The sequence below is a fragment of the Vibrio sp. ECSMB14106 genome, from assembly GCF_000972265.1.
GTDB lineage: Bacteria > Pseudomonadota > Gammaproteobacteria > Enterobacterales > Vibrionaceae > Vibrio > Vibrio kanaloae.
On record NZ_LAUM01000021.1, the window covers coordinates 1 to 100,390 of the forward strand.

The following is a 100,390-nucleotide window of genomic DNA, read 5'->3' on the forward strand; positions in this document are numbered from 1 at the left end:
CCCCTGCCATATTTAAGGCTCTAGTCGAAAGACTGAAGCCTTTTTACTTTTTGGTGTTGAACATGTCATTCGTAGAGCAGCGGATTCCCCGATTTACCAAAACAGCGCGTGTGGGAGTTCTAGCGTTTAGCCCACATAGGCGCCTTTGATTGTTCTAATCATCCCCGTATATCTTTCATCTTGAGTTTTTACACATATATTTTGTTTTGATTGTGGAAAAATTGGAGTGGTTAGTTTTTAGCAGGTACAAAAAAGGCCACCTAAATTAGGCAGCCTGATTTAATATTTTTAGATGTTAATCTAGCTCTTTCTCAGCTTGTTTCGCCTTCTCTATCATTGGAGTAATGGTTGAGCCTTGAACTAGAATAGAGAACACAACAACGGCATAGGTCATGACGAGTATGATCTCTTTTACATCGATGAGCTTCTCTTCAACTACCCAAATACCAGAAGGGATTGAAAGTGCCATTGCTAGAGCCAAGCCACCACGCAGGCCGCCCCAAGTTAGAATGTTAATCGAGCATGGGTTATAAGTTCTAAAGCGTTTAAATCCGACATAGGATAAGAAAACACTTAGGTAGCGAGCGATTAATACGAGGGGGATAGCGAATGCCATTAAGATCCAATCCTCTTGATGGAACTTAAATAGCAACATCGACATACCAATTAATAAGAATAATACGCCGTTTAAGAATTCATCTATCAGCTCCCAGAAATGGTCTAGATGATCCTCACTCTCTTTTGAAAAGCCAATGAACCTCGTCCAGTTTCCAATCATGATTCCAGAGACTACCATTGCTAATGGCCCAGATACGTGTAGAACCTCAGCGAAGGCATAGCCCGCAGTTGGTATGCCGAGCGTTAGCAGTAATTCCATTGAGTGATCATCGGTATTGCTGATTAGGTAGTGGAACAGTAAACCTAAAGCAAAGCCATAGACGATCCCCCCAATAGCTTCTTGGACGAATAGCATAGTTACACTACCAACTGTTGGAGCCTCTGTCCCGAATGCAATGGTAAATAGAGTAACGAATATAACTAAGCCAAAACCATCATTAAATAGAGATTCTCCCTCAATTTGAGTTGAGATCCGTTTTGGAGCATCGAGTTTTTTTACGATAGCTAAGACGGCGATTGGATCGGTTGGAGAGATTAAAGACCCAAAGAGTAAGCAATAAATCAGGTCAAATTGAATACCAATGAACTGACAGAACCCGTAGAGAACAAAGCCGATAAAGAATGTTGAAAACAGCGTTGCACCAAGAGCGAGTACTGTTATTTCCCACTTCTGGTCTTTTAGATTCGGTAATTTAATCCCCAGGCCGCCAGCAAAAAGTAAAAATCCTAGTATTCCTTTGAGTAGGAAGTCTTCAAAGTTGATACTGTCAACGGTTTCTGAGGCGATGTCAGCCAATTGGAACCAATTGTTTTGTCCTGCAATGATAATTAATAGAGATAACATCATCGAGCCAGCAGTGATGGCGATAGTTGTCTGCATTTTACCAATTTTACTATTGACGAAAGCAATCAGCATGGCTGCTGCAGACAAGAAACATAAGGTGTAGTAAACCGACATTGGGATTCCAATATGTAACAAAGTATAAACGTGAATTTTCGTTGTCTCATGCTCAAATAGCAAACACTTTTTGTTATTAGTCGGTAATCAATTTCCTGTTTTAGACGTCTAGACTCCTTTTTAATGTGTGATAGGATGGAGAGATAATTAAAGGAATGAGGTTGTACCGTGGGAAGTAATGTAAGGCAAAAGATTGAAGCTTTGTTGAAGCAACGAATTTTACTGATTGATGGTGGCATGGGTACCATGATTCAGGACTATAAATTGGAAGAACACGACTATCGTGGTGAACGTTTCGCTGAATGGCATAGTGATTTAAAAGGCAACAACGACCTATTGGTACTTACACAGCCCAATCTTATCAAAGATATCCATGAAAAATACCTGGAAGCAGGGGCGGATATCCTTGAGACCAATACCTTTAATGCTACAACCATCGCTATGGCTGACTACGATATGGAAGGTCTTAGTGAAGAGATTAACTTTGCTGCTGCTAAGCTAGCTCGTGAAGCCGCTGATAAATGGACAGCAAAAACCCCAGAAAAACCTCGTTTTGTCGCGGGTGTACTAGGTCCAACCAACCGAACTTGTTCTATCTCCCCAGATGTGAATGACCCCGGTTACCGTAATGTTAGCTTTGATGAACTTGTTGAAGCTTATTCTGAGTCCACTCGTGCTCTTATCAAAGGCGGCTCAGATCTTATTCTTATCGAAACCATCTTCGATACGTTAAACGCTAAAGCTTGTTCTTTTGCTGTTGAATCTGTTTTTGAAGAAGTAGGCATCACGCTTCCTGTGATGATTTCCGGAACCATAACTGATGCATCAGGCCGAACGCTTTCAGGACAAACGACGGAAGCATTCTACAACGCCCTTCGTCACGTTAAGCCTATTTCATTTGGTTTGAACTGTGCATTGGGCCCGGATGAGCTACGAGAATATGTCAGCGAGATGTCTCGTATCTCTGAATGTCATGTTTCTGCTCACCCTAACGCTGGATTACCTAATGCCTTTGGTGAGTATGATCTTTCACCCGAAGAGATGGCAGAGCATGTTAAAGAGTGGGCTGAAAGTGGCTTCTTGAACTTAATTGGTGGCTGTTGTGGTACCACGCCCGAACATATTCGCCAGATGGCTGAGGCTGTAGAGGGGGTAACACCACGTCAGTTGCCTAACCTATCTGTGTCGTGTCGCTTATCCGGTTTGGAACCTCTGACAATCACGAAAGAGTCTTTATTTGTAAACGTGGGTGAACGTACTAATGTTACTGGTTCTGCACGCTTCAAACGCTTGATCAAAGATGAGCTTTACGATGAAGCGTTGAGTGTAGCCCGAGAGCAAGTTGAGAATGGCGCTCAAATTATCGATATCAACATGGATGAAGGGATGCTAGACGCCGAGGCGTGCATGGTTAAATTCCTGAACCTATGTGCCTCTGAACCCGAGATCTCGAAAGTACCTGTCATGGTCGACTCTTCTAAGTGGGAAGTTATTGAAGCTGGCCTGAAATGTATTCAAGGCAAAGGTATTGTTAACTCAATATCTTTGAAAGAAGGCAAAGAGAAGTTTGTCGAGCAAGCTAAATTAGTTCGTCGTTATGGTGCAGCTGTCATTGTGATGGCGTTCGATGAAGTCGGGCAGGCTGATACTCGAGAGCGTAAAGTTGAGATCTGTACCAATGCCTACAATATTCTTGTTGATGAAGTCGGTTTCCCGCCAGAAGATATTATTTTTGACCCGAACATCTTCGCGGTTGCGACTGGTATTGATGAGCATAACAACTACGCGGTTGATTTCATTGAAGCGGTAGGAGACATCAAACGCGATCTCCCGCATGCGATGATCTCTGGTGGTGTGTCGAATGTGTCGTTCTCATTCCGTGGCAACAACTACGTTCGTGAAGCTATCCACGCTGTATTTCTATATCACTGTTTTAAAAACGGTATGGATATGGGCATCGTTAACGCTGGTCAGCTAGAGATTTACGATAACGTTCCAGAAGATCTGCGTGATGCCGTTGAAGATGTAGTATTGAACCGTCGCGATGATTCGACGGAGCGCTTGCTTGATATGGCAACCGAGTACCTAGAGCGAGCGGTGGGTAAAGTCGAAGATAAATCGGCGCTAGAGTGGAGAACATGGCCTGTAGAGAAGCGCTTGGAGCATTCTCTGGTTAAAGGTATTACAGACTTTATTGTCGAGGATACTGAAGAGGCTCGTGTTAATGCTTCGCGTCCTATCGAGGTGATTGAAGGCCCTCTAATGGACGGCATGAACGTTGTTGGTGACCTATTTGGTGAAGGTAAGATGTTCTTACCACAGGTTGTAAAGTCTGCGCGTGTGATGAAACAGGCGGTTGCCCATTTAGAACCTTTCATCAATGCATCTAAAGAAGTGGGCGCAACTAACGGGAAGATTCTGTTAGCGACCGTTAAAGGTGATGTACATGATATTGGTAAAAACATCGTTGGTGTGGTTCTACAATGTAATAACTACGAGATTATCGACCTGGGTGTCATGGTTTCTTGCGAGAAGATTCTTAAGGTAGCCAAAGAAGAGAATGTCGACATCATTGGCCTGTCTGGACTGATTACACCGTCTCTTGATGAAATGGTACATGTTGCTAAAGAGATGGAGAGACAGGGTTTCAAGCTGCCTCTTCTGATTGGTGGTGCAACCACCTCTAAAGCGCACACCGCGGTTAAGATTGAACAGAACTATTCTGAGCCAGTGGTTTACGTAAACAACGCTTCTCGTGCTGTAGGTGTTTGTACTTCACTACTTTCTGATGAATTGAAGCCTGCTTTCGTCGAAAAATTGGATATCGATTATGATCGCGTTCGTGATCAACATAATCGTAAGAAGCCTCGCACTAAGCCTGTCACGCTTGAAAAAGCTCGCGCTAATAAAGTGGACATTGATTGGGATACTTATACTCCACCAGCACCGGCGAAGCCAGGAGTGCACATATTCAATGACTTTGATGTGGCTACGTTACGTAACTACATTGACTGGACACCATTCTTTATGACGTGGTCTTTAGTTGGTAAGTACCCTGCGATTCTCGATCATGAGGAAGTGGGCGAAGAAGCAAAACGTTTATTCAAAGATGCAAATGATTTACTGGATCGCGTAGAGAAAGATAAGTTACTTGAAGCGCGTGGTATGTGTGCGATGTTCCCTGCAAACAGTGTCGGTGATGATATCGAAGTGTACACTGATGAATCTCGTACCGAAGTTCTAAAAGTTGTGCACAATCTTCGTCAGCAAACTGAGAAGCCAAAAGGCTTTAACTACTGCTTGTCTGATTACATCGCTCCAAAAGAGAGCGGTAAAGCGGACTGGATTGGCGGTTTTGCAGTGACCGGCGGTATTGGTGAGCGTGAATTGGCTGATGAATATAAAGCCAATGGCGATGATTACAATGCAATCATGATTCAAGCCGTTGCAGACCGATTGGCTGAGGCGTTCGCTGAGTATCTACACAAAGAGGTGCGAAAGGACATTTGGGGCTACTCGCCAGATGAAGATTTATCGAACGATGATTTGATTCGTGAGAAATACCAAGGTATTCGTCCTGCTCCAGGTTACCCGGCTTGCCCTGAACATACCGAGAAAGGTACGTTGTGGGAGTTAATGGATGTTGAGAAAGCGATTGATATGTCTTTAACGACGAGCTACGCGATGTGGCCTGGTGCTTCGGTATCCGGGATGTACTTTTCACATCCTGATGCTCGATACTTTGCTATTGCACAGATTCAACAGGATCAGGTGGAGAGCTATGCTGAGCGGAAAGGTTGGGATATGTTGGAAGCTGAGAAATGGCTAGGTCCAAACATTAACTAGCTTCTAATCTAAGACGAGTTTTGATTCGTAAAGTAAAAGAGAAAGGGTTGCTTATTATAGCAACCCTTTTTGTATTTGTGATTTAGTCATCTATCAGTCGATGATAAACGGACGATCTATTCAAATAACTCTTGATGAAGTTTTTGAATTGCCAGTTTAGACACTGACTCATTCAGCAGGAAGCACAGGTTGTGAGGGCTTGCTCCGTAACAAATCATACGTAGGTTGAAATCTTCAAGAGTACCGAATACCTGCTTTGCATAGCCTTTGCTTTCACTCATGTTATTACCAATAAGAGCAACGAGACAAAGATCGTGCTCAATATCGACAGAACACAGCTCTTCAAGCTCAATACGCGCTGCTTCTGGTAATTCAGGAGCACCACCTGATGTGTCAGTTTGATCTAACGTCAGTGAAACACTGATCTCTGATGTGGTGATCAGATCAACAGAGATCTTATATTTAGCAAGGATCTCGAACACTTTCGCAAGGAAACCGTAAGCATGGAACATGTTAGCGCTACGAAGCGTCACCATGGTTTGGTTGCAGCGTAGGGCAAGGGCTCTGAATAGAGGAGAGCTTTCCACCTGCTGACGAATCCATGTACCACCTAATTCTGGCGCTTTTGAAGAACCTACAAAGACAGGAATTTGATGGCGTAGTGCAGGAACCAGAGTCGAAGGGTGTAATATCTTCGCACCAAAGTTTGCCATTTCCGATGCTTCACTGAAGCTGATCTCCGGGATAGGCGCAGCTTTAGGTGCAATGCGAGGGTCTGTAGTGTAGATACCCGGAACATCAGTCCAGATCTCTAAACCAATCGCTTGTACTGATTCTGCAATGAGTGCAGCTGAATAATCACTGCCACCGCGACCTAAAGTCGTGGTATTGCCTTCGTTATCAGCACCGATAAAACCTTGAGTAACGACAACTTGTTGTTGGCAAAGTGGAATCAGTTTCTGTTTTGCTAAGTCTGCAATATCTTCTAGTTGTGGTTCGGCTTTACCAAATTCATTATTGGTGCGCATGACTTCTCTAATATCAAAGCGAACCGCTGGTGTGCCACGTTCGCAGATAATCTGAGTAAGGATATGTGTCGACATCAATTCACCACACGCAACAAGGTGATCGGTTAACTTGGCACTCGTTTGGAAAGATGCCGCTTCGGCTGCGTTTGCAATATCACCGAGAATGCAGTGTATATCCTTTTCAATACTGATTGGGTCGGCGAGTTGGTCAAGAATGGCATTATGGATATCAGCTAATTGCGTCATCAATTGTTGGCGACGAGCTTTGTCTTGAACTCCATTTGCGAGTTCTACCAGCAAGTTAGTCACGCCAGAGCATGCACTGCTTACGACCAGTTTTGTATTTGAGTTGTTTTCAATAATGGCAGCACAACGGCTCATTGCTTCAAAGTTAGCAACACTTGTGCCACCAAACTTAGCGACATTAAAAGAACCAGCTACATTAGATGCACTCACGATATATCTCCCACGACTTCCTAAAATAAAATTACGGTTGGGTAATCCAACGTCCGATGTTTTTCGAAGAGAGTATTTAGAGCAAAAAGAGAGGAATTATTAGAATAGTAACCTCAGAAGCTCTTCACCATATAAAAATGGCGACAGTTGACGGGATTCAGCCCGCTCAACCGATAATAAAAGTCCGGCATGCTTTTATTATCTCGGCACTGCTCCCCATAAATGCTTTGTATTGGAAATGCGGTTCCACAAAACATCTGCCTGGGCAGTGCTCCTCTTCTGCTAGATAGCCATTTCATTGAACGTGTTTGCGATAACAATGTCAATCCGTAACTGGAGGTAATTGAAAAATAATTTTAACAATTATGTGACAGTGGTTTGACCTCAATACTTATGGCTAATTGCTGAGGTTATCGATTTGCTTTAGGGTGGAATGTTCACAACATTAACGTAAGGGATGTACATGTCTAATTTAACACTAACTACTGCTATCGATAGCTTTTATCCACCACACCGAACGTTAATGGGACCAGGTCCTTCTGATATCTCGCCGCAAGTGCTACAGGCTTTGAGCCGTCCGACAATTGGTCATCTAGACCCGTTGTTTATTGCGATGATGGATGAGCTTAAACAACTTCTTAAGTATGCATTCCAAACTGAAAACGAATTTACGATTGCCGTTTCTGCACCGGGCAGTGCAGGTATGGAGACCTGTTTTGTTAACTTGATTGAGCCTGGTGAAAAGGTGATTGTTTGTCGTAATGGTGTCTTCGGTGAGCGTATGCGAGAAAACGTGGTGCGTTGTGGTGGCGAAGCCATTCTTGTTGATGACGAGTGGGGCAAGCCCGTTTCTGTCGACAAGATAGAACAAGCATTGGCGGAAAATCCAGAGGCGGTGGCGGTAGCATTTGTGCATGCAGAGACATCAACCGGAGCGCTATCGGATGCTCAAGCGATTTCTGCGGTTGCTCGACAGTTTGATGCACTCACAATTGTGGACGCGGTGACATCACTAGGTGGTGTGCCATTGCTGGTTGATGAGTGGCAGCTTGATGCGGTTTATTCTGGCAGCCAAAAGTGTCTGTCTTGTGTGCCTGGACTATCTCCGGTGACTTTCTCTCAGCGTGCGGTTGATAAAATGAAAGCCCGCCAAGCTCCCGTACAAAGCTGGTTCCTAGACCAGAGCTTAGTATTAGGCTATTGGAGTGGCGAAGGGAAGCGTAGCTATCACCATACTGCACCTGTAAACAGTCTTTATGCGCTACATGAGTCTCTTGTACTATTGAAAAATGAAGGCTTAGATAATGCGTGGTCTCGTCACCATGCGATGCATCAAGAGTTGAAAGAGGGTGTCGAAGCATTAGGACTCAAGTTCGTCGTTGATGAAGAGAGCCGCTTGCCGCAACTTAATACACTTTATTTCCCTGAAGGGATTGATGAAGCTAAGGTAAGAACACAGTTGTTGGAAGAATATAATCTTGAGATTGGTGCGGGGCTTGGTTCATTGGCTGGTAAGGCTTGGCGTATTGGCCTGATGGGTTATGGTGCTCGAAAAGAGAACGTCGCCTTATGCTTAAAAGCGCTCAAAGATGTCTTATACCAATCGTAGTAAATAACTGGTCATCCTCGCTTGTTAAAATACTCGATAACATCGTTAGAAATCTTGATTGTAGAATAACTACTTATCGAAAATTTCTGCCTTGTTCTTAAGCCTTTTTCTTACGCTATTTATGACCATCTACTTACTGTGATTGGTATTAAAATAACCTTTCTCTATATGGATTAAAAAAGCGCACGATAGAACGTGCGCTTTTTTTGTGTCGCCTAAACCTCAATCCATGAAATTGGTTTTAGGTGCTTTGAAATTATTGAGCAGAAGAGATGTTATTTTTAGCTTCTGAAGTTTTCTTATAATGTACCTTTGAGAAATCTCTATTTGGGAATAAAAACTTTGCTTCGCTACGAATCTGCTCAGCTTTACTTTCCTCCCCAATCCCTTGGTACGCCAGAATTAGGTTGCTATAGAAAGCCGGTCTTGGCTTACTCTGGATGATTTCTAACGACCAATCGATATAAGGCTGAATAAGGCTCGGCTCGGCTTTGTAGAGACCAATGTTTAGATAAGTACTGTATATATCCCAGTCATATCGATCCTTCCAAACTACAGGATTTGTCACTTGTTTGAGGATATCAGGATTTTTAGGCTTAGACAGTTCGAACTTAGTCAGTACATAGTTGGTGTGCAACGCACTCAACATATAAAAGCTTACCAAGATTGGTATCACTAAACTCGACACTCTAAATAGAGTTTTACTGATGAGACTAAACGGCTGTTGATAGTAGTGTCGGGAAGATCGTTGGTCGATCCAGTAAATCAAAATAATGAAAGTGATCCAGTGAATCGCTGAATGATAAAAAGGGTATTCAAGCTGTGAGTGTAACAATATTGGAATGAACAGTGCGAGCAGTGCTAGACGCGTTCCTTTCGCTGCACTCATGATGCGTAACACCACCAATGCCGCGGCCATTAAGAGCCCAAGGATCGGAACAATTCCACCTTCAACGCCCCAATACAAAATTTCATTGTGCGGGTGGTCCATCGAAGGAAGGCCTGGATGGTAATTTGAGTTGAGTTGGTGCTGGCGAGCGGTATACAGCGTATATTCGGATTCGAACTTTCCGTAGCCATAACCTGTAAAGGGCTTTTCTACCATCATGTCCAGTGCTTGTGGGAAGGTATAAGCTCGTGGGCTTTCTAAGTGAGTTCTTTTACTCGCTAAACTATCAGTGGCACTGAGATTAATCACTGAAAAAGCGACAACGATACCGACCAAAACCGATCCACACCAACCGTAAAACCGCTTCTTAGTCGAGAATTTGTAGAGATAAGGCAGAATACATATAAACCCTATTACAGCAGCTAACCAACCAGTACGTGATGCGATGATAATCAATAACGGCACGGTTAAGGTAGGGGTCAAATACAGTAGAATCGATTTGCTAATTTTATGATTATATTTAGCCGGCTGCCTGGCTAACAGATAAGCGGAAAGTACAAAACCAGTCGCTAGGAAGCTGGCCATAACATTGGGTTGTTGGAAGATCCCGTAAGGCCTATTGGTCGCAGTGTTATAACCAAACAGGTTGCCTGGTTCTAATAAAAAATATTGCACATACCCAAATAAGGCTTGTAGGACGGTGGCTAACACAATGAACCACAGCATGCGCTGCTTATGCTCATTGCTGAATTTGAATTGCTGAAGCACTACGAATAAGGCAAAGCCTGCCCATAATCCAAGTAAACGCCCTGATGCCCCTTGAGGAGCGGCATTGCTGTATAAAATTGGTAGCGTGAGTATGATACAGCTTATCAACAAGCCAATCGTTAATTTGGAATACTTGAGTACTCGGTTTGTAGCGAGTTGGTAAAAACCAATGGCTAGCGTGAAGCTAAGAGCTAACCAAGTGGTTGGGTTAAAGGATAAAGCAAGGCCTGAACCACCAGGGTTAGGCATGAAAAAGTGCATGGCCAACAAGAATACGACAGCTAAAGAAGCAATAAATGCTTTGTTTAGCGGTAGCTGGTTTATCTGATTTTCTAGCTGGGTGCCGCTAGTATGTATTGTTGCCATAGATCCCTAACCTTATAAAAACAGAGCTTGTTCCTTATGAAACAAGCTCTGTTACTTTAACATTTTTATGTCTGTTCGTTGGGGGCTATTTTACACCTAGTTTAAATTTAACATAGGTTTAAGGAAGTGGGCAGTATGCGAACTTTCGACTAACGCCACATCTTCAGGTCTACCTTCTGCAACGATTTCACCACCGCCTTGACCACCTTCAGGACCTAAGTCTAAGATCCAATCTGCGGTTTTGATTACGTCAAGGTTATGCTCAATCACCACAACAGTATTACCGTGATCACGCAGTCTATGCAGTACCGTTAACAGCTGCTGAATATCGTGGAAATGCAGCCCTGTTGTCGGTTCATCCAAGATGTATAAGGTTTTCCCTGTATCGCGTTTAGACAGCTCACGCGCTAATTTAACTCGCTGTGCTTCACCGCCTGATAAGGTGGTTGCTGCTTGACCCAAGCGAATGTAAGAAAGACCCACATCCATTAGCGTTTGCAGTTTACGCGCAATCACTGGTACTGGATTAAAGAACTCGCGAGCATTCTCAACCGTCATCTCCAGAACCTCGTCAATGGTTTTACCCTTGTAACGAACTTCTAACGTTTCACGGTTATAGCGCTTACCTTTACACACATCACAAGGCACATACACATCGGGTAAGAAGTGCATCTCTACCTTGATTACGCCATCGCCCTGACAAGCCTCACAACGACCACCTCGAACGTTAAAACTGAATCGACCTGGCTTGTAACCACGAGAACGTGATTCCTGAGTGCCTGCAAATAACTCACGAATTGGCGTGAAAATACCAGTGTAGGTTGCCGGGTTTGATCTAGGGGTCCGACCGATAGGGCTTTGATCTATGTCGATCACCTTATCAAAGTGTTCTAACCCTTTAATTTTCTTATGTGGCGCAGCTACCGCTGTGGTTGCACCATTGAGTAGGGTGTGAGCGACTTTAAAGAAGGTATCGTTGATAAGCGTTGATTTACCCGAACCTGATACACCCGTAATACAACTGAACAAGCCAACAGGAATCGTAGCGGTCACATTCTTTAGATTGTTTCCTGTTGCGCCAACGATCTCTACGACCTTTTTCTTGTCGATAGGTGTTCTCTTTTCTGGCACTGCAATTTCTTTAACGCCGCTTAGATATTGGCCTGTTAAAGAATTCGGGTTGTCTATGATATCTTGCATGGTACCTTCGGCGACCACGTGACCACCATGAACACCGGCACCTGGGCCGATATCGATAACATGGTCGGCACAACGGATAGCATCTTCATCGTGTTCAACGACAAGTACGGTATTACCTAAGTCTCTCAGATGTACTAAGGTTTGAAGGAGGCGTTCGTTGTCGCGCTGGTGGAGGCCGATAGACGGTTCATCGAGTACATACATCACGCCAACTAAGCCCGCACCTATTTGACTTGCTAAGCGAATTCGTTGTGCTTCGCCACCTGATAGCGTTTCAGCACTGCGCGATAGGTTGAGATAATTCAAACCAACGTTAACTAAGAAGTGCAGGCGGTCATTGATTTCTTTCATCACCTTTTCGGCGATCTGTCCACGCTGACCGCTGAGCGACAAGGTTTGGAAAAATTGCAATGCGTCGGCAATACTGAGCTCAACGATCTCTGGCAATGTAGTGTCACCAATAAATACATTTCTAGCTTCTAGCCTCAAGCGAGTTCCACTACAACTAGAGCAAGACTTGGTCGAAATGTATTTCGCTAAGTCTTCACGCACCGCGCTAGACTCGGTGTCATGATAACGACGCTCTAAAGTATTGAGTATACCTTCAAATGGATGACGCTTGACTCGAATATCACCACGATCATTGATGTATTTGAATTCCACTTCGGTGCGGCCAGAGCCTTTAAGAATGATCTCTTGAGTCTTTTTAGGGAGGGAATTAAACGGTGCATAAAGATCAAAACCATAATGTTCTGATAGTGATGTTAGCATCTGAAAATAGTAATAATTCTTTTGATCCCAACCTTTAATTGCGCCTTCTGCAATGCTTAGGTTTTCATCTAAAATCACTCGGCTTGGGTCAAAATATTGTTGAATGCCAAGGCCATCACAAGTGCCACATGCACCGGCAGGGTTGTTAAATGAAAATAGACGCGGCTCAAGCTCTTGCATACTGTAACCACACTTAGGGCAGGCAAAGTTTGCAGAGAACACAATCTCTTCTTGTTCTTGGTCATCCATCCAACCAACCACGGCAATGCCACCAGAAAGCTCTAGTGTTGTCTCAAATGATTCCGCTAAACGTTGTTGAAGGTCTGGACGAACTTTGAATCTATCTACCACGACTTCAATGGTGTGTTTTTTATGAAGCTCAAGGGTGGGCGGATCGGATAAATCACAGGTTTCACCATCAATTCGAGCACGGATAAAACCTTGAGCTGCTAGGTTTTCCAATGTTTTTACATGCTCACCTTTGCGCTCTTTGACGATAGGTGCCATTAGCATCATCTTTGAACCTTCAGGGAGATCCAACACTTTATCGACCATTTGACTGATGGTTTGCGCTGCTAGAGGTGTGTTGTGGTCAGGACAACGTGGTTCACCAACTCGTGCATAAAGTAATCTGAGGTAGTCATACACTTCAGTAATGGTGCCGACAGTGGAACGAGGATTGTGAGAGGTCGATTTTTGCTCTATTGAGATGGCTGGAGATAACCCTTCGATGTGATCGACATCGGGCTTTTCCATAAGAGAAAGAAACTGACGAGCGTAAGCTGACAGGGATTCAACATAACGACGTTGTCCTTCTGCATAAAGAGTGTCAAACGCAAGTGACGATTTTCCCGACCCTGATAGTCCTGTGATAACTATGAGTTTGTCACGAGGAATGGTTAAGTTGACGTCTTTTAGGTTATGCGTACGAGCGCCCCTTATTTCTATTTTATCCATCTCAATAGACCGTGTAATTTTCAGTGGCTAAAGTATTACATAGAGTGAGATTTGTGCAAAGTTTTACTGGATAAAAAAACAGTAAACAAAAAGGGTGACTCAAAGAGTCACCCTTTTATAATTCGAAACGCTATGTATTACACCAGTAGTTATGCTTCTTTCTTCGTTGAGTGTTTACCTAACTCGATTTGCTTCTGGTCTTTCTTGTATAGGTTCTCAAAGCAGTAGTTGGTTGCTTCTATGTAACCTTCAACACTGCCGCAGTCAAAACGTTGACCTTTAAATTTGTAAGCCAATACACAACCTGCTTTTGCTTGTTTTAGCAATGCGTCGGTAATTTGAATCTCGCCGCCTTTACCAGGTTCTGTCTGTTCGATTAACTCAAAGATATCTGGAGTGAGAATATAGCGACCAATGATCGCTAGGTTACTTGGCGCCGTTCCTTTTTCTGGCTTTTCTACCATGTCATCGACACGGAATAGATCGTCTTTAATCATTTCACCAGAAATCACACCGTATTTGTGTGTCTCTTCTTCTGGAACTTCTTGTACTGCAACAATTGAGCAGCGGAATTGCTTGTATAAAGCAACCATTTGAGCCAACACGCCTTGTTGCTCGTTGACACAAAGGTCATCGGCAAGCACAACTGCAAATGGTTCATCACCAACGAGTTCGCGACCGGTTAATATAGCGTGACCAAGGCCTTTCATTTCACGTTGGCGAATATACGTGAAGTTTGCAGCTTCAATTGTCTTACGAATATTGATCAGCAGGTCTTCTTTATTGGTACCACTAATTTGGTGTTCAAGCTCGTAGTTCTTGTCAAAGTGATCCATCAATGAATGCTTACCACGGCCGGTAACAATACACATTCCATCCATACCCGCTTCGATCGCTTCTTCAACACCGTATTCAATTAGAGGTTTGTTTACTACAGGCATCATCTCTTTCGGCATTGACTTAGTTGCAGGTAAAAAACGTGTACCGTAGCCAGCTGCCGGGAAAAGGCACTTTTTGATCATGGTAAGACCCTTTATCTATAATAATTATTAATTCAACTTGAGTAGTTGATATTTATGAGTGCAACTCTAGCATAAGTTATGCATGCAATTCAGCAACAAAACGTATGGTTTACTAGAATTTACCTCAAAACTATCATCAGCTTAATCGCCCGCCTCATTATGCAAGTAAGTTCTGATTTGCCCAAGCAATGGCTTGGACTCTATTTTTAACCGCTAACTTGCGAAATATCTGATAGAGATGAGATTTGACGGTGAACTCGCTAATAAATAAATCATCGGCTATCTGAGTGTTTGATGAACCTGATTGAAGACAGCGAATAACTTGGATCTCTCGGATGGTTAAATCGACATTAGTGGGTGTTGTGTTGGTGTTGACCATGTTGCGGTAATAAAACAGCAGTTGGTTCGTTACCTTTCTCGGTAACCAGTTATCACCATCAATGACCTCTCGAAGACCTTTTGCTATTTTGATTTTTTTCTCGGAATCATAAAATAACCCTTTTAGTACGCCATAGTTAAGGAGCTCCGAGGTAGGAAGCGGCTGCGGAACATTAAATAAAAGGATCTCATTATTTTTCCATATAACGTACAAGTTAGGGAATATGGCAAGTAATTGTGGAACCGCTTTGTAATCGACGAGTAGAATACGGTTGCTCTGTTTCCTATCTACCAGCATCAAATCGTCCGTTGTCATTTTGTAGAGAGGAATAGACAAATGCTTTTCTATCACTTTTATGTGTAGGTGAGTGTCGCTGGGATCGATGCACAGAAAGTGTAAAGTGCGAGCATATCGAGATTTTCTCATTGAAATACCTTGTATTAATGGAATGAGATTTCACGTTGTCATGCATGCATAGGCTTCTCTAGCGACATCGTTGTGTCTTGCGTTGAATATCAATTCTAAAAGTAAATGAGTGGTTTGTAAGTGGAGAAAAAAGCAACATCGCTCTGAATATCATGATTTGTTACGTTTTTATTCTTTGTTGTCGCGTGAGAATAGGAATGCGATTTATCACTGCAGAAAAGCATGCTATTCTTGTGCGCTAAAAATTTCTGATACTATGAATTTAGACGGAGCAAATCATGGCTAGCCGTGGAGTTAACAAAGTTATATTAGTGGGTAACCTAGGTAATGACCCTGAAATTCGTTACATGCCAAGTGGCAGTGCTGTAGCGAACATTACCATTGCAACGTCAGAGTCATGGCGTGATAAAGCAACTGGTGAACAGCGTGAAAAAACAGAATGGCACCGTGTTGCTCTGTTTGGAAAGCTGGCGGAAGTTGCTGGTGAATACCTGCGCAAAGGGTCTCAAGTTTACATTGAAGGTCAACTTCAGACTCGTAAATGGCAAGATCAAAGCGGTCAAGATCGCTACACGACTGAAGTGGTTGTTCAAGGGTTCAACGGTGTCATGCAAATGCTTGGTGGCCGTGCTCAAGGCGGTGCTCCTGCTCAAGGTGGTATGGGTAACCAACAGCAAGGTGGTTGGGGTCAACCACAGCAGCCACAACAACAGCAGCAATCACAACAACAGTACAGTGCTCCTGCTCAACAGCAGCCTAAAGCACCCCAACAAGCTCCTCAGCAGGCTCAACCTCAATATAATGAGCCGCCAATGGATTTTGATGATGACATCCCATTTTGAACAACGTTTTTAATATATTATAAAGACAGTACTGAATTGGAAAAAGCCGCGTTTATCGCGGTTTTTTATTACCTGCTTTTTATTAACTATAATTATCAATGCTTTATTTAGAATTTCAATTTATAGTATAAGTAGCGATACGGTATAATATGAGTTGAAAAGGATTTCGTTATTCATGAGATATACCCCCACACTAAAATTGAGCACCCGACTGGTCGCATTTGTCACAGTGATAGTAATCAGTGCGATGTTCATTCTTTTTATAGGTGGCACCCTTTCGTTTAAGCGTCTTGGGCAGGACTATCTAGACCATTATTTGGTGGGTATTGTCGACGTTGTCGATCGAGAGATGGAAGAACCAGACGCCGCGTATTCGATGCAACGCTGGATGCCTAAGATGTTGCAAGCCAGTAATATTGTTGAGATGAAGCTCTCGAACAAGAGCGGCATCGTCTATCGTTTCAAAGATACCTCCCCACAAATTGATCCTAATCGCCTGTATGAGAAAACCTTTGTTTTAGAAAGGAATGAAGGCTATCGAATCGAATTTAAATCCCTGCCTCCTTACATCGGTTATAGCTACTCTATGGAGGCGATGTGGTCGATTACTTTAGCGGTTGTTTTGATTATTTTCTGCTTGGCTCGTGGTGTTCGATGGTTGAAAGAGCAGTTAATGGGTTCTGAAATGTTGGAAGAGCGAGGAAGAATGATCCTCGCAGGGCAGGTTGAAGCTCATGCAAAAGGAGATGAACGTGAATGGCCTTATACGGCAAGTGAAGCTTTAGATGTATTGATAGAAGAGTTGCAAGATGCTCGTCAAGAAAGAAGCCGTTTTGATACCTTTATTCGTACGCATACCTTTTTAGATAAACTCACAGGAACGGCAAACCGAGTCTTATTTGACAATAAGCTGGAATCAGCACTGCATGAAAGCGGTGCTCGAGGAGGGGTTTTATTGATTCGTATCGACGAATGGGAACAGGTATGTGATGTTAATGACAAGCAAGTGACTGACGGCTTTATTATTGAGGTTGGCCAGGTACTGTCTAATATTGTTCAACGCTATCCTGATGTCATTTTTTCTCGCTATTATGAAGCGGACTTCGCTGTGTTTATCCCTCATCAAGGAACAAAAGACATCGCTACACTGGCAGCTCAATGTTTGAGGCAGTTAAGCAAGCTAACTCCCCCCGAGCCTCTTGAGCCTGATAATTGGTGTCATATTGGTGTAACCATGTACGTAGAAGGTGAGCGACATAGTCAGGTTATGGATGAAACGGAAACAGCACTAAAAAGTGCCCAGTTGGAGCGTATTAACAACTGGAGTCGCTACCCTAAGTTAAATAAAAATGAACTTGATAGAGGCAGTGTTCGTTGGAGAACATTACTTGATAAAGCTCTGCTTCCTGAAAATTTAGTAATCTTTGTTCAGCGATGTTATCTTATGTCAGAACGTGGTCAAGCTAATGAATTGCATAGAGAAATATTTACTAGAATTCAGGACCCAGATAAAGGCTTATTGAAATCCTCTCGATTTATGCCTGCGGTTGAGCAAGTGGGTTATCAAGCTCTAATGGATCAATCGGTTCTGAAGGTTGTGTTGACCTCGTTGAAAGAATCGACCCAACCTATCAATTATTCGGTTAACTTGAGTGTCCCTCCCTTTGCTAACAAACAGCATTTTAAGTGGTTCAGGAGCGAACTATTACAGCTTTCCACTCAGCATCGGGCTCAGCTTGCTTTTGAGTTTTCAGAAGGGCATCTCATTGCTCATCTTGATTATATGAGACCAGTAGCAAAGATGTTGAGGGGGTTAGGGTGTAAAGTTATTGCTGGTCAAGCTGGGCGAACCATCGTTAGCACTCACTACATCAAAGATTTAAAGGTTAATTATATTAAGCTTCATCGAAGTTTGATTAAGAAAATAGATCAACGGCATGAGAATCAATTGTTTGTCCGCAGTTTAATTGGGGCATGTGGTGACTCACCAACTCAAGTGATTGCGGTGGGAGTCGAAACAAAACAAGAAAAGAATACCTTGATAGAGTTAGGCATAAACGGCTATCAAGGGCGATATTTCGACGAAGAACAACAAATTATCCCTTTACCTGATCAAAAAGCAAAGGCAGTGAAAACTGAATCTGTTGTGAAAGTTGGTCGAAGAAACCGATGGCGCAAGAGTAATAGCTAAGCATGAATTTTAAAGCGATTTTAGACAAGATTAAGCCAACGAATAACAAAGGCAGCTCTCAAGTTGTCATGTTAGGTAATGATGCTGTTTATGTTTCAGTGACAGGGCAAGCACCGCAAGTAACTAGCATCCCTCTGGTGAATGGAGATTGGGAAAGTGCGCTGAAAGAATCGCTTAGCAGTAAAGTCTTTGATAGTAATAGCGTCCAATTAATTGTTTGTGCTAATTATTATCAAACTTATCAGATTGATAAACCGGATATTCCAGAGAGCGAATGGTCGGTTGCACTGCCTTTTTTACTGAAAGATCTTGTCTCTGAAAGAGTGACAGAGATTACGGCGAGTGCGGTTGCGCTGCCCACGTCGAACAAGTTACAAGTCTATGTTTTGCCCAAAAAACTGTTAGACAAGCTAGTGAAGATTACTCTTTCAGCACAAGTTGAGCTGAAAGGTGTTGTTCCTGAAGATGAAATATGGGGTGACAGTGCCGGTGAACTTTCTAATTTTCTTCTTTTGCAGCGTAGTGCTAACACGCATTTTAAGCTGGGCGCATTTGTTGAAAATACCGTTTGTTTCCAAAGAACAATCCGTAGTGTAGTCCCACCTTTAACCGGTGTGGCATCAAGTGCCCTGCAGTTAGATGGGCTTGCTTTAGAGCTTCAACGTTCGATTGATTACCTTTCTTCTCAAATTAAAGGTACTCAACTTCATCAACTGAAAATTTGCTGTGATGAAGAGGATGAAGCGGAACTACGAGACGCGTTAAACAATACACTAAGTTCGACGGTTTCTTTATTAGTTGAAGAAGAACGCGAAAATTCAGAAAGCTTACTGGTTAAACTCGCGGCTGAAAAAGAGGCTTTTAATGTCAATCTTTACCCTGAACACCTCAAGCCTAAGAAAGAATACTTTACGCTGACCAATGTTGTTGCGAGTTGGGGACTTGTTTTTGTATTGCTGCTTGGTGGTTATTTTGTGATGCAATATAAAACGTCAAATTTAGATAAAGAGCTTACGGTTTTACAGCATCAATCGAAGCAACTTAACCAACAAGTTAAGCAATTGAATAGTAAGTTGATTCAGCATAAACCGTCTCCTGATAAAGTGGCGGCCGTTGCGCGTCTCAAACGTGAGACTCAGGCAAAGAAAGAGGCGTTGAAGGCGGTTGGGCAATACGACCAATCACAACAAGTCGGGTATTCTGGCGTCATGAATGCCTTAGCCAAATTGGGCCGAGATGACATCTCGCTTTCGCAGATCTACATGACTCACAATACTTTAGATCTTAGTGGTTTTGCTCGTAACGCAAAGGTCGTTCCTAACTGGATTGGTCAGTTTAAAAGTGAACTGAATCTTGTTGGGCGTGCTTTTGAAAAGTTAAAGATAGGCCGCAATGACCAAGATGTTGTTACGTTTGAATTAAATACTCGCAGGGAGAGTAAATAGTGCAACAGTGGAATCAGCTTAGCGATAAGTTTCTTGCATTAAGTCAGAGAGAGAAATGGCTACTTTTTGTGTGTGGTTTTGTTGGCTTATTCATGTTGCTATTTAGCTTAGTGGTTGAGCCAGCTTATAACGAGTTGCAAGCTAAAGAGAATCAATTAATGAGCCTTAGCCAGTCGAATCAAAGACAGCAAGGTGAGTTGCTTGTGCTACAAGCGAAACTCAATAGAGACCCCGACAAAGACATTAATCTTGAGTATAAAAAGCTGCTGGTGGAGAGCCAAGAACTGTCGCTTCAGTTAGCAGAGGTTGTGGATGGACTGATCTCTCCCTCTCAAATGTCGCAGTTGCTGGAAAGTGTTCTCAATGCAGGCAATGGGCTTAAGCTAGAATCTTTAGAATCGTTAAAACCAGAAGCAATTTCAAACAATCAAGAAACCAGTGAATACTCTGGTTACTTTCTTCATCCTGTGAGAATGGAACTGACGGGCAGCTATTTTGATATTTCAGCTTACCTTCAATCGCTTGAGTCTCTCCCTGTGAGCTATTACTGGCGCACATTTCAGTATTCGGTCGAAGAATACCCTAAAGCTCGACTGGTGTTTGAGGTTTACACGCTAGGCACAAGACAGGAGTTTATCGGTGGTTAGAACGTTATTGTTGTCCTTACTTTTTAGTAGCCCAATGGCTTGGGCCGAACAGGATCCTACAGCGCCATTAGGTTGGCTAACGCCACAGCAAAAAACAACGCCAACTAAAAAGGCGCCAACTCATTACCGCTTGCCATCATTGGAAAGTATTGTTTGCAAAGGGGATACGCCTTGCTATGCGGTTCTGAATGGTCAGATTCTCGGCCAAGGGGAAACGATCACAGGGTATCGAGTTAAGAATATAGATCCAGAATACGTCACTCTGCAGAGAAGCTCTAAGCAGTGGAAATTAGAGATGTTCTCTTTAGATATTAAGAATAATTAAGGTTTGAGTGAAGACATGCGTAAACTTGTAGTAGCAATCTTAGTGTCCTCTTTAGTTGGTTGTTCGATGGGGCACCGTGATCCTGTTGAGATAAAAGAATCTTTGAACGAATCGATCAATGCAGCGAATAGTAAAGCGCTTCATGATCTTCCTTCGTCGGTACAAGATGACCTGATGCCTCAGCTTAACTCTGATGCTATGTCACCGGGAATGGAAACGGCTAAACGTTTCCGTATTCAGGCGAAAGGGGTTGAGGCGAGAACCTTTTTTGCTAGCTTAGTCAAAGGCACCGAATACAGCGCGGCTATTCACCCAAGCGTTACCGGGAGTCTCACTTTAAACCTGACAGATGTGACGTTAGATGAAGTACTGTCTGTTGCTCAGGATATGTATGGTTACGATATTGAAAAGCGTGGCAAGGTGATTCAGGTATACCCTGCCGGCCTTCGCACTGTGACTATTCCTGTTGATTACTTACAAGTGAAGCGTTCTGGTCGATCATTGACGACCATCACTACCGGCACGATCTCCAACTCGGACAACAGCTCGTCGAACTCTTCAAGCTCCGACTCTAACTCGTCGAATTCATCAAACTCTTCTAACACATCAAACTCGACATCGAACGGTGGTACAGAGATTGAAACGACCTCTGAAAGTGATTTTTGGCCGCAACTTGAAGCGGCGGTTGCTCATTTGATTGGTTCGGGTAATGGGCAAAGCGTTGTCGTGACCCCGCAAGCGAGTGTGATTACGGTACGCGCTTACCCTGACGAGATTCGTGAGGTTCGTGAGTTCCTAGGTATTTCTCAGAAACGTCTGCAACGCCAAGTTATCTTGGAAGCTAAAATCATGGAAGTCACCCTGAGTGATGGTTATCAACAAGGTATTAGCTGGTCGAATTTATCTAAGTCGATTGGTAGTGGTGGTGTGGTTATAGACCGACCAGGAGGAACATTACCTCCATTGGATGCCATCAGCTCTTTGTTAGGCGGACAAACCAACGTAACGATATCAGACGGTAGCTTCGAAGCGGTATTGAGCTTTATGGATACACAGGGTGACTTGAACGTGCTATCGAGCCCACGAGTCACGGCTGCAAACAATCAGAAAGCGGTTATCAAGGTGGGTACAGACGAATACTACGTGACGGATTTATCAAGCGCGGTAGGCAGTGGTGATAATGCTAATGTTGCTCCCGAAGTTGAGTTAACGCCGTTCTTCTCTGGCATCTCTTTAGATGTGACCCCTCAGATAGACGATAAAGGCAGTGTCTTTTTACATGTTCACCCAGCCGTTATTGAGGTAGAGGAAGAAGTGAAAGAGCTCAACCTAGGTTCAACAACGGGCGTGGTTCAACTTCCGCTGGCGAAAAGCTCTATTCGTGAATCAGATTCCGTGATTCGAGCGCGAGACGGCGACGTGGTTGTTATTGGTGGGTTGATGAAATCCAACACCAGTGATGTGACGTCTAAAGTTCCATTCCTCGGTGATATTCCTGCATTAGGCCATTTGTTCCGAAATACCAACCAGTTGACGCAAAAAACGGAGCTCGTGATTTTGCTTAAACCAACGATCGTGGGTGTGAATACTTGGCAAACAGAGTTAGAGCGTTCTCGAGATCTTTTACAGCAGTGGTTCCCTGATGAAGAGTAATTGCTTACTTTCTCAATATAGAGTGGCAGTGTCTCACTAAGCTGGAGCGTCGAATGTATCAAGCTCACTTTGGTTTTGAACAACTGCCATTTACACTAACGCCGAATACCGATTTTTTTTATGGTTTAGCGCCTCATTTCGAGGCCATTCAAACGGTAATCTCGGCGTTAGAAATGGGTGAGGGCGTGATTAAGGTGACGGGCGAAGTGGGTACTGGTAAAACCATGGTTTGCCGGATGTTAGTCAATCACTTACACGACTGTACCGCCTTAATTTACCTGCCAAATCCGGTACTCTCTGGTGCAGACTTACGTCAAGCTGTTGCTAAAGAGCTCGGTTTGACCATCGATAATGAGGCCACTTTAGTCGATAACATTCAACATAAGTTGATTGAGTTGCACAACGCCGGGTTAAGAGTGGTCGCGATTCTTGATGAGGCTCAAGCGCTATCGGATGAAGCTCTTGAAACATTAAGGTTGTTCGGCAATCTTGAAACTGAAGACAAAAAACTGCTACAGATTGTTCTACTAGGGCAGCCAGAGCTGGATATTCGGTTAGAGGCTTATCACCTCAGGCAATTTCGCCAGAGAATCACGTTCAGTTCGACATTGAGAGCGCTTACGCTCGATGAAACCGTTGCGTATATTGATAATCGGATCGTTAAGTCTGGCGGTAACCCTGGGCTATTCAGTTTGAATCAAAAAAAGGCGATTTGTCGCTCATCGTTAGGTATTCCTAGATTGATAAACCAACTTTGTCACAAGGCTCTATTGCTTTCGTTCAGCGAAGATAAGAAAAGTATCGACAACCAACATCTGTTTTCAGCTATGCATGAAACGTACGATGTGTGTAAGCCTAAATTTAAAACGCCAATACTGTGGGGTTGGAATTAATTATGAGCGTCATTAACAACGCCTTGTCTGAATTGGCAAAGAAGAAATCAACAACTTCGATTGAAGCGGCCGTGGTACCTAAAGTCCGCTCGCGCTCCCCTTTGGTGTGGATAGCCGCGGGTTTTACTCTCAGTTTAGCGATGGGCGGTTGGGCTATCTCGCAAGGCCCTAGCGTCGACAGGTCAATATCGACTCGAGATTCACAAATCCAAGTGGCGCTTTCTGATAGCTCGGTAGACGTACAGAATGTGGCTACTCAAGCGATATTATCTCCCACCAAAAAGTTGGTGACGCTAGAATTAGTTAACCATTCTGTAGAAAAGGCAGCGACGGTAAATAGTGTTCAAGCTAAGGCTGTTTCATTTGATGTGGCAGATACTCATCAAGCAACACAGCGACAAACGGCACTTAAACCTTTGAATGCGTCAAAAGCAAATAAGCCAGCAATTCCCAAGCCGGTGTATGTTGCGAGTGTGGCAAAAAACAACTCGACGTCTATCCCTAGTGAGCACGAAGGTTCTGATGGATCCGAAAATAGTGGCATGCTGATTGAACAAGTGAATCTGACGCATGAACAATTATCACACAATGCACAAGGGCGCGCTCAAAAAGCCTTGGATGCAAACGATCTTACTGGTGCCTTGAAAGGTTATGCCGAGGCGCTGCGTTATACTCCTCAAAATGAGGATGTTCGCCAGAAACTCGCTATTCTCTATTTTGGTAAAGGCGATACTCGTAAAGCCTACGAACTTTTCCAGTCGGGTATTAAGCTTAATACTAACAGCGAAAAATTACGCTTAGGTTTATCTAAATTGTTAGTTAAAGCGAATCAAGCTGAAGCCGCATTGAGCCCATTAGTCCATCTGCCGCCGAACCCTACCCAAGATTATTTAGCAATGCGTGCGGCATTGAGTCAAAAATCTCAACAAGAAGAGATTGCATTAGAGAGTTATCAAAAGTTGGTTGAGATTAATTCGGATAATGCTCGCTGGTGGCTAGGTTTAGCCATCCAGCAAGAGCGTCAACTAGATTTGACCGCTGCAAAACAATCATATCAAGGTGCCTTAACCAGAGTCGGAATCTCATCTCAATCGCAAAACTTTGTCCGCGACAGATTAAAAATAATCGATGCCTTAGAGGAGAACGACGATGCAAATTAGATTAAGAAAAAGGCTTGGTGATTTGCTCGTAGAAGAAGGCATTATTACCGAAGATCAAGTTGCACAAGCCCTTGTCGCTCAGAAAAGTACTGGTCGCAAGCTTGGCGATACACTTATTGAACTTGGTTTTTTGTCTGAGCAACAGATGCTGAGCTTTTTGTCGCAACAGCTTGCCATTCCTCTTATTGATCTTAGCCGTGCAAATATCGATGTAGAAGCGGTTCAGCTTTTACCCGAAGTGCATGCTCGCCGCCTTCGAGCATTAGTTATTGGGCGCCAAGGCGATACGTTACGTATTGCAATGAGTGATCCTGCGGATCTATTTGCACAAGAGTCACTGCTTGGCCAGTTAGGTGATTACGCTTTAGAGTTTGTTGTCGCTCCTGAAAGGCAACTGGTTGATGGTTTTGACCGTTATTATCGAAGAACCAAAGAGATCGCGTCTTTCGCCGAGCAGCTTGATGCTGAACACCAAGTCCATGATGCCTTCGATTTTGATATAGCCGAAGAGGACAGCGACGAAGTCACCGTCGTTAAGTTAATTAATTCGTTATTTGAAGATGCAATCCAAGTGGGCGCGTCAGATATCCATATCGAACCCGATTCTAACGTCCTACGTCTTCGTCAACGTATCGACGGTGTATTGCATGAAACTTTATTAAACGAAGTCAATATCGGTTCTGCACTGGTACTGCGTTTAAAACTGATGGCAAACCTCGATATCTCAGAGAAACGTCTTCCTCAAGACGGCCGCTTTAATATTCGCGCGAAAGGTCAATCTGTTGATATTCGTATGTCGACTATGCCAGTTCAACATGGTGAATCGGTGGTGATGCGTCTGCTTAATCAATCTGCAGGTTTGCGTAAATTAGAAGCATCAGGCATACCAAGTGATCTACTGGTTCGCCTTCGTCATCAACTACGTCGTCCTCATGGCATGATTTTAGTGACCGGGCCAACTGGCTCAGGTAAAACGACGACCTTATACGGTGCGTTAAGTGAATTGAATGAACCGGGTAAAAAGATCATTACCGCAGAAGATCCGGTAGAGTATCGTCTTCCTCGTGTAAACCAAGTTCAGGTAAACCCTAAAATTAACCTCGATTTCTCAACTGTTTTGAGAACTTTTTTGCGTCAGGACCCAGACATCATTCTTATTGGTGAGATGCGTGACCATGAAACCGTTGAGATTGGTTTAAGGGCCGCATTAACAGGTCACTTAGTCTTAAGTACGCTGCATACTAATGATGCCGTAGACAGTGCGCTGCGCATGATGGATATGGGAGCGCCGGGTTACCTAGTGGCGAGTGCGGTTCGAGCCGTGGTCGCTCAGCGATTGGTTCGTAAAGTGTGCACCGATTGTCAGGTTGAGGATGAATTAGATGAACCTCGCAAGCAATGGCTAAGCGTACGCTTTCCGAATCAAGTGGGTGTGCCATTTATGAAAGGGCGTGGCTGTCAAAACTGTAACCTAACGGGGTACCGTGGGCGTATTGGTGTCTTTGAAATGTTAGAGCTAGAACAGAATATGATGGATGCCCTTAGAGCCAATGATGCGGTTGGTTTTGCTCAAACTGCAAGACAGTCCAAAAATTACAAACCATTATTGGCTTCAGCTATGGAGCTGGCTCTGCAAGGTGTGGTGAGTCTTGATGAGATAATGCATCTTGGCGAGGGTGATGCGTCCGGTGCCACTGACCCAATTTATCTGTAGGGGTAGAATGATATGCCAACGTATCGTTATGTAGGTCGCAGCTCTGATGGGAGCCAAGTAAGTGGGCAATTAGATGCGAATAACGAAGATCTTGCTGCTGAAAGCTTGATGAACAAAGGGATCATTCCAACCTCTATCAAGCTAGGTAAAAGTGGCGGCTCTGTATTGGATATGGATGTATCTAGCCTGTTTTCGCCCAATGTCCCTCTTGAGGTGTTGGTTCTGTTCTGTCGACAGTTATACAGCCTGACGAAAGCCGGTGTACCACTATTAAGGTCGATGAAAGGTTTGACCCAAAATTGCGAAAATAAACAGTTGAAAGCAGCGCTAGAGGAAGTCGTCGCTGAGCTCACCAATGGTCGTGGATTAGCGGCGTCGATGCAGATGCACCCCAAGGTATTCAGTCCATTGTTTGTATCGATGATTGGTGTTGGTGAAAACACGGGTCGTTTAGATCAGGCTCTGTTACAACTCGCTGGGTATTATGAACAAGAGGTAGAGACTCGTAAGCGAATCAAGACCGCGATGCGTTATCCAACCTTCGTGATCAGCTTTATCTTGATCGCAATGTTCATTCTTAACATCAAAGTTATTCCACAGTTCTCTAGTATGTTCGCCCGTTTCGGGGTCGATCTTCCGCTACCTACTCGTATCTTGATTGGTATGTCGGAGTTTTTTGTCAATTACTGGGGCCTAATGCTCGGCGTGATCTTTGGTCTTATCTTTGCTTTTAAAGCCTGGGTTAAGACAGATAAAGGGCTAGAGAAGTGGGACAAAATGCGCCTAAGAATACCGGTAATCGGCGGTGTAGTTAATCGAGCATTGCTGTCGCGATTTTCACGTACCTTTGCATTGATGCTCAAAGCAGGTGTACCACTAAACCAATCGTTAGCTTTGTCGGCGGAAGCTTTAGATAACCGTTTCCTTGAGCTTCGAGTTCAAGCCATGAAATCGGCCATAGAGGCGGGTAGCACGGTCTCGTCTACTGCGATTAATAGTGAGATTTTTACACCTTTGGTGATACAAATGATTTCAGTGGGTGAAGAAACCGGTCGTATCGATGAGTTGTTGCTTGAAGTGTCCGATTACTATGATCGAGAAGTCGATTATGACTTAAAAACATTAACCGCTCGAATCGAACCAATTTTGTTGGTCATCGTTGCCGGTATGGTGTTGGTTTTAGCTCTGGGTATCTTCCTACCAATGTGGGGAATGTTGGATGCAATCAAAGGCTAATCAATGATAAATAACCTACAGCGCTCACGTTTTGCTGTCTGGAGTGTGGTTATTCTTTTTCTGATTGTAGGATTGCTCTCTGCGTGGGAAACGGTGGAAGAAGAAGCGGCCAACACTGCATTGATCGTGGCGAGTAAACGAATTGTAGAGCAAGCAAATTTGTACAAACAACAGTATCTGTTGAAGGGAAATAAGCAAAAAAACAGCTCCGAACAATCAAAGGCTTATAGTCAGACGGGATGGCTTATGCCGATTCAAGGCGAGTCGCGAGATTGCCGTTATTGGTTGAGTCAATTATATCCCCAAGAGAGCATTTTAGGGCTAAGCTCTCCAAGTATTGAGGATAAAAGTGATAACATACAGTTTCATTGTCGTTATCATTATAGTGAACAGTATCAGATAGATATATTGCTTAAAAAAGAACGGTTTAGTGTTAAAGCCAATATTTTGGCTTTGTGAATATATTGACACTGTTTTTATGGTTTTATACGTGTGCAAATGTATAATGCGCGTTAGTGATTAGATGGGTAGGTAGAAAATGCTTAAAAATCAAAAGGGTTTCTCCCTTGTCGAATTAGTTGTCGTAATTGTCGTTGTTGGTTTATTGGCAGTGGCTGCTTTACCTCGCTTCTTAGATGTGACTGATGAGGCTAAAAAATCAAGTATTGAGGGCGTTGCGGGTGGTTTTGCAACCGCAGTGTTATCAGCAAGAGCGCAATGGGAAGCCGAAGCAAGACCCTCAGAGAAGATCGGCGCTGAAACATACAATACTGTAGATTATGATGGTGTTGATTTTTGGTTAACAAGATCAAAGAACAGTAGCAATGAAGATACTGATTTTCGAGACGGCTACCCATGGACTTTGAATAGCGATTCTTCAGTCGCACCTGGAGATATTTCTTCTGAAACTTGTGCTGAATTGATGAGAAACTTGTTGCAGAATCCGCCAGAAGTTGGCACGGTTGATGAAATTGATGACGATTCAAATTACAAATATTCAGCGCAAGCGAATTCTGGTGATGCAACCTGTACTTACATTCAATTAGAAGGTAATACCGAGCACCAATTTGTTTACGAAATTAAAACTGGTCGTGTGACCGTAACTTTGCAGTAAGTCTGCGTAAAATTAAACATAGAGAGAGCTAAACTATGAAAAGACAAGGCGGTTTCACCCTAATCGAACTAGTGGTTGTAATTGTTATTCTAGGTATTCTGGCTGTAACAGCGGCACCACGTTTCCTAAACCTGCAAGATGATGCGAAAGAATCTGCGCTACAAGGTTTAGCTGGAGCAATGAATGGTGCTTCGGGCATTGTATTTGGTAAAGCTGCCATTGAAGGTGAAGAAACTTCAGGTACAACTGTAGACGTTGAAGGTGTTCAAACTATTTGGGGGTATCCAACAGCTACTTCTGAAGGTATTGCAGCAGCTATTGATGTTGATGGTTTTGTATATCTTGCTGACGGTTCTGTTAGTGCTGGCGCTACAGTTGACTATGGTTTTGAAGGTTACACAGCTCAATGTGTACGCTATACAGCTGCAACATCAGCAGCACAAGCTACAGCCCGAGTTGTAAGCCCTACTGGTGATGATGCGGTAAATGGCGCGTGTGAGTAACCTTTAGCTTTTAAGTGAAAAAGGCCAGCACCTGCTGGCCTTTTTTCTATCTACAACACATAAATATCAAAACGATTCATATACATAACATCGTAAGCTTCGTTATCTTGTATAATCAGTATTCGCTAGGCAGTTAGAGGCTCATTATGGATAGCAGCCCCACATCCAAAGGTTTTACTCTGGTAGAGCTGATCATTGTTATCATTATCCTCGGTATTGTTTCCACTTTTGCCGCGAGCCGCTTCATTGGTACTTCTAGCTTTTCAGCTTTTACAGCACAAGAGCAAATTATCTCGGTGATTCGTCAGGTTCAAGTAAATCGAATTCAGACAAACATTCCCAACTTATACAGTTACTGTAATGACGCGAGCCGCCCTAAGCTTCAAAAACTTTGCCTGCGGAGCCGCATAACGATCAATGCTCGTTGTATTGGTAGCTCAAGCGGTTGCAGTGCCAGTGATTCTAATGCCCGAAGTGATGCAGTTGTAGCTGATCAAGTCTCGTTCAGTACTACACCTTCAGTGTCACACATTACGTTTGATCTGCTCGGTAACCCACTTGATACTGCAAGTCGTGGCATGAGCATTTTGATTACCGCAGGGCAAAGCCAAGCCAATGTTTGTATTAACTCTCAAGGTTATGTACGTGAAGGGGCGTGCCTATGATTCGCTCACGTGGTTTTACTCTGATTGAAAGTATTGTTGTGATTATCGTTTTGGGTATTGCGATGGTCACGATTACCAGTTTTTTAGCACCACAAGTGGCAAGTTCAGCAGACCCACAATATCAAAACCGCTCAGTGGCTTTAGGTCAGAGTTTGATGAACCAAATTTTAGCTCGTGGCTTTGATGAAAATAGCGATTTTGAGGGCGGTCTGATTCGTTGTGGTGATGCTGGAGAGGTGACCTGTTCGAATCCAAATGAACTAGGGACGGATGGAGCAGAGGCAACGCCTGCAGATTTTACTGATGTCGATGACTATATCGGTTGTTGGTACACAGATACCACCGAGTCTGCGTGTGTTTCATCACCTAAGTATCCTCTCGCTAATATCCTAGATGAAAATATCAAAGACAGTTATGCCAATTTTCGTGTTGAGGTTTCGGTGTTTTATGATCAAAACATGGATGGAATTGATGATGAATCTATTGGCACAATGAAACGCGTTGAGTTACAGATCTTTGGTGGTAACAACCGCTATAGCTTGGTTGCTTATAAGGGGAATTACTAATGAAGCAACGTGGTTTTACCCTAATTGAAATGATTGTGACGATCGTGGTTGTTGGTGTGATTGGGTTGGCTATCGCTGGTTTTGTTGAATACGGCATGAAAGGGTATGTTGAGACTATTGACCGGCAGAAGGTACAAGTTAAAGGACAGTTTGTTGTCGAAAAGATGTCGCGAGAAATCAGCCACGCGGTCCCCAATAGTTTTGATTCGGACTATACTCCTGCATCGGCTTATGACCAAAAATGTCTTACTTTTTACGCTATTAAATACTCAGGCTTTTATCACCTTGATGAAGCGACAGATGAACTGAATTTTATTATCGGCCAAGACTCCCCAATACTCGATGTAAATGATTTTCTTATTATTAACCCAACCGCGTACTCGGAGTTGGTGGCTGGTTCAACTAAGCGGATTCCTGTGTCGGGCTTGGTTTCAACAGCCAATGTATTTACCGCACCTTCCGTTAACTTAAGTAGTCAGTCTATTGCTCAACGACATTATATTTATGATGGTAGTGATGCGGTGAGTTACTGTTTAGTGAATGATACTGTTCAGAATCAAGGCCTAATTCAACGTAATGGAATTACCGTTGCAGACAGTATCAATTATGCTAAAAGTAACTTCCACTACGAAGAACCAAGTTTGCAGCGTGGTGGTGTGATTCATATCGACCTCGTGCTTGAGCAAAACAGTGAAGTAAGCGTTTACCAACAAGATGTGCAGGTACTCAATGCGCCATAGAAAATCATCTCAACAAGGCAGTGTTTTAGTCGTCGCCATATTTGTTATTGTGGTGATGGGCTTTCTTGCGACTTCTTTAGTGCAAGTGCAGTGGTCAAATCACGATACCTTGACGCGTAAACAGCTTGGCACACAAGCTTGGTTACTCGCGCATTCTGCTAATGAGTGGGCACTTACTCAAGTCTACCCTTTGACAGTATCGCCAGCGGTTTCCACCAGTGTGAGTACTGTATGTAGCACCTTAAATGCCAATCAAGTGAGTAGTGGTATGTCGACCATCTGTACCGTAGACCAATTAACCTGCAGTCAAATTGGTGTTTTAGATGATGTTGGTTTTTTCAAGATTGAATCAACAGCCATTTGTGGTTCAGGTATCAACCAAGTACAGCGTATTCAAGAAGTTTGGGTGAGGGAGTAATTAATAATGGAAGTATGTAAGTATATTTTAATGACCTGTTTTCTCCTATTTCCTTTATTCGTTTCGGCATCGACTTGTAATGTAAACCCTAGCAATGAATTTAAAATATCATTTGAGATAACCTCTGCTCGACTGCTTGAGTCCGTTACTGCAGAAAAAGAGCCTGGGCGTAATAATACAGAGTATACAATCTGGACTAACGATATTAACGAACCAACAGTTGGTGAGACTCCTTTTATTAGAGATCCGAAATACATGACTGTTGGGGGGGACTATAATGTAGAAATTATTTATCAACCGGGGATTAGGGGGGAGGCAGGAACTGCGGATTACTATGTTGATGATGGACAGGGTTTTACTTTTTTAGGCAATTACAAAGCAGACTTTAAAGGTATTCACCCTCAAAGCGTAAATATAAATAGCGGAAATTCTTCAAATTTAGAATGTGATAGTTCAGATACTAATCCTCCACCTATTTATTCAAGAGACGCTCAATTTCAATTTGGTGTCATGCAATGTAATGGCTCAGAATGTAAGATTCCGCTGAATAAACCTTTTACGAATACGCCACTTGTGTTTGTAATGCCAACTATCGATCCAGCTAACCCGGACTCAGATGCTCCTGCAACGTTAGTTGTGACTAATGTTACGAAAACGGAAGCAACGATTGAGCAAATTAAAGCTCCAAAGAATGGAGGTGGCTCCGATTTAACTAGTCAACCAATGACAGAGGTTAGCTATCTTGCTATTGAACCCGGTGTTGCTGATTTTAGTGGTCATGAAGTTATTGCTGGTTACTTGGATACAAATAGATACAAATCAAAAAATGGTACAAATGGTAATGCTGAGTCCGTTGCATATTCTACATTTGGAGCCCTACAAGCCCTTAATTCCCCAGTTGTTATCCATCAACTTCAAACAAGGAACAATGGTGATAGATGGGTGACATCCGGTAAACTTCTTGGGGGGAATGACAATAATGAAGCAAGGCTGTTTTTAGAGTTATCGGCGTCAAGAGTTGATAATAATTACCAAGAGGAACGGGTGGGTTTTATCGCAACAAACTCCACAAGTGGCTCAATTCTTGAGGTTGATGGCTACAAGGTTCAGTTTGCTCGGGGTTATGATACACCAAGTCAAAACGGTAATGACCCAATGCTAGATGGTTGTGAAGATAAATACGCAACGAGCTCTCTAACTAATATTGATGGGATCATCGCCAACAAACAAGAGAGAGTTGGCGGGCATGGTGGTTGGTTACGTAGATGTAATGTCAATAGTAACCAAGTGAGTTTTGTTGTTGATGAAGACTTTAGAGACCGTACTCATCTTCCTGAGGAAGTGGGTTACTTTGCTTTTGAGCTTGAAGATATACCATTAGATATATGTGACGTTACCCCACATGTGGTTCAATCTTGGGGGGGGAATAGTAGCTTAAAGTGGACCTCCAATACGGCCTCTATCCAAATTAAAGGTACTTATCAATCTAGCGGGCAAGTAGGTATTTGGGTTGACCCGACAAACCCAACCGTAAACCCAAAGACACAATGTGATGGCAAGGAGTGTGTAGAGAACTCATCGCTATATATAACTGAGCCTAATATTGTCGATTTAGATTTACCAACAGGTCAAAATGTGGATGCAGGTTGGCAAGAAGTAGCTCTGCCTAGTGGTAAGTATAATACGGTGTCTGCTGGAGGTTCAGGCACGCTGACCTTGACAGGTGATACTTATTATATCGAGCACTTAATTATTGGTGGTGGCAGTAAATTAGTATTGTCTCAAAATACTAAAATCTATGTGAATAGTTTTGAGTTGTCCGGTGGTGGTGAAGTGATTCATAGTGACTTTAAGCTATCTATATGGGCAGAAAACTATAATGGTAGTAATGCGCTCGTCTACGTAACAAGGAGTTTGAACGCGTTAATCTTTAGTCGAGATAAGGTCTTTGTATCTGGTGGTAATGGGGTTGTTTATGGGAGAGTCACGGCTAAAAATATAATATTGGAACCTGATGGTAAAATTATTGATGATGGTCAGTTTTGCTCTGTGCAACCATCAAATTACCAATTGACTTTGACGCCTAATAAAGATTTCTCTTTGTTGTGTGAAACTCCACAGGTCACAGTAACTGTGACTGACTCTCAAGGGAATCCAGTCACGGAGCAAGTTGAGGTTTATATTACGATACCTACTGGTATGACTTTTGAGAGTGTTATTGAAGGGCGCTATAACGGTGGTAATTCTTATTCGACAAATTCATCGGGAATATTAACGCTTGGCTTGGACGCGACCTCAATTGGTACTTATAAAATTGAGGCTGAATTGGCGTCAGACTCAAATCAAAATGACTCAGGTGACTTTTTAGTATCGCTGTACAAATTTAAAGCAAGTGATGTGTATGCTGTAGCCGATCAAACTGCGACCTTTGATTTGAAAGTCTTGGCTTGCAAAGATGATGAAGCAACATTAGTTTCTGGTTACCAAGGAGATAAAAACCTCAATGTCTCAGACTTTTCATTGGTTATCCCTACACCTGATCAGGGAGCTGTTGATGGGAATTTATTGGTAAAGAGTAAGAGTGATTGGAGTGATACTTCCGTAACTTTTGAATTTGATAGCTCAGCTCAATCGACAGGCTCCATTGTTTATAGTGAGTCGGGGAAAGTTAGCTTCAAACTTTCAGACCCAACTTTTGAATGCCCAGCGGGATATGACTGTGAAGATAATGATGGTGAAAGTTGGGATGCATTAGAAGGGAACGTCGATGTTTATGTCAGACCTTGGAAATTTGCAATTTGTACTGATAATAACTCTGATGGTGATAGCATTGGTGGTGCTGCATTTGTTGCCGCTGGTGAGGCGTTTGATGTCTACGCTCGTCCAATCAAGCATACCAACTCATCTGATGTTTGTACTGATGATAACTTATTGACGAATAATTACTTTAAGTCGACAGCAAGCGTGCAAGTGACAACGACTTTAGAGACACCTTCAACTGCGGATTACCCAGACGCTGAGTTAGGGGATTTAACCCCTGAGGTTCAACTAACTAAGCAAATTTCCCCGAATGATCAGACTAATAAAGGCTATAAATTCGAGAGTTTAAAATACTCAGAAGTGGGTAGCTTTAACTTTATTGCGACAGAGGCCGGTAGTTTTTATGGTTCAATTTTAAGTGGCTTTTCTGGTAGTAAATCGATAGGGCGTTTTTACCCTAAATTCTTTGTCCAAGATACTCCTGAGTGGAATGTTGCAAATCAAAGTGATATTGCATACTTAGACCAACCTTATGATTCTGCAGTTCATCAAGTGTACCCAATGGCATCAGGTGAAAGCAGTGTTGACAACGTGCTTAACAATTATCGTTTCTTCCATCCAGACTTACAGGCAGAATTTGGTGTTCTAGATGATACAGCTGTCGATAATAGATTCTTGCTGGATACTGGATCTGGTACTTGGTCTACTGATCGCAAGCATTGGTTGTTGAACGATAGTGCCGCTGTTCTTGAGCGAGTTACGGATTCTGATAGTGTTAGCCGCAAGGATAATCCTTTTAATACATCGGATGCTAATTCTACTGTTACCCATTTCGGTTTGACGGTAGACGGTGTTGACCCTGTGTCATTTACTGATTCAGATACTTTGACAGACTCTGTAGAGTTTCTGGTTCAGCCCCCAGCTCGATATGGTCGAATGGCGCTAGATGATATTGGTGGCAATTCCGATACAACTTTAACGATTCCACTGCGATCTGAGTTCTGGGATGGTAATGAATTCGTTGTGAATGAAGATGATGACCGCAGTACCTTCAATGGTGCAAATGTCTGTAAGCAAGTTATTTGGCACAGTGAGGGAGCGACAACCACATTGGCTTCACTTAACGGCAGTGGCAGTGTCGATGATGGTGAGAAAAAAGTCACCGCGAATCAAAATACACCAACAGGTACAGATTCGCCGCGTGAGCAAGTCCGTCTGTGGCTAAGAATGGATGATTCTGAGCCTGAGAGTGATGGTGGAAATAACATCTCATGTAGTGGCAGTGATCAAGATCAACCATGGTTGCGCTACAACTGGCGCCAGCTAGGTGATGAAGATCCCTCCACCGTCGTCACATTTGGTATCTACCGCGGTAACGATCGTGTGATCTACCGAGGTGAAAGTGGTTTAACAGGTCAGTAATAATATAATTTTTGCCTCTTAAGTTAGGAATCTGTAAGAAATTGCGGGTTTCAGTCCATGTTTATACTTCAATGCCTTGCCGTGACAGCAAGGCATTGGTACATTTAGTGCAATTTTTGTCTTCTAATTCTTGCAGGATGAGCGAAGAATATGTTTAAAAAACTTCGTGGCATGTTTTCAAACGACCTATCGATTGATTTAGGTACCGCCAATACCCTTATATATGTAAAAGGCCAAGGCATTGTTCTTGATGAGCCTTCAGTTGTCGCTATTCGTCAAGATCGCACGGGATCGGCAAAAAGTGTTGCTGCTGTTGGTCACGCAGCTAAGCAAATGCTTGGTCGTACGCCTGGTAACATCTCAGCGATCCGTCCAATGAAAGACGGTGTGATTGCTGACTTTTACGTAACGGAAAAAATGCTTCAGCACTTCATCAAACAAGTGCACGATAACAGTGTTCTTAAACCAAGCCCTCGTGTTTTGGTTTGTGTTCCTTGTGGTTCAACGCAAGTTGAGCGCCGTGCTATCCGTGAATCGGCGCTAGGTGCTGGTGCTCGTGAGGTTTACCTTATCGATGAGCCTATGGCTGCTGCGATTGGTGCTGGCCTGCGCGTATCTGAACCAACGGGTTCTATGGTGGTTGATATCGGTGGTGGTACAACTGAAGTTGCCGTTATCTCACTCAATGGCGTGGTTTACTCATCATCTGTTCGTATCGGTGGTGACCGTTTTGATGAAGCTATCATCAACTATGTTCGCCGTAACTACGGCAGCTTGATCGGTGAAGCGACAGCAGAGAAGATCAAACACGAAATCGGTTCAGCTTACCCTGGCGATGAAGTGGAAGAGATCGAAGTTCGTGGTCGCAACCTTGCTGAAGGTGTGCCTCGTAGCTTTAGCCTAAACTCAAACGAAATTCTTGAAGCACTTCAAGAGCCTCTATCTGGCATTGTTTCTGCAGTAATGGTTGCACTTGAACAGTGTCCACCTGAACTGGCTTCTGATATCTCAGAAAACGGTATGGTATTGACTGGCGGTGGTGCATTACTAAAAGATCTAGACCGTTTGTTAACTGAAGAAACCGGCATCCCTGTTGTTGTTGCAGAAGAGCCATTAACGTGTGTTGCTCTAGGTGGCGGTAAAGCCTTAGAGATGATCGACATGCACGGTGGTGACCTGTTCAGCGAAGAATAATATTTAGTGTTAGGCTCTTTTCTTATCTAGTTTTATGTGAAGAGCCTAGGACCTTGTCTATAGGATCAAATGTAGCTCTAGGACCAAATATAGAATGAAGCCAATTTTTGGTAGAGGTCCCTCTCTACAATTGCGCCTGTTTTTTGCTGTAACTTTATCAGCCAGCCTTATGCTGGCTGATAGTCGTTTAGATGCTTTCTCAAATGTTCGCTATCTATTAAACAGCGTGGTTGCCCCTATTCAGTATGCAGCTAACTTACCTCGCACTATGTTCGATGGTGTATACGACCGTTTTAGTACCCGTAAAGTGCTAGTCGAATCTAACCATAATATTAAACGAGAAGTCTTACGGTTGAAGAGTGAGCTGATTCTGCTTGACCAATATCAAGAAGAAAATAAGCGCCTTCGTAAACTGTTAGGATCGCCGTTTATCCGTGATGAGAAGAAAGTTGTCACAGAAGTGATGGCAGTCGACACTTCACCATACCGTTATCAAGTCGTGATCGACAAAGGTCAGATTGATGGGGTGTATGAAGGGCAGCCGGTGATTAACGAGAAAGGCATTGTCGGCCAAGTGACGTTTGTTGCTGCTCACAATAGCCGTGTTCTACTGCTTATTGATGCAAACAACGCAATTCCTGTGCAAGTTATTCGAAACGATATTCGGGTGATCGCTTCGGGTAATGGCATGATGGATGAGATCCAGCTAGAACACATTCCAACCAGCACCGATATCCAACAAGAAGATCTATTAGTGACGTCTGGTTTGGGTGGGGTTTATCCTGAAGGGTATCCAGTGGCTCATGTTTCTTCGGTTGACTACGACCCGAAACGCGAGTTTGCCGTTATTAAAGCAGAGCCAGTGGTTGAGTTTGATAAGCTCAGATACTTGCTTCTTGTATGGCCTGATGAAAACAAACAGATGAAAGCAGAGCAATCCAGCATTGAACAAGTATTGTTAGAGGGTGAAGATGGCCAATAGTGTTTTAAGAAGTAAAATAGTAATTGGCTGCTCATTTTTGATAGCACTTATTCTGCAAACTATCCCTTGGCCTGGTAGCTTAGATCTTTTTAGGCCATCTTGGTTATTACTGGTTACCTGTTACTGGGTTTTGGCTATGCCTCATCGTGTTAACGTGGGTAGCGCTTTGATTCTTGGCTTATTGTGGGACCTCTTGATCGGTTCTACGCTAGGGATTAGAGGAATGATGATGGCAATTGTGATGTACATAATTGCGCTTAACTTCCTTGTCATTCGTAATATGGCATTGTGGCAGCAAGCCATGATCATTGCAGCGTTAACGGTGTTATTTGAAGTATTGATATTCTTTGGTGAATATTTGATTCAAGATGTCGTATTCAATCCATTGTCGTTATGGAGTGCACTGATAAACTGTATACTTTGGCCTTGGGTGTTTTTATTAATGAGACGAGTTCGTCGTCATTGGCATGTAAGGTAGCGTGACGATGGAAAAGAAGTCTTTAGTATTAGCATCTGGTTCCCCGCGCCGCAAAGAGCTGCTATCTCAACTTGGTTATGAGTTTTCTGTTCTCGTGACTGATGTGGAAGAGTGTAAACACGCCCAAGAAACCGCCGAAGAATATGTTAAGCGGCTATCATTGGATAAGGCTTTAGCTGCTTTGTCTTTGTTAGGTGTTAATGATTCTGAAAAGCAGCATGTCGTTCTAGGTTCTGATACCGTAGTCGTCAGTCAAGGGCAGGTACTCGAGAAGCCTGCGGATTTTTCTGATTCTAAGCGAATGCTTACTCAATTAGCTAATCATCGCCATCAGGTGATGACGGCTGTCTCTGTTGTCTCGGCTACACAACAAAATACAAAAATCGTTATTACCGACGTATGGTTTAAACCCCTCAGTGAAAAAGAAATAGAACAATACTGGGAAACAGGGGAGCCATGCGATAAAGCCGGTAGCTATGGGATCCAAGGTTTGGGTGGACGCTTTGTTACCCGAATCGAAGGTAGTTATTACGCCGTTGTCGGCTTACCTTTATTTGAAACGGACCAGCTACTGCAAGAATTCTTATAATTACTGATCTGAGGTGCACCATGAGTGCTGAATTGTTGCTGAACGTGACCCCGAGTGAAACTCGTGTGGCCATGATTGAAGGGGGAACTCTTCAGGAGATCCATGTCGAACGAGATGCTCGACGCGGCATCGTAGGAAATATCTATAAAGGACGTGTCAGTCGTGTTCTGCCAGGAATGCAGGCAGCTTTTGTGGATATAGGTCTTGAGAAAGCAGCTTTTTTACACGCCTCTGATATTGTTCCGCATACTGAATGTGTCGCTGAAAATGAAAAGAAACAGTTTCAAGTTCGTGATATATCAGAGCTTGTTCGCCAAGGACAAGATATTGTGGTTCAAGTCGTCAAAGATCCCCTAGGTACCAAAGGGGCCCGATTAACGACAGATATCACTCTACCATCTCGTTATCTGGTCTTTATGCCGGGTGCTAGCCATGTTGGTGTTTCTCAGCGTATCGATAGCGAATCTGAACGTAATCGCCTTAAGAAAGTGGTATCTCGTTACTGTGACGAACACGGTGGCTTTATCATCCGTACCGCAGCCGAAGGTGCTGATTCTAATGAGCTTGCACAAGATGCCGCGTTCTTGAAGCGACTTTGGCTAAAAGTGTTAGAGCGTCGTGGTAAGCACAAAGCACGCACTCGTTTGTACGGTGAGCTTTGTTTAAGTCAACGTATCTTGCGTGACTTTGTAGGAACTGAGCTGAGCAAGATCCAGGTCGATTCTCGTCTAGAATATGAAAACCTAAAAGAATTCACTTCTGAGTACGTGCCAGAGCTGACCGACAAGTTAGAGTTGTATGAAGGCGATAAGCCGATCTTTGATATGTACGATACCGAGAACGAGATTCAGCGCTCTTTGGATCGGAAAGTCGAATTAAAGTCTGGTGGGTATCTGATTATCGACCAAACTGAAGCGATGACCACTGTTGATATCAACACTGGCGCGTTTGTTGGTCGTCGTAATCTAGAAGAGACGATCTTCAATACTAACGTCGAAGCGACACAGGCGATTGCCCGTCAGCTGCGTCTGCGTAACTTAGGCGGCATTATCATTATCGACTTTATCGATATGCTGTCTGAAGAGCACCGTAAGCGAGTACTAACTTCTTTGGAGGCGGCGCTGGACAAAGATCGTGTGAAAACCAATATTAACGGCTTCACACAGCTTGGGTTAGTGGAGATGACGCGTAAACGAACTCGTGAAAGTATTGAGCATATTCTGTGTTCGAGTTGCCTTGCCTGTGAAGGTCGCGGCAGTGTGAAAACGGTTGAAACGGTTTGCTATGAAATTCTTCGAGAGATCACGCGAGTGAATCGTGCGTACGACGCCGATAAGTTTGTGGTCTACGCAGCGGCAGCTGTGGCTGAGGCGCTAGAAGGCGAAGAGTCTCATGCGCTTGCGGAGCTTGAAGTCTTTATTGGCAAGCAAGTTAAAATCCAGGCTGAGCCTCTGTACATACAAGAGCAGTTTGATGTGGTTATGATGTAATGGAAATTTTGTGAGCTCAAGCGTTACTCTGATTCTACGTGCATGTTTGTGGTTAGTGGTTACTATCATAGTAACGCTAGCCATTGCCGTTACTACACTACGTGTAGCTTTACCCAATTTAAATAAGTATCAATCTGAGATTGAGCTTTGGGTAAACCAACATTCCGGCTTTGAGTTTTCTATTCAAGATGTGAGTGGTTTTTGGCGTAACACTCACCCTTCCATTGCACTACAAGGTGTTAAAGCCAGCCTTCCTAACGTAGAAGATACGACTTTTTCTGTAGAGCGTGTTGAAGTTGAGTTCGACTTGATTCAATCACTTGTTCAAATGCGTCCTGTGGTTGCCGATCTTGTGATGAATCAAATGTATCTTGATATACGTTCAGTTGAGCTATTTTCTGACCGGAATGAAGATGATAAGAATCCAACGAAATCAAGCAATTCAAAACGGGTTATACAAGAGCTAGATAATTTACTGTTGAAAACGCTGGTGGACGTGACCGCTAAAAATTCAACTCTCGTATACCGCACGATTTCTGATGAAGAGCGTCAGCTCGATATCGAAACATTAAAGTGGCAAAACTCCGGTAAACATCACCTGGCAGAGGGCGTGGTGAGTATTAAAGATGCCAATCTAAATTCTTTGTCAGTGAGTGCTAACTTTGTCGATGGTGGATCGTTAGCCGATGTTACGGGTGAGTTCTATGTCAGCGCTGATAGCATCTCGGTGAATCCGTGGTTAACGCATTATATGCAAGCAGAATCCGGCATTGAAAGCGGAACTGTGAGCCTCAATAGTTGGTTAACTCTGCGAAACAGTCAGCCTGTGAGCGCTTATGTTGAGATATTGCCTTCTGAGCTGACGTGGAACGAAGATGGTCAGCATGACTTGATGGTTGAGTCGGGCATCTTTAAGTTGGCTCCAGTCGATGATGGATGGCAAGTGAATGGTCACTCACTCAATTTAAGAACGGATTTCAGACCTTGGCCTGAGTTTGACGTTGCGTTTAAGTGGATTAAAGGTTCATGGCAACTCAACGTGTCTGAACTTGATATTGCAACCATTACTCCGCTGATTAAGTTGTTGCCAGATTCCGAGCAATCTACTCAAATGATTCATTCGTTGGCTCCAGGAGGCTCTGTTTCAGATATTCGTGTCTCGATGGGCTCAGAAATGGAAAGCTTACGTTATTCAGCTCGCTTTTCTGACCTTGCTATCGAGCAATGGGAATTAGTACCAGGTTTTAGCCAAGTTTCCGGTAGCGTGTTTGGCTCTGCAACAGAAGCGAAAGCTAGCCTACACGTTATCGACGATGTATTCCCTTATGGTGATGTCTTCCAAGCGCCGCTGAATATTAAACAAGGTCAGGTTGATATTGTTTGGCAACAAGATGAAAACGGCTGGAAGCTTTGGTCTGACAAAGTCACCGCAGCCACGCCAGATCTACAAGTACTAGGCGCATTTCGCTTAGACTTTCCAAAAGATGCTAGTCCATACCTTTCATTCTACGGTGAAGCGGACGCTTACAACGTCGGTGAAACCTGGCGTTACTTACCAACGTTGGCACTTGGCCAAGACTTAACCGACTACCTTTCCACTGCTATCCAAGCAGGTAAAGCCGACACCGTTAAATTACTTTGGCATGGTGAATTAGCTCAATATCCGTATACCAATCATGATGGAGTTTTCCAAGTTTGGGTTGGTTTAGAGGACGCTAAATTTAGCTTTGACACAAGCTGGCCATTGATCACTGACCTTCAGCTTGATCTACTGTTTGAAAATGCTGCGATGCATCTGGATTCTCGTTCAGCTCAATTGATGGATGTCACTGCAGATCGTATTACGGGGCGTATTCCTTATTTAGGGGAAGGCGGCCATATCGAAATTGAAGCTAAGGCGACAGCGTCAGGTAATGCCGTACGTGATTACATGACGGCTTCGCCATTAGTCGACTCTGTAGGAGCTGCATTAACCGCACTTCAGGTCAGTGGTGATGTTTCTTCTGAATTTCAGCTTAATATTCCGTTTGACTCTGAAAAAGAACCAAGGGCTTGGGGTTATGCCGACCTGAATGGGAATCATGTTGAAATTGAAGCGCCGCCGATAGTGCTTGAAAATACCACTGGACGCATTGAGTTTGATAATGATGTGGTAACGGCACATGGCCTAGCGGCGGATCTACTTGAGCAAGGGGTTTCGATTGACTTCAAAGGATTGAATGATGGCCCTGGCTATGCAGTCGATATCGATGTGTTAGGGGATTGGGACGTTAAGCCTCTAGAACCTTATATCGGAGAAAAGTGGTTAAGTCGCCTATCCGGTCATGCGTTATGGCAAAGTCAGATTGATATACAGCTCAATGATATCGGTTTTAGTTATCAATTGGATTTGCAGTCCGACCTTAAGTATCTGGCGAGTGATTACCCATATCCATTAGCGAAGAAATCTTTAGAAAGTGGCTCTGCGCGGTTGCAGGCGTCGGGTAACCAAGAAGCTATTACTGCACGTTTACAGCTCCCTAGCACCAAATATCAGGCTGAGATTGATATTACAGGTGATATTCCTGAGCTAACAGCCACCAGTTTAGTGCTTGGTCGTGGCGGTTATAAAATTAGCCCTGTTGTAGGGCATCATGCGTTAATTCGTACTGACAAATTCAATGCCGATGATTGGTTATCGGTCTTGATGAACTCCAGTAGCCAACCCTCAAGTGCAGTGCTTAGCCAGATGGACACACCAAGCATTCCGGCACCAAGCCGTGTGACTTTCGAGAGTAAAGAGTTGATCTTAGGTGGTATTTCTTGGAACGATGTCGACTTTAGCGCTCGAAAGAATAAGCAAGCGTGGCAAATGGAAATTTCTAGCCAAGAGTTAGAAGGTGATATTAATTATCTCCCTCCTTATGATTTAACGGTTTCACTTGACCGTCTGCACTTATTCTTCCCTGAGTGGAGCGAGAAAACAAACCAAGAGACTCTGCTTCGACGAAAAGAGAAAGAGGCTCCATTGGTCTCTGAATTAGATAAAAAGATTCATGATTCGATGCCTAACTTGACGATGACACTTAACGACTTTTGGTTGCAAGGTTATAAGGTCGGCAAGGTGGACGTCGAAATGACCAGAAAAGAGGATCGCATTGAGTGGAACAAGATTCAGGTTCGAAGTGGCGGCAACAAAGCGGATGTAAGTGGTTGGTGGAAGCTGAAAGGCGACACAAGCCATTCATCCTTAACCGTTGATTTTGAAGGTGAAAACAATAGTGAGTTAATGGAGCGTTTTGGAATCACTTCCGGGATTCAAAAAGCACCTTTTGCGTTAGAGGGGAAGCTGGACTGGGATGGTTCACCTTGGGGGATCAAAATAGATACCCTTAGTGGTAATGTTGAAACTCAGTTTGGTAAAGGCATTATTTCTGATGTAAGTGGTGCCGCCCGCTTACTGGGTTTGTTTAGCTTAGATTCCATACTTCGTAAGATGCAACTCGATTTCTCAGATGTGTTTGATAAAGGCATGGCATTCAATAGCATCACAGGAACTGGCGAGATCCAAAATGGTATCTTCCTGACTAATGATCTGAATATGGATGCGGTCGCGGGTGAGATGAAGATCAAAGGCATCGCTAACCTCAATACTCGTCAGGTTGATGCTGAGGTGAACTTTACTCCCGATATTACCTCGGGTATTCCTGTGTTAACAGCCTTTGCGGTCACCCCACAAACCGCTTTGTACGTATTGGCGGTGACTACGGTTATTTCGCCTGTGGTTGAGGTATTTACTCAAGTTAACTACTCGGTTAAAGGGCCCTTGGAGTCGCCAACGGTGAGTGAGCTTTCCCGTAGTTCTGGTGAGTTCAAATTACCAGAGAAGCTGAGAAAGTTGGCGCAATAGACGTTAGTACACGAGTTGTTTATTGGCGAGTTAGTTAATTGACGAGCTAGTGAAGACGGCCGTCGCTTAATAGGGTAAGTGGTTAATACGGTCAATGCTGGTTTCTGAATCAAATGAATGGAGGAGTAATACGCATGGATTGTGTTGGATTGATTCAAATGACATCTGGCCCTAACCCTGAGCTAAACTTTGATTACCTTGTTCAAGAAGTTGCAAAGTGCAAAGCTTTAGGGGCTAAGTGGGTGGTTTGCCCTGAAAACGCGTTAGTTTTTGGTAGCAAGGCTGATTATCACAAATATGCGGAACCTTTAAATAATGGTCCATTGCAAAATAAACTGTCTGAGCTAGCAAAACGTCATCGAGTTTGGATCGTAGTTGGCAGTATGCCAATAAGTACGACAGAAGGTGTGACGACCACAACCTTGGTGATTGATGATTTTGGCAGTTTAGTGACTCACTACGACAAGTTACACATGTTCGACGTGGATGTCGCTGATACACACAAGTGTTATCGAGAGTCCGATATTTTTACGCCGGGTGACCGAGTTGTGACAACGGAAACGCCTTTTGGTCGCTTAGGTTTGAGTATTTGTTATGATGTGCGCTTTCCACACTTGTATTCAGAGTTACGTAAGCAAGGTGCGCAAATTATAGTTGTACCCGCTGCGTTTACCGCAGTGACAGGTCAAGCGCACTGGGAAGCATTATTGAGGTGCCGTGCGATCGAAACACAGTCGTGGGTTGTCGCGGTGGGGCAAGGGGGGAAACATCCTTGCCAAAGAGAAACATGGGGACACTCAATGGTGGTTGATCCATGGGGACGAGTGGTCTCACAGTTAGGCCAAGATCCTAAAAGTATGGTGGTTGAGATAGATATATCCAGTTGCGAATCTATTAGGCAAAATATGCCAATCGCGCAACACTCTCGATTTACCAATCAATTTTAATTACAAACAAGAGCCATTTATGAGCATTAATCAAATTGAAGAAGCGCTACTGAACCCAACAGGGCTTACGGAGCAGAATATCGCAGATACATTGGCGAGCATTGCTACCCGCCAAATTGATTATGCTGATATCTACTTTCAGTCAAGCTGGCACGAGTCTTTAGTGCTAGAAGACAGCATTATTAAAGACGGCTCTTTCAATATCGATTGCGGTGTTGGCGTTCGTGCAGTATCGGGTGAAAAAACCGGTTTTGCTTACGCAGACCAAATCCAATTGGATGGACTTAAACAGAGCGCGATTGCGGCTCGTGGTATCGCTAAGCAAGGCCAAAACGGCAAGGTACAGGCTTTCAAACGTAACTCTAACCAAGCTTACTATGACGCGGTAAACCCACTAGCAAGCTGGGAAAAACAGCAAAAGACAGAACTGCTTAAAGCGCTTGATGCTTACATTCGTACTAAAGAGCCGATGGTGACTGAAGTATCGGTAAGCCTAAGCGGTGTGCATGAGCAGATGCTGGTTGCCGCGACTGACGGCACTTACGCCGGTGATATTCGACCGTTGGTTCGATTATCGATTAGCGTGCTTGCTCAGAAAGGCGATCGCCGTGAACGCGGTAGCGCGGGTGGTGGTGGCCGCTTTGGTTACGACTTCTTCCTAAGTGATGACAACGGTACTCAAGTTGCTTACCAATTTGCTGACGAAGCGATTCGTCAAGCTCTCGTTAACCTTGAAGCGGTGGCTGCGCCTGCAGGTGCAATGCCTGTTGTCCTTGGTTCTGGTTGGCCGGGCGTTCTTCTACACGAAGCTGTAGGCCACGGTTTAGAAGGTGACTTCAACCGTAAAGACTCTTCGGTATTTTCTGGTAAAGTTGGCGAGCAAGTAACGTCAAGCTTATGTACGATTGTCGATGACGGCACATTGACCGATCTTCGTGGTTCATTGAATGTGGATGATGAAGGTGTTAATGGTCAGTACAACACGCTAATCGAAAACGGTATCCTAAAAGGCTACATGCAAGATAAGCTGAACGCTCGTCTAATGGGTGTGGCACCGACAGGTAATGGTCGTCGTGAGTCTTACGCGCATCTTCCAATGCCACGTATGACCAATACATACATGCTACCGGGCGAACACACGCCGGAAGAGATCATCGCAACGGTTGAGAAAGGCATCTACGCGCCGAACTTCGGCGGTGGTCAGGTTGATATCACCTCTGGTAAGTTTGTGTTCTCTGCTTCTGAAGCGTATATGATTGAAAACGGTAAGATCACCCACCCTGTGAAGGGCGCAACGCTGATCGGTTCTGGTATTGAAGCAATGCAGCAAGTGTCTATGGTCGGTAATGACCTAAGCATCGACCGTGGGGTTGGCGTGTGTGGTAAGGCAGGTCAAAGTGTGCCCGTCGGTGTTGGTCAACCAACTTTAAAGTTAGACTCGCTAACCGTTGGTGGTACTGAGTAATTCAGGCTAATCTCTGCCAATTTACTTTAAGATATTAAATTGAAAAGCGCCTCCAATGTGAGGCGCTTTTTGTTTTTAGATTACTGATTCAGTGAGCGTATAGAGTCACTACATGTTCTCTTCAGCAAACTCTGCCAGCCGGCTACGTACTACACCGTTGAGGTGGATATTGGCGCTGCCTTCGAAGTTTTTAAAACGCTCGACCATATAGGTTAAGCCAGAAGTCACAGGGGTTAAGTAAGAAGAATCTATCTGTGCCAGGTTACCAGAACAGACAATCTTAGTGCCTTCACCACAACGGGTGATGATGGTTTTGATTTGTGATGCGGTCAGGTTCTGACACTCATCCAGAAGCACAAAGGCATTCTGGATTGAACGGCCACGCATAAAGTTAATCGATTTGAACTGAATGTTGGCTTTGTCACAGATGTATTTCATTGACCCTTCGGTGCAGTGGTCATTTTTGTGCAGTGCTTCGAGTGTATCGGTCACCGCGGCCAACCAAGGCAACATCTTCTCTTCTTCGGTACCCGGAAGGAAACCAATCGACTCACCGATATCCGGTGTATTTCGGGTTACGATGATCTTATCGAACTGTTTACGTTCGATGGTTTGTTCAAGCGCAGCAGCCATGGCTAACAGTGTCTTACCACTACCCGCGGCGCCAGTGAGAATTACCAGATCAATATCAGGGTCGAGCAGGGCATCGATCGCCATACCTTGATAGATGTTCTTTGGTGTAATGTCCCATGCTCTGCGATTCATTAAGCGTTCTCGGCTTATATCGCGAAGCGTGATCGTTTCGGACTCAATCTCTTCGACTCGAGCGGCAAAGTCACTCTCTTCGTCAATCACATATTGATTGAGGAAGGTGGGCTCGAAAGGGGCTCTTGCTAGAGTGTGTAACGTCTTTCCCCCTAGAGCCTTACTCTCGACATTATCAATGCCATCCCAAAATGCCCCTTCGAGTTGTTGAAAGCCTTTGGTGAGGTATTGGATGTCATCAATCAGCTGATCGGTTTGATAATCTTCAACAAAGCGAACACCGGCGCCTTTGGCTCGTAAGCGCATGTTGATGTCTTTGGTGATGAGAACCACTTCGCGTGGTGCGCGTTTATTCTGAAGATAGAGGACAGCGTTGAGGATTCGGTTATCACCTGCCTTATCGTCGGCGAAGGCCTTAATGCTTTCTTGAAGTTCGTAGTCAGCGAGTATGGAAATACTGCCGGATGCGTTTATTTCTTTAGAGAAAGGAATGCCTTCCGAGATTTGATCGGGTGTGGTTTCCCTGAACAGATCTTCGAGCGTGCGAATCGCAATTCTCGCATCTCGAGCAACGTCTCTTTTACTGTCTTTGATTCTGTCGAGTTCTTCTAGCACTGTCATGGGGATAACGACATCGTGCTCTTGGAAAGAAAATATAGCGAAGGGTTCGTGAAGTAGGATATTGGTGTCTAAAACAAATAGCTTCCGGTTGGTCTCGCCCATAGCATCTCCTTGCCGACGTGCGGCTTGCCTTGCATTCATTGAACGTAGATAAAGCTCATATAAAGATTAGTATCTGATTCTGCAGATAGTCAACTACTTACCTAAACTTCATCTTGAGGAACAGCGCTATATCGTTGTCGATGGATATGACGTATTCGCCTGAGAGCAGTAATCTGCTACCTATAGATTAACCATGATTTTTTTACAGTTTGATTGCACTAGCGAAAACAGAAAAAAAGCATGAAATCATCTCCTTTAGGCGTGACCTAAATCACAGTATCGAGTAAGATTAGCGACCTTTTTCTGCACCATTTTCTCGAGATATTTATTATTGAGAGCGCACTTAAAAAGTGGCTGCAAACTAGACATTTTTGGCTATATTTTTAGTTCAGGAGCGATAACGTTCTTGTTTGAAACTGCAGTTAAGAAGACCAAATTCCAACTATAAGATTGAGGTAGTCGATTCATGACATTTGCTTTGGGGCAACGCTGGATAAGCGATACGGAGAGCGATTTAGGTTTAGGTACCGTTGTAGCAATGGATGCTCGAACAGTGACAGTAATGTTTGCCGCATCAGAAGAAAACCGTGTTTATGCACGTACTGATGCTCCCGTAACCCGAGTAACGTTTAATGTAGGCGATGTCATTGAATGCCAAGAAGGTTGGTCTCTGTCTGTCGAAGAAGTTATCGAAGATAAAGGGCTGTTAACCTACTTAGGTACTCGCGAAGATACCCAAGAAACAGAAGTGACTCTGCGTGAAATCTTCTTAAGCAACCAGATCCGCTTCAACAAGCCACAAGATAAGCTATACGCAGGTCAAATTGACCGTATGGATAACTTTGTGTTGCGTTACCGCGCGCTGAGCAACCAGTACCAACAACACAAGAGCCCTATGCGTGGCTTGTGTGGTATGCGTGCTGGCTTGATCCCTCATCAGCTATACATCGCTCATGAAGTGGGTCGTCGTCACGCTCCGCGCGTTTTACTGGCTGATGAAGTGGGCCTAGGTAAAACCATCGAAGCGGGCATGATCATCCACCAACAGGTGCTGTCTGGCCGTGCTGAACGCATTCTGATTGTGGTTCCTGAAACTCTACAACACCAATGGTTAGTAGAGATGATGCGCCGTTTTAATCTGCATTTCTCTATCTTTGACGAAGAGCGTTGTATTGAAGCGTTTGCTGAATCAGACAACCCATTCGATACCCAGCAATACGTTCTGTGTTCTTTGGATTTCCTACGTAAGAGCCGTAAGCGCTACGAGCAAGCACTTGAAGGTGAGTGGGATCTTTTGGTTGTCGATGAAGCGCACCACCTTGAGTGGAGCCAAGACAAACCAAGCCGCGAATACCAAGTGGTTGAAGGATTAGCTGAAAATACTTCTGGCGTACTGCTACTGACAGCAACCCCTGAGCAATTGGGTCGTGAGAGTCACTTTGCACGTCTGCGCCTGCTGGATCCTGATCGCTTCTACGATTTCGAAGCCTTTGTTGAAGAAGAAGACCAATACGCCCCTGTTGCTGATGCAGTAACGGCACTGTTTTCTGGTGTGAAGCTGGAAAACAGCGCAAAGAATCAGATAACAGAGCTACTTTCTGAGCAAGATGTAGAGCCTCTATTCCGCATTATCGAAGGTGATAGCAGCGAAGAAGAACAAGCACTAGCTCGCCAAGAACTGATTGATAACCTTATGGATCGCCACGGCACAGGTCGTGTTCTATTTAGAAACACACGTGCGGCTATCAAAGGCTTCCCTAAGCGTAACGTAAACCTACTGCCGATGGACATTCCAACGCAGTACACAACGTCGATGCGTGTATCGGGCATGATCGGTGGCAAGATGGCTCCAGAAGCTCGTGCAATGAAGATGCTGTATCCAGAAGAGATCTTCCAAGAGTTTGAAGGTGAAGATTCAAGCTGGTGGCAGTTCGACTCACGTGTTAACTGGTTGATTGAAAAGATCCAAGATAAGCGCAGCGAAAAGATCCTAGTGATCGCATCACGTGCAAGTACTGCTTTGCAATTAGAGCAAGCACTGCGTGAGCGCGAAGGTGTACGTGCAACCGTATTCCATGAAGGCATGTCGATTCTAGAGCGTGATAAAGCGGCGGCTTACTTTGCTCAAGAAGAAGGCGGCGCTCAGGTTCTTATCTGTAGTGAGATCGGTTCTGAAGGTCGTAACTTTCAGTTCTCAAATCAACTAGTGATGTTCGATCTACCGTTCAACCCTGACTTGCTTGAGCAACGTATTGGTCGTTTGGACCGTATCGGTCAGCTACGTGATATCGACATTCATGTCCCTTACCTAAAAGGCACATCACAGGCGATCCTTGCGCGTTGGTTTGATGAAGGTCTGAATGCGTTCGCTGAGACCTGTCCAACGGGGCGCACGGTTTACGACAAGTACTCTGATGTACTTATCGAAATGCTGGCTTCTGGTAATACAGAGCAGCTTGATGAAGTGATTGAAGAGTCTGCCAAGCTAAACCAAAGTCTAAAAGCGGATCTAGAGAAAGGCCGAGATCGCCTGCTAGAGATGCATTCAAACGGTGGCGACAAAGCGCACGACATTGCAGAGAAGATTGCATCGACTGATGGCGATACTAACTTAGTAACGTTTGCACTGAGCCTGTTCGACACGATTGGTTTGAACCAAGACGACAAGGGTGAAAATGCGCTAGTTGTGACACCATCTGAGCACATGATGGTACCAAGCTACCCAGGTTTACCTTATGAAGGCGCAACCATCACGTTCGACCGTGATACCGCCCTTTCTCGTGAAGACATGAACTTCATCAGCTGGGAACACCCAATGATTCAAGGCGGTATCGATCTGCTACTGAGTGAAGGTGTCGGTGCGTCAGCGGTATCACTGCTGAAAAACAAAGCGTTGCCTGTAGGTACTATCCTGCTTGAACTGGTTTACCTTGTGGATGCGCAAGCACCGAAACGCAGCGGTATCAGCCAGTTTTTACCTAAAACGCCAATTCGCTTGATGATGGATGGTCGTGGTAACGATTTATCTGCTCAGGTTGAATTCGATAGCTTTAACCGTCAGTTAAGCCCGGTAAACCGTCACTTAGCAAGTAAGCTAGTAAATTCGGTACAAGGTGAGATTCACAAGCTTATCGAAGCGGGTGAGACGCATGTACTTCCGAAAGTGGAAGAAGTGCGTGAACAAGCTCAACGAGACATGCAGACTAATCTAAACGGTGAATTAGAGCGTTTACAAGCGCTTAAAGCGGTTAACCCTAATATTCGTGATGAAGAGCTAGAGGTTATCGAAGCTCAAATCAATGAACTGACCGGTTACATCAGCAAAGCTCAAGTTCAGCTAGATTCATTACGCTTGATTGTGGTTTCTCACAACTAATTTTGAATCAGCGAAATGCTTTAACAAAAGAAGGCCTTCATCATGAAGGCCTTCTTTTTATCTCGCGTTTGAAAGGTGTAAGAGCCGAGGAATTACATTAACCACTTCCACCAAACAAATACCGTTAGGAAGCCAAATAGGTAAACAAGACCCGCAACTGACAACCATTTCAGTTTTGCACCAATCGCCAGCGCTTCTGGTAGTTTGGCTTTGCTTACCAAAATGAAGTTAAGCAGAGCGAAGAAGGGTGTCGTTGCAAACGCAAGCACCATCGCAAAATCAAGCATTGTCATCAATGCGGCACTGAAGAACATCACAATTGCGAGTGCTGTGATAGATACGATAACGATCCAACCCTGTAGCATTTTTGGGCTGCTTTCTTTTTTAAGCAATAGACGTTGTGATTCAGCAAGCACGCGTGAGTAGCCGTCGATAACGGTAATCGTACTACCAAAGATACAGAAGAAAGCGATAAGAGCGATTAATGGGCGAGACCATTCACCAATTGTCGAAGCGTAGATGCCGACCAATTGATGAGTGAAGCCAACACCTGAGCGAGACAGTTCAACTCCCGAACCGTGAAGCACTAGCGCGCCTAACGCAACGAATACTAAAGCAAGCAGTGCTGTACCAATGTAACCGACATTGAAATCGAACAGCGCTGATTGAGCGGTTACTTCTTGTTTCTCTTTTTGGCTCTTTAGCCACATTGAAGTGATGCTTGAGATCTCGATAGGCGCCGGCATCCAACCCATGGTTACCACGATAAAGCCGATAGCAGCCAATGACCAAGGCGACGGTGGAACAAAAGCCGCGTCAGGCTCGACTGGAGATCCGATAGCAATGGCAACCGCGGCTAAGGTTGTGATGGTCAGGATCGCCATGATGGCCTTAGATAGGGTGTCAAGCGCACGATAATGGCCAGCAAACAGAATGATCAAACAGGTTGCTAGTACGATCATGCAAAGCGTGCTAGTCGCTAGATCAAAAGGAACAAAGTAGCTAAGTAGGCTCGCACTGAATAGTAACAAAGCAGCCGTGTTCACGACGGCGGAAATGGCGCTCAGTATCGAAAAGATCACTAGATATGGGCGGCCTAGGTTAGAGTAACCTTCAACTAAACTTTGACCTGTGCCTAGCGTATATTGAATGCCAGCTCTAAAAAATGGGTACTTAAATATATTAACTAGGATAATAAGAGCAGCGAGCTGCCAGCCATAAATGGCACCAGCTTTGGTTGAGGCTACTAAATGAGAGCCTCCCACCGCCGCCGCAGCCATCATGATACCTGGGCCAAGAGACTTAATTAAGCTTGATAGGGGAGTAGAGGTTTGTGCTTTTTTTGTGGTTGTTTTAACCGTACTTTCCATTATTTTTCCTTTAATGCTGACTTCTTATTTTCCATTCCCCCTATCAATACCATGTTTTGTAAAGTCGTCAACTTTTATGTACGAAAATGTTGAAAATCGTATTTATTAATAAACGAGTTAACCATAAGTTATTTATTCACCAGCAATTAAGAGGCTCCAATGGCGTTAGAAGAGTACACACCACCACGTGAACCGTGGATTGATATTGTTTATCAAGATGACGATATTCTTGTGGTGAACAAGCCAGCAGGTCTGCTTTCTGTGCCGGGGAGATTACCAGAGCATTACGACAGTATGTGGAGTCGGTTGGTTGAGGAGTTTGCTGATATTCAAGTCGTGCATCGATTGGACATGTCGACATCGGGCTTGATGCTGCTCGCTAAACACAAACAAGCTGAGCGTCATTTGAAGAAGCAGTTTCAATATCGACTGACACACAAACTCTATTACGCGCGAGTATGGGGAAAGGTGGAAGGAAAGGAAGGCGTGATCGACCTTCCACTTATTTGTGATTGGCCAAACCGCCCTAGGCAGAAAGTGTGTTTTGACGAGGGCAAGACATCACAGACTCGGTATGTGGTGGAGCAAGAAGAGGCTCAAACCACCTTGTTGAAGTTACTACCGATTACCGGTCGTTCTCATCAGTTGCGTGTGCATTGTATGGAAATAGGGAATCCAATTGTGGGCGACGAGTTTTATGCAACGCCTGAAGCGTTTGAGTATAGCGATCGGCTGGCTTTGCATGCGTGTGAACTGAGCTTCTATCATCCGGCGAATAATCAACGGTTCAAAGCCTTTGTTCCTTGCGAGTTTTATCCTCAAGCTTCACCACAAATTGAACAGCACTTTGAAATTGCGCCAGAGCTTCCAGACTACAGTAAGCTAAAAGCTTAGAATAAGACCATTCAATCGACTGAACCAAGGAAGTACAATGCCGAAGTTGAAAGTGGTTTTTCTCGACCGAGCCACCATCCCATCTCAAATTACTTTAAAACCTCTTAGCTTTGAGAATCAGTGGGTTGAGTATAATTTCACCGCGCCAGAGCAAGTGTCTGAGCGAATTGAGGGAGCGGATGTAGTCATCACTAATAAGGTCGTGCTCAACGAGAGTAACCTGCAGCAAGCGCAACAACTCAAGCTCATTGCTGTTTCAGCGACGGGTGTGAATAACGTTGATGTTGATTACTGCAATGAGAAAAACATAGCAGTGGCTAATATCCAAGGTTATGCGACTCAATCGGTACCGGAACATGTTATCGCGATGCTATTTGCGTTAAAGCGTAACCTCGTTGGTTATCATCAAGATATTGAAGCGGGAGAGTGGCAAAAGGACAAGCAGTTCTGCTTTTTTACTCATCCGATTCAAGATGTGGCGGGTAGCACATTCGGCATAATGGGCAGTGGTAGCTTAGGGCAAGCAACCGCTATACTAGCGAAAGCCATTGGCATGAACGTCATCTTTGCTGAGCGTAAAGGGGCTGAATCTTGTCGAGAAGGGTACCTGCCTTTTGAGACTGTGTTGCAGCAAGCGGATGCGATCAGCTTACATTGTCCGTTGACCGAAGCGACTCGAAACCTGATTTCAGAGCGAGAGTTAGCAATGATGAAACCAAGCGCGGTACTAATTAATGCTGGGCGTGGTGGGTTAGTGGATGAGCAAGCCTTAGTTGAGGCTTTGAAAAATCATGAGATAGCCGGCGCGGGGATGGATGTGTTCACACAAGAACCGGCAGACAACTCGAATCCACTGTTAGCTAACAGTCGCTTACCTAATTTACTGCTGACACCTCACGTGGCATGGGGGAGCGATAGCTCCATTCAAAAGCTGTCTGATATCTTAATGGATAACATAGATGGGTTTGTTGCGGGTAAGCCACAAAATCTCGTTGGTTAATTGAGGTTGTATTCAGCACTCTGTGCTTGATGAAGTAGAAATAAAAAAGGTTGGATTTTAGGCCAACCTTTTTAAGTCTTTTATTTCAGCTCGACAGGGCTTAGTAGCTTACTAGCTTATTAGCTTATTAGCTTATTAGCTTATTAGCTAGGAGCCATTAGCCTTGAGGCTTAACTACCAATACATTGATTGGCGAGTTCTGTACCACTTTGCTCGCAACAGAACCAAGCATAACTTTGTCAATTTTTGAACGCTTATGACTTGGCATCACGATAAGGTCGGCGCCAAGCTTTTCTGCGTAATCTAGAATTGTTGTGTAAGCCTTGCCTTCGGCAACGTGAACCTTATACACCACATTATCGTCGATGTGTTTGTTTGCAAACTCTTTGAGCTGGTTTTTAACATCAATCTTCATTTGGTTCGCCGCATCTTTCGGGAAGTAAGATGCAACCATTGACATGTGAATGCCCGGTAGTACGTTTAAAATATGTATTTCAGCATTACTGTGTTTTGCGTGCCATACCGCTAGCTCGACTGCTTTATCAGAAAAGCCTTTGTCGTTAAGATCGACAGGAACAAGGATTTGTTTATACATGTCTTCGTCTCATTTTAAGCAGCGCCCAGTCGTATTCCCCAAGCGCTGTCATTATCTTTTCCATGTAATCAAAAAGCCAAATAGAGTTGAGCGCTACCTGGCTCTATCCATTACGCGCTAATCTCATCCTTACGAGCACGTCGTCTTTGGTTCATCGCTAAACCAATTAAAATGAGTAGGGCCGGTAAGAATACCCACTCTTTCATTGGTCGTTCTGCATCTTGGATTACAGATTTAATTTCCCAATCAAAGTCAATGCCAGCGGCTTCAGCTGGGCTACCAAATTCAACCATATCGACAATCATCTTGCCTTCAGTTTCTGTCAGCATTAAGCCCATTGAAGCGATGCGGTCTTCACTTGTTGTTGCAGAATCTTCAAATGGAAGACGAACTGTTTTCTCAGAATAGTCACCTTCTAAGTTCTCGCCACCCACTCTTAACTCCACAGATTGTCCCACAGATAGGTTTTCTGTGATTTGAGCTATCTCAACTCCAGGTGAAAGAACTTTCGCTGGATAGATCATGTCCCACCAGAAACCAGGGCGGAAGAACGAGAAAGTCAGAACCAACAATAGTATTGTTTCCCACCACTTGTTTTTGGTAAACCACCAACCTTGTGTAGCTGCGGCAAAGATAAGTACCGCAGTCACAGAAGATAAGATGGTTAGCGCTAAATGCCACCATGAGTCAATGCCCATCAATAGTAGCTGAGTGTTGAAAATAAACATGAATGGTAAGATCGCAGTACGGATATCGTAGGTGAAACCTTGAATACCTGTGCGAATTGGATCTGATTTCGCAATCGCTGCCGCTGCAAAAGCCGCGAGACCAACCGGAGGCGTATCATCCGCAAGAATCCCGAAGTAGAACACGAACAAGTGAACGGCAATCAGTGGAATGATTAGGCCGTGTGCTGCGCCTAGGGTAACAATTACTGGGGCCATCAGTGTTGATACGACGATATAGTTTGCTGTGGTTGGTAAGCCCATACCTAAGATTAAGCTGATTACCGCAGTAAATAGCAGCATAAGAATGATGCTACCACCTGAGATAAATTCAACGAAGTCGGTCATCACAAGGCCGATACCGGTCAGCGTTACCACACCGACAACCGTACCAGCAGCCGCTGTTGCGACACCGATACCTATCATGTTACGTGCGCCTGAAACCAAACTCTCTGCTAAGTCAACGAAGCCCGCCTTAGTTTGTTCAGCAAGATCGTTTGATTTGTTCATCAGAGTCATTAAAGGACGTTGAGTGAGCAAAATAAAGATCATGAATACCGTTGCCCAGAAGGCAGAAAGACCTGGAGAGAATCGCTCTACAGTCAGACACCAAACAAGAACCACGATAGGCAGTAAGAAGTGCAGGCCAGATTTAATGGTTGGGCCTGGATCTGGTACTTCGGTTAGTTCGGCATCGATTTCCATGCCGCCTTCAGCTGCGTATTTTGCTGATACGCGAACCAGAGCAACATAAGCGATCAATAGCGCCACTGTTACTATTGGTGTTGCAGCATCACCAAAGACATCTTTCGTCCAACCGACACCGTAGTAAACCGCGGCACTGATAACACACAGACCTAAAATGGTCCCCGTGAAAGACAGTAGGCTCTGTACGATAGTTGGCGTGCGGCGACGAGGTAGACCGGTCATACCTGCTTTACATGCTTCTAGGTGAACAATGTAAATCAGAGCGATGTAAGAGATCAGAGCGGGCAGTAGCGCGGCTTTGATAACTTCTACATACGAAATGCCCACATACTCAACCATCAAGAAGGCTGCAGCACCCATAATAGGTGGTGTTAATTGACCATTGGTTGAAGCCGCAACTTCTACCGCACCTGCTTTAGTGCCTGGGAAACCAACGCGCTTCATTAGCGGGATAGTAAAGGTACCCGTGGTTACCACGTTTGCAATAGATGAACCTGATACCAAACCAGACAGGCCTGATGCTACAACGGCTGCTTTTGCTGGACCGCCTTTCATGTGACCAAGTAGTGAGAATGCGACCTTGATGAAGTAAGCACCAGCGCCAGCACGTTCTAGCATTGCACCAAACAGTACAAACAAGAATACGAATGACGTTGATACGCCAAGTGCCACACCGAATACACCTTCAGTTGTCAGCCACAGATGCGACATTGCCTTGTTCAGGCTCGCACCTTTGTGGGCAATAACGTCTGGCATGTGAGGGCCGCCAAAGGTGTAAAGTAGGAATACTGCTGCCACAACCATAAGAGGTGGACCCAAAGCGCGTCGTGTTGCTTCAAGTAGTAAAACCATACCGAATACGGCCGCAACAATATCGAATGTTGTTGGTGCGCCTGAGCGTTCAGCGAGCTGAGTATAGAAAATATAGATATAAGAAGCTGAAAAGCTACCTACAAGCGCTAATATCCAATCGACTGCGGGGATGCGATCCCTAGGCGAATTCTTCATGGCTGGATAAGCGGTAAAGGCTAGGAAAATAGCAAACGTAAGATGAATTGCTCGAGCTTCAGTGTCGTTTAAAATTGCGAAGTTAAAAATGAACGGCAGCGGAGATGCATACCAAAGTTGGAACAGTGACCAACATAGAGGCACAAACCATAAAATACGGCCTTGGATACCACGAGGGCTACGCGCACCAGTGTCTGATTGTGCCACCATTTCTTGCACATCTGGAGACGGTGATGTTGTCTGCGTCATGTACTTTATCCTTATTATTGATGGTCTGCCTTTCTTGAGAACAATGAGACGTTACTTACTCCCTATCTAGTGTAGTGAACTGGTAGGGAAATGCGTCTTTGTTTGTCTTAGGCTTGATATGAAGGTAAGTCCTCCAATTTGGAGAAACTTAAAGGCTTGTCATTTTTCTCTTAGGTTATTTTTATAAACATGAAAAGCCAATAAGGAGGGTGTGCCTCCTTATTGGTTGAGTAGGTTTAAGTAGAGTTACTTAAGAAGACCTACTTCTTTGTAGTATTTTACTGCACCAGCATGAAGTGGGATGGAGATACCCGCTTTAACCATGTCTTCTTTCTTCAGGTTTGCAAATGCAGGGTGTAGGCGCTTGAAAGTGCTGAAGTTTTCAAATACAGCCTTAGCAACGTTGTATGCCACTTCTTCAGAAACGTCTGAAGTTGTTACCATAGTTGCAGCAACACCGAAGCTATTTACGTCAGCGTCTGTACCACGATACATACCTGCTGGAACTGTACTGTATGCGTAATATGGGTTTTCAGCGACGATTTTGTCGATCTGAGGACCTGTTGCTGAAACCAGTTTTGCATCACAAGACGTTGTTGCTTCTTTGATTGATCCGTTCGGGTGACCAACCATGTAGATGAATGCATCAATCTTGTTATCACAAAGTGCTTGTGAACGCTCAGAACCTTTCAGTTCAGAAGCAAGTTTGAAGCTGTCATTAGTCCAACCCATAGCGTCCATTACAACACCCATGGTTGCACGGTCACCAGAGCCTGGGTTACCAATGTTTACACGCTTACCAGCTAGGTCAGACACATTGTTGATACCAGCATCGGTACGAGCGATGATGTTGAACGGTTCTGTATGTAGAGAGAACATAGCGCGAAGTTTCTTGTATTCGCCCTGATCTTTAAATTTACTTGTACCGTTGTAGCCGTGGTATTGCCAGTCCGATTGAACAACACCGAAATCTAGTTCACCAGCACGGATAGTGTTAACGTTGTATATTGAACCACCAGTAGACTCTACAGAACAACGAATGTTGTGGTCTTTGCGGCCCTTGTTCACTAGTTTACAAATTGCACCACCAGTAGGGTAGTAAACACCTGTAACTGAACCAGTACCAATTGTGATGAACTCTTGAGCGTTAACTGCGCCAGCGCCCATTACAGCTGCTGCAATAGCACCAACTTTAACAAGTTTGGTAAATGCCATGAATTTCCCTTCCTTTACTCATTATTAACCCTGAAACAAGTGTAGTCGTTTCTGGAGTTTCCTATTTGGAAACGGCATCTTTTTCAATCCATGTGATGAAAAAGTGTCTGAATAATATCAAAAATTGGCAGAAAATTACTCAAATGTTAAAAGGTATAGCTAAAAAATCTAACAAATGATGCATAGATCTCATGTTTAATTTGCTATTGAGCTTTTTAAAATCAATGGCTTAGTGTTATTGGCTTAGGGGAAGGTAGATATTCTAGGATGTGATTCGGATCACGAAGTAGATAGATATTCGTGATCCATTAATGCAATTGATAGCTGTGAAATTACCCAGCGTATTCAAACAGTTCGCACACGGAATCAAACAGTTGCTTAGTCGTCACTGCTAAGGTGGGAGTAATAAAGATAGTGTCATCGCCCGCAACTACGCCCAGTATGCCTTCTGACTTACCTAATGAGTCTAGCAAGCGAGCAATAAGTTGTGCGGCACCAGGACCCGTGTGTATCACAACTAACGCATTGTTGTGATCAATATCCAGTACTAATTCTCTAAGAGAGCTAGAAACGGTTGGAACCCCAAGCTCAGCAGGAAGGCAGTAAACCATTTCCATTTTTGCGTTGCGAGTTCGAACTGCACCAAACTTGGTTAACATACGCGAAACTTTAGATTGATTGATGCTTTCAAAGCCTTCGTGTTTGAGGGCATCAACAATTTCACCCTGCGATCCAAAACGTTCTTCTTTTAATAACGATTTAAAAGCGCGAACTAAGTTGTCTTGTTTTTCTGTATTGCGCATATGTCATTCTTATTCATTAACAAATATATTTGCATATTCTCGCATACATATTCAGATTTAGCCAAAATATCCCAACGATTTGTTAGTCATATCACTGTAAATATTTAATAGAATAATGTGTTATTTACGGCGGCTTATTTTGTTATTTCAGTCAATTATCGCCATAATGCGAATTCGCTGTGTAGCACGGTTTTATTGACTTGCGCGAAGTCGCAAAGCTGGCGTTAATTGATTGTAATCACTTTGTGATTAATATAGTTTTTTAACGATAATTTAGCTCAAGCACTACCCTACCCAAAATTTATAAGAGAAAGCTCTCAAGGAGAATAACAATGAAAGTAGCTGTTATTGGTGCCGCTGGTGGCATCGGTCAAGCCCTAGCCCTACTACTTAAGAACCGCTTACCTGCTGGTTCAGATCTTGCACTTTACGACATTGCACCGGTTACTCCGGGTGTCGCTGCTGATCTTAGCCATATCCCAACGCCTGTTTCGATCAAAGGTTATGCGGGTGAAGATCCAACACCAGCACTAGAAGGTGCGGATGTTGTGCTTATTTCTGCGGGTGTTGCTCGTAAGCCGGGTATGGATCGTGCGGATCTTTTCAATGTGAATGCTGGTATTGTTAAGTCTCTTGCAGAGAAAATTGCAGTTACTTGTCCTACTGCTTGTGTTGGTATCATCACTAACCCAGTAAATACTACTGTGCCAATTGCTGCTGAAGTTCTTAAGAAAGCGGGCGTTTACGATAAGCGCCGTTTATTTGGTATTACGACTCTTGATGTAATCCGCTCTGAAACGTTTGTTGCTGAATTGAAAGGTAAAGATCCAAGCGACATCCGTGTTCCTGTTATCGGCGGTCACTCTGGGGTTACGATCCTTCCTCTGCTATCTCAAGTTGAAGGTGTAGAGTTCACAGACGAAGAAATTGCAGCGCTAACAACTCGTATCCAAAATGCGGGTACTGAAGTAGTTGAAGCTAAAGCTGGCGGCGGCAGTGCAACACTATCGATGGGTCAAGCAGCTTGTCGCTTCGGTCTTGCTTTAGTGAAAGCGCTTCAAGGCGAAGAGAACGTAATTGAATGTGCATACGTTGAAGGTGAAGGCGAGCACGCACCGTTCTTCGCACAACCAGTGAAACTAGGCAAAGAGGGCGCAGAAGCGATCCTTAGCTACGGTGAGTTGAGCGACTTCGAGCGTAATGCATTAGATAGCATGCTAGAAACGCTAAATGGCGATATTGAGATTGGTGTTGAATTCGCTAAGTAAGCGATACAGCATTTAATTCAGTTTAAAATCGTTAGTTAATAGAGCCGATCATTATGGTCGGCTTTTTTGATCTTAGCATTTGTCCCATTCGTAAATAGTGTTTTAAAGATACGAGTGGAGCAACAGCGATGAGCCGTATTCAAAAAGGAATGAACGTACATTTTCATTTAGGTCGTTTAGGAAAGATCCTAGTTATAGATGAACAAGAACAATTTGCCTTGATCGAGTCTTATAACAGCCACGAGCAGTATGCTGTGCCGCTGGAAGAGATAGAAGAAGTTGAAGCTCAGCTTCCATTGTCGCTAGAATCGAGTCGCTATTGAAACTGGTTCGGATACCAATTTTGTTAGGATAAAAAAAAGAGCCCTAAGGCTCTTTTTGTCTATCTATATAAGACAGTGCTTTAAGATGGAGTGTTCATCTTAACTCGGTTACTTACTGCGTTTAACGGCCAAGTGTGCGAGGGTTATTAGGGCTTGCTTATATTCGGAATCAGGAACTACGGATAGTTCAGCAATCGCTTTATCTGCTTCTTCATACGCCTTATTCGTCGTGTATTCCAAAGAGCCTGTCTCTTTCATTACAGACATAATGTCGTCGAGACGTTCCATCCCGTTGGCTTTTTCAATCGCTTCACGAATCATGCTCGCTTGTACTGGAGCAGCGTTGTGCATAGCGTACAATAGAGGCAGTGTTGGTTTGCCTTCAGCAAGATCGTCACCAACGTTTTTACCCATCTCTTTACCATCAGCAGTGTAATCCATCACATCATCAATCAGTTGGAATGCAGTGCCTAGGTATTTACCGTAGTTTTGCATTGCCGTTTCGACTCCAGGTGAAGATTCTGAAAGAATTGCGCCGATTTGTGTCGCAGCCTCAAATAAGCGAGCGGTCTTAGAGTAGATCACCTGCATGTAGCTTTCTTCTGTGGTATCCGGATTGTTGCAGTTCATCAATTGTTGAACCTCACCCTCGGCAATCACGTTTACCGCTTCACTCATTAGCTCAAGGATCTTTAAGGATCCTAAGGTTGTCATCATTTGGAACGAACGAGTGTAAATAAAGTCACCAACCAAAACACTAGCGGCATTACCAAAAGCGGCATTGGCTGTGGCTTTACCGCGTCTCATATCCGATTCGTCGACGACATCATCATGAAGCAGAGTGGCGGTGTGAATAAACTCAATAAAGGCTGCAGAAGTAATATGAGCTTCACCTTGATAACCAAGTGCGCGAGCAGATAAAAGAGCAAGCAAAGGGCGTAGGCGTTTGCCACCACCGCTAACGATATAAAAACCAAGCTGGTTGATTAAACTTACGTCAGAATTAAGTTGGGCTTGAATTGTTTCATTCACTTTTGCCATATCATTGGCAGTAAGCGTTTGGATAGCTTTAAAATCCATTGTTCATCCGGCTGAAGTTAGACCCTGTAAGGCTTATACGTTGTGTTTAATTGTTGAATAATACACTAAAAAACGTTGATTAATACATCACTTAAAGGCATGATTGCCGCACTTTTCTTTGGCGAGCAGGTTTTCGCCAATTTTTTAAAAATATGGCTTGTCATAGCGGCATGATTCCCGTAGAATCTGCGCCCTATTGATTAGTTTAGCGCACACCCGAGTTGTACAAATAACAACCATAGGCTGTGCGGAAAAAGCGGAGTAAAATATGTACGCTGTTTTCCAATCTGGTGGCAAACAACACCGAGTAAGCGAAGGTCAAACACTTCGTTTAGAGAAATTAGACGTTGAAACTGGTGCAACTGTTGAATTTGATAAAGTTCTTCTTGTTGCTAACGGCGAAGAAATCGCTGTTGGTGCACCTCTTGTTGAAGGTGGCAAGGTTACTGCAGAAGTAGTACAACACGGTCGTGGCGATAAAGTAAAAATCGTTAAGTTCCGTCGTCGTAAGCACTCGCGTAAGCAAGCTGGTCACCGTCAGTGGTTCACTGAAGTGAAAATCACTGGCATTAACGCTTAAGTATTAGGAGAGTTTAACAATGGCACATAAAAAAGCTGGCGGTTCTACTAATAACGGCCGCGATTCAGAAAGCAAACGTCTTGGTGTTAAGCGTTTTGGTGGTGAATCTGTTCTTGCAGGTAACATCATCGTTCGTCAACGTGGTACTAAGTTCCACGCTGGCACAAACGTTGGCATCGGTAAAGACCATACTCTTTTCGCTCTTACTGAAGGTAAAGTGAAATTTGCAGTAAAAGGTCCTAAAAACCGTAAGTTTGTAAGCATCGAAGCTGAGTAATTTAATCTTTAACTAGATTATTTTATTAGCTTTCAAGCTGAATTCAAAAGCCCTGCCGATTCGGCAGGGTTTTTTATTTATAGCGAGAATAAAAAAGTAGATGCTCTTGCTTTGGTTTTGAGAAGTCGTTTGATTTTTTATAAACAGAAAGCAAAGAACCTCTCCTTATTTGTTCCCTGATTGCAGATCGATCTAGATCTTAGGTGATCGATCTAAACTCGGATCTGCTAGAATTTATATCACTCCTTGGTGAGTGGTAACGCAACGTAAGTGCGGAGTTGAAAAATGAAATTCGTTGATGAAGCGGTAGTAAAAATAGAAGCCGGTGATGGCGGTAATGGTACAGTAAGCTTTTGGCGCGAAAAGTTCGTCGCTAAAGGTGGCCCAGATGGCGGTGACGGTGGCGATGGTGGTGATGTCTACATCCAAGCAGATGAGAACTTAAACACACTGATTGATTATCGTTTCCAACGCTTCTACAACGCAGAACGTGGTGAAAACGGTCGTGGTGGTAACTGTACGGGTAAACGTGGTAAAGACACGACACTGAAAGTGCCTGTAGGTACTCGTGCCGTTGATATCCACACTAATGAAATTGTTGCTGAAGTTGCTGAACACGGCAAAAAAGTAATGGTGGGTAAAGGTGGTTGGCACGGTCTTGGTAATACGCGTTTTAAGTCGTCTGTTAACCGCGCCCCTCGTCAAAAGACAATGGGTACTAAAGGCGAAGTTCGCGAACTACGTTTAGAGCTTCTTCTGCTCGCTGATGTTGGTATGCTTGGCCTACCAAACGCAGGTAAATCTACCTTTATTCGTTCAGTATCTGCAGCGAAACCAAAAGTAGCGGATTACCCGTTCACCACTTTGATCCCAAGCTTGGGTGTGGTGAGTGTGGTGCCTGAGAAGAGCTTTGTCGTTGCCGATATCCCAGGTCTAATCGAAGGTGCAGCCGATGGCGCTGGTCTTGGTATTCGCTTCTTGAAGCACCTTGAGCGTTGCCGTGTTCTACTACACATGATCGACATCATGCCTATCGATGGTTCTGACCCTATTCAGAATGCGCTGACGATTATTGATGAGCTTGAACAATACAGTGAGAAAGTGGCACAGAAGCCTCGTTGGTTAGTGTTCAACAAAGTTGACCTAATGCCTGAAGAAGAAGCAGACGAAAAGATTCAAGAAATCATCGATGCTTTGGGTTGGGAAGACGAGTACTTCAAGATCTCTGCTGTGAACAAAATCGGCACCAAAGATCTTTGCTTCAAGCTCGGTGAGTTTATGGAAAACCTACCTCGTGAAGCTGTAGAAGTGGAAGAAGAAGAAAAAGTGGACTTTATGTGGGATGACTACCATAAAGATGCAATGAGTGGTAAGAATGTCGTTACTGAAGATGGTGATGACTGGGATGATTGGGATGACGAAGAAGATGACGGCCATGTTATCTATGTTCGTGACTAATCCTCGCCGTTTCTTATGAGCACTTTGGGCGCTTTTTCTCAGATAGGCTGATAATTTTATTAAACCGCAATGAAAATTGCGGTTTTTTTGTATCTGCATCATTATGTACTTCCTATTTTTAATGCAAAATTTATCTCTATATATTTAACGCCTATGGGAAGGGAATCATGGCATCAAAGCAAAGAGCGATCTCAAGACTCGTCGCTCAATCAGGACAAATGCTACTAGCACATGGTGCCGAAAGCACACTGGTTGGCGATATCATGCGTCGTATTGGTATCGCTTGTGGAGTAGATGAAGTAGAAGTCGCACTGTCAGCCAATGCGCTTGTTGTGACAACGATGATGGATGATCACTGTATTACCACCACTCGAAGCTGTGCTGACCGGGGTCTCAACATGCAGGTGATCACTGATATTCAGCGAGTTTGTATCATGATGGAGAAGGGGATTCTCGATTATGGACTGGCCTATAGAAAGATCCAAAAAATTAGCCCTGAACGCTACAATCGCTGGTTAGTTGTCATTATGATAGGTTTTTCGTGTGCTTCTTTTAGCCGCCTTGCTGGTGGAGATTGGCAGGTATTCATGATGACTTTTATTGCTTCAGCCTGCGGTATGATCGTCAGACAAGAGATTGGTCACCGTCACTTCAATCCGTTATTGAACTTCGCTATCACAGCCTTTGTTACTACTACGATTTCTGCTCAAGCGGTGCTTTATAATATTGGAGGCCAACCCACAATAGTGATGGCATCTTCAGTATTGATGCTAGTGCCGGGTTTTCCTCTCATTAATTCTGTTGCCGATATGCTTAAAGGTCATATCAATATGGGGTTAGCCCGTTTTACCATGGCCAGTTTATTAACTCTGGCAACCAGTTTAGGTATTGTCGCAGCGATGAGCCTGTCAGGCGTATGGGGGTGGGTGAGTTAATGAGTCTTTTTGAATTGTTGGTTGGTTTGCTCAATGATATGTTTTTTGCGGCGGTACCAGCGGTAGGGTTCGCTCTGGTCTTTAATGTTCCGCAGAGAGCCTTAATTTATTGTGCGTTAGGAGGCTCTATTGGCCATGGTAGCCGTTATTTGATGATGCACTTCGGTATTCCTATCGAATGGGCGACATTCTTTGCCGCGACATTGGTTGGCATGATAGGGGTACAGTGGTCGCATAAACTGTTAGCGCACCCTAAAGTATTTACGGTTGCAGCCTTGATTCCTATGGTCCCAGGTGTGTTTGCCTTTAAGGCTATGATTGCGATGGTTGAAATTAACCGAGCTGGGTACAGCCCTGAATTACTCGCTATTTTGATGGAGAACTTTTTGAAATCGATGTTCATTATCGCTGGGCTGGCGATTGGATTAGCGGTGCCTGGGCTGTTATTCTACCGCCGTAGACCTATCGTTTAGCGTTAATTTTCTTTTTAAGAACAGGACTTTCGATTTATGATCATCAGTATGATAGCAGCAATGGCAGACAATCGTGTCATTGGTAAAGACAACCAGATGCCATGGCATTTGCCTGCGGATTTCGCATGGTTTAAACGCTCTACAATGGGCAAACCAGTAGTGATGGGGCGTAAGACCTATGAGTCGATTGGACGACCTTTACCTGGTCGATTGAATGTTGTAATCAGTCGTGATGAGAATTTGAAAATTGAAGGTGTGACAACCGTTACTTCGATAGAACAAGCTTTAGATCTAGTCAGTGATGTTGAAGAGGTAATGATCATTGGTGGTGGTTCGATTTATGAAACTTGCTTACCTAAAGCTGACAAGCTTTACCTTACTTATATCGATTTAGCCGTTGATGGTGATACAAAGTTCCCTGATTGGGGAGAAGGTTGGAAGCAGAGCTTTCATGATACCTACCAAGCGGATGAGAAAAACAAACACAATATGGAATTTGTGATCCTTGAGCGTTAACTGTGGTTATTAATAGTTAGGTTCTGAAAAATACTTGCGTTACTGGTTCAGTAGCGCAAGCTTCTCGTAATTTCTATAGCGCAGCTTGAGTGAAAAACTGTTTGTCCTCCCAACGAAGTGCCGTTAGCTCTCCGCCCCAAACACACCCCGTATCAAGTCCAATAACGTCTTTTCCGTTATAACCTTCAAGTGCTGCCCAGTGGCCAAATAATACGGTTTTATCTAGCTGAACTCTTTGAGGAAGGTCGAACCAAGGGATGTATTCGTGGTCGGCCACCTCTTTTGGAGGAAGCTTGCAGCCCATGTCTAAACGTCCGTCAGGAAAGCAGAAGCGCATGCGTGTAAAACTGTTGATGGCGTATCTATAACGCTCTATATCGCTCAATTCTTTTGACCACAAGTCAGGAGAATTGCTGTACATGTTCTCAATCAACCACTTCCATTTTTTTGAGCGCAATAGTCCTGTGACCTTTTTGTTCTCTTTACGCGCTCGCTTGATTGTCCATTGTGGAGAAATACCAGCATGGGTCATGACAAATTGGTCATGCTCTTGCATTAAAGGCTGTTCTCTAAGCCATTCAAGCAACTCGTCTTTGTCATCAGCATCTAAAATAGGCTGAGTTTGATCTTTCTTCTTTGCTGGAAAAAGACCAAGCGAAACTGCGAGCAGGTGTAAGTCATGATTGCCCAGTACTACCTTCGAGGACTCTCCTAAAGACCGGATAAATCTGAGTGTCTCAAGTGACTTAGGGCCTCTTGCGACCAAGTCACCAGCGACCCACAAAGTATCTTTTTGCTTATCAAATTTGACGGTTTCAAGTAAGAGTTGAAGTTCGTCGAAGCAGCCTTGGATGTCTCCGACAATATAATTCGACAAAGTAATTTCCTATAGATGCTGGTGTATGTTCTTTATACTTGAAGCTGCAGCGTCGTTAACGGCGCAAGTTCACCCTAATCACATAGAAAGAATACCGATGATCATAGATATTCTTTCTTGTTACCTAACAGCAACTCCAATTATTTTTAGTATATAGCTAATTAAGAATGTTGGGGATCGCTAGCCTGAAAGGCTCGACTTCGGCTATAAAATCAATCCCCTTGTGGTCTGTCATAACATAATGACCTTGCATAACGCCTACAGGGGTTTCGATGACGGTACCACTTGTGTAGGTGTATTCGTCGTTGGCTTCAATAACAGGTTGCTGCCCAACGACACCATCACCTTCTATGGTGAGTTGCTTACCGTTAGAGTCGGTAATCAACCAGCGGCGAGACATCAGTTGCACCGTTGTTTTACTGAGGTTTTTTATCGTAATAATGTAGGCGAAGACGTAACGATTCTTCGTTGGCTCAGATTGCTCTGGTATGTATTTAGAGTGAACCTGGCATTTGATACAAGGCGTAGATATATCCATATTCGCACCTTTTATTGTTGGTATGCTGAGGGCGAAAGCCCCTAGAAGTGTTAAATAAAAAACAGGCTCCTTACCGAAGTGTAGGAGCCTTTTTATTTATTTGTCAGCGTTGTGGCTGTCGTACAACCAGTTCGCCATATCGACAAATTGCTCGAGCGTTAAATTCTCAGGGCGCATGCTTGGGTTGATACCTAGCTCTTCAAGCACTTCCTTATCGATTAAGCTCTTGTAGCAGTTACGAACCGTTTTACGGCGTTGGTTGAAGCCTTCACGACAGACTCGCTCTAGCCACTTGAGATCTTTTGCAGGGTAAGGTAGCACTTCGTATGGCTGAAGGCGCACGACTGCAGAGTCTACTTTCGGTGGCGGAACGAAGGCTGTTGGCGGCACTTCGAGCACAGGAGTCACTTTACAGTAGTATTGAGCCATGACAGTAAGACGACCGTAAGCTTTGCTGCCTGGCCCCGCTGCTAAACGGTTAACTACTTCTTTTTGAAGCATAAAGTGCATATCTTGTATGTCTTTATGGAATTCAAAAAGATGGAACATCAAGGGGGTAGAGATGTTGTATGGCAAGTTACCAAAGATACGAAGCTTGTTGTTGGGTTTCACGAGTTGTTCGAAGTCGAACTTCATCGCATCGCCTTCATGGATCGTTAACTTATCAGTAAGATCCGGATGGTTGCGCAGACGTTCCGCTAGATCTCTATCTAGCTCAATTACCGTGAACTTGTCGACAAGTTTACCAACTGGCTCTGTAATGGCACCAAGACCTGGGCCGATTTCAACTAAATTCTGACCTGGTAGTGGGTTAATGCCCGATACGATTCCATCAATAATGTATGGGTCGTTAAGGAAGTTTTGACCAAAACGTTTACGCGCTTTGTGCCCTAAGTGGACATCATTTTTCATTGCTTTTTCTCTACTAATTCAATGGCGTGCGTGAGCGCTGTTCTAAAGCTCCCTGTATCGGCTTGGCCTGTTCCTGCCAAGTCTAAGGCAGTACCGTGATCGACTGATGTGCGAATAAATGGTAAGCCAAGTGTGATGTTCACTGAGCGACCAAAGCCTTTGTATTTCAGTACTGGGAGCACTTGGTCGTGATACATACCTAAAACAGCATCTGCATCTTGCAAATATTTTTCATTAAAGATGGTGTCTGCTGGCAATGGGCCAACTAAATTAATACCATCCTTTTGGCGAATTTTTTCTAGCGTAGGAGTAATAGTTTCTATCTCTTCGTGACCTAAACAACCATCTTCGCCCGCGTGCGGGTTCAAACCACACACATAAATAGTTGGTTTCTCTATAGCAAATTTTTCGACCAAATCTTTATTCAGAATCGTAATAACTCGCTCTAATCTGTCTTCGGTCACGGCTTGAGATACATAAGCTAGTGGGATGTGTGTTGTTACTAGTGCAACACGCAGCCCTTCAGTTGCCAACATCATCACCACGAGCGGTGTATTGGACTTCTCTGCAAAAAACTCGGTATGGCCACTAAAAGCAACGCCAGCCCGGTTAATTACACCCTTGTGAACAGGGCCGGTGACAATAGCATCAAATTCATCATTCATACAGCCAATTGCTGCGGTTTCTAAAGTATTTAATACGTAATGGCCGTTGGCCTCGTTGAGTTGACCTGCAATGGTGCTTTCAGATAATGGAACGTGTTTCACAACCAGTGTGCCAGAGCGTTGAGGCTCCTTAGCTGCGGTTGCGTCGTAATCCAGAAACTCTACTTCGATACCGAGGAGCTTAGCTCGCTCCGCAAGTAGGGTCTTATCGGCACAAACCACAAGTTGATGTGGCCAGCTTTCTTGAGACAAGGCCAGAGTTAAATCTGGGCCTATTCCAGCAGGTTCACCCGCGGTAATGACAATACGTTTAGTTGTCATCTTGGTCTTCCTCAACTATTTCAACAAAGGCACTGGCTCTTATTTCTTGTAGCCAAGCGCCTGCTTCTTCATTGAACTTACGGTTAAATAGAATTTGGTAAGCTTTGTTTTTTAAAGCTGAATCGGTACGGTCGACTTCTCGACGGTCGAGTACTTCAACGATGTGCCAGCCATGAACCGTTTTAAATGGTGCACTGATTTTGCCTTCAGGCAATGTTTCTACTTGGTGTTTGAATTCAGGCACGTACAAATCAGGTGTCTGATAGCCTAATTCACCATCTTGAACTGCTGAGCCTGGATCTTGACTGTATTGCTGAGCGAGATCACCAAAGCTAGCTTCACCAGCGTTGACACGACGAGTGATCTCCTCAAGTTGCTCCTTTGCCCCGTCGTCACTTAAGATGACGGTCGGTTTAATCAATATATGGCGCGCATTCACTTCGGTAACGGCGACAGTCTCTAAGCCTTTTACGTCTTCAATTTTCAGGATATGGAAACCCACACCGCTGCGGAAAGGACCGATGATGCTGCCTTTATTCTGCATTTTGATTTGGTCTGCAAAAATGGTTGGCATTTCTTCTTTACGCATCCAACCCCAGTCACCGCCTTGCAGTGCTTTAGGACCTTTAGAGTAAGTATAAGCCATGGTGCTGAAATCTTTGCCTGAGTTGAGTGCTTCAACTAGCTCTTTAGCTTCAACTTCTAGCTCTTCTTTTGTTTGCTCGTCATTGAAGCGTAGTTGAATGTGTCCAATTTGGTATTGAACAGTGGCATTGGTCTCTTGCGCTAAGATATCCGTTAGGTTATCCACTTCTGCTGGAAGAATATTGATACGGCGACGAACTAAGGCGTTGCGAGCTTCGCTTGCTGCAATCTCTTTTCTTACTTGTTCACGAAATGCATTGTAGCTCAGGCCTTCTTCGGCAACTGACGCGGTAAGTTGTTCTACCGTTTGGTTGTTGTTTTCCGCGATGCCTACAATTGCTTGATCAAGTCGAGCATCATCAATACGAACACCGATACGTTCCGCTTCTTGAGTCTGAATGGTATCGATGATCAGCTTTTCCAGTACTTGCTCATTGAGTACATCTTGTGATGGTAATGTTTGACCGCTTTTCTTAGCGTTTGCGCGAAGTGTCTTCATCGAAGCGTCGATATCGCTTTGTAAGATCACGCCTTCGTTCACGATCACTTTTACGCTGTCGAGTTCAACCGGGGCTGCGTAGCTTGTTGATAAAGTACAAGCCGCTGCGATAGCAATTAATGTGCGTTTCCACAATGTCATGTGTAATCCTTTAAATTTATTGATGTTTTATCAATAAAGAAAATTAGTTGTTTAAGAAGAATGGACGGCCATAGCTCAATGCATTATCAGAGCTGCTTTCACCGACAGCGCCAGAATCTGAGCCAATGTTGGTACCAAAGCCGACAATACCGAAGTTCACGCTGAAGTTGTTTTCATAAACGGGTGACGCGTTCGATGTGTTGATGTAATCGCCTTCCCAGCTGCGTAATTGGTTGCTGTAGGTAAAGCCAATGTACCAACAATCTGATTTATAATTGATTCGAGCTAACCATTCGAGCTCTTCTTCGGTGGTCAAGTCATAGAAGTATTGAGCGCTTGCGTTCCATTTAGGTGAAATTTGGTAAGCACCGAGTAAACCAGCTTGAGAGATACCATCTTTAGTAATTGAGCCAATATTAAAATCAACGGTGTCTTCAATGTACTCTTTGGTTACATAGCGGTAGTTTGTTTGTATGTAACCGCCAGTAAAGCGATATTCAATAGTACTATTCGCAAGCTGCATTGCAGAGGTATCAATATCGTACTGTACACCACCGTGATAGAACAGGTAATCGTCGTAGTTAAAGTCAACCTCTACCGCCCAAGATGAATAATTGGAATTTTTACTTGAGTCATCATCATTTAAGTTTTGTTTAGTATCTTTATCGATATAAAAGATCTGCCCAAAAGAGATGTTAAGACGTTCTTTATACTCATCATCAAAAAAGCGAGATGAAGCTCCATAACTTACCTGGTTTGCTGAGGCAATACGGTCTACACCACTGTATTTACGGCTTCTGAATAGACCGTAATAATCCGTTTGCAGTAAAGTGGTGTCGTAACGACCAATGTTAGATTGATCTTCTTCCGGGACATAAAGGTATTGGACTTGTGGTTCGAGTGTTTGAGTGTAGTTGTCAACAATCGTGGTATCTCGTTCCAGAACGATACCAGCATGGCTTCTAAATTCAGGGATCACTCGACTTGCTGACTCTTCTAAGCCTTCATAATCAGACCCCGTACCAGTATCAACGCCATCAAGATCTTGTTGGTAGTATGTACCCAGTAATCGCGCTTCTGTTGTCCAAGTTCCCCAGGTATTTCCGACTGGGATAGTAATGCCAGGCTCAACGTGAACACGAGTAGCTGAAGGCTTACCTTTTGCGTCTGTATCGAACAACGAAACATGACTGATTAGATCAAAATCCAGGTACTTCATTACTTCAGGAGCATAATAGTTATACTCGAGTTGTGGCATGAGACGATAAGGCAAGTTATTGGTGGTTGTAAGGACTTGGAAATCTCGGACAAGTACAGAAGCATCCCAATTTTGAGAACGATACGTAGCTTGGCCTTCTTGAAGCAGTTGCCCATCTTCACGGTTACCAATACTGCTTGAGTTGACATCGGTAAAGTAATCGATATCACTCACTTTGGAGTAATCGAGTTCAAATAACCAAGATTGTTGGAATATTCCAGAGTGCTCTAGTTGAGCGCCCCAACGGTCGCCTTTTTCTTCGTATTTTTTATCATCAGGTAAGTACTCAGACTTGATACTACCCGAACCAAAGTCGCTCAAATATCTGAATTTACTGTTTAGTTGAGTACCACGCTCTTGCATGTACTTGAATGTGGTTTCCAAATCGTAGTTTGGCGCCAAGTTCCAATACACCGGGATTTCAGCTTCGAAACCATCGCTTGAACCGTACGAAACGGTTGGATACAAGAAGCCGGTTTTACGGGTATCGCCGACTGGTACGGTTAAATACGGTAAGTAAAAAACGGGAACACTTTGGATCTCAAAACGAGGGTTGTAAAAAGTGGCTTGTTCTTCGTCTTGGTCGACACTGATACTTGAGGCTCTTAGGCGCCAAGCGTTGTCGCCAATAGGGCAAGAGGTGATTGAGCCATCTTCAATTTCATAAACCGCTTTGCCTGTCTTAGATACGTATACAGCATCACCACGACCGGGCTCACAAAGAAATTCGTAATCGGTATTTTCTAATGTCATTTCGTCGGTAGTCAGATTGTTGGTTGCTCTGTCCGATACTGACTTTATTTGACCATCACTAAAGTTTACGTTGCCTTCAGCTACAACGATATTTTCTTGTTGGTGCAGGGTTACGTTATCGGCAAGGATTGTCTTGTTCCCTTGCGTAACGACTACGTCACCTGAATATATTGCCTTGTCACCATTGATAGCTTCTAAGCGATCTGACTCAACGTGAGCGGGTAGCTGTGTCTCGTTTTCTGCAGCGGGCTCGATCAAGCATTGATCTATAGAGGGCATTTCCTGCACACTACTATCGGTGATTGTTTCAGCTTGAGTTGTCGACACGTATAACGCCGTACTTATAGACGCGGCTAACAAGGTGCGGGAAAAAGATTGCATGAAGTTGAACTATCCTGTGTCACTAGATGAAGGGTTGATCTAGTATCAATCCAATTAATAAAGCATTTTCCTTATGATAAAGGAAATATTAGCATTCAGCATCATCAGACAGCATTACTCAGATAAAATTCATAGATAGAGAACACATAATGCAAATATTTGGCAAAATTTTGGGCGCTTTTTTTGGCTTTTTATTTGGAGGTCCGCTTGGTCTGATTTTTGGCCTATTTTTAGGACACCAGTTCGATAAAGCTCGTCGGTTGAACCAATCGGGTTTTAATAGTTCTGGTTTTGGCCGAGGGCCAAGCCAAGTAGAAAGGCAGAATGAGTTTTTTAAAGCCGCTTTTGCGGTTATGGGGCATGTCGCTAAAGCTAAAGGTCAGGTAACACCTGAAGAAATTCAGTTAGCTTCCACTATGATGGAGCGCATGAATCTGCATGGTGAACAACGTCAAGCCGCGCAAGATGCTTTCCGTGATGGTAAAGAGAGCGACTTTCCGTTAAGTGATGCGCTTGAACGCGTGAAGATTTCATCAGGCGGTCGTTTTGATCTATTGCAATTCTTCTTAGAACTGCAAATTTCAGCAGCGTTTGCTGATGGGAGCTTGCATCCAAGCGAGCGTCAGGTTCTCCATAAGATCGCTCAAGGGCTTGGTTTTTCTTCGGAACAACTGGATCGCCGCCTACAGATGCAAGAAGCGGCATTCCGCTTCCAGCAGCAAGGTGGAAGCTTTGGTGGTCAGCAAGGCCACGGACAGTCATCAGGTTGGCAACAGGCTTCGCAACAGAACCAGCTTGGCGATGCATATAAGGTTCTTGGTGTGAGTGAAAGTGCTGACGGTAAAGAGGTGAAGAAAGCCTACCGTAAACTGATGAATGAACATCACCCAGATAAACTGATGGCGAAGGGCTTACCGCCTGAGATGATGAATGTTGCGAAAGAGAAATCGCAAGAAATTCAGAATGCTTATGATCTGATAAAGAAGGTCAAAGGTTTTAAGTAGTTGAACACTAAACCGAGTAATAACAGAGTTACTCGGTTTTTTATTAAAAGGAATTATATGACGGTAACGTATCAGGATGTTCTAGAGTTTTGGTTCGATGAATTAACGCCTAAAGATTGGTTTACTGGCGGCGCCGAGATTGACGTTGTGATTGAGTCTCGATTTGCTGAACTGCATAAAGCAGCCGTTCAAGGTGAGCTATTTGAATGGCGACAAAGCGCACACGGGCGTTTAGCTGAGATTATCGTGCTTGATCAGTTTTCTCGAAATATTGGGAGAAACAGTCCGACAGCTTTTTCGGCTGATCCGATGGCGTTAGCTCTAGCTCAAGAGGCGGTAGCGGGTGGTTTTGATCACCAGCTTAACGAGCAACAAAAAAGCTTCCTGTATATGCCTTATATGCACAGTGAATCTTTGTTAGTCCATGAACAAGCCGTGGAACTCTTTTCTCAAACGGGATTAGAACATAATCTGGATTTTGAGTTTAAGCACAAGGTCATCATTGAGCGTTTTGGTCGCTACCCTCATCGTAATGAGGTGCTAGGGCGAGCTTCGACTCCCGAAGAAATTGAATTCTTGCAGCAACCGGGCTCAAGTTTTTAATCGTAGAAATATGCTCAAAGAATTGAGAAGAGGCTAGTGGTTAATCAAAACCTCTAGCCTCTTTTTTATTTCTCTTTAATGATGAACTTTAGCGTTAGCGCTAGTTTGCTTGGTTGAGCGACCAGTCGTAGTCATAACTGATGTTTTGAGTATTGGTTACTGCTTCAGTTCGATACTGGTCTAAGTGCTGAATAAGTTGTTTCTTCGTACCAAAATCCACAGCAAACCATTCGTAAATTGATGATAGTTGAAGCTTATTATTTGTAACCAGTACGCCTTTATCACTGTTTACAAACTCAGAGGCTGCTTGTTCGAGTAAAGCTTCGGTGTTGTCAGTCGTAAAGGCTTGAAGTTGTAGGTTAGGACAACCTAGGCTGGCACAGTTCACTGCATAATGAGTGCGTGGGTCTTGCCAAATAGGTCTTAGGATCCGGTGTTCAATATCATTGAGTGTCAGTGATTTACCATTGACGACGACTACATCATCTCCCCACGGCCCGAAACTAAATAGTCCGCCAAGTTTAGTTATGGATTTGATCGGGTAGGCATCAAGAATCAAATCGACAGTCACGGCGTTATATAGATTAACCCAGTAGGCATACTGCTCCGCTTTTGAATAGTCGAGCGGATTCACCTGTTCGAGTTGCTTGATGTATTGCTTAAGTTTGGTCTTATCGGCAGTGTTCACCGCTTTATATCTAACTAACGTATTTTGCCCCTGTTTAACCAAGTAGCTATCGAGGAATTGCTGCCAATCTTGATGAGATACCTGTTCTAGGTTGGTATCGTCGCTTTGCTTCCAGTATGGCCAAAGATCGGATTTAGGCGCAGACCAAGCTAAGGTTGAGAAAAGTAGGCTGACAATAAAAAGTAGTTGTTTCATGGCATTCTCCTGATGACTGACTACTAAGACCTTAAGGCTTACCATTTTCTTTCATTGCTCTTCATTTAAATAAACATATGAAGTTAAGTTAAAAGCTTAGCCAAATAAAAAAGGTTGGCACTAGGCCAACCTTTAGATTTATTCAGAAACGTCTGATTATTTCAGGAAGTTAGGAATCTTAGCTTCAAACTCAGAGATCTTATCGGCGTGTTGAAGTGTAAGGCCGATATTATCTAAACCATTCAGTAGGCAGTGACGACGGAACTCATCAATTTCAAATGAGTACTCTTTACCATTCGCGCTCACTTTCATTGCTTCTAGATCAACCGTGATTTCTGCGCCTTCGTTCGCTTCTACGAACTGGAATATTTCATCGACTTCTTGCTCTGTTAGGCGAACTGGCACCATTTGATTATTGATTGAGTTACCGTAGAAAATATCGGCAAAGCTCGGGGCAATAATCACTTGAATACCGTAATCGGCCAGCGCCCAAGGAGCGTGTTCACGAGATGAACCACAACCGAAGTTTTCGCGAGCCAGTAGAATAGAGGCGCCTTGATAGCGTGGTGCGTTCATTACAAACTCAGGGTTTGGTTGCTGTCCTGCATCATCTAGGAAGCGCCAATCGTGGAACAAGTGTTTACCAAAACCAGTACGGTTTACTTTCTGTAGAAACTGCTTTGGAATGATTGCATCAGTATCGATGTTGGCCGTATCTAGAGGAACGACTAATCCGGTGTGTTGTTGAAAACCTGACATGTTAAATCCTCTAATTAAAGTTCACGAATATCGACAAAGTGACCAGCGATCGCTGCTGCTGCGGCCATTGCTGGGCTAACTAGGTGCGTACGACCATCACGGCCTTGGCGACCTTCAAAGTTACGGTTTGATGTAGAAGCACAGCGTTCTTGTGGACCTAGGCGGTCGTTGTTCATTGCAAGACACATAGAACAACCTGGCAAACGCCATTCGAAGCCTGCTTCGATGAAGATCTTATCTAAGCCTTCAGCTTCGGCTTGCGCTTTTACTTGTTCTGAACCCGGAACAATAAGCGCTTGAACGTGTTTCGCTACTTGACGGCCTTTCGCTACCGCTGCTGCTGCACGCATGTCTTCGATACGAGAGTTAGTACAAGAACCCACAAAGACTTTATCGACGTTGTAATCTGATAGCGATTTACCCGCTTCAAGGCCCATGTAAGCCAGCGCTTTTTCAGCCGATGCTTTTTCAACAGGGTCTGCGAAGCTTTCTGGTGCTGGGATTGGCGTGTCTACTGAAATAACCTGACCTGGGTTGGTACCCCAAGTGACTTGCGGCTTGATTTCAGCTGCTTCTAGCGTGACAACTGCATCGAATTCTGCGTCAGCATCGGTTTTCAATGTGTTCCAGTATTCGATTGCCGCTTCTAAGTCTTCGCCCTCTGGAGAGAATTTACGACCTTTGATGTACTCGTAGGTGATTTCATCCGGTGCTATTAGGCCTGCTTTAGCGCCCAACTCGATAGCCATGTTACACACCGTCATACGACCTTCCATCGTAAGGTCGGTAATCGCCTCACCACAGAATTCCACTACGTAGCCTGTACCGCCAGCGGCTGTTGTCTTGCCGATGATCGCTAACACGATGTCTTTTGCAGTAATGCCCGGAGCAACCTTGCCTTTTACTTCGATCTTCATGGTTTTAGCGCGTGCTTGTTTTAGCGTTTGAGTAGCTAGAACGTGCTCAACTTCTGAAGTACCGATACCGAATGCAAGAGAACCAAATGCACCGTGTGTTGCCGTGTGCGAGTCACCACATACGATGGTCATGCCCGGTAGCGTAATACCCAGTTCAGGGCCCATTACGTGCACAATACCTTGGTATTTGTGGTTTAGGTCGTAAAGCGTGACACCAAACTCTTCACAGTTCTTCGATAGCGTTTCCATTTGGATACGAGCCATCTCGCCAGAAGCGTTGATGTCTTTAGTTTGTGTCGATACGTTGTGATCCATGGTCGCGAAGGTTTTGCCTACTTGGCGAACTTTACGGCCCTTTTCACGCAGACCATCAAAGGCTTGTGGCGACGTTACTTCGTGGACAAGGTGACGATCGATGTAAAGAATGGGAGTTTCGCCTTCTGCTGCTACTGCAACGTGAGCGTCATAAACTTTCTCGTATAAGGTTTTTGCTTGCTGGTTTGTCGACATAGCTTTTCTTCCTTGGGAGCATCAGTCCCAGTGTGTGTTTCGAGCCAAGTCATGTGATTTAAGCTGACTTGGCTTGATATTATTCTTATGAACTTGCTTTAATTCGAGAGCGTCTAGCTTATGAAGCTAAGATATACTCTGCAATCTTGTCACCCATTTCAGAGGTAGTCAGTGCTTGGTTCTTACCTGCAAGGTCAGCGGTTAGCTCGCCTGCTGAAAGCGCTTTAGATACCGCAGTTTCGATATCTTGTGCTGCCGCTTCTTCGCCTAGGCTGTAACGAAGCATCAGCGCTGCAGAAAGAATTTGCGCGACTGGGTTCGCGATGTTCTTGCCTGCGATATCTGGTGCGCTGCCGCCTGCTGGTTCGTATAGGCCAAAGTTGCTTTCGTTCAAGCTTGCAGAAGGAAGCATACCCATAGAGCCTGTGATCATTGCGCACTCATCAGAGATGATGTCACCAAAGATGTTTGAACATAGCATGACGTCAAACTGAGATGGGTCTTTGATTAACTGCATGGTCGCGTTGTCGATGTACATATGGTTTAGCGTGACATCTGGGTAATCTTTTGCGATCTCTTCAACCACTTCACGCCATAAGATAGAGCTCTGCAGAACGTTTGCTTTGTCGATTGAGTAAACATTTTTGTTACGTAGACGTGCCGATTCAAATGCAATCTTTGCAATGCGTTCGATTTCGTAGCGGTGGTAAACTTCTGTATCAAACGCTTTTTCAGTTGCGCCTTCGCCTTCGCGACCTTTAGGTTGGCCGAAGTAGATGCCGCCTGTTAGTTCACGTACAACCACGATGTCAAAACCACGCTCAGAGATATCAGCGCGAAGTGGAGAGAAAGACTCTAAGCCTTTGTGGATTTGTGCCGGTCGTAGATTACAGAACAGTTGGAAGTGTTTACGTAGAGGAAGTAGGGCACCACGCTCTGGTTGATCGTTCGGTGGAAGGTGTTCCCATTTAGGACCGCCGACAGAACCAAAAAGTACCGCGTCAGATTCTTCACAGCCTGCTACTGTTGCTTCTGGAAGTGGACTGCCGTGATTATCAATCGCAATTCCACCAACATCATACTCTTCGCGAGAAAAGCTAATCGCGTGCTTCTTTTCGATCGCGTCTAGCACTTTATGTGCTTGTTGCATTACTTCTGGGCCAATGCCATCACCAGGTAGTACGGCAATTTTGTATGATTTATCTGTCATGTTAATCCTTTAATTCTTGTTACTGAGCTATGACAGCTCTTTAAAATTTTGTCCCTAAAGCCAATAACATCGGCTCTAGGGCTCTGTTATTGGGATATTAAACTGTCGCGATTCTTTGCTGTTTCATTTCTGCGATGGTGTCTGCGCGCTGAATGCTATTAATAACGTGCAGTAGCGCTTGACCAGAAGCTTCAACGATATCGGTTGAAACGCCCGTACCGTGGTACTTGCGGCCTTTATAGTTAGCAATAATATCGGCTTGGCCTAAACCATCTTCGCCTTCACCTTTTGCGGTTAGGTCGAATTTGTCTAGCACGATTTCATAACCCGTTAAGCGGTAGATGCATTGGTATAAGGCATCAACAGGGCCGTTACCAACAGCCGCTTCGCATTTCTCTTCATCTCCACATTGCAGTTTGATGCTGGTGGTGGACATAACACTACCAGATTGTACGCTTAGGTAATTCAGTTTATAGAAGTCGTCTTCATCACGCAGGTTTGCGAAGTGCATTAGTGCTTCTAGGTCGTAATCGAACACTTGGCCTTTGCGGTCAGCAAGCTTTAAGAAGTCTTCGTACAATGAATCTAGGTTGTACTCATTGTCTTTGTAACCCATAGCGTCCATGTGGCTCTTAACGGCAGCACGGCCACTGCGGCTTGTTAGGTTCAATGCCTTGTTTTTTAAGCCGATAGACTCAGGCGTCATGATCTCGTAAGTGTTTTTGTTCTTAAGCATGCCATCTTGGTGGATACCTGAAGAGTGGCTGAATGCGTTAGCACCAACGATTGCTTTGTTGTCTTGAATTGGCATGTGGCAAAGCTGGCTAACCAACTTACTGGTACGGTGAATTTCTTTGTGGTCCAAACCAGTATGAACACCTAATAGCTCTTGACGAGTTTTGATGATCATTGCGATTTCTTCTAAAGAACAGTTACCCGCACGCTCACCAATACCATTGATTGTGCCTTCAATTTGTCGTGCTCCTGCTTGAACGGCAGCAATTGAGTTAGCAACCGACATGCCTAAGTCATCGTGACAGTGAACAGATATGATCGCTTGATCGATGTTTGGTACGCGATCAAATAGCGTTTGGATAATGCCGCCGAATTCATTTGGTACTGTGTAGCCTACGGTGTCTGGAATGTTGATGGTTTTTGCGCCAGCGTTGATAGCGGCTTCAACCATACGACATAGGTTGTCGATAGGGGTACGACCGGCATCTTCACAAGAGAACTCAACATCATCGGTATAGTTACGCGCATGCTTTACCGCTTTCACTGCCATCTCGACAACATCGTCATAGCTGCGACGTAGTTTATCTTGTACGTGAACCGTTGAGGTTGAAATGAAGGTATGGATACGGAATTGATCTGCTACTTTTAGTGCTTCTGCTGCGGCGTCTATATCTTTGGCAATGGCACGAGAAAGCGCACAAATTCGGCTATCTTTGATGTGTTTCGCAATAGTTTGAACTGATTCGAAATCACCGGGAGAAGAAACTGGGAAGCCAGCCTCAATAACGTCCACACCCAGTCTCTCGAGAGCGTAAGCGATCTGTAACTTCTCTTTTACCGTAAGACTTGCTGCAAGAGCTTGCTCGCCGTCACGTAAGGTCGTATCAAAAATTATTACTTGATCGTTCATGGGTGCTTCCTTATATCGACAATAAATCGATTGCTATCCAAATTATTATTAAGAATGATGTTCTTTTAAAAGTGCCAGTTACAAAAAAACCCGCTCAGCGCGGGTTTTAATATTTGTGTAGTTCTTGACCCACAACTTACCCGCGCGATTGGTTCACGATAAGGAGAAGTTTCAGCAGTCGAGAAGAAGAAAAAATCATTACACAAATATCCGTAAATAAACTGTTAACACCATATTTACCGCAATTTATTCTGAGCGTCAAACGAGAAAATCCAATATCAGTGTGCTTTGGTGGTGTTTTTGTTTGGCTTGTGCTGTTTTTTTCTTTCATGTTGGATGTATCGACTGATTGGTGGTTTTGTACTGGCGGGTTAGTTTATCGATTGGCTTATGTATAGGTTAAAACTTTGTAGTAAATATTTTTGTCGGAACGATTCATCAACTAAATCGAATGTATGGGCAAATTAATTAATCAATCGATTAAATAGTGAGTAATTAATGTTCTACTACTGTGTTGATTTATCCCTATAATTAATCGTGTGATTAATTATAGGGATAGGTCTCAATGATGGCAGCGCGTAAAGCAGGGCGACCTCAACAAAACCTTGATGTCAGGCAGCTACTCATCGAGCATGCTCGAGATCTGTTCGTTATTCAACCTTACGATAAAGTTTCGACACGTTTAATTGCAGAGCGTGCTGGAGTAAACATTGCGATGATCCGCTACTACTTTGGTAATAAAGCCGGATTGTTTGAAGCGATGCTGCGTGAAACGCTACGTCCGATGCAAATACAGATGCAGAAGTTGGTGGCAGAGAGCAGCCATGAGAACTTTCTTGATTTAATGCGAACTTATTATAAAGAGATGGTTAAGGTGCCTAAGTTTCCTCGCTTGATTGCCCAGGTGATGAATATGCCTCCCTCAGAGGTTCAAAGAGAGTTGTTAGAAAAAGTATTTCAGGATGTGGCTAAGCCTGCCCAAGATGTCATCTTTGAAAAGTTAGTCGAGCAGGGGATATTGAAGAAGAACATGGATCCAAAACTGTGTCGCGTTTCGTACATTAGCCTAATGGTATTTCCTTTTATTGCACCGCCACCTTTGTTAGCGATCCATGGTATTGAGCTTAACGAAGCCTTTCTTAATCGTTTAATCGAACACAACATTCAATTGATGACCGAAGGCTTTATCAATGTATCTAGCGCTACTCCCTTGCAGGAATCAAGATAATGAAAATAAGTAAAAAACTCCTCTTTTTTCCAGCACTAGCGGTTGGTGTTATTGGTTTGGTGGTTGCGATTAATTTTAAGCTTGATCTGCCGACTAAACCCGCGGGAGATAGGGCTCGTTTAGTCGAAACGGTCAGCTTAGAACAACAAATGATCGCGCCGTTGGCGGTGGGCTTTGGCAGAGTGGTGCCTAAAGTCGAATGGAAAGCGATTGCTGAGGTGACAGGACAAATAGTCTATCGACATCCAGATCTTGAAAAAGGACAGGTGATCCCTGCAGGAACGGTCGTGCTCAAGGTTGATCCATTGGATTACGAATTGAAACTGATACAAGCAGAGGCGGATCTAAAATCAAGCCAAACCTCATTAGCGAAATTGAATCAAGAAGAAGATAACCTTAATCAGACTCTTAAGATCGAAAAGAATCGCTTAGTGATCAGCAATAAAGAGCTACAACGTAAACAAGATCTGCGTAAGAAAGGGCTGACTTCTCAATCGGATGTCGACCTGCAACAACAAAGCGCACTCTCTCAACAGAAGTTGGTTTTAGATATACAGAATCAAATCGCTTTAATGCCAGATGAAAAGCGCGTCGCGGAAGCGGTGATTAAGGTCAATGTATCTAAAGTGAAAGAGGCGCAACGTTCTTTGGATAAAACGACCATCACTTTGCCAAGAGCCATGAGAATCGCTCAGGTTGATATTGAACAAAACCAAGTGGTTAATCTTCAGCAAGAGATGTTTGTTGCTCATGGGATTGACGTTATGGAAGTTGAGGCACAACTCTCTATTCACGATATGCAAACTTTAGCCTCAAGCTTTACTCAATTCCCTCGCGATGCTGCAGGCATACCGAACCCTTACCAAGCGCCGATTAAAGCGACGATCCAGATGAACAGTGGCAGCTTGAATCTGAGCTGGCCAGCGAAGGTCGCAAGAATCAGTGAAACCGTTGATGAACACCAAGCCACCGCGGGGATCATTCTTGAAATCAATCAAGATTATTCAGCCTTACAGCCAAGCAGTGCCACTCCGTTGGTGAATGGCATGTTCGTCAAAGCGGAGATTGAAGGTATGGCGAACCTGAGTTGGGTTGTGCCTGAGCGTGCTTTGCATGGCGATAAGGTTTATCTGATGAATGACAGCCAGCGTCTGCAAGTGGTGAGTGTTGAAGTGCTGTATCGCAGAGATAACCAAGTGGTTGTGAGTGGCGAACTACAAGCCGGAGACAAGCTGATTCTTAATGATGTTCTGCCTGCTATTGAAGGTATGTTATTGAAAGAGTCTCGCTCAAATGATGATGAGCTTTCCGCTGATACTGAGGAGATCGCCTCATGATCAAGTTCTTCTCTAGGCACCCAACAGCAGCCAATTTGTTGATGCTTGGGTTGCTGATCATGGGTTTGGCTTCTTTGTCTACCATCAAGCGTGAAACCTTCCCCGCGTATGATCCACCTTATATTATGGCGGCGATCGTTTACCCCGGCGCTTCGCCACAAGAAGTAGAAGAGAGCTTGTGTGTAAGAATGGAAGACGCGGTCGATGGATTAGCTAACATTGAAGAGACTCAGTGTGAAGCGATCGAAGGCAGTGCGCGTTTAATCCTCAAGTTGAATGAGAAAGCAGATATCGGGCGAATGCTGGTGGACGTGCAAACTCAGATCAACTCGATCAATGATTTCCCAACTGAGATTGAATCGCCTGTTGTTCAAGAGCTAGATTGGAACGAACCGGTTGTTGATATCGCTATAACAGCTGAAACGTCATGGCCAGAACTTAAGGCCTACGCGGAAAATCTTAAGCGCACCATGAAGCTTGATTACGATGTCTCATTAGTTGAAGTCAGTGGCTTTTCCGATCATCAATATCGTGTGGAACTGGATACCCAAGCGATTCGCCAGCTCGGTCTGAGTGTTGGAGATATTGCCGATCAGATTGGTCGTCAGAACGTAAAACTACCGAGTGGTAACGTTGAAACACCAGATAAAAACTTCCTGATTCGTTTTGATGAAAGACGTATCACTCCGGTTGAATTAGAGAGTATCGTGGTTGGATCGGCGCCGAATGGCTCTGTGATCCGCTTGAGGGATATTGCCAAGATAACCGATCGCTTTGAACTGGATGAACAGAAGGTTTTGTTTGATGGCAAGCCATCTGCACTACTAAAGATCAGCAAGAACAAGGAAGACGATGCGTTGAGAATCAAAGAGAATGTGACGCGATTCGTGAAAGACCAGAGCGCAATTGCCCCTGATGGCGTGACACTGCAAATGACCAATGATCTCTCGTCTGTACTTTGGGATCGTCTAACCATGATGGTACGCAATGGCTGGCAAGGTATTGTGCTAGTGTTTGCAACTATGTGGCTGTTCTTCAGTTTACGCTATTCATTCTGGGTGGCGGCTGGCTTACCCGTTGCCTTCCTAGGTGGTTTATTCTTAATGGCTAACCTTGGCTTGTCGATCAACATTATGTCGCTGGTCGGCTTGTTGATGGCGATCGGTATTATGATGGATGACGCCATAGTAATAGCCGAATCGATCGCCTCCCATTTAGAGCGGGGACAAAACGTTGATGACGCGGTATACAACGGCGTTAAGAAAGTGCTCCCCGGTGTGTTGTCTTCTTTCCTAACCACAGTCTGTATTTTTGGTAGTTTACTATTTCTTGATGGAGAAATTGGAGCGGTGCTTAAAGCCGTACCTCAAGTGCTTATTTTAGTGCTGTCGTTGAGCTTGATTGAAGCCTTTCTTATTCTGCCAAACCACTTATCTCATTCATTGCATAAAGAAAAAAATGACAAGCCAGCGCTGCGCTTTAAGGTTGTGTTACTTGAGAAATTCGAGAACTTTCGTAATACCACTTTGATGAACATGGTTGAGAAAGTCGTGACCTTCCGTTATGCCTTTATGGGCGGAGTGATTACGCTGTTGTTGCTTTCAGTCGCCTTGATTGCTGGTGGCGTAGTTAAGTTTCAACCTTTCCCAGAGTTGGATGGCGATATTGCCGAGGCGCGTATCATTCTTCCTCCGGGGGCATCACTGTCTCAAACCGAGAGAGTGGTCGACAAAATAGTCGCGTCTGCTGAGCGTTTGAACAAGCAATGGAGCGAAGAGGTCGAAGAAGGCAACACACTGGTTGAGCACATCACCAGCCAATTTAATGCCAACGCTGATGCCAATGAATCAGGCCCGCACTTAGCCACTGTGCGTTTAGATTTGCGTGGTGCAGAGAGCCGTAACACGGTTATCGATGACTTCATTGATGCATGGCGCGAAGACATTGGTAACTTGGCAGATCCTATCTCGTTAGTGTTCAAGCAACCTACAATGGGGCCGGGCGGTCGTGCTATTGAAATTCGAGCCAAACATGATGACCTGAGTGCGTTGAAATCGGCTTCTTTGGATATTCAGGAATACCTCAATCAGTTCGATGGGGTGCACGGTGTGCTGGATGACATGCGCATGGGTAAAGAAGAGATCTTGGTGAAGCTGCGTCCAGGTGCTGAGACTTACAACGTGAATGGGCAGATGATCGCTTCCCAATTGCGTGCGGCTTTCTTTGGGCAAACGGCGGACGAGATTCAAATCGGTGTTGAGAATATCTCGATTGAAGTGCGTCTTGATAAGGAGCAAGCGGGCGACATACAGCAGCTAGCTAACTTCCCAATCATTACCGCAGATGGTAGTCAGATCCCGCTAGCAACGTTGGCGACATTAGATTTCCAACGTAACTACGTGCGAATTCAACGTATTGATGGGCTGAGAACCATCAGTATCTTTGGTGATATAGATAATAAGAAAGCGAGCTCTTCCGCGATTTTGGCTCAGTTCCAAAAAGAAGAAGCGGCTAAGCTCAGTCAAAAATACCCGGGCTTACGTTTTGATTTCGAAGGCGAAGCCAAAGATGCAGCTAAGACTGGAGCTTCGATGGGCAAAGGTTTCTTACTTGGCTTATTCGGTGTGTTTGCGATTCTTAGTTATCAATTCCGAAGCTATTTGGAACCTGTTGTTGTTATGTTGGCAATTCCACTGGCTTTTATTGGTGTCGTTGTGGGTCACTGGCTGTTAGGGCACGCGTTAAGTATGCCAAGCATGATGGGCTTTGTGTCGCTCGCTGGGATCGTGGTCAATGATTCCATCTTGTTGGTGCAATACATTCGCCACCATGTCGATGAGGGTGATAGCGTGCATGACTCGGTTGTTAAAGCCAGCCGCGAGCGGTTCCGTGCGGTATTTTTAACGTCAATGACCACAGCAGCTGGTCTATTACCACTATTGACGGAAACCAGCTTGCAGGCTCAGGTTATTCAGCCTTTGGTGATTTCGATTGTGTTCGGGATATTTGCCTCAACTTTGTTGGTGCTGTTTATGATCCCTGCGGCCTATTCGATATTGGCTGATTTTGGTTTGGTTAAGAAGCACGAGCCCCTTTCGCTATAGAGCTTTGAAGCCAGAAAGTAAGCAATAAATGATAAAGCGGCCTAGAGTCGCTTTATTTTTATGATAGATGAGTAAGCCATCCGATACCGCTGAATCAGCTACTTCTCAACCATGGAAAATTTCATTTTAGTTCATTCAAAACGTCACTTAACTGTCATTTGTTGGGCATAACTTGATCCTTAACTGAATAAGGATTGTTAAGGAGATCGTATGCGTACAATCGAACCTATTGTCCGCTGGGATGTGGCATTTTCTATTTTCTGTTTAAAGAGTCGTTATAGCGGACAACATGCAGCACTCAGTAAAGCAGTGTCTCATACTGGAGATGGACACCTTTACGTTTTCATCGCTCTGATTGCATTACTGGCTGATGGCTATACGGGGCGACAGTTTTTAATGGTTGGCTTGGCGGCCTTTGCTATTGAACTGCCTATCTATTGGTTAGCAAAAAATACTCTGAAACGACGCCGACCAGCGGAATTCTCCTCGTTACTTCATTCTCACATTGTGCCGTCAGACAAGTACAGCCTGCCATCAGGGCATGCCGCAGCTGCTTTTGTGATGGCGACCTTAATTGGGCACTTTTATCCAAGTCTATACTTATTTAGCTTGAGCTGGGCTGTCGCGATTGCTGGTTCTCGAGTCTTACTTGGTGTGCACTTTTTAACGGATATATTAATTGGCGCAGCCTTGGGTATTGCTTGTACCAGTCTCGCCATTAACTTCATTTTGTAAGTATTTCGTTGGTAACAACGATGAGTTTGAGTGTTCAAGTTAAAGGAAGATTCATGAAAATCTTATATGGCGTACAAGGCACAGGCAATGGTCATATTGCGCGCGCACGAGCAATGGCAGTGGCTTTTCGTCAACATAATATCGATGTTGATTTTCTCTTTTCAGGGCGTGAAGAGAGTCAGTACTTCTCAATGGAAGCGTTTGGAAACTATCAAACTCGACATGGTTTAACTTTTTACAGTGAGCAGGGGAAGGTTAAATACGGCAAGACATTGATGAAAAATAATATCTGGCGATTTCTCAGTGAGACTAACCAGCTCGATCTGACACCGTATGATTTAGTGCTTAACGATTTTGAGCCTGTGACTGCTTGGGCCGCAAAAAGGCAGCGTGTGCCTTGCATAGGAATAAGTCACCAGAATGCGTTCCGTTATGATGTCCCAAAAGAAGGAGGAAACTGGATAGAACACTCCGTGATCCGACATTTCGCACCAACAGAGCACAGCATTGGGCTGCATTGGTATCACTTTGAACAGCCAATATTACCCCCTATCGTTCACACGTTAGCTCGTCATGAAAAAACGATAGATCGACAACACTTCACTTTGGTCTACTTGCCATTTGAGAATCTGGATGCGATCTCTGAATTACTAATGAAATTCATTTCTCACAATTTTGTCTGTTACCACCCGAGCGTAATTGAGCCTAACCGAATCGAAAATATTGAGTTCAAACCACTCAGTCATACAGGCTTCCAACTCGACCTAAATCGCTGTTCTGGTGTGGTAGCCAATGGTGGGTTTGAATTGCCATCTGAGGCTTTAACGTTAGGCAAGAAATTACTCCTTAAACCGCTCGAAGGGCAGTTCGAACAACAGAGCAATGTGGCGACGCTAGAGGCGCTTGGATTAGCTCAAACAATGAGTTTTTTAGACGCCGCTATCTTACGTGGATGGCTCAGCGAAAAGCAGGCTGAAGTGGTTACTTATCCAGATGTCGCAAATGCGCTCGTTGAATGGATATTGGCGGGAGATTGGTCCCATCAAGATGACTTAAGAAAACAACTTTGGGACAAGGTGGACTTCCCTAGTTATGTCTCGCTCACCTAACTCATAAGTGGTGTTTTTGATTGTACTGGTTAAATAATTCATGACTTCAATGGGTGGTGGAAAATGTAGCCAAACGATAGAACAGCTAAATAAGTAGCAATGATACTCATAAACACAGTATTTTATGTTTTTTTATAATTATTCAATCATTTGATTTTTAAGCACTATTTAATTGTGGAGGTAAAATAAAATTATTCTTTATCAATCTTGTTGTTAGCTCGAGATGTATTGGTTAATAGTAGTGGTAATTCGAAAAATATCGATATGATAAATATAAGAACTGGTGGTTATCTATTCCCACACTATTACCAATTTAACGCTGTCGAACTGACCAGAGGCAATTTGAATGTTAGAGAAAAAAGACGCAATGAGTGCAATTGCAAGCTACAGAATGGAAAGCACACTTCGTGGAGTAGATTTAAACCTTTTGACTGTATTTGATGCCGTAATGCAAGAGCAAAACATTACGCGTGCAGCTCATAACCTGGGAATGTCTCAGCCTGCTGTAAGTAATGCGGTTGCTCGCCTAAAAGTGATGTTTAACGACGAACTATTCATGCGCCAAGGTCGTGGTATTCAACCGACTCAACGTGCTCGTCAATTGTTTGGCCCAATCCGTCAAGCGCTGCAGTTAGTGCGCAATGAATTACCAAGCTCGGTATTCACTCCAGAATCGTCTTCTCGTTTGTTTAAACTGGCAATTTGTAGCCCTTGTGATATGCGTTTTGCTCCTAAGATCATGTCGAGAATCCATGGACAAGCGCCTAGCGTTAAATTGCACATGGATGCCGAATTTGATCGTCAGCTCTCTGAGCGTATGCGTTACCAAGAAATCGACTTCGTGATTGATTACGCTCGTTTTGATGAGCAGGGCTTCTCAAGTACTGAAATCTTCCAGGATGAGTTGGTTGTTGTTGCATCTGTTTCTCACCCTCGTATTAAAGGTGAAGTAACAGCGGCTGAGTTACTTAATGAAAAGCACGCTAAACTGTCTCGTATTCATGGTCAACGTAGCTTCTCAGAGCAAGCGTACCGTGACCTAAATTGTATGCCTTTTTACGAAGGTACGAGCTTGAGTAACGTTCTATATGTTGTTGGTCAATCGGAACTTGTCACGATTGCTCCACGCTGGATGGTTGAACATGCAGCGAATAAAGAGCAGCTGCAGATCCTAGACTTCCCATTCAATAATGCAGCGATTTCTGGCTTCCTTAGCTGGCATGAGTCAAGTGAGAAAGACAAAGGACACATTTGGTTACGAGATCAGTTAATGATGATCTGTGGCGAAGTCGTGGCACTTAACTAGCATTAATGCCTATGATTTATCAGCCTTAAGCTAGGAGTCTGGCTTGGGGCTTTTTTGTACCTACTATTTTTTGTTGATAGGGCTTATGTTAACAGTGAGCTTATGTTGATAGAAAACTTAGCGTGAGACGTACTATTACTGATAACTTTGAGCTTCATCAGTTGCCTTTTCCATGATCAGAGGTACACTTGTGCGCTCAAAAAAGCTTACAGGTGTAAGCCAAAGGTAAAGAGATGGCCAATTTAGATTTTCATATCGTAAAAAGACTGCGTGACCAAGTAGCCCAAGGCGGCAACCGTATAGCTTTGAAGCATAAAGTAGACAATGTATGGCAAGGTATTAGCTGGGAACTGTTTGGACAACAAATCGATACGCTTTCATTAGCACTATTGGCTCAAGGACTGAGAGTTCAAGATAAGATCGGTATCTATTCAAACAATATGCCTCAGTGGACAGTGGCAGATTTTGCCTCTTTACAAGCCCGTCTTGTGACCGTTCCGATTTATCCAACCAACACCGCGGCGCAATCTTCTTACATTATCCAAAATGCGGATGTGAAGATCTTATTTGTTGGCGAACAAGTTCAGTTTGATGCGGCAGTGAAGCTCTTTGATGAATGTGAACAACTTGAAGTCGTTGTTGCTATGTCTGACGATATCGACCTTCAAGACCACAGCTTTGCTGTCTCTTGGAAAGAGTTTATGGCTCGTGGTGTAGAATCACAGCAAGCTGAACTTGATACTCGTCTTGCCGATGCAAGCATGGACGACTTATTGACCCTTATTTATACCTCTGGTACCACTGGCCAACCAAAAGGCGTAATGCTTGATTACACCAACATTGGCTACCAACTAGAAGGCCACGATGAGCGTCTTAGTTTAACGAAAGACGATGTCTCATTGTGTTTCTTACCTTTATCTCACGTATTTGAGCGCGCTTGGACTTTCTATGTCCTTTATAAAGGCGCAACCAACTGTTACCTGCAAGACACCATGCAAGTTCGTGATGCGTTGAGCGACGTTAAACCAACGGTTATGTCTGCGGTTCCTCGCTTCTACGAGAAGATCTTTTCAGCGATTCACGAGAAGGTATCCAAAGCACCGTTTATCCGTAAAGTGCTCTTTACTTGGGCGGTGAACATGGGGGCTAAGCTCTCTGTTTGTCACCAAGAAGGTCGTACGCCATCGTTGCTCCTTAAGAAGAGCCATGCGCTAGCCGATAAGCTTGTGCTATCGAAACTACGCGCATTGCTAGGTGGCAACATCAATTTCATGCCATGTGGCGGTGCGAAGCTGGATGAGACGATTGGTCGCTTCTTCCATGCCATCGGTATCAACGTGAAACTTGGCTACGGCATGACAGAAACCACGGCTACAGTATCGTGTTGGGATGATCGTTGCTTTAACCCTGACTCTATTGGTATGTCTATGCCGGGCGCAGAAGTAAAAATTGGTGCTAAGAACGAGATTTTAGTGCGTGGACCAATGGTGATGCGCGGTTACTATAAAATGCCAGAAGAAACGGCAAATACTTTTGACGAGCACGGCTTCCTGAAAACGGGTGATGCGGGCCATTTTGATGAAAACGGTAACCTGTTCATTACCGATCGCATCAAAGAGTTGATGAAGACCTCTGGCGGTAAGTATATTGCCCCACAAGTGGTTGAAGGCGCGATTGGTAAAGATCACTTTATTGAACAGATTGCTGTTATTGCTGATACACGCAAATTTGTTTCTGCATTGATTGTGCCTTGTTATGACTCGCTAGAAGAGTACGCCAAAGAGCTTAATATCAAATATCACGACCGCGTTGAGCTGGTTAAGCATCACCAAATCGTCGAGATGCTAGAGAAGCGTGTGAATGACCTGCAACAAGAACTGGCTAAGTTTGAGCAAGTGAAGAAATTCAAACTACTGCCAAAAGCGTTTTCTATGGATGATGGCGAGCTGACGCCAACTCAGAAATTGCGTCGTAAGGTTATCAATGATAAGTATCAAGACGAAATCGAAGAAATGTACACTGAAAAGCCGAAAGATAAGTAGTTTTCTACTTAGATAAATTTTCAGTTGTTTAAAAATCCCCCTACGAATGTGATTGCATTTTTAGGGGGATTTTTGGATCTATAGCCTCAGTATAATGTGCGAAAGCGCACACCAATAAGGTTGTCATTTATCGATAAATAGCGATCTTTTTAAATATTAAGTGCTTTTTTTTTATTATCAATGAGTGTTTTAAACTGATTGTTGAGCTTGGTTTGGATTTTATTTGTTGTTTTCAGCTAATAGTTGGTTTTTTGGCATAATTGACGAATAACAGCGGTTAGACCCGATGATAATAAAGCGTTAAAGTTGTTTCGTATTACTGTTTGTTGTTATCACGATAGACAGACATAGCCGAAAAAGTGGAAGTATTTCGAATTAGGCTACGAATAAGCCCTAGACTATGAAAAACCAGCCCAACATGTTCACCAAATATGATTGGAAACTGGTGAGGAGAGCAATATGACAACAAAACCTGAAACAGCCATGTTATCCGGAGCTGAGATGGTGGTGCAGTCTCTAATTGAAGAGGGTGTAGAACAAATCTTTGGTTACCCAGGTGGTTCTGTACTTGATATCTATGATGCCCTGCATGCTAAAACTGCTGAAATTAAACACGTATTAGTACGACACGAACAAGCCGCGACCCATATGGCCGATGGTTATACTCGTTCTACCGGTAAACCCGGTGTAGTACTTGTATGTTCTGGTCCTGGCGCAACCAATACCGTTACTGGTATTGCTACGGCCTACATGGACTCAATCCCAATGATCGTTATTTCTGGTAACGTACCAAATAACCTTATTGGTAACGACGCCTTCCAAGAGTGTGACATCGTGGGTGTATCCCGTCCGATTGTTAAACACAGCTTTTTAGTAAAGAAAGCGGAAGACATTCCAGACGTCGTTAAAAAAGCATTCTATATTTCAACGACAGGACGTCCTGGTCCTGTGGTTATCGATTTGCCAAAAGATATCCTAAATCCACAAATCAAACTTCCTTATGAATACCCAGAAACCATCAAAATGCGTTCGTACAATCCAACGCTTACTGGGCATAAAGGACAGATCAAGAAGGCATTAAAGGCACTTCTTGAAGCGAAAAAACCGGTACTTTACGTCGGTGGTGGTGCTGTTATTTCTGAGGCAGATAAGCCGCTGTTAAAATTAGCAGAGGCACTGAATTTACCTGTGGTAAGCACCCTAATGGGGCTTGGCGCTTTCCCTGGCACTCATAAGAACTCTTTGGGTATGTTGGGCATGCATGGTTTGTATGAAGCCAATATGGCGATGCACAATGCCGACTTGATCTTTGGTATTGGCGTACGTTTCGATGATCGAACGACCAATAACCTAGATAAGTACTGCCCGGATGCGAAGATCATGCACATTGATATCGACCCATCTTCAATCTCTAAGAACGTAAAAGTGGATCTGCCGATTGTAGGTTCAGCTGAAAAAGTTCTGGAGAGCATGGTGAACTTGCTTGTTGAGCAAGGCGGCACTAATGATGCAGAAGCGATGGAAAGCTGGTGGAGTGAAATCAAGCAGTGGCAAGAGCGTGATTGTCTAGCTTACGAGAAATCGTCTGAGCGAATCAAGCCTCAACAAGTTATTGAAACACTGCATAAAGTAACCAATGGCGATGCCTATGTTGCTTCTGATGTAGGTCAACACCAAATGTTTGCTGCTTTGTACTACCCGTTTAACAAGCCACGTCGTTGGATTAACTCTGGTGGTCTAGGCACAATGGGCTTTGGCCTGCCTGCTGGTATGGGCGTTAAGTTCGCTAAACCAGACGAAGAAGTGGTTGTAGTAACCGGTGACGGCAGCATTCAAATGAATATCCAAGAGCTGTCGACTGCGCTGCAATACAATATCCCGGTTAAGATTATTAACCTTAATAACCGTTTCCTAGGCATGGTAAAACAGTGGCAAGACATTGTTTATCAAGGCCGTTACTCTAACTCATATATGGACTCTGTTCCTGATTTTGCTGCTATCGCTGAGGCTTATGGCCACGTTGGTATGCGCATTTCATCTCCGGATGAACTGGAATCAGGTCTGGAAAAAGCACTGGCGATGAAAGACCGTTTGGTATTTGTCGATATCAGTGTCGATGACACCGAGCACGTATACCCAATGCAGATCAAAGGCGAGGGTATGGATAATATGTGGCTAAGCAAAACGGAGAGAACATAATATGAGACACATCCTTTCACTATTAATGGAAAACCAACCTGGTGCACTTTCTCGTGTGGTTGGCTTGTTTTCTCAGCGTGGCTACAACATCGAGTCTTTGAACGTATCTCCAACCGATGATCCGACGCTGTCTCGTTTGAACGTAACCACTAACTCGAGCGAAATGCAGCTTGAGCAGATTCAGAAACAGCTGCATAAGCTAATCGACGTACTTAAAGTACAAGAAGTGTCTGAACTTGAGCACATTGAACGCGAACTGTTGATGGTAAAAGTACGTGCGAGCGGCTTTGCTCGTGCAGAAGTGAAGCGTACCGCTGATATTTTCCGTGGCCAGATTGTGGATGTGACGGCTTCGCAGTATACGGTGCAAATGGCCGGTACCAGTGAGAAGCTGGATGCTTTCATTCAGGCGTTGTCTGAAGTAACGGAAGTACTTGAAGTGGCTCGCAGTGGGGTTGTTGGCATCGCACGTGGTGAACGAGCGTTAAAAGCATAAACAAGAATTATTTAAGAGATAATGTTAAAGCCGCTTTTTTAAGCGGCTTTTATTTTGTCAACTTTGTCACTTTTCTATCTGAACAAAGCAAGATACTGCTGTTATTCCATGTACCTTGCCCCTTTCTAAGCAGCTCTAAAGTAAGAGCAAGAGCCAGTTGCGCCTCCTAATATTTTATTAGGAAGGGTTTTTATCCATATGCTACGGTTTTTGTAGCATTAGACTAAAGTCTAATGCTGATGATAATTTGAGCTAAACTGAAAAATAAGGAAACGAGCTTGCTTCACATTGCACCGTATTAAATGGTGCAACAAATTAGAGTGTTTATTAGATGTAAGAGGACGACACTGGTAACTTAGTTTAACTAGTTAGCTATATTTATCAACAACTTGAAAGGTAGCTTTCGAATTAGGCGAGTTGGAGCAAGAGTTTGAGGATCATACTGTCTGGTTAAAAGAGGCGTGGTATGTTTGTCGATTTTTTAGTGAGGTTAACCATAGGCATATTAGTCATTCTTGGCTTTCAACTGAGTGCACTGTACTTTTTACCTATGGTTGTGCTACTCAATACACATCATAAAGAGTTTTTTGGGTGGTAGTTCAGTCGTTATGCTGGATGCAAAAAAAACGGAGCTATCAGGCTCCGTTTTTATATTTTATGCGAATCGGTCCATTCTTATAGAACGTGAACAGATGCCGTGTTTGTAGTACCAGAAGCTACTAGAGCACCAGAAACCATAACTACGATATCGCCTTTGTTACCTAGGCCAGATTGTAGAGCGATTTCTTTACCGTTGATGTAGAACGCGTCTGTGTTCTCGATAGAGTCAACAAGAACTGGCTTAACACCTTTAGTAAGAACTAGCTGTGCAGCTGTCTTTTCGTTCGTTGTTAGAGCAAGGATGTTTGCAGTTGGGAAGTACTTACGTACTGAACGTGCAGACTTACCGCCTTCAGTTGCAACAACGATTAGAGGAGCAGCTAGCTTCTCAGCTGTGTCTACAGCGCCTTTACATACTGCTTCAGTGATGCGTAGACGTGGGCTGTCTAGACGAGAACCTAGCTCAGCTTTAAGAGCTGAATCAGTACGGTTCGCGATTTGAGCCATGATAGTAACAGCTTCAACTGGGTACTTACCTTTAGCAGTTTCACCAGAAAGCATTACTGCATCAGTACCATCCATGATTGCGTTCGCAACGTCACCCGCTTCAGCACGAGTTGGACGTGGGTTGCTGATCATAGAGTCAAGCATTTGAGTTGCAGTGATAACCATCTTACGTGCACGGTTACACTTCTCGATCATCATCTTCTGAGCGAAGATTACTTCTTCAGCTGGGATTTCAACACCTAGGTCACCACGAGCAACCATGATGCCGTCAGAAGCTTCAAGGATTGAATCGAAGTTATCGACACCTTCTTGGTTTTCAATCTTAGAAATGATATGGATGTTCTCGCCGCCGTTAGCGTTTAGAAGCTCACGGATTTCTTTAACGTCTTCTTCTTTACGGATGAAAGAAGCAGCTACGAAATCAACGCCTTGCTCACAGCCAAACTTAAGGTCAGCTTTGTCTTTCTCAGAAAGAGCTGGAAGTTGAACAGAAACGCCAGGAAGGTTAACACCTTTGTTTTCGCCTAGAGCACCGTTGTTAAGAACTTTACACTTAACTTCAGTTTCTGTTGTTGCGATAACTTCCATTTCGATTAGGCCGTCATCAACAAGGATAGTGTTACCAGCTGTTAGGTCTTTAGCGAAACCTAGGTAAGTTACTGCTACTACGTCTTTGTTACCAACAACTGTTGCGTCAGTTGTGAAAGTGAACTCTTGACCAGCTACTAGATCTACGTCGTTACCATCTTCAAGTTTGATAGTACGGATTTCTGGACCTTTAGTATCTAGAAGGATAGCAAGTTGCTCACCTTTGTTTTCCATTACTGTACGGAAGTTCGCGATACGAGTGCCGTGTTCTGCGAAGTCACCGTGAGAGAAGTTAAGACGCATAACGTTCATGCCAGCATCTACTAGTTCAGTTAGCTTCTCTACAGATTCAGTTTTAGGGCCAATCGTACATACGATTTTGGTCTTTTTCATGGAAGGTACTCTCCGGTAAGTATTGTTACAATTTGAAATTTATTTAAGGTCTGAAGATTGGTCCGCTACATCAACATTTTGTGCCTGTTGTGTAAAAGCGCGGGACTTCCAATATGTCCTTCAGAGTTGTAAGTCTTTCATCAATTTTAGTCATTTTATGACCAAAAGATTTTGATTCAATATCGGTTTTATGTGACTTACCCCACTATATAAGAGGTAAGTTGCAAAAAAATAACAGTCAGTTTTGTAATTTTTTTTCTTTTCGGGTGCGGATTCTACCACCTAATCAGTTCAATATCACTGCTTAACAATTGTCTTAGGACAAGGTTTTATCGCTATTTATTAATTTTTTGGATCAAAATAAATGGACTAAATAGTTTCGTTGTAACTATAATATGTTTCAAATCGAAACTTACTGGCCTTTTTTTAAATGTCGAAACGAAACACTCAGCTCAGAAGACATGCTATTTCTAACCTCGTTAATGAAAAGGGGGAGGTTAGTGTTGATGAACTATCCGCTAAATTCGAAACCTCAGAGGTCACGATTAGAAAGGACTTAGCGTCTTTAGAGAAAAACGGTCAGCTTTTGCGCCGTTATGGTGGTGCGATTTCATTACCGAAAGAGGTTGTGAACGAAGAACTGGGTCCACAAGTTTCGACTCGAAAGATTTCATTAGCGAAAGCCGCTGCAGATTTAATTCGCGACCATAATCGCATTGTGATCGATAGCGGTAGCACGACAGGAGCGCTAATTCAGCAGCTCAATAGCAAGCGTGGTTTGGTTGTGATGACCAACTCGTTGCACGTTGCTAATGCACTTAATGAATTGGAAAGCGAACCAACACTACTAATGACCGGCGGCACTTGGGATACCCATTCGGATTCTTTTCAAGGCAAAGTCGCAGAATCAGTACTTCGAGCTTACGATTTTGATCAACTATTTATCGGGGCTGATGGTATCGACCTTGATAGAGGCACAACCACGTTCAATGAATTGGTTGGCCTAAGTAAAGTAATGGCTGAAGTGTCACGAGAAGTGATCGTGATGGTTGAGTCGGAAAAGGTGGGACGAAAGATCCCGAACTTAGAGCTGGCATGGGAACACATTGACATCTTAATTACCGATACAGACTTAGGCGAAGAATCCAAAGCAAGTATCGAATCACATGATGTTCGAGTGATCCTGACCGATCCAGCGTAAAAACAAATTTAAGTATTATGCATTTACCTTCCTATAATTGATCTTAATAAAGATCTGGCCTTTGCTTGCTGCCAATAGGAATAAAACGAAATTGATGGAGTGAAACTATGTGTGGAATTGTTGGTGCAGTAGCACAGCGTGATGTAGCCGAAATTTTAGTAGAAGGCCTTCGCCGCCTAGAATACCGAGGCTACGATTCAGCGGGTGTCGCTGTAGTTGATAGCGAATCTAACCTAACTCGTGTACGCCGCCTTGGTAAAGTACAAGAGCTAGCAGACGCAGTCGATCAACAACATGTCATTGGCGGTACTGGTATTGCTCATACACGTTGGGCGACACACGGTGAGCCTTCTGAAGCAAACGCACACCCACACATGTCGGGCGACATTGCCGTTGTACACAATGGCATTATCGAAAACCACGAAACACTGCGCGCTCTGCTGCAAGAGCGTGGCTACGTGTTTACTTCACAAACAGATACAGAAGTTATCGCTCATCTTGTTGAGTGGGAACTTCGCACGTCAGCTTCTTTGGTTGAAGCTCTGCAAAAAACAGCGAAACAATTAGACGGTGCATACGGCACTGTGGCGGTTGATCGTAAAGATCCTAGTCGTATCGTTGTTGCTCGTTCTGGTAGCCCAATCGTTATCGGTTTTGGTATGGGCGAGAACTTCCTTGCTTCTGACCAACTAGCGCTATTAAGCGTAACTCGTCGCTTCATGTACCTAGAAGAAGGTGATGTTGCTGAGGTAACTCGTCGTGATGTTACTGTATTTGATGTCGCGGGCGAGCGTGTTGAGCGTGAAATCGTTGAATCAAACGCTGAACACGACGCTGGTGACAAAGGTCAATACCGCCACTTCATGCAGAAAGAGATCTTCGAGCAGCCAACAGCGCTGATCAACACAATGGAAGGTCGCATCTCTGACACTTCTGTAATCATTAATGCAATCGGTGTTAAAGCGGAAGAGATCTTAAGCAAGGTTGAACACGTGCAGATCATCGCATGTGGTACGTCTTACAACTCAGGCATGGCAGCGCGTTACTGGTTTGAATCTCTAGCTGGCGTAAGCTGTGACGTAGAGATTGCTTCTGAATTCCGTTACCGTGATTTCGTTGTTCGTCCGAACAGCCTATTGGTGACTCTGTCTCAATCTGGTGAAACGGCTGATACGCTTGCTGCACTTCGTCTTGCAAAAGAGAAGGGTTACATGTCAGCAATGACTATCTGTAACGTTGCGGGTTCTTCACTGGTTCGTGAATCTGATTTTGCATTCATGACTCGCGCAGGAACAGAGATCGGTGTTGCTTCTACTAAAGCTTTCACAACTCAACTAGCAGCGATGCTGATGATGGTAACGTCAATTGGTCGTCTACAAGGTCGCATCAATGAAGAGAAAGAAGCTGAAATCGTTCAAGCACTTCACCAACTGCCTGCTGATATCGAGAAAGCATTAGCGTTTGATAAAGAGATCGAAGCGCTAGCTCCTGATTTTGCTGATAAGCATCACACACTGTTCTTGGGTCGTGGTGAGTTCTACCCAATCGCGATGGAAGCGTCTCTTAAACTGAAAGAGATCTCTTACATCCACGCAGAAGCATACGCTGCTGGTGAGCTTAAGCACGGTCCTTTGGCTCTTATCGATGCAGATATGCCTGTAGTCGTTATTGCACCAAGCAACGACTTGCTAGAGAAGCTGAAATCGAACGTTGAAGAAGTACGTGCCCGTGGCGGTCTACTTTACGTATTTGCAGACCAAGATGCTGGCTTTGAAAGCGATGAGAACATGAAGATCATCAAGATGCCTCACGTAAATGAAGTAACAGCACCTATCTACTACACAGTACCGATGCAGTTGCTGTCTTACCACGTAGCGCTAATCAAGGGTACCGATGTTGACCAACCTCGTAACCTGGCGAAAGCCGTTACCGTTGAGTAATCGTCAGCTTAGCTAGAAACATAGATGTCGGAAGACAATAAAGTTTGATCATTTACAATAAAGTCTGATCATATACAATAATTATAAATAGTTCGTTACATGTAACTGTAGCTAACCTTCTG

77 protein-coding genes and 1 riboswitch are annotated in these 100,390 nt (G+C 44.0%); of the genes, 52 read left to right on the top strand and 25 right to left on the bottom strand.

Annotated features, from left to right (window positions below):
- Window positions 1–295: 295 nt before the first annotated feature.
- On the bottom strand, window positions 296–1,576 hold the full coding sequence (locus WR49_RS14450) for a cation:proton antiporter (RefSeq protein ID WP_046224481.1): 1,281 nt from the start codon (window positions 1,574–1,576) through the stop codon (window positions 296–298).
- Window positions 1,577–1,744: 168 nt separating this feature from the next.
- On the opposite strand from WR49_RS14450, the gene metH reads away from it, so the two are divergent.
- Window positions 1,745–5,422, top strand: a complete 3,678-nt coding sequence (gene metH / locus WR49_RS14455) for a methionine synthase (RefSeq protein WP_046224482.1) — start codon at window positions 1,745–1,747, stop codon at window positions 5,420–5,422.
- 116 nt (window positions 5,423–5,538) lie between these two features.
- On the opposite strand, the gene lysC is transcribed toward metH, so the two are convergent.
- Window positions 5,539–6,906, bottom strand: coding sequence for a lysine-sensitive aspartokinase 3 (gene lysC, locus WR49_RS14460; RefSeq protein ID WP_046224483.1), 1,368 nt, complete (start codon window positions 6,904–6,906; stop codon window positions 5,539–5,541).
- 109 nt (window positions 6,907–7,015) lie between these two features.
- Window positions 7,016–7,193: riboswitch (Lysine riboswitch) on the bottom strand.
- Window positions 7,194–7,369: 176 nt separating this feature from the next.
- On the opposite strand from lysC, the gene WR49_RS14465 reads away from it, so the two are divergent.
- Window positions 7,370–8,515, top strand: a complete 1,146-nt coding sequence (locus WR49_RS14465) for a pyridoxal-phosphate-dependent aminotransferase family protein (RefSeq protein ID WP_046224484.1) — start codon at window positions 7,370–7,372, stop codon at window positions 8,513–8,515.
- A 256-nt stretch (window positions 8,516–8,771) separates the two neighbouring features.
- Here WR49_RS14465 and WR49_RS14470 read toward each other — a convergent pair whose 3' ends face one another.
- From WR49_RS14470 to WR49_RS14485, 4 genes are all read right to left on the bottom strand, one after another.
- On the bottom strand, window positions 8,772–10,538 hold the full coding sequence (locus WR49_RS14470; RefSeq protein ID WP_046224485.1) for a PglL family O-oligosaccharyltransferase: 1,767 nt from the start codon (window positions 10,536–10,538) through the stop codon (window positions 8,772–8,774).
- Window positions 10,539–10,634: 96 nt separating this feature from the next.
- The gene (gene uvrA / locus WR49_RS14475) at window positions 10,635–13,466 is read right to left on the bottom strand and encodes an excinuclease ABC subunit UvrA (protein WP_046224486.1); all 2,832 of its coding nucleotides are present in this window, start codon (window positions 13,464–13,466) and stop codon (window positions 10,635–10,637) included.
- 149 nt (window positions 13,467–13,615) lie between these two features.
- Window positions 13,616–14,488 carry a UTP--glucose-1-phosphate uridylyltransferase GalU gene (gene galU / locus WR49_RS14480; protein WP_046224487.1) on the bottom strand — a complete coding sequence of 291 codons (873 nt, stop codon included), beginning with the start codon at window positions 14,486–14,488 and terminating at the stop codon, window positions 13,616–13,618.
- Window positions 14,489–14,645: 157 nt separating this feature from the next.
- A complete protein-coding gene (locus WR49_RS14485; protein ID WP_046224488.1) occupies window positions 14,646–15,293 on the bottom strand; it encodes a LuxR C-terminal-related transcriptional regulator in 648 nt (215 codons plus the stop codon).
- A gap of 278 nt (window positions 15,294–15,571) precedes the next feature.
- On the opposite strand from WR49_RS14485, the gene WR49_RS14490 reads away from it, so the two are divergent.
- From WR49_RS14490 to tldD, 26 genes are all read left to right on the top strand, one after another.
- Entirely contained in the window at window positions 15,572–16,135 is a 564-nt protein-coding gene (locus tag WR49_RS14490; protein WP_017055929.1) for a single-stranded DNA-binding protein, read from the top strand.
- A gap of 175 nt (window positions 16,136–16,310) precedes the next feature.
- On the top strand, window positions 16,311–18,326 hold the full coding sequence (csrD, locus tag WR49_RS14495; RefSeq protein WP_046224489.1) for an RNase E specificity factor CsrD: 2,016 nt from the start codon (window positions 16,311–16,313) through the stop codon (window positions 18,324–18,326).
- A gap of 2 nt (window positions 18,327–18,328) precedes the next feature.
- Window positions 18,329–19,771: an MSHA biogenesis protein MshI gene (locus WR49_RS14500; protein WP_046224490.1), complete on the top strand. Its 1,443-nt coding sequence runs from the start codon at window positions 18,329–18,331 to the stop codon at window positions 19,769–19,771.
- Window positions 19,771–20,418, top strand: coding sequence for a type II secretion system protein GspM (gene gspM, locus WR49_RS14505; RefSeq protein WP_017055932.1), 648 nt, complete (start codon window positions 19,771–19,773; stop codon window positions 20,416–20,418). The genes WR49_RS14500 and gspM overlap by 1 nt, the downstream gene beginning before the upstream one ends.
- Complete coding sequence (locus WR49_RS14510) at window positions 20,411–20,743, top strand: hypothetical protein (protein WP_017055933.1); 333 nt, start codon at window positions 20,411–20,413, stop codon at window positions 20,741–20,743. Before gspM ends, WR49_RS14510 begins: the two co-directional genes overlap by 8 nt.
- A gap of 15 nt (window positions 20,744–20,758) precedes the next feature.
- Complete coding sequence (gene mshL, locus WR49_RS14515; protein ID WP_046224491.1) at window positions 20,759–22,396, top strand: pilus (MSHA type) biogenesis protein MshL; 1,638 nt, start codon at window positions 20,759–20,761, stop codon at window positions 22,394–22,396.
- A 53-nt stretch (window positions 22,397–22,449) separates the two neighbouring features.
- On the top strand, window positions 22,450–23,289 hold the full coding sequence (locus WR49_RS14520; protein ID WP_046224492.1) for an ExeA family protein: 840 nt from the start codon (window positions 22,450–22,452) through the stop codon (window positions 23,287–23,289).
- A 2-nt stretch (window positions 23,290–23,291) separates the two neighbouring features.
- A complete protein-coding gene (locus WR49_RS14525; RefSeq protein WP_046224493.1) occupies window positions 23,292–24,449 on the top strand; it encodes a tetratricopeptide repeat protein in 1,158 nt (385 codons plus the stop codon).
- Window positions 24,439–26,163, top strand: a complete 1,725-nt coding sequence (locus WR49_RS14530) for a GspE/PulE family protein (RefSeq protein ID WP_017055937.1) — start codon at window positions 24,439–24,441, stop codon at window positions 26,161–26,163. Before WR49_RS14525 ends, WR49_RS14530 begins: the two co-directional genes overlap by 11 nt.
- A gap of 12 nt (window positions 26,164–26,175) precedes the next feature.
- A complete protein-coding gene (locus tag WR49_RS14535) occupies window positions 26,176–27,399 on the top strand; it encodes a type II secretion system F family protein (protein ID WP_046224494.1) in 1,224 nt (407 codons plus the stop codon).
- 3 nt (window positions 27,400–27,402) lie between these two features.
- On the top strand, window positions 27,403–27,858 hold the full coding sequence (locus tag WR49_RS14540; RefSeq protein WP_046224495.1) for a hypothetical protein: 456 nt from the start codon (window positions 27,403–27,405) through the stop codon (window positions 27,856–27,858).
- 79 nt (window positions 27,859–27,937) lie between these two features.
- Window positions 27,938–28,513 carry a prepilin-type N-terminal cleavage/methylation domain-containing protein gene (locus tag WR49_RS14545; RefSeq protein ID WP_017055940.1) on the top strand — a complete coding sequence of 192 codons (576 nt, stop codon included), beginning with the start codon at window positions 27,938–27,940 and terminating at the stop codon, window positions 28,511–28,513.
- 35 nt (window positions 28,514–28,548) lie between these two features.
- Window positions 28,549–29,016, top strand: coding sequence for a prepilin-type N-terminal cleavage/methylation domain-containing protein (locus WR49_RS14550; protein WP_046224496.1), 468 nt, complete (start codon window positions 28,549–28,551; stop codon window positions 29,014–29,016).
- A gap of 146 nt (window positions 29,017–29,162) precedes the next feature.
- Window positions 29,163–29,681 carry a prepilin-type N-terminal cleavage/methylation domain-containing protein gene (locus tag WR49_RS14555; RefSeq protein WP_046224497.1) on the top strand — a complete coding sequence of 173 codons (519 nt, stop codon included), beginning with the start codon at window positions 29,163–29,165 and terminating at the stop codon, window positions 29,679–29,681.
- Window positions 29,678–30,247, top strand: coding sequence for a type IV pilus modification PilV family protein (locus WR49_RS14560; RefSeq protein WP_046224498.1), 570 nt, complete (start codon window positions 29,678–29,680; stop codon window positions 30,245–30,247). The genes WR49_RS14555 and WR49_RS14560 overlap by 4 nt, the downstream gene beginning before the upstream one ends.
- Entirely contained in the window at window positions 30,247–30,987 is a 741-nt protein-coding gene (locus WR49_RS14565; RefSeq protein ID WP_046224499.1) for a prepilin-type N-terminal cleavage/methylation domain-containing protein, read from the top strand. The genes WR49_RS14560 and WR49_RS14565 overlap by 1 nt, the downstream gene beginning before the upstream one ends.
- Window positions 30,977–31,405: a hypothetical protein gene (locus WR49_RS14570; protein WP_046224500.1), complete on the top strand. Its 429-nt coding sequence runs from the start codon at window positions 30,977–30,979 to the stop codon at window positions 31,403–31,405. Before WR49_RS14565 ends, WR49_RS14570 begins: the two co-directional genes overlap by 11 nt.
- A 6-nt stretch (window positions 31,406–31,411) precedes the next feature.
- Entirely contained in the window at window positions 31,412–35,587 is a 4,176-nt protein-coding gene (locus tag WR49_RS14575) for a DUF6701 domain-containing protein (protein WP_046224501.1), read from the top strand.
- A 150-nt stretch (window positions 35,588–35,737) separates the two neighbouring features.
- Complete coding sequence (locus tag WR49_RS14580; protein WP_017055947.1) at window positions 35,738–36,781, top strand: rod shape-determining protein; 1,044 nt, start codon at window positions 35,738–35,740, stop codon at window positions 36,779–36,781.
- Window positions 36,782–36,875: 94 nt separating this feature from the next.
- Window positions 36,876–37,763, top strand: a complete 888-nt coding sequence (mreC, locus tag WR49_RS14585; protein WP_046224502.1) for a rod shape-determining protein MreC — start codon at window positions 36,876–36,878, stop codon at window positions 37,761–37,763.
- Entirely contained in the window at window positions 37,753–38,241 is a 489-nt protein-coding gene (mreD, locus tag WR49_RS14590) for a rod shape-determining protein MreD (RefSeq protein WP_046224503.1), read from the top strand. Before mreC ends, mreD begins: the two co-directional genes overlap by 11 nt.
- A 7-nt stretch (window positions 38,242–38,248) precedes the next feature.
- Window positions 38,249–38,830: a Maf family protein gene (locus WR49_RS14595; protein WP_046224504.1), complete on the top strand. Its 582-nt coding sequence runs from the start codon at window positions 38,249–38,251 to the stop codon at window positions 38,828–38,830.
- A 20-nt stretch (window positions 38,831–38,850) separates the two neighbouring features.
- Window positions 38,851–40,320 (top strand): ribonuclease G, encoded by a 1,470-nt coding sequence (gene rng / locus WR49_RS14600; RefSeq protein WP_046224505.1) that lies wholly within the window; start codon window positions 38,851–38,853, stop codon window positions 40,318–40,320.
- 10 nt (window positions 40,321–40,330) lie between these two features.
- Window positions 40,331–44,209: a YhdP family protein gene (locus tag WR49_RS14605; protein WP_046224506.1), complete on the top strand. Its 3,879-nt coding sequence runs from the start codon at window positions 40,331–40,333 to the stop codon at window positions 44,207–44,209.
- 134 nt (window positions 44,210–44,343) lie between these two features.
- A complete protein-coding gene (locus WR49_RS14610) occupies window positions 44,344–45,156 on the top strand; it encodes a carbon-nitrogen hydrolase family protein (RefSeq protein WP_046224507.1) in 813 nt (270 codons plus the stop codon).
- Between the two features lie 19 nt (window positions 45,157–45,175).
- On the top strand, window positions 45,176–46,621 hold the full coding sequence (tldD, locus tag WR49_RS14615) for a metalloprotease TldD (protein WP_046224508.1): 1,446 nt from the start codon (window positions 45,176–45,178) through the stop codon (window positions 46,619–46,621).
- A 108-nt stretch (window positions 46,622–46,729) separates the two neighbouring features.
- On the opposite strand, the gene WR49_RS14620 is transcribed toward tldD, so the two are convergent.
- Entirely contained in the window at window positions 46,730–48,109 is a 1,380-nt protein-coding gene (locus WR49_RS14620; protein WP_046224509.1) for a PhoH family protein, read from the bottom strand.
- 466 nt (window positions 48,110–48,575) lie between these two features.
- Here WR49_RS14620 and rapA point away from each other — a divergent pair, with 466 nt between their 5' ends.
- Window positions 48,576–51,485 carry an RNA polymerase-associated protein RapA gene (gene rapA, locus WR49_RS14625; protein ID WP_046224510.1) on the top strand — a complete coding sequence of 970 codons (2,910 nt, stop codon included), beginning with the start codon at window positions 48,576–48,578 and terminating at the stop codon, window positions 51,483–51,485.
- A 92-nt stretch (window positions 51,486–51,577) separates the two neighbouring features.
- On the opposite strand, the gene WR49_RS14630 is transcribed toward rapA, so the two are convergent.
- Entirely contained in the window at window positions 51,578–52,855 is a 1,278-nt protein-coding gene (locus tag WR49_RS14630) for an NRAMP family divalent metal transporter (protein WP_046224511.1), read from the bottom strand.
- A gap of 159 nt (window positions 52,856–53,014) precedes the next feature.
- On the opposite strand from WR49_RS14630, the gene WR49_RS14635 reads away from it, so the two are divergent.
- Both WR49_RS14635 and WR49_RS14640 read left to right on the top strand, forming a co-directional pair.
- Window positions 53,015–53,749: a pseudouridine synthase gene (locus WR49_RS14635; protein WP_046224512.1), complete on the top strand. Its 735-nt coding sequence runs from the start codon at window positions 53,015–53,017 to the stop codon at window positions 53,747–53,749.
- A 37-nt stretch (window positions 53,750–53,786) separates the two neighbouring features.
- Complete coding sequence (locus WR49_RS14640; RefSeq protein ID WP_046224513.1) at window positions 53,787–54,749, top strand: D-2-hydroxyacid dehydrogenase; 963 nt, start codon at window positions 53,787–53,789, stop codon at window positions 54,747–54,749.
- Between the two features lie 157 nt (window positions 54,750–54,906).
- Here the strand turns inward: WR49_RS14640 and WR49_RS14645 are convergent, their stop codons facing one another.
- From WR49_RS14645 to argR, 4 genes are all read right to left on the bottom strand, one after another.
- The gene (locus WR49_RS14645) at window positions 54,907–55,344 is read right to left on the bottom strand and encodes a universal stress protein (protein WP_017055960.1); all 438 of its coding nucleotides are present in this window, start codon (window positions 55,342–55,344) and stop codon (window positions 54,907–54,909) included.
- Between the two features lie 110 nt (window positions 55,345–55,454).
- Window positions 55,455–58,034: a TRAP transporter permease gene (locus WR49_RS14650; protein ID WP_046224514.1), complete on the bottom strand. Its 2,580-nt coding sequence runs from the start codon at window positions 58,032–58,034 to the stop codon at window positions 55,455–55,457.
- Between the two features lie 246 nt (window positions 58,035–58,280).
- A complete protein-coding gene (locus WR49_RS14655) occupies window positions 58,281–59,249 on the bottom strand; it encodes a TAXI family TRAP transporter solute-binding subunit (protein ID WP_017055962.1) in 969 nt (322 codons plus the stop codon).
- A 332-nt stretch (window positions 59,250–59,581) separates the two neighbouring features.
- Window positions 59,582–60,052: a transcriptional regulator ArgR gene (argR, locus tag WR49_RS14660; protein ID WP_017055963.1), complete on the bottom strand. Its 471-nt coding sequence runs from the start codon at window positions 60,050–60,052 to the stop codon at window positions 59,582–59,584.
- 332 nt (window positions 60,053–60,384) lie between these two features.
- Between argR and mdh the strand changes: the two genes are divergently transcribed.
- Both mdh and WR49_RS14670 read left to right on the top strand, forming a co-directional pair.
- The gene (mdh, locus tag WR49_RS14665; protein WP_017055964.1) at window positions 60,385–61,320 is read left to right on the top strand and encodes a malate dehydrogenase; all 936 of its coding nucleotides are present in this window, start codon (window positions 60,385–60,387) and stop codon (window positions 61,318–61,320) included.
- A 128-nt stretch (window positions 61,321–61,448) separates the two neighbouring features.
- On the top strand, window positions 61,449–61,643 hold the full coding sequence (locus tag WR49_RS14670; protein WP_046224515.1) for a hypothetical protein: 195 nt from the start codon (window positions 61,449–61,451) through the stop codon (window positions 61,641–61,643).
- 108 nt (window positions 61,644–61,751) lie between these two features.
- Here the strand turns inward: WR49_RS14670 and ispB are convergent, their stop codons facing one another.
- A complete protein-coding gene (ispB, locus tag WR49_RS14675) occupies window positions 61,752–62,723 on the bottom strand; it encodes an octaprenyl diphosphate synthase (RefSeq protein ID WP_046224516.1) in 972 nt (323 codons plus the stop codon).
- Window positions 62,724–62,991: 268 nt separating this feature from the next.
- Between ispB and rplU the strand changes: the two genes are divergently transcribed.
- The 6 genes from rplU to folA all read left to right on the top strand — a co-directional run bounded on the left by rplU (window position 62,992) and on the right by folA (window position 66,962).
- On the top strand, window positions 62,992–63,303 hold the full coding sequence (gene rplU, locus WR49_RS14680) for a 50S ribosomal protein L21 (RefSeq protein ID WP_004740823.1): 312 nt from the start codon (window positions 62,992–62,994) through the stop codon (window positions 63,301–63,303).
- A gap of 19 nt (window positions 63,304–63,322) precedes the next feature.
- Window positions 63,323–63,580: a 50S ribosomal protein L27 gene (rpmA, locus tag WR49_RS14685; protein WP_004735905.1), complete on the top strand. Its 258-nt coding sequence runs from the start codon at window positions 63,323–63,325 to the stop codon at window positions 63,578–63,580.
- 285 nt (window positions 63,581–63,865) lie between these two features.
- A complete protein-coding gene (cgtA, locus tag WR49_RS14690; protein ID WP_017055967.1) occupies window positions 63,866–65,038 on the top strand; it encodes an Obg family GTPase CgtA in 1,173 nt (390 codons plus the stop codon).
- Window positions 65,039–65,205: 167 nt separating this feature from the next.
- Window positions 65,206–65,973 carry a threonine/serine exporter family protein gene (locus WR49_RS14695; protein ID WP_017055968.1) on the top strand — a complete coding sequence of 256 codons (768 nt, stop codon included), beginning with the start codon at window positions 65,206–65,208 and terminating at the stop codon, window positions 65,971–65,973.
- Complete coding sequence (locus WR49_RS14700) at window positions 65,973–66,446, top strand: threonine/serine exporter family protein (RefSeq protein WP_017055969.1); 474 nt, start codon at window positions 65,973–65,975, stop codon at window positions 66,444–66,446. The genes WR49_RS14695 and WR49_RS14700 overlap by 1 nt, the downstream gene beginning before the upstream one ends.
- A 36-nt stretch (window positions 66,447–66,482) precedes the next feature.
- Window positions 66,483–66,962 carry a type 3 dihydrofolate reductase gene (gene folA, locus WR49_RS14705; protein WP_046224517.1) on the top strand — a complete coding sequence of 160 codons (480 nt, stop codon included), beginning with the start codon at window positions 66,483–66,485 and terminating at the stop codon, window positions 66,960–66,962.
- 73 nt (window positions 66,963–67,035) lie between these two features.
- Here the strand turns inward: folA and WR49_RS14710 are convergent, their stop codons facing one another.
- The 6 genes from WR49_RS14710 to lptD all read right to left on the bottom strand — a co-directional run bounded on the left by WR49_RS14710 (window position 67,036) and on the right by lptD (window position 73,952).
- Window positions 67,036–67,839, bottom strand: coding sequence for a symmetrical bis(5'-nucleosyl)-tetraphosphatase (locus tag WR49_RS14710; RefSeq protein ID WP_046224518.1), 804 nt, complete (start codon window positions 67,837–67,839; stop codon window positions 67,036–67,038).
- A gap of 157 nt (window positions 67,840–67,996) precedes the next feature.
- On the bottom strand, window positions 67,997–68,377 hold the full coding sequence (apaG, locus tag WR49_RS14715) for a Co2+/Mg2+ efflux protein ApaG (protein ID WP_017055972.1): 381 nt from the start codon (window positions 68,375–68,377) through the stop codon (window positions 67,997–67,999).
- A gap of 96 nt (window positions 68,378–68,473) precedes the next feature.
- On the bottom strand, window positions 68,474–69,289 hold the full coding sequence (gene rsmA / locus WR49_RS14720; protein WP_017055973.1) for a 16S rRNA (adenine(1518)-N(6)/adenine(1519)-N(6))-dimethyltransferase RsmA: 816 nt from the start codon (window positions 69,287–69,289) through the stop codon (window positions 68,474–68,476).
- Entirely contained in the window at window positions 69,286–70,275 is a 990-nt protein-coding gene (gene pdxA / locus WR49_RS14725; protein ID WP_046224519.1) for a 4-hydroxythreonine-4-phosphate dehydrogenase PdxA, read from the bottom strand. The genes rsmA and pdxA overlap by 4 nt, the downstream gene beginning before the upstream one ends.
- Window positions 70,265–71,560, bottom strand: coding sequence for a peptidylprolyl isomerase SurA (gene surA / locus WR49_RS14730; protein ID WP_046224520.1), 1,296 nt, complete (start codon window positions 71,558–71,560; stop codon window positions 70,265–70,267). Before surA ends, pdxA begins: the two co-directional genes overlap by 11 nt.
- 43 nt (window positions 71,561–71,603) lie before the next feature.
- Window positions 71,604–73,952 carry an LPS assembly protein LptD gene (lptD, locus tag WR49_RS14735; protein WP_046224521.1) on the bottom strand — a complete coding sequence of 783 codons (2,349 nt, stop codon included), beginning with the start codon at window positions 73,950–73,952 and terminating at the stop codon, window positions 71,604–71,606.
- Window positions 73,953–74,101: 149 nt separating this feature from the next.
- Between lptD and djlA the strand changes: the two genes are divergently transcribed.
- Together djlA and WR49_RS14745 are read left to right on the top strand one after the other, a co-directional pair.
- Window positions 74,102–74,956, top strand: a complete 855-nt coding sequence (gene djlA, locus WR49_RS14740) for a co-chaperone DjlA (protein ID WP_017055977.1) — start codon at window positions 74,102–74,104, stop codon at window positions 74,954–74,956.
- Between the two features lie 57 nt (window positions 74,957–75,013).
- Window positions 75,014–75,559 (top strand): DUF924 family protein, encoded by a 546-nt coding sequence (locus WR49_RS14745; protein ID WP_017055978.1) that lies wholly within the window; start codon window positions 75,014–75,016, stop codon window positions 75,557–75,559.
- A gap of 100 nt (window positions 75,560–75,659) precedes the next feature.
- Here the strand turns inward: WR49_RS14745 and WR49_RS14750 are convergent, their stop codons facing one another.
- From WR49_RS14750 to leuA, 5 genes are all read right to left on the bottom strand, one after another.
- Window positions 75,660–76,442 (bottom strand): DUF547 domain-containing protein, encoded by a 783-nt coding sequence (locus WR49_RS14750; RefSeq protein WP_046224522.1) that lies wholly within the window; start codon window positions 76,440–76,442, stop codon window positions 75,660–75,662.
- A 156-nt stretch (window positions 76,443–76,598) separates the two neighbouring features.
- A complete protein-coding gene (gene leuD / locus WR49_RS14755; RefSeq protein ID WP_046224523.1) occupies window positions 76,599–77,201 on the bottom strand; it encodes a 3-isopropylmalate dehydratase small subunit in 603 nt (200 codons plus the stop codon).
- Window positions 77,202–77,215: 14 nt separating this feature from the next.
- The gene (gene leuC / locus WR49_RS14760; protein ID WP_046224524.1) at window positions 77,216–78,628 is read right to left on the bottom strand and encodes a 3-isopropylmalate dehydratase large subunit; all 1,413 of its coding nucleotides are present in this window, start codon (window positions 78,626–78,628) and stop codon (window positions 77,216–77,218) included.
- A gap of 118 nt (window positions 78,629–78,746) precedes the next feature.
- Complete coding sequence (gene leuB, locus WR49_RS14765; RefSeq protein WP_046224525.1) at window positions 78,747–79,838, bottom strand: 3-isopropylmalate dehydrogenase; 1,092 nt, start codon at window positions 79,836–79,838, stop codon at window positions 78,747–78,749.
- A gap of 97 nt (window positions 79,839–79,935) precedes the next feature.
- Window positions 79,936–81,483 carry a 2-isopropylmalate synthase gene (leuA, locus tag WR49_RS14770; protein ID WP_046224526.1) on the bottom strand — a complete coding sequence of 516 codons (1,548 nt, stop codon included), beginning with the start codon at window positions 81,481–81,483 and terminating at the stop codon, window positions 79,936–79,938.
- A 568-nt stretch (window positions 81,484–82,051) separates the two neighbouring features.
- Between leuA and WR49_RS14775 the strand changes: the two genes are divergently transcribed.
- The 9 genes from WR49_RS14775 (at window position 82,052) to ilvN (ending at window position 95,039) form a co-directional block, all read left to right on the top strand.
- Window positions 82,052–82,711, top strand: coding sequence for a TetR/AcrR family transcriptional regulator (locus tag WR49_RS14775; protein WP_029626927.1), 660 nt, complete (start codon window positions 82,052–82,054; stop codon window positions 82,709–82,711).
- Window positions 82,711–84,048 carry an efflux RND transporter periplasmic adaptor subunit gene (locus WR49_RS14780; protein ID WP_046224527.1) on the top strand — a complete coding sequence of 446 codons (1,338 nt, stop codon included), beginning with the start codon at window positions 82,711–82,713 and terminating at the stop codon, window positions 84,046–84,048. Before WR49_RS14775 ends, WR49_RS14780 begins: the two co-directional genes overlap by 1 nt.
- Complete coding sequence (locus tag WR49_RS14785) at window positions 84,045–87,152, top strand: efflux RND transporter permease subunit (RefSeq protein WP_046224528.1); 3,108 nt, start codon at window positions 84,045–84,047, stop codon at window positions 87,150–87,152. The genes WR49_RS14780 and WR49_RS14785 overlap by 4 nt, the downstream gene beginning before the upstream one ends.
- A 210-nt stretch (window positions 87,153–87,362) precedes the next feature.
- Window positions 87,363–87,887 (top strand): phosphatase PAP2 family protein, encoded by a 525-nt coding sequence (locus WR49_RS14790; RefSeq protein WP_017055987.1) that lies wholly within the window; start codon window positions 87,363–87,365, stop codon window positions 87,885–87,887.
- A gap of 53 nt (window positions 87,888–87,940) precedes the next feature.
- Window positions 87,941–88,996 (top strand): MJ1255/VC2487 family glycosyltransferase, encoded by a 1,056-nt coding sequence (locus WR49_RS14795; protein WP_046224529.1) that lies wholly within the window; start codon window positions 87,941–87,943, stop codon window positions 88,994–88,996.
- A gap of 346 nt (window positions 88,997–89,342) precedes the next feature.
- Complete coding sequence (leuO, locus tag WR49_RS14800) at window positions 89,343–90,302, top strand: transcriptional regulator LeuO (protein ID WP_017055989.1); 960 nt, start codon at window positions 89,343–89,345, stop codon at window positions 90,300–90,302.
- Window positions 90,303–90,535: 233 nt separating this feature from the next.
- On the top strand, window positions 90,536–92,344 hold the full coding sequence (locus WR49_RS14805) for an AMP-dependent synthetase/ligase (RefSeq protein WP_046224530.1): 1,809 nt from the start codon (window positions 90,536–90,538) through the stop codon (window positions 92,342–92,344).
- Window positions 92,345–92,803: 459 nt separating this feature from the next.
- Window positions 92,804–94,543: an acetolactate synthase 3 large subunit gene (locus tag WR49_RS14810; RefSeq protein WP_046224531.1), complete on the top strand. Its 1,740-nt coding sequence runs from the start codon at window positions 92,804–92,806 to the stop codon at window positions 94,541–94,543.
- A gap of 1 nt (window position 94,544) precedes the next feature.
- A complete protein-coding gene (ilvN, locus tag WR49_RS14815; protein ID WP_004735875.1) occupies window positions 94,545–95,039 on the top strand; it encodes an acetolactate synthase small subunit in 495 nt (164 codons plus the stop codon).
- Between the two features lie 675 nt (window positions 95,040–95,714).
- Here ilvN and pykF read toward each other — a convergent pair.
- Window positions 95,715–97,127: a pyruvate kinase PykF gene (gene pykF, locus WR49_RS14825; protein WP_046224532.1), complete on the bottom strand. Its 1,413-nt coding sequence runs from the start codon at window positions 97,125–97,127 to the stop codon at window positions 95,715–95,717.
- Between the two features lie 430 nt (window positions 97,128–97,557).
- Between pykF and WR49_RS14830 the strand changes: the two genes are divergently transcribed.
- Both WR49_RS14830 and glmS read left to right on the top strand, forming a co-directional pair.
- On the top strand, window positions 97,558–98,328 hold the full coding sequence (locus WR49_RS14830; RefSeq protein WP_004736011.1) for a DeoR/GlpR family DNA-binding transcription regulator: 771 nt from the start codon (window positions 97,558–97,560) through the stop codon (window positions 98,326–98,328).
- A 107-nt stretch (window positions 98,329–98,435) separates the two neighbouring features.
- Window positions 98,436–100,268: a glutamine--fructose-6-phosphate transaminase (isomerizing) gene (gene glmS, locus WR49_RS14835; RefSeq protein ID WP_046224533.1), complete on the top strand. Its 1,833-nt coding sequence runs from the start codon at window positions 98,436–98,438 to the stop codon at window positions 100,266–100,268.
- Window positions 100,269–100,390: the final 122 nt, after the last annotated feature.

Coding starts and splice junctions, on each gene's coding strand:
- leuB (WP_046224525.1), bottom strand. CDS start 79,838: ATGACAGATAAATCATACAAAATTGCCGTACTACCTGGTGATGGCATT.
- WR49_RS14520 (WP_046224492.1), top strand. CDS start 22,450: ATGTATCAAGCTCACTTTGGTTTTGAACAACTGCCATTTACACTAACG.
- WR49_RS14560 (WP_046224498.1), top strand. CDS start 29,678: ATGATTCGCTCACGTGGTTTTACTCTGATTGAAAGTATTGTTGTGATT.
- glmS (WP_046224533.1), top strand. CDS start 98,436: ATGTGTGGAATTGTTGGTGCAGTAGCACAGCGTGATGTAGCCGAAATT.
- WR49_RS14575 (WP_046224501.1), top strand. CDS start 31,412: ATGGAAGTATGTAAGTATATTTTAATGACCTGTTTTCTCCTATTTCCT.
- WR49_RS14750 (WP_046224522.1), bottom strand. CDS start 76,442: ATGAAACAACTACTTTTTATTGTCAGCCTACTTTTCTCAACCTTAGCT.
- WR49_RS14555 (WP_046224497.1), top strand. CDS start 29,163: ATGGATAGCAGCCCCACATCCAAAGGTTTTACTCTGGTAGAGCTGATC.
- WR49_RS14785 (WP_046224528.1), top strand. CDS start 84,045: ATGATCAAGTTCTTCTCTAGGCACCCAACAGCAGCCAATTTGTTGATG.
- WR49_RS14645 (WP_017055960.1), bottom strand. CDS start 55,344: ATGTATAAACAAATCCTTGTTCCTGTCGATCTTAACGACAAAGGCTTT.
- djlA (WP_017055977.1), top strand. CDS start 74,102: ATGCAAATATTTGGCAAAATTTTGGGCGCTTTTTTTGGCTTTTTATTT.
- WR49_RS14450 (WP_046224481.1), bottom strand. CDS start 1,576: ATGTCGGTTTACTACACCTTATGTTTCTTGTCTGCAGCAGCCATGCTG.
- mshL (WP_046224491.1), top strand. CDS start 20,759: ATGCGTAAACTTGTAGTAGCAATCTTAGTGTCCTCTTTAGTTGGTTGT.
- WR49_RS14630 (WP_046224511.1), bottom strand. CDS start 52,855: ATGGAAAGTACGGTTAAAACAACCACAAAAAAAGCACAAACCTCTACT.
- WR49_RS14805 (WP_046224530.1), top strand. CDS start 90,536: ATGGCCAATTTAGATTTTCATATCGTAAAAAGACTGCGTGACCAAGTA.
- WR49_RS14790 (WP_017055987.1), top strand. CDS start 87,363: ATGCGTACAATCGAACCTATTGTCCGCTGGGATGTGGCATTTTCTATT.
- WR49_RS14545 (WP_017055940.1), top strand. CDS start 27,938: ATGCTTAAAAATCAAAAGGGTTTCTCCCTTGTCGAATTAGTTGTCGTA.
- WR49_RS14650 (WP_046224514.1), bottom strand. CDS start 58,034: ATGACGCAGACAACATCACCGTCTCCAGATGTGCAAGAAATGGTGGCA.
- WR49_RS14525 (WP_046224493.1), top strand. CDS start 23,292: ATGAGCGTCATTAACAACGCCTTGTCTGAATTGGCAAAGAAGAAATCA.
- WR49_RS14570 (WP_046224500.1), top strand. CDS start 30,977: ATGCGCCATAGAAAATCATCTCAACAAGGCAGTGTTTTAGTCGTCGCC.
- mreD (WP_046224503.1), top strand. CDS start 37,753: ATGGCCAATAGTGTTTTAAGAAGTAAAATAGTAATTGGCTGCTCATTT.
- WR49_RS14655 (WP_017055962.1), bottom strand. CDS start 59,249: ATGGCATTTACCAAACTTGTTAAAGTTGGTGCTATTGCAGCAGCTGTA.
- rplU (WP_004740823.1), top strand. CDS start 62,992: ATGTACGCTGTTTTCCAATCTGGTGGCAAACAACACCGAGTAAGCGAA.
- mdh (WP_017055964.1), top strand. CDS start 60,385: ATGAAAGTAGCTGTTATTGGTGCCGCTGGTGGCATCGGTCAAGCCCTA.
- argR (WP_017055963.1), bottom strand. CDS start 60,052: ATGCGCAATACAGAAAAACAAGACAACTTAGTTCGCGCTTTTAAATCG.
- uvrA (WP_046224486.1), bottom strand. CDS start 13,466: ATGGATAAAATAGAAATAAGGGGCGCTCGTACGCATAACCTAAAAGAC.
- galU (WP_046224487.1), bottom strand. CDS start 14,488: ATGATCAAAAAGTGCCTTTTCCCGGCAGCTGGCTACGGTACACGTTTT.
- WR49_RS14775 (WP_029626927.1), top strand. CDS start 82,052: ATGGCAGCGCGTAAAGCAGGGCGACCTCAACAAAACCTTGATGTCAGG.
- WR49_RS14540 (WP_046224495.1), top strand. CDS start 27,403: ATGATAAATAACCTACAGCGCTCACGTTTTGCTGTCTGGAGTGTGGTT.
- lptD (WP_046224521.1), bottom strand. CDS start 73,952: ATGCAATCTTTTTCCCGCACCTTGTTAGCCGCGTCTATAAGTACGGCG.
- ilvN (WP_004735875.1), top strand. CDS start 94,545: ATGAGACACATCCTTTCACTATTAATGGAAAACCAACCTGGTGCACTT.
- WR49_RS14830 (WP_004736011.1), top strand. CDS start 97,558: ATGTCGAAACGAAACACTCAGCTCAGAAGACATGCTATTTCTAACCTC.
- ispB (WP_046224516.1), bottom strand. CDS start 62,723: ATGGATTTTAAAGCTATCCAAACGCTTACTGCCAATGATATGGCAAAA.
- WR49_RS14695 (WP_017055968.1), top strand. CDS start 65,206: ATGGCATCAAAGCAAAGAGCGATCTCAAGACTCGTCGCTCAATCAGGA.
- csrD (WP_046224489.1), top strand. CDS start 16,311: ATGAGATATACCCCCACACTAAAATTGAGCACCCGACTGGTCGCATTT.
- WR49_RS14485 (WP_046224488.1), bottom strand. CDS start 15,293: ATGAGAAAATCTCGATATGCTCGCACTTTACACTTTCTGTGCATCGAT.
- tldD (WP_046224508.1), top strand. CDS start 45,176: ATGAGCATTAATCAAATTGAAGAAGCGCTACTGAACCCAACAGGGCTT.
- WR49_RS14670 (WP_046224515.1), top strand. CDS start 61,449: ATGAGCCGTATTCAAAAAGGAATGAACGTACATTTTCATTTAGGTCGT.
- apaG (WP_017055972.1), bottom strand. CDS start 68,377: ATGGATATATCTACGCCTTGTATCAAATGCCAGGTTCACTCTAAATAC.
- WR49_RS14500 (WP_046224490.1), top strand. CDS start 18,329: ATGAATTTTAAAGCGATTTTAGACAAGATTAAGCCAACGAATAACAAA.
- WR49_RS14780 (WP_046224527.1), top strand. CDS start 82,711: ATGAAAATAAGTAAAAAACTCCTCTTTTTTCCAGCACTAGCGGTTGGT.
- WR49_RS14620 (WP_046224509.1), bottom strand. CDS start 48,109: ATGGGCGAGACCAACCGGAAGCTATTTGTTTTAGACACCAATATCCTA.
- pdxA (WP_046224519.1), bottom strand. CDS start 70,275: ATGACAACTAAACGTATTGTCATTACCGCGGGTGAACCTGCTGGAATA.
- rpmA (WP_004735905.1), top strand. CDS start 63,323: ATGGCACATAAAAAAGCTGGCGGTTCTACTAATAACGGCCGCGATTCA.
- WR49_RS14700 (WP_017055969.1), top strand. CDS start 65,973: ATGAGTCTTTTTGAATTGTTGGTTGGTTTGCTCAATGATATGTTTTTT.
- rapA (WP_046224510.1), top strand. CDS start 48,576: ATGACATTTGCTTTGGGGCAACGCTGGATAAGCGATACGGAGAGCGAT.
- WR49_RS14465 (WP_046224484.1), top strand. CDS start 7,370: ATGTCTAATTTAACACTAACTACTGCTATCGATAGCTTTTATCCACCA.
- leuO (WP_017055989.1), top strand. CDS start 89,343: ATGTTAGAGAAAAAAGACGCAATGAGTGCAATTGCAAGCTACAGAATG.
- WR49_RS14490 (WP_017055929.1), top strand. CDS start 15,572: ATGGCTAGCCGTGGAGTTAACAAAGTTATATTAGTGGGTAACCTAGGT.
- pykF (WP_046224532.1), bottom strand. CDS start 97,127: ATGAAAAAGACCAAAATCGTATGTACGATTGGCCCTAAAACTGAATCT.
- WR49_RS14530 (WP_017055937.1), top strand. CDS start 24,439: ATGCAAATTAGATTAAGAAAAAGGCTTGGTGATTTGCTCGTAGAAGAA.
- WR49_RS14795 (WP_046224529.1), top strand. CDS start 87,941: ATGAAAATCTTATATGGCGTACAAGGCACAGGCAATGGTCATATTGCG.
- WR49_RS14595 (WP_046224504.1), top strand. CDS start 38,249: ATGGAAAAGAAGTCTTTAGTATTAGCATCTGGTTCCCCGCGCCGCAAA.
- WR49_RS14810 (WP_046224531.1), top strand. CDS start 92,804: ATGACAACAAAACCTGAAACAGCCATGTTATCCGGAGCTGAGATGGTG.
- WR49_RS14470 (WP_046224485.1), bottom strand. CDS start 10,538: ATGGCAACAATACATACTAGCGGCACCCAGCTAGAAAATCAGATAAAC.
- WR49_RS14550 (WP_046224496.1), top strand. CDS start 28,549: ATGAAAAGACAAGGCGGTTTCACCCTAATCGAACTAGTGGTTGTAATT.
- mreC (WP_046224502.1), top strand. CDS start 36,876: ATGAAGCCAATTTTTGGTAGAGGTCCCTCTCTACAATTGCGCCTGTTT.
- WR49_RS14635 (WP_046224512.1), top strand. CDS start 53,015: ATGGCGTTAGAAGAGTACACACCACCACGTGAACCGTGGATTGATATT.
- rsmA (WP_017055973.1), bottom strand. CDS start 69,289: ATGAAAAATGATGTCCACTTAGGGCACAAAGCGCGTAAACGTTTTGGT.
- WR49_RS14640 (WP_046224513.1), top strand. CDS start 53,787: ATGCCGAAGTTGAAAGTGGTTTTTCTCGACCGAGCCACCATCCCATCT.
- WR49_RS14745 (WP_017055978.1), top strand. CDS start 75,014: ATGACGGTAACGTATCAGGATGTTCTAGAGTTTTGGTTCGATGAATTA.
- leuA (WP_046224526.1), bottom strand. CDS start 81,483: ATGAACGATCAAGTAATAATTTTTGATACGACCTTACGTGACGGCGAG.
- WR49_RS14565 (WP_046224499.1), top strand. CDS start 30,247: ATGAAGCAACGTGGTTTTACCCTAATTGAAATGATTGTGACGATCGTG.
- WR49_RS14580 (WP_017055947.1), top strand. CDS start 35,738: ATGTTTAAAAAACTTCGTGGCATGTTTTCAAACGACCTATCGATTGAT.
- surA (WP_046224520.1), bottom strand. CDS start 71,560: ATGACATTGTGGAAACGCACATTAATTGCTATCGCAGCGGCTTGTACT.
- cgtA (WP_017055967.1), top strand. CDS start 63,866: ATGAAATTCGTTGATGAAGCGGTAGTAAAAATAGAAGCCGGTGATGGC.
- WR49_RS14610 (WP_046224507.1), top strand. CDS start 44,344: ATGGATTGTGTTGGATTGATTCAAATGACATCTGGCCCTAACCCTGAG.
- leuD (WP_046224523.1), bottom strand. CDS start 77,201: ATGTCAGGTTTTCAACAACACACCGGATTAGTCGTTCCTCTAGATACG.
- WR49_RS14535 (WP_046224494.1), top strand. CDS start 26,176: ATGCCAACGTATCGTTATGTAGGTCGCAGCTCTGATGGGAGCCAAGTA.
- leuC (WP_046224524.1), bottom strand. CDS start 78,628: ATGTCGACAAACCAGCAAGCAAAAACCTTATACGAGAAAGTTTATGAC.
- folA (WP_046224517.1), top strand. CDS start 66,483: ATGATCATCAGTATGATAGCAGCAATGGCAGACAATCGTGTCATTGGT.
- rng (WP_046224505.1), top strand. CDS start 38,851: ATGAGTGCTGAATTGTTGCTGAACGTGACCCCGAGTGAAACTCGTGTG.